A 115,343-nucleotide genomic window follows, 5' to 3' on the forward strand; every position below is an offset into this window, starting at 1 on the left:
GTCGCAGTACTTTTTTCTGTTTTTTTGTGCGCAGCGGGACGCACTTTGGGACCTTCGCCGAGCCCGCCGCCGTACATTGGCGTTTGTCGCTGAGGCGCGGCGCCCTATTTTTCGGCAATGGAATACAACGGCAGGGCGGAGGTGATTGTGGTCGGCGCGGGGGCCGCCGGACTGTTGGCCGCGATCTTTGCGGCCGAAGCGGGCGCGGACACACTGCTCGTAGAACGCACCTCACAGGGAGGGAAAAAGATTCTCGCCAGCGGCGGCGGGCGCTGCAACATACTGCCGTCTGTCGCCGATGCGGCCGGCTTTACCACCGACTCCTCCAAAAACACGCTGCGCAACATACTGCTCTCGTTTCCGCTCGACGCGCAGCGGCGCTTCTTCGAGGAAACCGCGCGATTGCCGCTTGTGCTCGAGGAGGAGAGCGGCAAATACTTCCCGGCATCACATCGCGCGCGCGACGTGCGCGACGTATTGCGCCGTCTGGCGGCGGAGAAGGGTGTCTCTTTTCTCGGCGACACACGTGTCACAGATCTGCGCCGCGAGGGTGATTTGTGGCTCCTCGCGGTCGACAGCCGTCCCGATCCGCTGCGGGCACGCGCCGTGGTGCTGGCCACGGGCGGACTCTCCGTGCCCTCCACGGGGAGCGACGGATTCATTTTCCCCATCGCGCGGCGCCTCGGACTCGCCTGTATCGATCCCTATCCCGCGCTCACGCCGCTGTACGATGCGAGGCAGACGTTTGCCTCGCTCTCGGGCCTCACCATACTCGCGACCGTCTCCGCCACAAGGGGCGCGCACACGGCCCGCGCCACGGGCGGCTTCTTGTTTACACACCGCGGGTACTCCGGTCCGGCCGTGCTCGACGTGTCGCATGTGGTGGCGCGCGCGCGGCGCGCGGAGATGGAGACAGCGGCCGTGACCGTGTCGTGGCTCGGCAGGGACGAGGCCGGATGGAGCGGACTGTTCGAGACCGAACCCTCGCGCACCCTGCTCGGCGTCTTCGAGCGCGCGCTGCCCGCGCGGCTGGCCGCGGCGCTGCTGAATATCGGACGACTCGATCCGAAAAAGCGGCTCGCGCATCTCACGCGTGCCGAGAGGGCGTCGGCCCTGGCGCTGCTTGCCGCGTGTCCGTTACCCGTGAGCGGCACCGGCGGCTACGCGGTGGCCGAAGTGACCGGCGGCGGTGTGGCCCTCGGCGAGGTCGCGCCCAAAACCCTGCAATGCCGCGCCGTGCCCGGACTCTTCCTCTGCGGCGAATTGCTCGACGCCTTCGGCCCTATCGGCGGCCACAACTTCCAGTGGGCCTGGTCCACCGGCCGCGCCGCGGGTCTGGGTGCGGCGGGGCTGGTGCGGGGGTAGGGGGGGCATCCCTCGTGAGGGATAATTGACAAATATCCCTCATAGGGGATATTGCGGGTTTATCCCCTGCGGGGTATATTTCGGGTGAATCAAACAGCCGGAGATACTCATGCAGCAGTTTATTGCCACACCCGCGCAACTGGGAAGCGTGTTACGCGGATATCGCAGGGCGCGGGGGTTGACACAGGAGCGCGCCGCCTCGAAAGTAGGCATGCGTGCAAAGACCGTTTCCGCCATCGAAGGGGGGCAGGGAGCGGGTTCGAGTATCGAGACGCTGTTCAAACTCCTGTCGGCCCTTGATTTGGAACTGGTCATTCTGCCGAAGGGTGCACCCGCGGCCCCGGAGTGGTAAGCGATGGCGCGCCGGAACACGACACAAGCGCTGGATCTCTGGATGAACGGCGACCGAGTGGGACGCTGGTCGATTTCAGGCAACGGGACGCACCATCTCGCGTACGAAGCGTCCTGGATGTCGTCCGCTGCAGCGAGACCACTGTCGTTGTCGCTACCCCTGCAGGATCCCGGAGTGCCGCATCAGGGCGCGGTGGTGGAGGACTATTTTGAGAACCTCCTGCCAGACAATCGCACCATCCGAGAGCGAATTCAACGCCGCTTCGGCTTGCGTTCCACACGGGCGTTTGATCTGTTGGCCGAGATCGGGCGCGACTGTGCGGGCGCCGTACAAATTGTGCCAATGGATATGGCGCCTCCGGACGTCCGGCAGATAGAGAGCAGTGTGCTCAACGTGCACGACATTGCGCGCATCCTGCGCGGCATCCCGGCAGCAAACACACCCGGCTCACGAGGCACAGAACCGTTTCGTATCTCGTTGGCCGGCGCGCAAGAGAAGACCGCACTGTTGCGGCATCGTGGACGATGGCGGCTGCCGGCGGGCACGACGCCGACAACCCACATATTCAAACTCCCCATAGGCACAACCGGCGTGGGAGGAATCGATCTCTCGCAGTCGGTGGAAAATGAATGGATCTGCTCGCGCATCGTCCGTGCATACGGCCTCCCTATTGCGGAATGCAGCATGGAACGTTTCGAAGATGTATCCACGCTGGTGGTGACACGATTCGACCGCCGCGTCGCTGACGACGGCACATGGATACTCCGGCTTCCACAGGAGGATCTGTGTCAGGCATTCGGAGTTGCCCCGTCTGCAAAATATGAATCGGAAGGAGGGCCGGGAATAGAGCGGGTCATGAATCTGCTGCTCGGATCGAGCCGCGCGGATGAAGACCGGTTGACCTTTTTCCGGGCCGCCCTTGTCTTCTGGCTGCTCGCGGCCATTGACGGACACGCAAAAAACTTCAGCATCCATCTCGACGCGGGCGGCCGGTATCGACTTACGCCCCTCTATGACGTCCTCTCCGCGCACCCCTTCGTCGGGAGAGGACGGGGCAGGATCGCCGTTCAAGAGTTGCGTATGGCGATGGCGGTGATGGGACAGCACCGGCAGTATCATTGGCAACGAATTCTCCCGCGGCACTGGCGCGAAACAGCCCGGCGATGCGGACTGGGAAGCCGGATCGACTCCTTGTTGGATGAGCTTATTCGCCAAACACCGCGTGTCCTCGACGAGGTTGCGCACAACCTCCCGGACGATTTCCCGCAGTACATTTCCGATCCGATACTCAACGGCGTCCGCGACGCGGCACGCAGTATGGAACGAAACGCCTAGCTGTACCCGCGAGATGCCGCGTGCAGGGATGGTATCGTCCGCCGATTTCGCGTACGCCATCCTGGCAACGTTTCGAATTACCGGATGGTTGCCGTAGCGCTCAAATCCTTTTCGGTGAAATGGGTCGGCCGTTGTTTGTTGATCGCTCGGAGATCCTTATGGAAGAGGGCGACGATCTGTGTTGGCTCCGCCTCACTCTACAAGACCTTCAGGACTCGCACGCAGGCGGTATGTGCGCGGATGAAATACACACCGGGGCGCCAGGATGCCGTGGGGATGATGTGGCTGCCCTCGATAGTGCCGCGCCAGATTTCACGTGCCAGTGCGTCGGTGATGGACACGTCGCCGTGTACTCCGTCGAGTGTGATGTGACCCGCGGCGGGATTGGGGTACACCGTGAAGCGGGCAGGGCGGGACGGATCCTCCACGGCCGACACGGGCGGCAGCAGGGTGATCGACGTTTGGGCATCAATCGAAAAGGCGTCACGTGTGTCGGAAGTCACCGTGAGCCGCAGGGAGTGCACCGAGTTTCGCTCACATGGCGTGCGTGTTCACAGAACGACGAATTGGACAACCAAAAAGCTATCGTTTTGAGTGTACCGGATCAGAGCATCCAATCACTTTTCTCCCACTACTCAATGCAACTTCAAAAGCAGGGTCGGTCTGGTACCGGCTTGCTGCTGCTGAGCGAAATACACCCCTCCAGGTGCCTTTTCGCCAGCGCTATTCCGTCCGTCCCAATCCGCAAACTCACGTCCGTCGTCTATCTGCAGCTCCCGTACGACTCTCCCGAGAGCGTCGATGATGAGGAGCACGCGCGAGTGCCGAGTGGTGACCTGAATGGTCGTCCGGTCCACAAATGGATTTGGAGCTGCGGCCAAACCACTGTTCGATACAGGGGGTGGAGTGCTCGAAAGTATCGGGCCGCCGGATCGGTACACCGCGAGGCCCTGTTCTGTGCCAATCCACATGTTGCCTGCACGATCATGGAGCAGGCAGAGGATGTGGCCATTCGGAAGTCGAGAATTGCCGACAGTAAACGACGTCCATTGCCCGGCCGAGAGCATGGCGAGGCCGACATTTGTGCCGACCCACAGCCGCCCCGCCGCATCGTAGGTAGTCGATTCAACCCATGAAGCAGTCAGTCCGGTTTCGGTTCGAGTGACCACCCGTGGGTAATACGTATTGCGGGTCAGGACTCCGAGCCCATCAATTGTGCCGACGAATACTGTGTCGCCCAGGCCTCTACATACCGCCCACGCTGAGATGGAGTTGCGGAGCTGTATCGTAGCCGATCCGTCAAAAATCAGAACCCCACCGGATGTGGCCAGGATTATCCTATTGTCTTTATCGATGCATATATCGCGCGTATATCCCGGCTGAGGGAAGTTTGTGGTCCTGACGAAATCGTATTTTACGATGCCTGCCGTAGAGACGTACCAGATGTTCCCATCGTGATCGAGTGTCAGCGATTTAGCCCATGTGTCCCAGCGTTTTGACCACGAACCGGCCGTGTACACGAATATCGCTTGATCAGCGCAGACCCACAGCCGGCCGGCGGTGTCCACAACCATTCCAGTAATTTTGCGATACAGCGGCCCGAACATCGAGTCCAGCTTGAAGACCGTCCATCCAAACCGATCGACTCGTGCCAATCCGGCATCTGTTCCAATCCAGACGGCCCCGGCGGAGTCCATCACCATCGTGGTGATAATATCGCCAGGTAGCGGGGAGTTGGTCGAATAAAACACCTGCCAGTCCTCTGACTGTGCTCGCAGCACCGAAACGGAAACACCGACGGCGAAAAGTACCATCGCTGCGCAAGAGGTCTTCATGACCTGCTCCTTCGTTATTTCTGGCTAACTGTCGCCTGGGCCCGTCCCGAACACGCACGGACGTATCAACGAATGCCACGGACTTTGGAATGACCTGCCTTCTCGAAAACAGTACTGTCTGAACTATTCCACCCACATGCCTGGCACAAGTCCACACAGGACATGCTCCAAGGTTTTGTTCGCCCATGGGCGGTGAGAGAAGGGTAACCCGCTCCGAATCTACCGGTTTGTGGAACGGAAGTCAAGCGGCACGCGCCCGGCGACGTATCGCATGAACAGGTTTACACACGGTCGCCTCCGTCCTTCTCGTCACACGTCCCACACGCAGTCCGCACAGCGCACTACAAGACCTTCAGGACTCGCACGCAGGCGGTATGTGTGCGGATGAAATACATACCGGGGCGCCAGGAGGCCGTGGGGATGATGTGGCTGCCCTCGATAGTGCCGCGCCAGATTTCACGTGCCAGTGCGTCGGTGATGGACACGTCGCCGTGTACACCGTCGAGTGTGATGTGATCCGCGGCGGGATTGGGGTACACCGTGAAGCGGACAGGGCTGGACGGATCCTCCACTGCCGACACGGGCGGCAGCAGGGTGATCGGCGTCTGGGCATCAATCGAAAAGGCGTCACGTGTGTCGGAAGTCACCGTGAGCCGCACGGAATACACACCCGGCGCGAGGCCCGCGGTGTTCCACTCGCCGAGTGAGGCGTTGCGCGCTTCGCGGAACACCGTGTCCGCCAGCCGTGTCCACTGTGTTTCTCCCTGACGTTGATACGAGAGGACGTATTTCCGGAAATCGAACAGTGCGCTTATTGGTCCGCGATCGATCCACGCCGATCCGGTCACCGCGACGCGTTCTCCGACACGTGCCGAGGCGGCTGTGCCGATTTCCGCCAGCCAGGTGATGGAGCCCTCGTAGGGGACGGGCTCGCGCAGCAGACCCGACTGCACCACGATGAGGATGGATGTGCCGATGGCGCTCGCCGCGCCGTTGCTCAGCGCCGAGTAGGCGAAGACCAGCGCGCCGCTGCGCTCGGAGCGCACGGGGCAGGTGGCCGACGAAAAACCGTACAGCAGAAACGAAGTATCGGAGGCGAACAGGTAGCCGCCCGAGCCGTCCACCATCACCTTTTCGCAGGTCATCCGCGACGCGCCGAATGTGCCGATCTCGCCGAGTATACAACCCGTGACGTGTACGACGGAGCGGTCGAACGTGTACAGACTCCAGGTGCTCACGCGTGTGTTTTCGAGCAGCAGCGTCCTGTCGACAAGCGGCGCGGGAAACTGCGTATATGTGCTGTTGTTCACCAGTCCGCTCACGGCCGTCGAGTCGGCGCCGGTGAACCAGAGGCCGATGGCCCGTATAGCGGAGTTGCCGATCCGAATATCCGAAGCGGGGGCGGGCATCAGCGCCCACATGACGTTTGTGCAGCGTCTGAGCGAGGCGGTGTAGTGGATGTTGGCGAGTCCCGGTGTGCCCGCGCCGAATGTGGCACTGTCCACCGCGGCACCGTCGGGGAAGGATGTGTGGAAGGTCTGACCTGCCCCGACGCGGAACCACAGCAGCACCGTGTGCGCTTCGCGGAAATCGATACGTGTCTCGTCCTGCAGAATGAACTCGCCCGTCTCGTTGCAGGTGTCCACGGTCATGCTGCCGCGGCCCGAGAGTCCGCACGTGGTAAAGCCGCGCACTGTGACGGCGCGGTAGCGCACCGAGGCCGAGTCCGTGACGGCGAGCGAGTGCGACAGACTCCCGTAATCCAGCGTCGAGCGTTCGAACAGCGCGCTGCCTCCGCCGGCCACGATCATGGAGCGCTGATAGAAGTATTCCTGCGGGAAAAACAATGTGGAGTTCCGCACGACGAGCGCCGCCGATGTGCCCCACACCACCACATTCCCGTATATCGTACAGGAGGCGTTGTCGAAGATCAGCCGTCCCTGTCCGACAACGAGGATGGCGCCCGTGTGCTCCCACACCCCTGTGATACGCAGCGAGTCGCTGCCGGGACCGACGATGAGAGTGTCCCCCGGTGCAGCGAGCGTCCGCGCCTGCGGCAGCAACGGCGCGTGGGGGAGCAACCGCGTCGTATCCATTACTCTCGCCGCGTTGTCCACCCGCGACAGCCAGCCGCCGGACTTCACCGACGCCAGCACACCTTCCAACCCACGCAGCGCGGCCAAACCGGACAGCGACGGTGCGTCCGTACCCCGCGTTTCCACGCTCGGATTCGTGTGCGACGGCGTACCGTGCAACAGCAGCGGGGAGGCGGGCAGGGAAGGATGTTGGAATTGGGGAGTGCCGGAGGCGGCACACATCGGCAGTAGGAGAAGAATTGCGAGGAGCAGGACGCCGCAGGACCAATCGTCCCGGTGTGATGTGGAGAAGGGGTGCCGACTATCGTCCGATCTCATGCAAGATCCGTTTCGTGCGCGAGTGAGGAGGCGGGAGAACCGTGTGCCGCAAAGGTCGATGTTCCTTACTCGCGGATCAAGGGCGCCGCGGAAATCTCTGCCTCGGGCGCCGTGCGTTGCCAAAGGCGCCTCGTCGATGGCGAGCCGCGCGGCCGCACCTGCTGGTACCACGAGAACGGTCTTCTGAAGAACATCGTGCACCACACGGCCGTCCTCTCACGCAGCGATTATTTCAGCTTCCGCGAGGGCGGTACCCTACGCGCGGGACTAGCCACCCCCTTAGACGACCACGCCGGCATTCTCTACCGCCACACCTACCCAGGCGGCCGCCCGCGCTGGGAGTTGGCGGTACGAAACGGCCGTCCCGACGGTGATGAACGCGTGTGGGATGAGGACGGCACGCTGCTGCGCCACGACATGTGGGACGACGGATGGCTGCGCGAGGAGCGGGTGCGCATCTCTGAATAACACAGGCTGTATGGATCATGGGAACCGGCAGAATGGAAATGTACGCGCGACTTTAATATGGAGTTGCGACTTTCATTTTGGGGTTTCGTCTTTTTCCCGCTGAGTCCGCAGAGTTTGCGCGTTCGCGAGCGCGACAAGCGTCGGGACGGCGTTCACACGGAGAGCGCTGCGGACTTGAAGACGAGCACGTCGGGCACGCGCGGGACGGCGTTCGCTCAATCATCTCGTGCCCGTGGGGAGAGAGAAGCCGAGACGAGGTTAACAGACGACTGTCGGTTTCCGGGATCGTGACCCAATGATCAACTGTCCCACGCGGGGCGGGACTGTTGATGATCGGGGCGCTGTCCCGCGAGGGCTGCGAACGGGCACCCACGTTGGCACGTTGCGCGCGCAGTCTGCCGGTCCCGCGTATGGCGCGAGTCGCGGGCAACGGCGCGCACGTCGGCCTGCCCTGCGCGCCGGGGGGTGGACCAGTAAGTCGGGAGAGTCGAATCTCATCCCTACTCGACGTGATATGCCTCGCTCAGCGCGCTGAGCGTGACGATCGCCGGGGCGGTTGCATCCTCGGGATCGCGCGCTAGCGCGCCGTCAAGGACGCGCACGTGCGTCCCCGTCTTGAACTCCTTGGGGTGTTGGAGCCGCAGTAGCGCCGCCGTCTTCGCCGGTAGGTCACGCGCGCGCACGACCACCGCGTCCCAACTCGTCGGTCCGTGCCGCCCGGTGATCTTCAACTCGACATCCCCGAAGTGGCCGTCGTCCGAGACGACTTGCACGGCGTTTCCCCAGTACGAGTCGCAGAGCTGGCGCACACCGCAGTAGCGACACGACTCGGTGTTCGGGCGTGCCGAGGGAGGGCGCGCGGCCAGCGCGGCCTCCGCGGTCTGTCGGCGCTCAAAGAGCTCTCGACCTAGATCGTCGATCTCCGATGCACTCGGCGGGGGCACGTCAACGTCCTGGCTCTCGTACGCGAGCACGAGCCGCTTCACCACCCGACCTGACGGGTTCAGCTCGTCGTCGAGCCGCCACATCACCGCGTACACGCGGACCTGGAACTTGTGCGTCTCGTCGGCAGCCCCCGTCTTGAAGTCGGTGATCTCGCATGCGCCATCGTCGAGGACGAGGAGGTCGAGCTTCGCCTTCCACCCGATGCTCTTCGCGCGCACCTCAATCTCTGGGTACGTCCCGTTCAAGAGCGGGAGCCGTGGCGGCGGACTGCTCGACTTCGGCGACGACGGGGCGGTAGGGACCAGCACGCCCTTCGGCAACCGGAGGCGGCTCAGCATCGACTGCACGCGCGCGCGAAGCGCGGGCACTTGGCCGCGCAGGGTCCGCTGCGCGTGCTCCATCAGCACGCCCGCGCGCGGGTTGTCGACGAAGCGCTTGAGGAGACGCTTCACGCACTCCTCCACCACCCGCGTGTATCCGCCGAGTTCTCGTAGCACCTGCGGTGCGTTCGGATCACCAATGGACGGCACGCCCGCGCTCGCGAGATGCTTCGTGATGATCTCGAGTGCTAAGTGGACGACGCTGCCAGCAAGCGCAGCGACCTGGAGCTTCGGCGGGTAACCGCGCCCGCTCCAAAGCTCAGGGTACTCAGCGGCGCTCAGCGCCCAGCGTCTCGGGCACTCCTCGATCTCCGCGTGCGTCGACACGCTCATCTCCGCGGGCGCAGCGGGCCATGTTGCCGGTGTGACGACGCGCCAGTGCGTATTCTCGTTCGCGCTCACCGCGTCCCCCTTCAGCCGAGCTTCTCGATGAGCTTCCGGGTCGCGGCCGGCAGGTTGCGACGCACGATCAACTCGTCTTCGAGGAGAACGGCAAGCGAGGTCGCGTACTCCTTTACGTCCTTGAGCGCCACGTCAGTCGGCTCGTTGGGCGTCAGCGGACCGTGCAGTCCGATGGCGAACTGCGCGCCGCTCGCGTTGGTCACGAAGATCGGCGCGACGATGTCGCCAAGACCCACCACAGACACTCTCTTGTCGCGCTCGATCACGAGCCCCTCGATGCCTTGACGATCGAGATCCTGAAACAGAAGGTCAGTCGAACGCGCGACCCGGTCTGCCGTTAGCATGGGCGCCGCGTTATGCAGGACAAAGCGGAGCAGGCTCGCCCCAAGGTGACGATCGAGCAGGTCGTGCTCGAACTTGTTCTTGTAGCTACGAAGGCACCGGTAGCAGGAGCGATCGCAGTTGTCGGGGCAACTCTCCAGGAACTTGAGCGCGTCCTCAAAGATCGTGAGCCCGATCTCCCCGACCCGTTTGGAGAACCCAGCGCCGCCGGGGAGCGTGTCGTAGAGATAGATCTCGGCTTCGAGGCCGTCACGCCCCTCTGGGCTGAGCGCCGGACGGTACTCGGCCTGAAGTTCGTTGGCCTCCAACTCCAGTCGCCCGCAAGCGGCCTTCGTCACCGCCTCGCAGATGGTGCGCAGCGCGACATCGGTGGCGAGCATACCTGGAACGAGCGTGAGCGGCGCGTCGACGCGTACCGCGATCAGGAGCACGTCCGTAATGAAGTCGGTCCCAAGGACCAGACCTTTTGTCGCACCGCCGCCTGGACACATTGGCTCGCGTTGATCTGGGTAAGGCTTACTGTGCGCTGCGCCCACGATGCCCTTCGGGCTCGCGGTCGGCTCGATAAGCCCGCACTTCGTGCAGTAAGTGTAGCCCTCTTGCCGCGGGCCGCGGTTGGTGACGAGTAGGTGTTCGCGCATGTGATGCACACGCAGGCGATCGTTGAGCCGCGTCCACTGGGCGGCCTGCATCGAGGCAGTGAGCTTCGCGCGCGTCGCGTAGCTCTTCGCAGGCATATCATCAGGGGATGTGCCTTCCTCCTTCGCCACTGGATGGGCAAAGCCCGGTGGACGAAGCCACTGCGTCGCGGGACCGAACGTGCCTGCTTGCCCACATGCTGGGCAGTCCTTTCGCTCGCCGCGCCCGACACCTTCAAACGGCGTTGTCTGCGCGTAGTGGCAAATGCTGCACTCGAAGTAGAGACGTCGGCTCTGCCAAGCACGGTACCGGTCGTCTCTCATGGGGGAGTAGATCGCGCCCGAGGTCCAAAGCTTGTTGCCGATCCACACCTCCTTGCCTGGCCCGTATTGAGACAGCGCGGTCGGCAGGCCCTGTGACGGCGTGAACCTGAACGCGGGCCGATAGCCAGATCGGTCTTGGTCAAACACGTGGAAGGTGGCGACGTCGGTCGGGAACGCGTACCGAGGGAGCACACCTTTGTAGAGGAGTCGATCGAGGAGGTTCTCGGACGCTGGTCCGCGCACGGGTCTTTCTTCGCCTGCCTCCTCTGGCACCTCGACGACGGTGGCGTCTTCCGCGTCGTCATCGGGAGGAGAGGGCGCGCTCACCGCCGCTGGAGCAGATGGCGCGCCTGCAGGAGCCTCCAGTTCGATCGCGACGTCGATCGGCCTCAGCGTCTCCGGCACCAACTCGTCCAAGAGGCGCTTCCTCCCCGCCGCCGAGAACTGTTGCGGTAGCCACGTCTCGACCTCGGCCCGCAAGGACGCTTCGTTCGCCTTAAGCCACTTCTCCAGATCCCACCGGTTGAGCACCTTCGCGGACTTCTTGAAGTCGGCCACGGTGCCGAGCACCGCGAAGAGGTGCGGCTGCTCCTCCGGTTTGATCGTGGGGAGCTTGTCCTGGTGGTAGCGCTGAAGCAGATACGCGGTGACGTGTCGGCGGATGATCTCGCTGTTGTCGAGCGTGAGGAGCGGGTCGTCGACGGGGCCTCGGATCATCTGGTCGGGGTTTGAGAAGTAGTGCTCGTCATGGCTATCCGCGCTGCCGAAAGCGGTGACCGTCGCAACGGCGTTCCCGCGACGACCGGCGCGACCGGCGCGCTGCTGATAGTTCGCGCGCGCTGGCGGCATGTTCCGTAGCGAAACTCCAGAGAGCGAGCCGATGTCGATACCAACCTCCATCGTGGTCGTGCATGACAGCACGTCGATCGCGGGTCGGTCATGACCAGTGCCATCAGCGCCGAGGTCTACGTCTTGGAATAGCAGTTCGTGCTCCTCTGCCTTCGAGAACACCTCGTCGGACTGGGCGGTGTTGAGCTGCGCGGTGTGCTCGGCCGCGATGAGCGCCATCGGCGCGGTCCCGTTTAGTGCCTCGACGGTGCTCGCGCGATAGTACCCTTTGCGGGCGACGAACACCTTGTCGGTGCTTGGATCAATCGGCGCCGCTGTTGGTTGACCGCAGTTGATGCACGTCGCGCGACCAGGGAGCGGTCGCTGCGCTGTCTTGCAAGACTGGCAATAGGCCCAAGCGCCGCCGATGGAGAGCGAGAGCTCACCGCCCTTCAACCTATACTTGCCGGGGGCGATCTGCTCCGCGAACAACGCCAACAGCGTGGGGACCCAGTCCTGTTCGAACTGTTTCTTGGTCGCCTTGTCTACGAGGAGGTTGTTCAGGTCAGTGAACTTGCCGGAGGTCGGCTTCACGTCTTTCTTCCACCACGCGGGCGGCATCCTGCTGAGCCAGAATCCAGCACGGCGCCAACAGCGAAGCCAAGCCCGCCCAAGCGCGATCTTCTCGTCCGGCGTCTCGGCGACGCCGGGAATGTTGGGCAACGCGACGAGCTTCGCGGTGTGCTCCGCGCGTTCAACGATGGAGGCGAGTGCCAGCGCCTCAAGGCCGTAGTAACGATCGAGCAGCGAGGTCGTGATCGCCCTCAGCAGCGCCTCGGGGGGCGCGGAGCCACGAAGCCTCACAAGGAGTTGCAGGAGATCCGTATCCCGCGTGAGCGCGCCTGCGCGAACGGCCTCCTCCACGACGAGTTCGTCTTGAAAGGACTCCCCCAACTTCAACTCTGGACGCAGTCGAACGTGCATGTCCTTCGCCGAGATCAGGACGCTCAGGTAGAGGTCTTCGAGCGACAGCAGCGGGTTGACGATCGCCGCCCGCACTAGCCGATCGTAGCCCGCCACCATCAACGGTCGCATCGCGTCTTGGGTCGAGTACGTCTGGAGGTTCGGCGCGAGGCGCGCTGCCGTCTGACGTGAATCGGAGAAGATGAGGACCTTTCGGCCACGCAGCGGCGCGAGCCGCGTCGCCTCCACTGGGCTCGGTGGTTGCACCTGAATCTGCTTGGCGATGAGCGCCTGGAAGGGCTGATCGCCCTTCGTCTGGTGGTCTTGGACCGACGTCCGCCCGAAGGACGCGCTCTCGCCGCAGACGGCGCACGGACGAAACTCACCAGGGTTCTCGTCCTGCGGCTCCTCGTCCGTGACGGGCTGATTTCGAGTGGCCCGGATGTAGACTTTGCGGTTTCGCGCGCCGGTCTTCTGCGGGTTCAGGCGTCCGGTGACGAGATCGTAGTCGGCGGGTTCAGCGTGTTCGACGAACACCGGCTGCTCGAGGAGGAGATCAAGCGGAGAGATCGCGTCAACGACCCCCGCGAGCGTTCGAAACGCGCCGCCCGGCTCGGACCACAGGAAGTCTGGTTGGTCGATGTTATCCGTGTACGCGCGAGCGTGGGCGGTCCCGCAGTTTCGGCACGTAAACAACTCCAGCACGCGCGCGCCGCAGTCACATGAGTCACGCGGCTGGCTGAAGAGCTTGCCTGCTGGTCCGCCGCGCATGGCCGCCGGGAGGCTCGTGCAGTTCGGGTCCATGCAGACCCAGAGGCCCGCGAGGCCACGGTAGAAGGAATGGACTCGACAGGGCAGGAGGCCCGGCTCTGTCGGCTCCCTGCGCGCCACGCTGCCCAGCGCGATGAGGTTCGTTACGGCGCGCGAAGCGACGGCAGCCGGGACACCTTCCTCGAAGAGCCTCACGCCCAATTCATCGACCGGCTGCGCCTCAGTCATCGTCGCGTTGACGAGGCTCGACATTGGGCCGAACGACTCCAGCGCCTTGTAGAGTGAGGGTTGCAGATTCCACGGCGCTTGGACGCCGCGATACTTAAGGAAGCCCTCGATCACCTTGACGCGGTCAGCGTCGCTGGCTGCATCGTAGAATTCGTTGAGTTCGAAGGCATCCAACGCGGCGGCGTCGGCTGCCGTCCCCTTGGCTGCGCCGGGGCGTTCGAGAAGTTCGCCTTGTACCTTGCGAAAATCGTCAGGGTCCTTGCCGGTCAGCTGTGCGCCGAACTCGACCGCGTAGTCCGCGTCCTTGAAGCTGGCGCTCGTGCAGATGACCTGAAGTCGCTCTGGTGGAACGCCCAGTCGGGTGCGCAAGCGCCGAATCAGCAACGCGACCTCGGCGCCCTGTGCGCCGCGATAAAGGTGCGCCTCGTCGATAACCAGGAGGAACTTCTCGTCGGGGTTCTTCTCCAGCCACTCGCGCGTGTGATCGAAGATGGGGCGCTCGAGCGGGCGCATCAACATGTACTCTAGCATCGAGTAGTTCGTGACGAGGACGTCGGGCGGTGCCGCGTGGACCTCGTGACGGGTGATGAGTTCGGGGTCGCCGGGGAGCGTGACGCAGCGCTTGAACCGATCGTTCTTCTTGTCGAAGTAGTGGCCCGACCCGTACCACGTAGTGAGATCCGGTTTCGCCGGCCACTTGCCGCGCTTCTTCAACTCGGCTACGAGCTGTGCAGCGGCATCACGCTGCGGTGACGGTTCCGCCCCAGCAGCGACCTCGAGGTTCTTCACATAGTACTTGCCGATCGGCTTGAGCCGATCTCCGTCCCGGTTCTTCTTCGGGTCCTTGTGGCGCACGCCCGGGTACAGTGTGCGGCTGGTGTAGCGCGCGAATCGCGCGGGCCGCCCTGACCAACCGTCGAAGCGTTGGACGATGCGTGGATCGCCGAACAGCAGCCGGAGGCGTCCGAGTTGGTCGTTGACGAGCGCGTTCATCGGGTAGAGCACCAGCGCGCGTACCGCGCTAGTCTCTCCGAATGCCCCGCCCGTTGCCTTCGCCTCCTTGGCGAGCTTGCCGAGGATCGGGAGCAGGAAGCACTCGGTCTTTCCTGATCCGGTGCCGGTCATGACGACGAGGCTGCGACCATCGACGAGCGAGAGCTGCGTCGAGAGCGCTTGGTGCTGGTACGGCGGGTCGTGGAGCAGCAGTCCGAGGTCGCCATTCGGCGCCGAGACTGACGTGAAGATGTCGAGCGCAGCCTGCGGAAGGCCAAGCTCCGCGAACTTCATCCCGGCCTTGTATCGCGGCGTGCTCTCAAGGTACGGGCGCTGGTGGATGACGCCGACCTTGTCGAGCAGCGCGCCGCGCTGGTCGACGAGCGTCCAGTGGCTCACGTGGTACGCCGCCTCGATGTAATCGCGCAGGGCGCGGTGGAGCTGTTGGGTCGTCTCTCCGATCGTAAGTGCCATCGTTGTCTTCCTGTTTTCTACCGGGAACCTGTTGTCATCTCTTCCAGCCAGAGCGCGTGGCGCATGAACCGTCGCTCCTCGTCGATCTCCGCCCTCGGGATTCGGTAAGCAAAGAGGCTTCCCCTGCTCGGGACGGGCTCGCCGATGGCGTCCCATCGTCTACGGGCCCAAGCAGGCACCGGCGAGAAGAACTCGAGGACGACAGCTTCTCCGTTGTGGGTGACGCGAAAGCGCTGGGGCACGCCCCGCTGCGCGTCGATCGCCATCTGGAGGTGCCACGCCTCGTCGCACCCGCGCCACCGACTCCCGCGCTGCGGGAGGTCGATCATCCGCTCAGGTTGCCCGTTCGTCAGGTGGACGTAGCACCAGAGATCGGCGCCGTAGGCCTGCTGCCGCCGCCCGACGAAGCGCCCACTTTGTGCCTTCGGCTTGACCCAACGCCCCCTGTAGTACCGGACGGGCTTCGTCGGGTCGAGCAGCAGGAGCCCGGGGATGTCCCTCGACGGCGGTACGACATCGAGGGCTTGGTCACTCGTAGCCACCGCCTGCGACGCAGTGCAGGGCTTCGGTCCCTTGAGCCACGCGTCGGCCGCGAGCTCGAGCAAGCCGAGCTGGCGGAGTTCGCCGCGAAGGTCTTCGGTCGGCGACGACGGGATCAGCCGGCGGACGTGCCCGAGGTACTCGATACGCCGCTCTAACTCTGAGGGCAGCGGTGAGAGTTGGTCGGCGGCGATGCCGAGGAGGACCACGAGACCACTCTGACGGACGACGAAGCTCGCGGGCGCGGCGTAAAGCAGTAGGCGCGCCGTCGGCATTCCGTCTTGTAACTCGGGCTGCTCGAGGATGTCGCCGTGTGAGATCATTGCCTCGAGCGTCTCCACGACGAGTTCCTTTGCATTCTGGAGGTCTGGCACCAGGCCCCGCAGCGGACGCACGACGGCGCGCAAGAGCGTCGCCGCAGAGCACGGACACAGGTAGCTCGCAGCCCGACGCAGCGCGCCTGCGAGACCCTCCGGCGTCGTCAGGTCGAGCGTCTCCGGATCGAGCCCCAGTTCGCGGATCTTCTGCGCGTGTACCTCCTCAGCGGTGAGGCGCCTCATGCTGACCACCCCCATCCCGCGTAGGTCTCGTCCGCTACGGTCCGTGACTCGAGGTGGCGATCCGTGGCAATGACCAAGAACCTGGCAGCTCTTGCAAGAATGGGCACTTCATCGAGTAGCATTCGGATTGCTGGTTTCAGGTCGTGCCTCGCCCTCAGAATGGCCGGATGGCCGGGTCTGCTGGCGATGCGCAGCGCTAGCTCAGCAAGCCGCTGGGCCTCGTAAGGTGCGGCAGGAACTTGAATGCGAAAGCTGTGAGCTAGCTCCACAAGGCGCTTCACCCGTGCCTCGATGTCGGAAGTGGCCAACTCGGCGGCCTCAAGAAAAATGGCTGCGGCTATGCCCCGCTGATCAGCGCGGCTCGAAACAGCGTCCTTTAGAACTGAGATATCTCTAGCTGTACTGGATCCTAGTGCTCTTTCCGCACGTGCCCATTGTTCGCCGCCGAGCAGGGAAACAATGTGGCCAGAAAATGCTTGAAGGACGCACCGTCGTTTGTGCGAAGAAAGTATGTCTCCAGAGGATCTGGCCATCTCCCACAGATGGGCATACTCGAGTGCCACAACTACTGCGTCAGCGGAGCGTGCAATGCCTTCGATTTGTGGGGTAGCCCCGAGATCTGCAAAGTTTCGGATTGTTCTAGGCACTGCGAGGAGGCCCGCAGTGACGCCGTCGCGTCGTGCCATGAATAGACCGCCCGGTGCTTCAACTGGGAATTCAGGCAGGGGCGACAACTGAACGCGCTTAGTCGGCTGTTCGAAACTGAAGAACAGAACCTCTGGCTCCCCCGCTGCACCGCTATCATCAACGAGTCGTGCGTTGACACTATCGCCGTGCCGACGGAGTACCCAGCGCAGCGGCTCAAACGCCCTCTCGCATTCAAGGGTGAACACCCCTAACTCGCTAGCGGCAAAAATGAGGCGACACAGTCGTGCATCGTCGTACCGTCGCTGTACTTGCTTGTTCTCGCGAAAATACCGCGCGAAGTGGGTTCTCCACTGCGTGGGTAGCAGCGGCAGCGGCATGGGAGGAATTGACACCTCGAGGACTGGGTCGGCACCTGCTCTTTCAAAGAGTGATAAAACGCACTCGATGCTACGGCCGGTTGGGCCTCGGAGTTCAATATCGACCTTACCCTCCCAGAGTTGTTCGAGTGAGGGCGCGATGGGATCCAACGACATTTCAAGCGGGCCGTGCGCGGTGGCCCCGGGCGACCAGGGGCGCGCCTCGCGGACCCGCATGACGACGTCCAGGTCGCCGATGACTTCGGAGTCTGCATCGCTCCCACTACGCGCAGCAACGCTGAATTTGTGGAGCCCGACGGGGAGAGGCGGAAGTTCGACGAAGATCGGCGTACCGGCCGGCGTACCGGTCAGCAGCAGGGATAGCGACGGGCCTTCTCGCATCGCGATGGTGAGTTCATCGATCGTGTGGTCTGAGCGGATCGCGAGTGTCGGCGTCTCCGATGCGAGCCACTCGCCATATCCCTCGCCGTCCCATGAGACCGCCGCGAGGCCAGCGGGCCACACCTCGATCGACTTCGCCTGGGTGACCTGGAACTGCTTCAGTGCCTGCTCCCACTCCGACGTGAGTGCGGCTGGCATGTCGATGAGCACAGCGTGTACCCCTTGGCACGTAAGTTCGACCGGGCGTGCTACGGGTGAGCGGGAAAATGGCTCGGTGCTCACAATCAGGTATTTCGAGTCCGCACGCACGCGCAATCCGCGAGACTCGTAGGCAAGGCCATCACTGGCGACCTTGAAGAGCCACGAAGTGCCAGGACGGAGCATGCACTCAGCGCGTAGGAGGTACTCGAGTTGCGCGTCGGTGTGCTCGAACTTCAGCAGTACATCGTCGGGCCGGGGCCAGCGGCTGAGCGTGACGCGTAGGGGACCGTGCACGCAGCGCCCCCTCGCGAGCGGGCGCCCCGCCGCGCCCGCGACGGTACATCGCGAATCCGTGAGAATCTCTCGCACCTGCGGGAAGCGGAGGAGCAGGTGCGAGAGGTCTGGGATTTCGAGCGAGATTTCCCAGCGTGATTTCTCGATGGGTCGCAGTAAGAGGCGCGGCTCGATGCCGAGTCGTACGACCTCTTCTCGGGCCTCCTCACGTCGCCGGAACGTGGTGTTCGTTGTCCTGCCGATGGTCAGCCCTCGGATCTTCGCCCGCTCCTCGGCCGCTCGGCGTGCGCCGCGCAGCCAGTCGCGACCACGACGCTCGCGGTCGACGTCATCGCCGATACGCTTAAGCGTCATAGGGTGGAGCAGCGTCTTGAAGCCCTCCTTCCCCTGGAGGAGGAGCGCGGCGGCGATCTGACCGACGAGCGCCGGCGCCTGCACGAGGTTCTGGAAGCGCGCCGACGCGTTCCAACTCCGCGCCGCGATGAAGTCCCCTAGGCGCTGCGGCTCGTCGAAGAGTTCGCCAGAGAACGAGTGCCGAAGTTCGTAGAGGATGCGCGCGAGTTGCTGTTGCAGGTCGCACGGGAGGATTGCGTGCGTGATAGGCCACGCAATGATCGAGAACTGCTCCGCCCACGGGCCAGACGGCTTGGCACCCGCGAACTTCCTCTGGAAGTCGTCAAAGGCATCCCGAATCCAGTTGCGCTTGCCGTTCAACGTCCAACCTGGCGTCTTATCCTCGAAGGTCTGCCAGTACTCATTCCCCGCGTAGCCGTAACCGAGTTCGGTAGCGTAAACTATCCAAGGGAGAGTGTGATCGTTGGAAGGCGCGTAATTTGCGATGTGAGTTCGTACACTATTCGCTAGTGCCTGTAACTCAGTGGTTTCGAGCCCGTGTTCGAGTGCGAAAATGGGTGTGCTTCCACCAGCGCCATTTCGTTGTGAAGCGAGGTCCTGAAAATGAGCAGTGAGGTGCTGCTGCCAGTGAGAGAGATCGCTGTTCATCTACCATGCAGGCCCTGGTCCACCATTCTGCAAGCACTCAATGATGCGCTTTCGTGCAAATCTCGTATACCGCTTATCACGTTCCGCCCTAGGCAACACCCAGCGCTCGAGGCAGAACGTCACTATGTCACCAAGGGGGAGCGTCATTGAACGGACATTCCGATGCTGGCCGAGCAGTATCTCACGCCAATTTCTCGCAAGCGGGACAGCATATACCTCTCGCTCAATCCCGTGCTTGAGTACCGCATTGCCGTCAATACCAATTGCTTCAAGCGCCGTCCGCGCGACCCGAATCTTCCAGTTAGGCCCCATACCAAATCTGTGTCCGGATGCGTATGGATGGCCGATCTCTTCGAGATAGCTACGTAATGAGTCGAATACATGACCTGAGAGATGAAAATGCCCGAAACCCTTTGTTGCGCCGATGCGTACAAAGCGAGGGCCATCAGGGATGTTGAGCCGGTTGTAGATTGACGACCGCCCAAGCGCAGAGGTTGTTGTCAGGAGAACTAATCTGGCTCGGTGCTCATTGCCACTGATCACAGCTTCGCGCCCAAGATACTTGCGGTCATAAGCAGCCTTGACTTCGTCGCTACCCATCGTCGCAGCCACGAGTTTGCCACCAAGCAGGAAGGAATACGGAGGCATTGCTCCAACAACGTATGCATCCATCACATGAACTAGGCGTTCACTCCGGTCTTTGTGGGTCCACCCAACCCATGTGTCTCGTGCGGAGAGATTGAAGACCGGATCTCCCAGCGCGAAAAGGCCGATCAGGCAACCATTCTGGCGATCACGCACGAGAAACCGTAGTCGCCTGCCAAAGCCTTGTGAAACAGGAACAGACCAAAGTAGGCATGCGAGTCGGAACAACCGAGCCTCGGGTGTCCCAGAACTGACTTCTACTAGTTCTGGGTCGATTGCCGCTGGATCCACTTGGCGGCCTGTTGCAAAAGAATCGATCAACCCTGCGGCGTAGGTCTCTACGAAGGCCTGGTTCTGTTGAAGGACGTCTTTGCGATGGGCGGAGTGAAGGTCGCGGATGCGCTGCTTTGATACATCTCCTTCTAGGAAGTAGCCAGTACAGTTCTTTGAAAAGCCAAGGCCTAACAAGTGTTCATCAACTTCCCGCTGCAGGGCTATAGCCTTCTCTCCGGCCTTTTCAGACCAGCTCTCTTTTGTTTTTTCGCTCATTGTCGAGGTGTCACAAACACATGGTGCCTTTTCTTTGGACAAAGTCGGATGGGGGCCAATAATTGAATCTCATGAGAGTGTTTTTTATAAGGTCCACCTACACATTCTGATTTGTACGCCCATTAGATTCGGGTTTATCCGACCAACATTGCCGGGATTATCGCTAAAACATTCGGAGCGACACGGCGAAACACGTATAACATATGTTGGTGGACGGATTAACGCAAAGTCTAGGGCCTTCGAGACTACCACAACGGCAAAGAGCTGCGGGAAGGGCTCGAATGGTACCTGACGTTTTACAACACCAAGCGCAAGCATCAGGCGCTTGGCTACCGGACGCCACACGAGGCGTTTCTGGAGCGGCTGCTCCCAACATCCTGAGCCCGCCTGGGCCGTTTGGGGGCACCGCGGGCCGGTCTCATGAGACTCGTGAACTCACCACCTACTCTCGCCTAAATCACCCATCAAATTGTCCAAAGGAAAGGGGTAACCTCAATGAGAATCGTAGACTCAATCATTCAGGTTCCTGAATATGTTCCTCGGATGAACATCCAATCGTGTGCTTTCCTACTTTTTTCCTACCCGAATCCGTTACACCCCGTCACGATCCGGGTATCCGGACTGCGAGGTCCGTTTTGTCCCAACCTCATGAAAAACAGAAAAACCGCCCATTTCTGGGCGGTTTTCCGTGCTTTCGCTGGTACACGCGAGGGGACTCGAACCCCTGACCCGCTGATTAAGAGTCAGCTGCTCTACCAACTGAGCTACGCGTGCGGGGTCAATATGCGAAAGCAGGGGATTTTTTCCAAATGGACTGGCGGTCGTGGAACTGCGTTTTCAGGCAACAGCGCTCTGTGCGCTGTGTCTTGTGCACGAATCGAATCCAGCACGAGGCACGAATCGAATCCAACGAGAGGCACGAATCGAATCCACCACGATGCACGAATCGAATCCAACGGGAGTCAGGAATCGAATCCACCACGAGGCATGAATCGAATTCAACACGAGGCATGAATCGAATCCAACGGGAGGCAGGAATCGAATCCACCACGAGGCACGAATCGAATCCAACGAGAGGCACGAATCGAATCCACCACGAAGCACAAATCGATTCCAACAAGAGGCACGAATCGAATCGACCACGAGGCACGAATCGAATCCAACGAGAAGCACGAATCGAATCCAACAAGAGGCACGAATCGATTCCAGCGTGAGAGACGGGGCAATTCGATCGATTGTGTATCTTTGTGCCTCTGACATTCATTCTTCCCGCACACCCGCATCGGACACCAGCATGGCACGTTTGCTCGCCTTGATCCTGCTCCTTTCCCTTACCGCCGCAGCGCAGTTGCGCGAGCCAGTGCCGCAGGCGGGCAATACGGCGCGCCCCGACTGGGTGCGTGTGCTGGAGGACGATCCCCTGGATACCCGCACAGTGGATTCGGCCTTCGATGCCTGGTACGCGCAACGGCCCGTCGTGCGCGACGAATTCACGCAGTACTACAAGCGCTACCGCCGCTGGCGCGCGCCATATGTGGAGGCCGACGGACGCATCCGCCTGCCCGATGCGGCGAAACAGGCCGCGACGGAACGGCGCCTGCGCGCGGAACGCGAGGGGCTTGCGAAGTCCGGCGCGGCGGGGCGGTGGACCTTCATCGGACCCAAAACCACACGCGCGACGGGCGCGGAGAACACCACGGTCACCTGGCAAACCAACGTCTATTGCCTCGACCAAAGTGTTTCGGACCCGAATATCCTGTATGCCGGCGGCGAGACGGGCGGCATGTGGCGTTCGTCGGACCGCGGCCTGACGTGGTCGCAGATTTCGAAGGGCATCGTACACGGCAGCGTGCGGCCGGTGAAAATCGATCCGGTGGATCCGTCCGTCGTGTACGCGGGCACCGACGGCCGCCTGGTGAAAAGCACGGACGCGGGGCAGACGTGGAACACCGTGTACGCGGAGAGCGGCCTGTGGACACACGACATGCTGGTGGCGGCCGACGATCCGCGTCTGTTGTGCGCGGCGACCAACAAGGGACTGCTGCACAGCGCCGACGCGGGGCAGACGTGGACAAAGCCGCTTACGAGCGAGTGCTGGTCCGTCGCCGCCCATCCAACCGATCCGCGCATCGTGTACACCGTGCGCGACAGCGCCAACGCCGCGCTGTTCTGCCGTTCGACCGATCACGGCGCACACTTCAGCGCGGGTGCGCCGGGCTGGTGGCAGCCCTCGTCGAAGCAGGAGGTGTACGGCGTGCGCCTCACCGTCAGCGCCGCCGCGCCCGACCGCGTGTACGCGCTGATCGGCGCCAGCATGCCCGATCCCGACGTGTTACACAATTACGCGGGTGTGTTCATGAGCAGCGACGCGGGCCGCACGTGGGTGAACACCAATCCCGGCGGACTGGTGGGCGAACCGTACAGCGTGCCCGGGCACACCAACCTCTCGGCCGCCGACGGCATCGACGGACTCTCGCAGGGCTTCTACGATTTTGCGATCATCGCCGATCCGGCCGACGCCGACAACCTGGTCGCGGGCGGCACGAGCTGGTGGCGCAGCAGCGACGCGGGCGCCACGTGGACCGCGCTCGGCGGCTACGCGGGCGGCCTGCCCTGGGCGCATCCCGACATGCAATGGTTGCATGCGCGCAGCGGCGAGCTGTGGATCTGTTCCGACGGCGGCATCAACTACTCGCGGGACTTCGCGCTTACACACGAGCCGCGTATGGACGGTGTGAGCGGCAGCGACTTCTGGGGTTTCGACGGCGGCTGGAACGACGACGTGTTTGTCGGCGGCCGCTATCACAACGGCAACACCGCCTTCATCGAAGGCTATCCCGACGGGCGTTTCCTGCGAATGGGCGGCGGCGAGGCCGCCACGGGCTACATCCATCCCGACAACAACCGCCGCGCCTACTTCTCCGACATCGGCGGCTACGAACTGCCGCGCACAATATCGGACGAACCCATCCCATTTTCCGTCGGCCTGTGGCCGAACGAAAGTTACTACCACTCCGAATTCAGCGGCATGACTTTCGATCCGCGCTGTTCGGGCACCGTGTACATCGGCTTCAAGAGCGGCCTGTGGAAGAGCACCGACGCGGGCGCCTCGTACCGGCTGCTGCATCGCTTCGCGCTGGCGCAGGATACCAACGCCGTGGTGGAACACATACGGATACCGCGCGCGAATCCGTCGGTGCTGTACGTGTCGGTGCGTTCAAACGTCGTGTGGGACGCGGCGATATGGCGCAGCGATGACGCGGGCGCGACGTGGACGCCCTGCAGTCTGCTTCCCAACACCAACGGCGGCCAGCGGCGTGTGATGACCATCGCGGCGGGCGGCGACAACGACCGCGAGCTGTGGGTGGCGTTGCGTTCCGGCGGCACGTCGGGCAAGGTGTTCAAATCCGACGACGGCGGCGCGACATGGACAAACTGGACCACACCCGTGATCGAGCAGTCGCGGCCCTCGTACATCGTGCATCAGCTCGGCACCGACGGGGGTGTGTATCTCGGCACCGCGCCCGGATCCGTGTACTACCGCAACAACACGATGAGCGACTGGGCGCCCTATGCCGACGGCCTGCCCGTGTCGCTGGCGACGCGTGTGCTGCGTCCGTTTTATCGCGACGGGAAAATCCGCAGCGGATCCGACATGGGCATCTGGGAAGCGCCGTTGTACGAGACCTCGAAACCCGTCGCGCAGATATCGGTGGACAAACAGCGCACCGACTGTCCGCGCGACACATTTTATTTTGCGGACCGGTCCGTGCTGCGCGGCGGGTCGGGGAACACGTGGGTGTGGACGTTCCCCGGCGCGTCTCACGTCGCGGGCGCGGCGACAAAAAATCCGCGCGTCGTGTACGCGGCGCCGGGTGTGTACAGCGTGACCCTGCGCGTCACGGAGGGATCGGAAGTCAGCACGCAGACACTCACCGACTTCATCACCGTCGAGGCAGGCGGCTGCGCCCCCGATTCGCTGCCGGGCCAGGCGGTCGCGCTCGGAGGCAATACGGATCCGGGTCTGGTGGAAGTGCCGCCGCTGGGCTTGCGCACGAACCGATTCACCTTCAGCGCGTGGGTGAAGCCCGACGGCATACAGCCCTCGTTTGCGGCCATCATTTCCGGCAACCGCGTCGAGATCAATGTAGACGGCGATAACGAGCTGCATTACTACTGGCCGCCGCACGGGCGCTGGTGGATCGGATCGGGACTGCGCGTTGCGCCCGGCGAATGGTCACACGTCGCCCTCGTCGCCACACCCGACAGCATCACGCTGTACGTGAACGGCAGGGGATGGTCGGCACATCACGCGAACGACACCGTGGCCTTCACGGCGGGCATGCTGCTCGGCAATTACAATCACTGGGGGAGCCGCTACTTCAAGGGATTGATCGACGAGGTGAGTTTCTACGATCGCGCGCTCTCGCGCGAGGAGATCCGCGAGCGGATACATCTGACACGCAACAGCGCGCGCTTCCCCTCGGCCGCCGACAACGGACTCGTCGCCTATTATCAATTCAACGAGAATGACGGACGCGCGGGCGACCGCGTCGCGACACGACACGCGCAGCTTGTCGGGTCTGCCGCCCGCACCGCATCCACAGTGCCCGTCGCCGCGGGAGTCAGCGCGCGGCGCGTGGTGAACGGCGAGGGAGCACACACGTTTGCGGGTACGGGTGTCACGTTCGTCGTTCCGCCGGCGGGTCAACCGCCCGCGGGCGAGGTGGTGGTGTCGCGCCTGGAGGCGCAGCCCGACACACGGCCCTCGCTGTCGCCCGGAAGCCGCAGCTACTGGGTGGCCGACAATTACGGTACACAGGCAACGATCACTCCGCCCGCGGCCATCGTGTTCGAAGGATACGGACCCGTGACACAAAACCAGGCGGGTGAGCCGGGCATATACTCGCTGTATCAGCGGTCCGCCAACGCCGAGGGCGCGACATGGGGATCCGCGCGCGACAAGGCCGATTCGGCCGTGGCGGGAGCGGACGGGACCATCGTGTTTTCGGCGGGCAATTCTCTCACGGCACTCGGGCAGTTCTATGTGTCGCGCGAGGGCACACCGTCGGCGCTGCATCCGCCGGACGGTGCCGCGCCGCGCGAGGCCTATCATTATCCGTCCGTTGCGCGCGCGGGTGACGCGATCACCGTGGAAACGCGCGGTGCGGGCGGACGAGTCACCGTGTTGCTCTCGGATCTGCAGGGGCGCCGCATCGTGCTGCGCGACCTGCGCGGCGGCGAGCGTTTCTCCACCGCCGGACTCGCTCCCGGGGCCTATCCCTATTGGCTGGAACATGCCGGCCGCCTGATCCGCGGCATGCTGGTGCTGCGCTAGGAAGCGCGGGCGGATATGGTCCGCCACGGCGTCGCTGCGTATCTTGTACGCCAGCGTCCGAAGACATTCCGCCACCCTTTCCCATTCCATGCACACACCGTTGACACCCGATACACATGTGCGGACCCTGTCCGAAGTGACACGCGGGCTCGAGCAGGTCTTCGCAAAATACACGTCGACGTTCTGGGTGCAGGCCGAGGTCGGCAGCGCGGCCGAGCGCGGCGGTCACATGTACGGGACACTTGTCGAAATGCAGGGCGGGAAGCAGATCGCAAAAATGGATTTTACGATCTGGAACTCCGATATACGCGGCATCCGCGCGCGCTTCGCGTCGGCGGACCTCCAATTCACCCTCACCGCGGGCATCAAGGCCTGCCTGCTCTGCCGCCTGTCCTTCCATCCCGTGTTCGGGCTGAAGCTGCAGGTCGTGGACGCCGATCCGCGCTTCGCGCTGGGCGAGCTCGAGCAGCGCAAGCGCGAGCTGATCGCGCGTCTGCTTGCCGAGGGCGCAGAGGCGCGCAACAAGGCGCTGAGTGTGCCGCTGCTGCCCCTGCGCATCGGCCTGATCACGAGCCGCGACAGCGCCGCGTATCACGACATACTCAAGACCCTGCGCGACGGCGGCTTCGGCTATCGCGTGCTGCTGGCGGATGCGCTGATGCAGGGCGAGCAGGCCCCGGCCAGCGTCTCGGCCGCGTTTACCGCGCTCGAGCGGCTTGCGCCCGACCTGATCGTGCTTGCGCGCGGAGGCGGAAACCGGACGGAACTCGCCTCGCTCGACAGCGAGCAGATCGCGCGGCGCATCGTCGCGTGTCCTTTCCCGGTCTGGACGGCCATCGGCCACGAGATCGACAGCGGCGTGCCCGACGTGGTGTCGCACCGGAGTTTCAAAACACCGACCGCGCTGGCGGAGGAGATCGTGGCGCGTTTCCGGCGCGAGAGCGACCGCGCGGCGGCCGCGGCCGATCTGCTGCGCCGCGAATGGCAGCACCGCTTCGAGCGCGAGGAGACTCATGCGCGCGACAATCTGACCGGCATACGCCAGGGCACGCGCAAACTGGCCGAGCAGCGCCGCGCCGAGCTGCTGGCCTCGGCCGAAACCCTGCACGTGTACGTCGAGCGCCGCCTCTCGGCGCAGTTGCGCGCGCTGCACGTGGCGACACAGCGCGCGGGGGGCGACACGCGCAGGCACACCGCCCTCGCGGCGGCGGGCATCGAACGGCTTCGGACGGCACTCCACATCGCGGCCGCGGGCGCGCTGCGCGCCGAGCACGAGCGCGGGCGGACGCGGCGGCAGCGCCTCGACATGACACGTGTGCTGCAGCGCCTCACCGCGCAGCGCGAGCGTTGCGACGACCGTCTGCGGCTTGTGGCCGCGCAGGATCCACACAACGCCCTGCGCCGCGGGTACGCCATCGTGCACGCTCCAAGCGGCGCGATTGCCACGGCCGCAGCCGCGCTGCAACCCGCGGACGCGGTGCGCATCGAATTCCACGACGGATCAGTATCTGCAACGATTACAGACAAGGACGCTTGAAATGACACAACAGCAGACCTATGAGGAGAAAGCCGCGCGGCTCGAGGAAATCCTCACGCGGCTTGATAATTCCGAAACACCCATCGACCGCCTTGCCGACGACGTGAAGGAAGGCGTGCGGCTGATCAAGGAAATGAGCGCCACACTCAAGAAGGTGGAACTCGAAGTGAAGGACGCGTTCCGTGAGCTGGAAGAGCTCGGCAGCTCCGGCGCCGAATAGCCGCTTCCACAACAGGTTCCGGGAGAATATCTGTTGATAATGCGCATTTCCATGCAACTTTTCGCTCCGGGGCTTGTCTCTTTATCAGCAATTGGCGATCCTTGAAAGATTTCCCTCCGCAATCCGCCCAGACATCCCTGGAGTTCTCATGACACCGTTCCGCGCACTATCCGGCGCCCTTCTCTGCGCATGCGCCGTGCTGTTTTCCTCCTGTGGTTCTTCGGACGACAACACCACAAATCCCGGCAACAACACTACGGTGCTTGAGCACGTCGGGAGCATGGTGCTGATCCCGTCCGCGGGCAAATCGTTCTCGATGGGATCCGGCACGGGCAATGCCGACGAAAAGCCCGTACACAGCGTGACGTTCTCCTACAGTTACTGGATCGACACCACCGAAGTGACACAGGCGCTCTACATGAGTGTCATGCAGGCCGCGCATCCCTCGTTCCAGGCGCCCGCGTGGGCCGCGCCGTACGGCGTGGGTTCCACACATGCGGCCTACCTTGTGGAGTGGGACGACGCCGTGCTGTTCTGCAATGCGCGAAGCAAGGCGGCCGGTCTCGACACGGTGTACACATACACCGGGATCACGGGCACGCCGGGCAACGGCTGCAAGCTCGAGGGTGTCACGACCCGCTTCACCACGAACGGGTACCGCCTGCCGACAGAAGCCGAGTGGGAGTACGCGTATCGTGCCGGCGGCAGCTCCGATTTTTATTGGGGGAAAAACGCCACGACCGGATATCCTTCCAGCACGTCGGATTCGTCCGAAATACATGCGCGCGCCATCTGGTCGGGCAATGCGTGGAATCTGAATTCCGACAGCCCCGAGTTCGGCGTACACCGCGTGGCGAGCAAGCTGCCGAACGCGTACGGACTGTACGACATGAGCGGCAATCTCTGGGAATGGTGCCATGACTGGTACGACGAAACGTATTACACGGCGAATCCGGCGACGGATCCCACCGGACCGGCCGCGGGCAGTTGGCACACGTTGCGCGGAGGGAGCTGGGGCAATGACGCCGCGGCGTTGCGCGCGGCGCAGCGCACCTTCAGCGTGCCCGACTACGTGTACTACTTCATCGGCTTCCGCACCGTGCGGCGCAAATAATCCGTATGCCGCGGCCCATGACACGACTCCTCGCCCTCGCCCTCCTGTTCGTCGCGGTCGCGCCGCTGCGCGCGCAGCAGGCCGATTCCACCGACCTGCTCTTCGACGACAGCGTGATGCACGACTTCACGCTCACGTTTTATGTGGACGGCTGGGAGGATTCGCTGCGTTGGAACTATGAACACGGCGAATTGTACATGCCCGCGCGGGTCGAGTACGGCGGGGTGGTGTTCGACAGCGTGGGCGTGCGGTACAAGGGGAATTCCTCGTACGTCCAGTCGCGCAGCACGCCGAAAAAGCCGCTCAAGTTCAAGTTCGACGAATACCGCAGCAAGCAGACCTTTTACGGAGTCAAACGTCTGAATTTCAGCAACGCGGTGAAGGATCCGACCTTCATGCGCGAGAAACTCGCCTACGACATTCTCGGCACCCTGCTCCCGGCGCCGCGCGCGGCCTATGCGCGGGTCACCGTGAACGGCACGCCGCTCGGCCTGTACACGATGGTCGAGCAGCTCGACAAGGTGTTTCTCAAGCGGCATTTCAGCGACAACGGTTTCAACCTCTACAAGGCCGCCGACAACGGCGCCACGCTCGAGTACCGGGGCGAGGAGAAGGACGCCTACAAAACCGAGTACGAGTTGGAGACCAACGAATCGAAGGACAACTGGTCGCGTTTCATCACGCTGCTCGCGGCGCTGCAGAACACGTCGCGCGAGTCTTTCGTCGAGGAACTCGGCGCGCAGCTCGACTTCGATCGCGCGATATCGGTACTTGCCTTCAACATGGCCGTGTCGAACTTCGACAGCTATACCGGGTCGGGTCGCAATTTCTATCTGTACGACGACGAGGCGAGCGGCCGATTCTCGCTGCTGCCCTGGGATCCGAACGAGGCCTTCGGCGCGTACGCCAACAACTGGAACGTGATGACACAGGACGTGGTGGCGATACCCAATCTCGCGAAGCGTCCGCTCACACGCAGAATTTTCGAGAACGACTCGCTGCGCCACGTGTATCTGGCACGGATACGCTCGATCATCGAGGGTCCGGCCTCGGTCGATTCGATGATCGCGCGCACGTCGCGGTTGAAGGCCTTCCTCGACGCTGCGGTGCAGGCCGACATACACAAGCTGTACACGTATCAGCAGTTCCTCGAGAACATCGAGCACGAGGTCTACGTGGGCATCGGCCTCCCGGTGCCCGGCCTCATCGACTTTGCCCGCGCGCGCACAACGCGGGTGCTGGAACAGCTTTCGGTGCACGACAACGTGTACGAGAACGGACCCTTCCCCTCGCAGCCGATACCGCAGGTGTGGAATTATCCGAATCCCTTCGCGACCTCCACCACGCTCAAGTTCCATCTGCTGCGCGGCGGCGAGGTGACGGTGCTGATCCACTCCATGCTCGGCGAGGAAGTGCTGCGTTTCGACGCCGGAGTGCTGCCCGCGGGCGTGCGCGAGGTGTCGATGAGCGGGACAGGACTCGCCGCGGGTGTGTACTCCGCGCGTATCCTGCTCGCGCATCCGACCGGCGGCGCATACGCCAGCGCCACACACGCGCTGCTGATCGTGAAATAACAGATCCACTCATCCTTTATTCTGTCCGCGATGTCATCCATCATACATTCCCGAAACATCCAGACGGCGTTGGTATTCTGCGCCATCCTGCTGTGTATCACCGCGGCGCCGCTCGTCTCGCAGACGGCCTACGAGGGCTACACGCTGTTTAATCCCACAAACAGCCGCAGCACGTACCTGATCGACATGAAAGGCACGACGGTCAAGACGTGGACGAACGCGCAGAGCGGCGGCTACTCGGTGTATCTGCTCCCCAACGGCAACATCATCCGACCCGCCACGTACGGATCGGCCGTGCTGCGCGGCGCGGCGTATTCGGGACTGATTCACCAGACCGACTGGAGCGGCAAGGTCGTGTGGTCGTACATCTATTCGGGCCCGACCTACATCGCACATCACGACATCTGTCCCATGCCCAACGGCAACGTGGTGTTGATCGCGTGGGAGTCGAAGACCGCGGCCGAAGCCACGGCGTTGGGGCGCAGCAACGCGGCCACGATGTGGCCGGACCATCTCGTGGAGGTGAAACCGACGGGCGCTACCACCGGCGAGATCGTGTGGGAATGGCACGCGTGGGACCATCTCGTGCAGGACAAAGATCCGGCAAAACCGAACTACGGCGTGATCTCCGAGAACCCCGGGCGTCTTAACATCAACCTCGGTTCGGTGGGTGGTGGTCCGGGCGGCGGCGACTGGCTGCACATCAACGGCGTCAGCTACAATGCCGAGGACGACTTGATCGTGATCTCGTCACATTTTATGAACGAGTTCTACGTAATCGATCACAGCACCACAACCGAGGAAGCGCGCGGCCGCACGGGTGGACGGCACGGAAAGGGCGGCGACATCCTGTACCGCTGGGGCAAGCCGTCGAATTACGGCGCGACGGGCGCCACCGTCTTTGATGTGGTGCACTGTTCGTGGTGGATTCCGAAAGGCCTTCCCGGCGAGGGACACATACTGGCGTTCAACAACGGCGCGAGCAAACGCGCGTCCACCATCGTCGAAATCGTGCCTCCCCGCGACGCCGAGGGCCGGTTCTTGAAGACGACCGGGACCGCGTTTGGACCCGCCTCGCCCGTGTGGAGTTATTCCAACGGCACACTTTTTTATTCGACACATCTCGGGGGCAATCAGCGTCTTCCGAACGGCAACACCCACATCACCGAGGCGACGGCGGGGCATCTTCTGGAAGTGAGCAGCGACGGCACCATCGTGTGGGACTACCAGTACAGCCGCGAGATCGCGCGTTCTCTGCGGTACGGGAAGGACTATCCCGGACTCGCCGCGCTTGTGACGGGCACGGACGACGTCCCCGCCGCGGCACGCACCCTGCATCTCGACGCGGCCGCTCCGAATCCTTTTCACGGCACGACGGGACTGCGTTTCGACCTGCCGGCGGACGCAACGGGGCGGCTCGTGATTTACGACGCGCTCGGTCGTATGGTGCGCACGCTGGCCGAGTCGTCGCGCGGTCCGGGCAGTTTCACCGCGGCATGGGACGGTCTCGACGCCTCGGGACGCCCCGCATCGGCAGGCACCTATTTCTGCCGGCTTGAAAGCACTGCAGGCGTGCGGCTGCAGACACTGGTACTCAGCAGATAAGAACCGGTCCGCCGCAGCCGCACTCGGGGCGGCATACGCGGAACGCGGGATGTCACACACATGAAATCACAGAAAAGAACCTACACGATCGGCGCGCTTGTCCTATGCATTCTGGCGGCCGCCTTCGTGCTGCCCATCAGTGTGCCGTACACGATCACAACCACGGGCATCGTGCTGCCGTCGAAGGAGTGGGTGTTGTTGCGCGGAGCGGGAGGGCAGATCCAGTCGGTGCTCCGCGACAATGAACGCGGCAGCGTGGGCGAGTATGCGCTTATGGAAGCGGCCCGCGGTGATGCCATGACCTTTCAGCTCTCGCCGTCGATACGGTCGCGTGCGGCCGTGCAGGCGGGTGATACGGTGGGCTGGGTGTCGTCGCCCGAACTCGCGCAGCAGCTCGCGGCGCTGGAGGGCGATCTTGCCGTGGCCCGCGCCACACTCGACGTGTCGCGCACGGGCGAAAAGCCGGCGACGGTGGAGCAGGCGACCAGGCAGGTGAATTACGCGCGCACGGCCTTCGAGGAGCAGCAGGCCATACACGCGCGGAACATGGAATTACACGGGCGGCAGGCAATTTCGGATCAGGAGTTCCAGATCTCGCGCGACCGGCTCGCTCTGCTGCGCATCGGCATCGACATCGCGCGCGCGCAGCTCGACGTGGTGTCGACCGGCATGAAGAGCGAGGAGCAGCAGGCTCGCGCCGCCTTGATCGACGCCCGCCGCGCCGAGATTGAGGCGCTGCGCCGGCGTTTGATGCGGCTCGTGCGTGTCTCGCCCCTCAGCGGTCTCGTGCGCGCATCATGGTCGCCCGACACGCTGCTCGTCGTGCAGGACACCAGCGCCAGCGCCCTGCTGCTTCCGGTGCGCATCGCACACGCGCAGCATCTGCATGCGGATCAGGAAGTGCGTCTTTCGCTGCGCGGCACCGACATGAGCGGCACCGCGCGCATCACACGCGCGGGCGAGGGCGCGCAGACCATCGCGGGCGAGATGTTCGTGATCGCCGCGGCGCAAGTACGCGCCGTGTCGATGCTGCCGCCCGCGGGAACACGTCTGCGCTGCACCATCGCCTGCGGCGACGTGTCGCTCGGCGAGTATCTGCGCAGGACGGTGCAGGATTGGACGAGGGGCCGGTGATTCCCTCGAAGTGCGAATACAAGTACCTCGTGCCCGTCGATCGCATCGACGCGTTGCGCGAGGCGCTGTTGCCGTACACGGTGCTCGATCCCTACGCGGCCAGGACGGGGCAGGGTGAATACACCGTGCGCTCGGTGTATCTCGACACGCCCGACATGGCCGCGTACCGCGAGAAGATCGAAGGAGTGCGCGCGCGGCGCAAGTATCGCATCCGCAGTTACAATCAGTACGATCCCGAGGCGGCCGCCTTCCTGGAGATCAAACGCAAGGAGGGAAGCCGCGTCTCGAAATTCCGCGCGCGGCTGGCCCTGAAGGATCTCCCCTCGTTGTACAGCAACGGCGAGGGTTTCGGTGGCACGCCGCAGCCGATGCCGCAGAACGCCGACGCGGACGGCATCGGCATGTTTCTCGGCCGCTGCCGTATGCTCCGGCTCAGGCCCGTCGTGCTTGTTGTGTACGAACGCGAGCCCTTCCTCGGGCGGGTGCAGCCGAGTCTGCGCATCACGCTCGACAAGAACCTGCGCGGCGCGCCGGCCCCGCTGCCATCCGCGCTGTTCGAGGACGGCGTGTCCTTCACCGCGATGCGCCGCCATTGCACGCTCGAGGTGAAGTTCGAACACGGCATGCCCGGCTGGCTGCGCGAAATTCTGTTCCGCTTCGGACTGCAACGCCGCGCCCTTTCGAAGTACACCCTCTGTTACGATGCCATCACGAGCACGCCCGGCGGCCTCCGCGCCTCGCTTCCCGCCAGTGCAGGCAGCGGGCCCGCCGCCGTGCACGAATGGCTCTTCCCCGTACACTGATCAACGGGTCACCACGTGTTTTCCGACTTCCAATCGCTCGATCTCTTCCCCTCGTCGCCCGGCGACATCCTCTGGAACCTCGTCCTGGCGCTGTTGTGCGGACTCGCCATCGCCTTTGTGTACCGGCGCACCGCGAACGGCTCAGGATACGCGCCCTCCTTCCTCAACTCGCTCGTGCTGCTGACGCTGATCACCGCGCTCGTGATAATGATCATCGGCAACAATCTGGCGCGCGCGTTCGGTCTCGTCGGCGCAATGTCCATTATCCGTTTCCGCACCGCCGTGAAGGACACGATCGACATCGTCTTTATTTTCTTCGCGCTCGGCGTCGGACTTGCCGCCGGCTCGGGATCACACGCGATAGCCGTGACGGGCACGATCTTCATCGGCGCGGTCATCATGCTGCTGTCGCGTATGCCCGCCACCGCCGGACGCCGCCGGGAATATCTGCTGCGCATCTCACTCGAGGGCGGCGATGCGGCATCGACGGCGCATCTCGACGTCATCGAGCGCTACTGCCGCAAACACCGCATGGTGGACGTCACCGCGCGGGGCGGCAGCGAGGCCATGGAGCTGTCGTATTACGTACACGTGAAGGACGCCGACCGCAATCAGGAGTTCATCCGCGACCTGCGCGCGGTCCCGAGTATCGGACACGTCAGTCTCTTTTTCGACGACGAGCAGTACTGATCCGCGCGCCGCGCGTGTTTCAGCGCGCGATGAGGGTGCGCGCCGCCGATCCGGCCGCGGTCGAGACCGTGATCCGGTACAATCCCGGCGCGGCGCCGCCGGCGTCCCACACAAACGTGGACACACCGGGTGTTGCCTGCTCGAGGGTGTGACGCGCGACACAGCGGCCCAGCGCGTCGAAGATGCGCAGGTCCGCGAGACCCGCGCGCGGCAGCTCGAGCGTGATGGTCGCGCGGCCATCGACGGGGTGCGGCGTGCAGCCGAGTATGCGTGGCGCGGCCGCGGGAGCGCCGCGTTGTTCTAGGCCTGTGCGTCCTGTCATCACACGCACCAGACGCGTCACACGACCGGTGCAGGGACCGTTCGACGTCTCGAGCGTGACGGTGAACACGCCGATGCGATCGAAGGTGTGTGTAACCGCGGCGCCTGTGGATAGGGGAGTACCATCTCCGAAATTCCACGACTGTGTGACGGCCCCGCGCGTGGTGTCGGTGCACAGCACGCGTCCACCCTCGTCGAGGTACACCGTGTCGTGATCCGTCGTGAAGCCGGCCGCGAGTTTCTCGGCGACTGTCACTGTATGCTGCGCCCACCCGCGCCCGACGAAGTTTTCGTTGAAGAAGCTGATCGTGTGTGAGCCTGGCACGGGCATCACGCGTGAGAGCAGCGAATCGCGGCCTATCCACAGCGGATGGCGCTCGTCGTACGGCAGTCCGGCCGCCTTCACCGCGTTTGAATCGCCCGCGAACCAGAGCATGTTTCCGTCGAGCGCGCCCCGCGCGATGAAGGTCGGGGCGTCGCCCGCGCAGACCGCCGTGGGCGCCTCGATCATCGGCGCGGGCACGGGCGGGCGCGCTGCAATGATCGAGGTCTTGGGATCGCCCACAACGACAGCCATCCACGACATCGTCGGATTCGCCATGTAGAAACTTTCGGCAAGATTGTATCCCGAGGTGTAGCGGTCGAACAGGGTGTTCACCCAGGTCAGCGCCACGCTGAACGGCTCGAAGACGTAGCCGCTTGCGCCGGTGCAGCCCTCGGCGATCAGATCGGCGATGCGCGATTGGCCGGCAGTCTGCCCGGGAGTGAAATTCCGCGCCGAGGTCGACACGTAGGTCTCCGCGACGGATCCGGGCAGCCACGTGTTCGCGGGTCGCGCGAACTGCGCGTAGTGGTGATCGAAATGGTCGTTCGATCCCCAGCTCGTGTAGCCGAGAACGGAGCGCTGCTGTGTCACGTAGATCGAATCGCGATTCAGCAGCACGCGCCAGCCGCGGCTCTGGAGTATCTGCGCGGCCGCCGGAAGATTGTTGTTGTACGTCGCGTCGATCGGCACGGGATCCATGTCGAGCACAAACTGCGCGCTGTCGCGGTTCACCATTGTGAACGGTCCGCTCCGGTCGATGAGCGCGAAGACGTCGGCGCGTGTCAGGCCGGTGAGGCGCGTCACCAGGAACATGTCGTAGAATGTGGAGTTGTTCGGAATGGTTTTCCTGCGCGCGTAGTGCTCGGTCTGTCGGAAATAGGGATGCACACGGATGGAACTGGGCGGCACTATCAGTGTCGCCTGCCCGATGTGTGTGCTCCACTGCCCGAGGATCAGCATGAGTTCGGCGTCGACAGACGCGGACCTGGAATTGAGATCGCCCCCCGTGCCGCCCCTGTCCACGCGGTGCGGCAGTCCCTTTGTCAGCACGAGATAATTGAGCGAATCGACCAGCCGCGTGCCGGTGAGATACTGCTCGATCTGCGCGCGCAGGACGGTGAAAACACTGTCGTTGATCGTCTCGTTCGCGGGGACACGGACGCGGATGATGTTGCGCGCGGGCAGTCCGCGCTTCTGCGCGAAGTACTCGCCGATGGCGACGGAATTCGAATCGTTGTCATTGATGACCAGGCCGACATCGCGGTAATCGACTGGTGCTTGCCCGCGGAGCTGCGGGGCGAGGAGGACGAGTAGAAGTACCATCAGGAACCGGTGCATGGGAAACAGGTCTCTCCGTACAATGAGGGCGGGATCGTGTGTTTCGATCGTAAACACAAATATTTCCCCCGCCTCCCCCGAATAAAAGGACAAAGAGAGACGATGTTGCAAATATTGCAGACGTCCCTAGAGTCGCTGGAAACGTGTGAAGTGCCGCCCGCCGTGTGTGTCGCAGACTTCGAGTATGTACATGCCCGGGGCGGGGAGTGTGGAGGTGTCGAAGGTGCCGCGTCCGTCGATCTCGAGCAGCGCGGTGATGTCGGCGGCACGCCTCCCGAGCGCGTCGTACAGCACCGCCGTGTGTACGCCCGGGACATCGGCCAGAATCTCGACCGCACCGCGCGTGGGATTGGGCCACAGCGTGATGCGCGGCACGCGAGGCGCGGGTGGCGGCGCGAGAGCGGCGGGACCGTCGCGCGCGACGAGTATGACGGACGAGTAGGGCGCCAGCACCACGGAGCCCCGCACGAGATTGCTGTCGAGATCCACGTACACACCGCGGGGCACATCAATGCGCCGCGCGGCCCCGCTTTCGTTGACGAGGATCGGGAAAAGGGAATCGACCGGCAGCAACGCGGCGTTCACCCGTGTCACCACAATGTTGTCGAGCCAGTACTGCGAGTTCGACGAGACACACTCGAGTCGCGCGCGCACCTGTGCCTTCGGCCGGAAGACATAAGCGTACTCGCGCCGCGCGCGTGTGGTGAGGAAGAGACGCTCGTGCAGCACGTTCCACACCGCGGCGTCCTCGCGGAAACGTATAGCCACGCGTCCGATGTTGGAGGGATCCGAAACGCTGAAACGCACGAGGTAGGTGTTCGCGGTGTCGAGCCGCTGCGTCAGCATCGTCCAGAACGTCTTGCCGCCCGTGCTGTTTTTTTTCAGGCGCACGCAGCGGCCGTCGAGCACGCCCTCGACAATGCTGGCGCTGTCGGAGAAGAACCAGCCCTGCAGCCCCGTTTCGAAGGTGGAATTTGCGACGAGCGAAACACCGAGCGTGTCAAACACGCGGTACTCGTGGGGGAGGGTCGCGAAGCCCGCCGTGGTGTTGCGGTCGTGTCCCGTCCCGCGCCAGCCGCGCAGATCCCACAGCAGTTCGCCCGATGACGAATCGGGTTTCTGCCGCACGACGGGGAATTCGGTGTACGGATTCCAGTAGCGGTTGCTGTCGATGTCGCTCGCGTCGGGTTCCATGAGGAAATTTTCCCAGCGCAGGGAACAGGCGAGAGGATCGACGGAGAAAAACGTGTTGGATGTGACGGTGTTCTGGAGCGGACCCGGAGTTTTGCGGTTCATGGTGAACGCGGCCACGCGCGCGCCGTACACGGTGTTGCGCGTGACGTGTTCCTGCTTCGCATTGGTGAGACCGATGCCGACCACCACGCCGATCACGGTGTTGTTCCGAATCGTGTCGCCGCTGCGGAAATCCGGATATATGCCGCGCGCGCCATTCGCCGCGAACTGCGGGAAGGGGCCGTAACTCGACCGCACGATGTTCTCCTCGTGCACACTCGCGCCCAGCGGCATCAGGCCGCCGCAGTCGTTGTACGACAGGCACGGTTCGTCGATCACGTTGCCGCGCACATGTACGCCCGGACCTCCCGCCGTGATGCCCTGCCTGCCGCAGCGCAGCATGCGGTTCTCCTCGATGACGGTGTTGATGCCGCTCGCTTGTATGCCGATCCCGTAGTCGTAATACCCGTAGCCGCGCCACTGGTCGGGCTTGCTGTTTTGACCCAGCGCATTTCGTATACCGATGTCCGAAAATGTGTTGCCGCGCAGCGTGCCTTCCTCGAGGTTGCGCGCGTCGATGCCGGTGCGCAGCGTGTGCTCGAAGCGGCACCCGATGACGCGTACGAGACGGACGCGCACTTCGGGCGGACCGCCGCTGCCCCACACTTGCACGCCGTGTTTCATGCCGGTGAAATGGCAGCGTTCGATGGTCACATCGTCGGAACGTATGCACCAGATCCCGGCGATTTTCTGATTGCGGAACGAGATATCTCGCACCACGATGTGCGGAGTCTGCCAGGCGTTGATGCCGAACGACGTCGAACTCGCGAGCAGGGTGTCGCCCGCGGCCGGCGGCCTGCCTCCCGCGAATCGCACCCACAGCCGGCGCGCCGCGGCGTCGTAATACCATTCGTCGTCCGCGTCGAGATAGGCGAGTCCCGCCGAGAGGAAATACAAACGATTCCCGATAAACGCGGCGCCGCGCAGTGTGTCCATCGCGGCCCTGCCGGTCGCGGGATCGTATGAACGGATTTCACGCGTCGAGACGCCGTAGGGATCGTAGGCCGTGACGTGTGTGCCGACGAGGTCGGTCGCGCGTGGAAACGGCATCCGTAGCGCGCTGTCGGTGAAGACGAGCGAGTATTCGCAGCAGTGGCTGCCCGGATTGCCGCCGGTCACGGCTTGTGCGACGAGGTATCCCTCGTTGGGGTGCCGCGCCGGCGTCAGCACGCGGCCGTTGAAAAACAGGTTGGCCGGCTCGCCGTCGTTCATCGCGGTCATGCTCACGTTGTCGTGCACAAATATCCCGCGGCCCGCGGAGGTCCATCCCGTGACGGGAAGGGACGTCGCGCCGCACAGCACGGGCGCGTCGCCGTTGCCGTACGCGCCATACACGACGGGCCGCGACGGACTTCCCGCTTTTGCCGCGATCTCGCCGAAGAAGACGTCGCCTCTGTGGAAGTACACTGTGTCGCCGCCCTTCAGCGCGAGCTGATTTACGCGCGCGATACTCCGGAACGCCGAGGCGGGCGTGCGCCCGTCGAAGGTGTCGTTGCCCGCGCGCGCGTCGACGTACCACGTGTCGGCAGCGGCCGCGGCCCACGGAAGCAGGCAGAGACACACCCCGAGCCGAAGCACCGCGCGCCGCATGTGTGCCTCAGGGAAGCACAACAAACGCGCGCGCCGTGCCCGCAGCAGCGTGTCTGGCACGGATGAAATACAGTCCCGGTCCCGGCAACGCGGACGCGTCGAGTACGCCGCCCGATGTCGGATTCACGCGCAGCACTTCACGGCCGAGCCGGTCCAGAACCACCGCGCCCTGATCCAACACCATTGAACGAATGACCGCACGTCCATGTAACGGGACCGGATTCGGGAAGATTTCTATACCACTTTCCGATGAGATGCCAAGCACGCGTGCTATCGGTGAATACGTGTGTGTGCCGTCGGCATCCACACCGCGGACGCGGTACTCGAGCGCGATGTTCGGTGCATTGCGGTCGTGTGTTTCGTATTCCGCCGCACGTCCGCGCGCCTGCAGCACCGCGACCGGTGTCCATGGCTCCGCACCATCCGCGGCGCGGCGCTCGACCTCGTGAATGACGGCCTTGCGCTCATCGGCGGTACTCCAGCGAAGTGCGACATCGTGACCGTCTCTCACAGCGCTGATGGCGGTGAATCGCACGGGTACCATCACGCCCGAGCGGTACACACCGTCGGTCAGATTACCCAGATACAGGTATTGGTCCGCTGCGACGTGCAGTGTGGTGATGGTTCCCGGCGGAAGGTCCCCGGTGATGTTTGTCCAACGGTCGCCACTGTTGGCAGATGTGAAGACGGAATCAGTCCATGCAGCAAAGATGTGCCCGTTGACCTGGTTGATCGCGAGCGAGGCGGTACCTTGTAACGCACTCCGCGCCGGGAGTTTCTTCGTCCATGTTGAACCGCCGTCGATCGACCTGTAGATGCCGTCGTTGCCGGCTGCGAACACCGCGCCGTCGGCGCTGCGCACAGCGAGACGCAGCACACGGGTGAACGGCACGCCGGTGATTTCGGTCCATGAAACGCCATTGTTGGTGGAGCGGTGCAGACCTCCGACCTGCGCCGACCCCGCGAGGAAAGTGCCCGCACCGACGGCTGCGAGACAGGACACGTCGCGCGACGCAACACTCCCCGTCGCACGCGCCCATGTCACGCCGTCGTTCACGGTGCGAAACACGCCGCTGTCGGATGCGCCCACGAGGATGAGCCCGGCCGCGCCAAGCACTATGTCGTTGCACATGCGTGAACGAAATCCGGGCATGGAATGGGACCAGGTAAGACCGCGGTTTGTTGATTGCGAGAGCCCCCTGCTGCCGGCCACGAACCACGTGCTGTCGGGAAGGCGCGAGACGAATGCGGCGACATCGACTCCGCCGAGTCCGTGTCGCTGCCACAGAGCGCCCTGATTTATTGTGCGGAAGAGGCCGCCGAAGCGTACGCCGGCCACGAGTCCGCCGGCCGCATCCGTCGCGAGACAGCGCATCCAGGCGATGTCGAGCCCGTTGTCCTTCGGCCACCAGTTGGCGCCGTTGTTCGAGGACTTCCATACGCCGTTTCCGTAGGTGGCGGCGACAAGATCCGCGTGCTGATTCAGTATCACGTTGCGTACATCGCCGTTGGGGATTCCCGCGCCTATCTGCGACCATGTCACCCCGAGGTCGTCGCTCTGGAACACCCCGTTGCCCGCGGTGGAGGCATGTATGGTCAGACTCGTCACTCCCATGGTGAGGTGCTGCACGACATACGGCACAAGACCTCCTTGCGACCAGGTCGCGCCGTTGTCACTGGATTGCAGCACGCCGCCGGAGGCGGTGCCCGCGTAGAGATGGTTGTTTGTGGGAACAAACAGCAGCGCGGTGATGCTCGCCGTGGTGATACCCGTGTTGGCGGGCAGCCACGTATCGGCCGCATCAGTACTGCGGAAGACGCCGCCGCCGGCAGTCCCGGCGAAGATGTGCCCATTCGGTTTGGTCGCGAGACAGAGGATGTCGGTGGAAGCGAGTCCACTCGTGCGCAGCGACCAACTGAATCCGTTGTTTGTGCTGCGCCATATGCCGTCCGTTGAGGCGGCCACTATCACACCGCCGCCCGGGAAGGCGCAATCGACAATGTTTTTACTCGGAGGACCGATGGAAGTCCAGGTCTGCGCGGTATCGGTTGATACATACACGCCATTCAGCGCGGTGCATAGATAGAGGTGATCGGTGAGGGGGTCGCGGGCGATATTTGTGGCCCAATTGCCGCCAAGCCCCGTCGATGCGTCGCGCCAGGACTCCGCGTGATCTGTCGAACGGTACACGCGTCCGTACGCGGTGGTCAGAACGATCACACCGCCGGGATGTTTGTGCACTTGTGTACATGGCGCGGCCGCAGGTCCGGCCGTACGGATCCAATTCCATTGACCGTGCGCAACTCCGGCGCACAGTGTCGCACCAACGACTGCGACGATGAGGGTTCTCTGAAGGAGCGGCATCATGCACCTCGGCGTTGGTTCAGGGACATTCCGAACGCTGAAATCTACGATGTTTCATATCTACTTGCAGGGAATTATTCGGTCGCCTGGAAAAAATATCACATGCGCAAGTTCCGCATCACAGGAATAAAAAAACGGAGGCCGCGCGTGGCGGCCTCCGTCCAGTGCGCGGTCGGGAGTGTTCCCGACCGGCGTCAGATTACTTGACCAGTGTCATCGACCGGGCGGTGGTGAAGCGGCCGCTCTCGAGACGGTACATGTACACACCGCTCGGCAGAGCCGACGCGTCGAACAGCACCTGATGCGAACCGGCTTCGAGCTGCTGATCGAAGACGCTTGCCACTTCGCGGCCGAGGGTGTTGTACACCTTCAGCGACGTGTGACCCGCCTGCGGCAGCGTGAACGCGATGGTCGTGCTCGGGTTGAAGGGGTTCGGATAATTCTGCGCGAGGCGGAAATCGCCCGGGGCATCCGAGATCTTTTCGACGCTCAGTACCGCATCGACTTTCACACCCTTGACATACCACATGATGTTGTCCGAATTGTTCGGATCGTCGTCGACGCGTTCGCCGACACCCCACTCGGTGAAGACCATGTGCATTTCACCGCCATTGCCTGCGAAGTGCGCAAGCTTCGTGTACTTCACGTCCACTTCGGTGCTGTTGGTCACCTTGGCGGGAGCGGTCCAACCCATGTTGCCGCCGCGGCTGTCGACGTGACGACCGGCGACCCACGCGTTGCGGATCGTATCGGAGAAGAGCACGAGCTGATTCTGAGAATTAATCGCGGCATAGGGGTGCTTCAAGGTCGAGTCGACTTCCACCCATTTTGCGTAGACTTTGTCGCCCGCGACGTTCACTGCCCAATGCGGTTCGTGATAGATCACATCCGCGCGGCCCGCGGACGGCTGATACGATGCACGGAAACCGCGGATCTCACGGAGCGGCGCGATCAGGTTCATGTAGTAATTCGAACCCTGACGTCCGACTTCGCACAGGTACGTGCTGTCGACGTGGGTGATCGAGAACTGATTGCTGTCGGCCGATGCAAGCGGATTGTACGGGTTGTTATCCGTCGAAGCCGTCACGAGGAAGTGCGGTTCGCCGTACTTGTCGTACACGACGTCGAGATCGCCGACGGAAAGCTGCGGGGCGATGCCCTGGCCCGCGTCCACGTTCAGCGGCGCCGGAAGGTTCGGCAGGTCCTGCAGACTGATGTAGTTCGGATCGACCGGCCACGTCGCGCCACCGTCGGTGGATTCGAGGTAGGCGATGCGGTGTTCCGCGTTGATGTAATTATACGTGTCGTCCTGATTGAGCTGGATTGCGATGTACGCAAAGATGACCTTCTGTCCGTCACGGCTCACGTCGGCGCAGATGCCCGTCGCGCTTGTGCCCGCCGGGATGTTTGCGGTGGACCAGGAAGGATCGAGATTCGGATTCACGGGTTCCCAGGTCAGGCCGCCGTCGGTCGATGCGAGCAGATGGTAACCGCCCGTGCTCTGACCGTTGGAGGGCTCGACTGCGTCGGCGAAGGTGTACACCTTGTTGGCGCCGTTGGCAACCATAATCTGCATCGGGATCGACCAGTTCGGAGGCGTCGGCCATTTTTTGTACTGACGACTACCCGCTGCAAACGTGCTCGTGAGGGCGTTCACTTCGCCCCAGGTCGGATCGACGCCGGGATACGGGACAACCTGCGGCCACAGCACCACGACCTTCGCGTCGGCGGGCGTGGTGGACTGCGTCGGATTGTAGATGCCGACGTTCGGATAACGCGGCGATGTGGAGGTGGCGACGTTTGTCGACGGTGCGCTCCACGTAGCGCCGTGATCGGAAGAATAACGCATGATGATCGTGTTGCCGACGCTCGCGGAGGCGCGGTCGTTGCCGCGATGCACCGCAACCACGGTGTTGGTCGCGGGATCACAGGCGATCTGAAGACGGTTGGAACCGATTGTTGCGAACGTGTTGGCCATAAGACCAATCTGGAACAGCTCGTTCGCGACACGCGGGGGCTGCTGGGAAGCGGTCTTGCGCATAGGCGCAGGGGCGGGTTCCAGTGCCAAGTCCGCCGCGGGACGGGCGGTTTCGGATACGGGGATGTTGATGAGTGCCGACTTGAGATGCTCGGGCACCCGCACATGCGTCTGCTGCGCGCGTCCCGTCGTAACGAGCACGACGAGCGCCGCCAGAAGTAACGCTTTTCTCATGAAAGAAATCCTCCAGGTGTTGAAATAAATCGACACGATTCCGGTTCGAATCTGTCTATGAATGAGTGAACGTATTTCCATGGATGTGTTCCAATGCACTCCTGTATCGCCGCGAGCGAGAATGTTGTGCCGGAAAGCGGGCTTTGGATGTCGCTGCGGCGCGACTGCAAGGAGGAAATGTAGACCTTTTTATGGAAAAGACCTATTCGATCAGGGATGCGAGAGGTCGGGAATGCTGCGGGTCTGGGGACGGGCGGGCACAACCTTCCATTCTTCGAAAGACACCGAAGATAGTTGCAAAGTAACGTTTACGGCGATGCTTTTTTTTGCGACTGTGGTATTTCGATCAAAAATGCCCCCTTTTCCACCGAATTCCTGATAGCTCGCAAGTAATTTTCAGCGTCGGCCCGTGTGGAAAACGGCCCGACATCCACCACATACAGGGCGCTTCCCGTCTTCATCGACACTGCCATGTTGGCGGGGTAGCCGCGCTGCACGAGCCGGTTTTTCTCCCCAGCCGCAACATCGCGGTTGCGATAACTCCCGACACGCACGACAAAACCTTTGGCGGGGGACGACTGTGTCGTCCCGCTCTGCGGTGACACGGCCTGTTTCTGTCCGCCGCCGCCCAGTTCGGGCTGCATGACCGGAGGACCCTCGACGGCCGGGACGGTCGGATCGTAGCGCGCACTGTCGAGAAATGCATCACGATACTGCCTGCGCAGCGAATCACGCATGAGCAGGCCCGTGCCGCGGTCAGGATACGGACCAACACGCACGCGGTAATAGGTGCGTTTGTACCGCTGGACGAATTCCGGTTCTGTCGTTGCAGGCCAGCCCTGCCGCTTTAACGCGTTGGCCACCACCTGCGCACTTGGATTGCGCGGCTGCGAGGCGACCTGCACGAAGTAGTCCCACTCGCGCGCTGTCGGCGGCGCCGGGGCGGAATCTTTTCGCGCCGCGTCGGGCGCCGCGTTGTGTGTTTTGTCCATTTCGCGCGAACGCGGCGCTTTTCTGCGCGGCGAACGCGGATCCTTTTCAGGCGCCTTGGTCGAAAACAATTCCTCGAAGCCCTCGCGGATATCGGGGAAGGGGTTCACAAACCAGATAAAGGAGATGCTGAGCAACAGCACAATAATCGCGAGGAAGCCGTAGATCGGTGCGCGTCCTCCCTGTGGGGGCGGAGGCGCCTCGTCCTGCATGCCGGGTTCCTCGATCTCGGAGAATGGGATGTGATTCTCCTCTATCAAAGACGGCGCGGCCGGGTGCCGAATCGCGGACTCTGGATCCGCCACGATTTCAGATCCCGGCGCGGGGATGCCTTCGACCGCGGGTTGGTGCGTCGAGCGGGGTTGTTCAGGCCGCGGTGCTGGCGGACGTGTTTCCGAAACCGGCTGCGTCGCCCGTTCGTGTGCCTTTGCCGACGATCCCGAGGCGGGGGGAGCGGGCGCGGCGGGTGGCCGCGGGGACGGAATGTCGCGGCTCGGCCGTTTCTCCTCGGGAGCCGCGGCGCTCTCGCCGGGCGTTTGTGGCGCTGATCCGTCGGAGAAAAAAGACGGGGAAGAGTAGATCTTCTTCCCCGTCTTGGTGTTCTCGTTGTCGTCGGTCGCGAAGTTGAAATCAGTCACGATGACTTCCCCGTATGGAACAAGGTTCCGTGCCGCGTGTTATTTCTTCCGCCACACCGTGATCTGGCGCACATTGATTCGGGCCTGCCGCACATCGAGTGTGTTCGAATTTTTCGGCACCATGTCAAGATAGGTCGTGTAACATTCGAGGGCCTTCTGCAGATCGTTCAGACGCACGTAGGTGTCGCCCAGCAGTTTGTGTGTCTTCGCGAAATCGCGGTCGAACTCGCGCGCGACCAGCAGATTCTTTTCCGCGTCGGAATACTTGCCGAGGTTCAGGAGGAACTTGCCGAGATTCACGCGCGATTTGGTCAGGAAAGGATTGACGCGCAGCGCCTCGCGTACTTTCGCGATGCCGTCGTCGCGGGTCTCTTCGCGCGCCATCAGACGTTCGCCCGTCTTTGCGAGCATGTCGGCTTCCTTCACCTTGTCGAAGCCCGACGAGTCGTAGATGCCGTAGCGGAGATGGTTCGGCAGGAAATCGAGCGTGATGATGTATCGGTCGATGAGATTCTTGTCCGACGCCTTGGTGCCGGCGGGATGTGTGCGGAAATCGAGGAAGAGTTCCTTGCGATTGTCGTAGTTGATGTCGGAGAATGCCGCCGAAATCGACTGCGTCGTTTTCTTTCCGTCGATCATCCCGTCTTTCTGTGTCCATGAAATGAGAATCACGGTCAGGCCCTGCTTCATCCCGAGAATGAGGCCCTTGGATTCGGGTGTTCCATCGGGCAGGGTGTACGTGTTCTGCACGTAGAGCTGCACGCCCTCGTCCAGCGTGTTGATCGGACGGATCAGCGCCGAACCCGGCTGCAGCGTCAGCACGTCGAGCAACTGGAACGAGCCGCCGCCGGCGGGCACCAGCGTGGCGAGCACGTTGCAGGCGGGTGATGCCGCCTGGTTGGTATAGAGGACCCAGATCTCCTCTTTTCCATCGCCGTCAAAATCGGCCTGGTAGCCGGTGAGCTGTCCGCCCGCTGTCGGCAGCAGGCAGGCATCCTTCTCCGTGAGTCCCTCCTTGCCGGATTTGACGATCTCGGACCATGTGGCCGCAGGGATGCTGACTTTCGCGTAGGCATCGTCCTTCGCGACGAAGTTCTGCATGCCGAAGGCAAATTGCGCCTGTGTGGCGCTGTGAGCGAGTAGGAACAGGGAGACCGCGATGAGGAGGGAGAGACGCGTGTTCATGGGGGGAACTGCCTGTTGGTGGACAGAAACGGTGTCCGCGAAAAATACGTCGCCATGCGGCCACTTGCAACCGCGCGCGGCGATGCCGTTTCCGGAGCTTCGGACGCGGCGCGGTTTTGTTTTCCGCGGCGGTGATGATGATTTTTACGGACCATTCCTCGCACCATTTCCCGGCGCCATGCAGTCGATCAATCCGGCCACCGGCCTCCTCATCGAAGAATTTTCCGAGCACACTCCGTCCGAGGTCGAGTCCATCCTCGCGGATGCGCATCATGCTTTCACCGGGTGGAAGGACGTCTCCTTCGACGAACGCGCGCGTCACATGCTGGCGGCCGCGGCAGCTCTGCGGGCCGATGCGGAAGTCCATGCGCAGACCATGACACGCGAGATGGGCAAACCGATAACACAGGCCCGCGCCGAGGTGGAAAAATGCGCGTGGGTGTGCGAGTATTATGCAGGCAACGCCGAACATATGCTGGCGCCAGAGGAGGCCGTGTCCGACGGCAGCCGCGCGTATGTGCGGCACGACCCGCTCGGTCCGGTGCTTGCGGTGATGCCGTGGAATTTCCCGTACTGGCAGGTCTTCCGCTTCGCGGCGCCGGCCCTGATGGCGGGCAATGCGGGTGTGCTGAAACACGCGTCGAACGTGACACGCTGCGCGCTGCGCATCGAGGAGGTGTTCCGCGCGGCCGGATTTCCCGACGGCCTGTTCCGCTCGCTGCTCATCGGATCAGGGCGCGTCGCCGATGTGCTGCGTCATCCGCGCATCACCGCCGCGACACTGACCGGAAGCGAACCTGCCGGCGCGGCGGTCGCGTCGCTCGCCGGAAGTCTGTTGAAAAAAACGGTGCTTGAACTCGGCGGCAGCGATCCCTTCATGGTGCTCGACGACGCCGACATCGAAAAGGCCGCCGTCACGGCTGCCGCGGCGCGCTGTTTGAACACGGGCCAGAGCTGCATCGCCGCCAAGCGTTTTATCGTGATGGATGCGGTCGCGGAGCGTTTCGAGGAATTGTTTGTGCGCGCCATGGCCGCGCGCCGCGTGGGTGATCCGATGCGCGACGACACGGATATCGGCCCCCTCGCGCGTCCGGATCTTGTGGACGATCTCGAGAGGCAGGTGCGCGACACGCTCGCGGCGGGCGCGCGCCTGCTGCACGGCGGAAAAAGGATATCCGGGTCCGGATATTTTTACGAACCGACGGTACTCGGCGGCGTGACGCCCGGTATGGCCGCACACGACGAGGAGACCTTCGGTCCCGTCGCGGTTGTTGTGCGTGTGGCCGATGCCGACGAGGCGGTGGCGGTCGCAAACGCGACACCTTTTGGACTCGGCGCGAGTGTGTGGACGAGGGATACCGCCCGCGCGGAACACATCGCCGCCGCGATCGAGACGGGCAGCGTGTGTATCAATGGGCTCGTCAAATCCGATCCGCGGCTGCCGTTCGGAGGTGTCAAACGCAGCGGATACGGCCGTGAATTGTCGTGGCACGGCATCCGCGAATTTGTGAACACAAAGACGGTCTGGATCGCATGACTCTGCGACGACATCACTTCCGCGCGGCAGCGCTGCCTGCCCTGATCGGCATTCTCCTCGCATGGAGCGGGGCGGCCGCGCAGCAGCCGCGCATCGACTTGGTCGAGAGTGTTCCGGAGGAGACCGTCCTGGGACTCGCCTACACGGGAAGGACGGCCGCCGTGTGGAAAAACCTCATCGACGGCGCCCGCGCGACGCTCGACATCGAACAATTCTATATCGCGACGGCGCCCGGAGAGGCGCTGGAGCCGGTACTCGCGTCGGTGGAGGCGGCCGCGGCGCGTGGAGTGCGCGTTCGCGTCATCGCCGAAAAAAAATTCGCGGAAAAATATCCGTCGACTCTCGAGGCCTGGTCACGCACCGCCAATATGGATGTGCGTATTCTGGATTTTTCGCGCCTGTCGGGCCGCGGGGTGCAGCACGCGAAGTTCTTCGTCGTGGACGGGGAGCGCGCGTTTCTGGGAAGCCAGAATTTCGACTGGCGCTCGCTGTCGCAGATCCACGAAACGGGTGTGTCGATCAGCAGCGCGCCGCTGGCCCGCGCACTCGGATCGGTGTTCGAGATGGATTGGATCTTCGCCGCGGCGCACGATACGGCGGCCGCGCGCAGGGACGCCCCCGCGTGTGATTGCGCGCCGCAGCGACTGCGCGTGGCGGGCGGCGGCAGCGTGACGGTGCGGCCGGTCTTCAGTCCGCGCACCTTCCTGCCGCGCGGCGCCGAGTGGGATCTCCCCGCCCTCGTGCGCATCATCGACGGCGCGCGGCGCTCGGTGTGTGTGCAGGTGCTTTCGTACGGCGCGAAGGACGATACGACACTCGACGCTGCTTTGCGCCGCGCCGCCGCGCGCGGCGTGACTGTACGGCTGCTCGTGTCGAACTGGTCGCTGGGCGCCGCGCGGCAGAACGCGCTCAAGGCGCTGGTCGGCAAGGGCGTGCGCGTGCGCTTCACATCCATCCCGCAGCATTCGCGAGGATTTATTTCCTTCGCGCGTGTCGAACACTGCAAATACATGGTTGTGGACGGGCGCACCACATGGATCGGCACGGCCAACTGGTCGCCCGATTATTTTCACGACTCGCGGAATGTCGGTCTTATCGCCGAAGGCCGGGCTCTGGCGTCGCGGCTCACCCGTGTATTCGACACGAGCTGGTCGGGCCCCTACGCCGCGGACCTCGATCCGGCGAAAAGCTACAGTCCGCCCAAAACCGATGACGGGAGCGGAAAATGAGTCCGATGGGACGTCGCGCGTTTCGCGATTTTTTTTCTCGCTTTCATGTGGAAATGCTCGCGGCCGACGCGTCCGCCGTCAACCGACGCCTGCGCATCATCCTGCTGCTGCACATCTACGTGTTGTCGCTATGCCTGCCTGTCACTTCGGGTGTGCTGTTCGGCCTCGCGTATCTCCCTCTCTTCGAGGAGAATCCCGACGTGCACGGGTTGATGGCGGTGTCGACGGGCATACTCGGCGTGCTGGTGTTTTTTATCTTTCTCTTCAAGTATCAGATCACGGCCCTGCTCGACTTCCGCCACCGCGTGCTTTTTCTGCTTCTGCATGCGACCGTGACAGCGGTGCTGTTCTTCACCGTCATCTGGCTCGGCTTTGCGTCGCCCTGGCACGCGACCCCGTACTGGGGCTCCTACGATCTGAACACCGCCGCGCGCAGTTGGGTGATATCCGTGATTGTGATCGGATCGATCACGCTGCTCGGCAGCATCTTCGATCTGTTCCGCCGCCTGACGAGCCGCTGACCCTCTCAGCGCGGGCCAGCCACCGCCGTTCCGAGATTCCGTTCCAGTGTGATCGCAATAAGAGAGGAAAGGATCTCGAACTCCGGTAATTCGCGCTCGCGTGCCGTGACCGGGGCTCCTCTGTCCGTGGAGATCGCGACATCCTTTTTCCCGAGTTCGATCAGCAGGCCCGTGGCGACGTGCTGTACGTCCTGCCGCGCGCGTTCGGCGGTGACAAACGCCGCGCCGCCGACGTCGAGCACGGGGCGCACGACGATGCGGTCGCCATTGTTCAGGCGCGCGGCGATGTCGCGCAGCAGCTCGCGTGTGGAGCGGCCTTCGCTGCTGGCTCCGAGATCCGCGCTGCGAATCACATAGGTCGATGTGGAACGGACGTCGACCTCGCGTCCGCCGGTGGAATCGCCCGCGAAGGCGAAACCCAGCGCGTCGGTGGCGGTGATGATGGTGCCCGTGGTATCGGTCACATCGAAGCGGGCGTAGAGTGGCGGCAGGTCGGAATTTGCGCCGCCGCCGAACAGAAGGCCGACGTCCAGATCGCGCTGCGCGGCGGCATCGTCGCTGGAATACCGCGCGATTTCCTTGTCCTTGTGCATGATCGTGATCGACCAGTCGCGGAGGGCTTCGGCGTTTCTGATTGTCGGATCCAGATTGATCGGCGTGGTGATGAAATTCTCGACCATCCAGTCGGTGGTCAGTGGCGCGAAGGCGGCGCGCGACGCACTGCGGAATTCGACGCACCGGAGCTGCGCCGGGTTGGTGTACCGAGCGGGGCGTGCGACACGTGTTTCGATTTGTATCCGCGATGCCGGCAGGTCCCAGATGGTGCGGAGATAGTACTGCACCGCCTCGGCGCGCGCTTCGGCCATGGCGCCGGGCTCGTCGGGCGAGGCCGATCCGACAATCGTCAGTGACGCCGTGGGATTTTCAGTGAGCCGCAGCCCGATGACATTCAGGATCTGGTAGTACTGCTCGGCGGCGTGCAGGCGGATCAGGCGGCGCGTCGAGAACGAGAAGCGGGTGGCGCGCGATATCTGCGCGTAGCGACCAGGGATCTGCGCCGAATTTTTGTCGAAAAACACGAAGGGGATGAGCGGCGCGCTCTGCCGGTAATACTGCTGTGCGGTGCGCACCATGGCTCTGCTGATCCGTTCGCCGTTGCCGCCGACACTGAAGAGCCGTATGGTGGCCTCGAGCGGGAGTGCCGCGCGCGCAAGCGGTGCGGCGGTGTCGACCACCACCGGGGCGGGTTCGAGCGGTTCGGGTTCCGCGTCCTCGGGTTCCCCATGCAGCGAGATGGACAGCCCCGCGCCGATGCTGAAGGCCCTGACGCCAAGACCGAGTCCGAGCGCCGCCGCATCGGCGCGCGAATGGATGTTCCACGCGATGGATGTCGTGCCGCTGAGGGGCGACGCAAAGCGGAATGCGAGCGCGATGCCGCCGTGCGTCCGCGCCCCTGCGAGTGCATCGTCACTGCGCAGCACGCGTGTGGTTGTGCCGCTTTCGGGGAAGGCGGCATTGGATGGCGCGAGCAGGAATTCGGTGAGCGAGGTCCGGCCGTCGAAACGATGCGTGATCCACGGGCCGGCGTCGAGCGTGACGTATTCGGTAAGCGCGATGGAAGCGAGCGCCTCGAGCCGCGCGAAGGGTGCGTCGCTGCGCGCTTCGAAACGTGCCAGCGCGGTCACCACGCGGCTGCTGCGCGGATCGAAGAAGGGCGAGGTGGTGTACTGGTCGGATGTAAAAAGTCCGGAAGAGAAACCGAGCGCGCCGCGCAGAGTCAGGCCCGCTCCCTCGGCAAAGAGCCCGGGCCAGCGCACGTCGCCCGACAGACTCGCTTCGTGATTCGACGAATATCCCTTTGGATCGCAGTCGCACCACGAGACGCGGCCGTCGCGGCGCTCGAGATGCAGTGGCACGCCGAACGAGTACTCGACTCCGGCGGTCCAATCCCTGCCGGTCTGACCGGGCATACACGCGGGCAGCAGCAGCAGAACCAGCGCACACAGCGCGCGTGTTTCAGAAGTACGCGCCATCGAAACGTCCGTTTGACAGGATCACCTGTTTGCCCGCACCGCTCTGTATCACGCCGGAGTAGGAACCACGGACGCGGCGCGACATGGGATCAGAAAGTACCAGCATCTGTGTCGCTCCGGTGATCGACACGTATTCCACGTTCCCGATAAGTATCCGCACCTTGCACTTCGCCGCGGGGTCCTGCAGGGCGTTCGACCAGGAAAAATTTCCGCTCCCGCCGCCGGGCACCGAGAGATGCACCACGACCGCCACGCGGTCGCCGCGTGGTCCGACAATGGTGTCGGCATTGAGGATGCTTGTCACATCGTCGGAGGCGAAGTAGTACGCGCGCGCGCTCCGCGGCTGCAGGTTGAACACACCGGATTTGTACCCGTCGCCGTCGAGCACAAAGGCATTGTCGGACAGCGAGTCCGGCCCCGCTACGCCGTCCCAATCGCTCGGCAGACGGTCTTCACAGGCCGAGAGGAGGCACGTCAGCGTCCAGAAAAACGCGGGTGCGATTCGTATGAGAGCGCGTCTGTTCAGTATGTTGCGGATGGTGTGCATCACAAATGACCCGACCGTGCAAAAGTACAACGAGATCGCGTCCCGCGATACACCCCGGGTCCGGATTTATTTTTTCCGTGCTGTCAGGAATTGTGTCCCTTATGAGTCATGATTCCGACCAGCAGCCGGAACTCCGGCCTCAAAGAATGTTTCTCTTCATTTCCACGGCAAAAAAGCAGAAATCCCGAATGAGCGCACCGCACATAGTGTCCGACGATGCGGCCCTCATGGACCGCCATCTCGGCGGCGACGATGACGCGTTTCTGGAGCTTTTTCAGCGCCTGAACGGCCGTCTTCACATGTTTGCCCTGCGCTTCCTTGGAAATGCGGAGCAAGCGGACGACGTGATACAGGAAGTGTGGGAAAAGGTGATACTCATGCGCCGCACGCCGTCGCGTGTCGAGAATCCGGCCGCGTACATCTTTATGATGGTGCGCAATTGTTGTCTGAACTCGATCAAATACCGGCGGCGGACCTCGCCGTTTTCGACAATGGAAGAAGACTCGCATCCGCGGTCATCGGGTGATGAGAGAACCGAGATGGAGGAAATCGTTTTTGCCGCGCTGCACTCGTTGCCGCACGAATACCGTGAAGTACTCGTTTTGAACGTGTACAGCGGGTACAGTCTCGGCGAAATAGCGGCATTGATGGACAAGAGTCCGGAGGCGATCTGGAAACGCGCCTCCAGGGCACGTGAAAAACTTCGTTCCGCCGTTCTCGCAATGGCGGAAGGACAGCGCCTGGATATGCCGGCGTTGGGCGGCTCAATAGCGTGACGAGGATACACACATGAACACGATGAATATGGAACGACTGATTGAAAAATACTTCGACGGCGCCCTGTCGCCGGCCGAACGTTTGGACTTTGAGCGGCTTGCCGCCGGCGATCCAGCGCTTATGCGTTCAATACAGGCCGAGGGATCGATTCGCGAGGTGTTCGCGCGTGATCGCGCACGGATGCACACGGATTCGGGGGCTCTGCAGACGCATCTTGCGGGTATGCTGAAACAGGTGCCCGGTACACCCGCTTCTCTCCCCGCGGCGGGCGGCGCATCCACCTGGCTCGGCGCTGCTGCCACGATAAAAATCACGTCGATAGCTGTCGCGGTGCTCGGCATACTCGGCGCCACGTACTTTCTGACGCCCGATCCGGGCCCGGCCGACAGTCTGCGCGCAACCACGGAAGAAACCGTCGCACCCGCCGCTGCAGCTCCCGCACCCGCACAGGCGCCTGTCGAAAACACCGTCACAGGTGCCACGCGGAATGATGCAGGGGGCAGAACATCCGCGGTCCGGCCGGAGGATGAAATCCGCGTACTCGAGACGGATCAGGTGCGCGACGCGGGAACGGGTGTCGCGACCGGCTCGGCGGTGATGACCTCCGACACCGTGCGGACACGTGTCAATGTGAATCTTAACCCGATCAAAAAAGACGAAAATATCTGATACTCCTACGAACGCGCGAATGCGCGCTCCTCCTCGCATGCGCCCGGTGCCGTTTCGACTGCACCGGGCGTCTGCGTTTTGTGCGGCGCTGTGGAAAATGTCCGTAATTCTTTGTAGACTTCGCGAGTACCTTCACTCGCGGAATCGTATGTCACCACGCACCGTTCCCGGCTTCCTTCTTCTCCTGTCGCTGCCCCTGTGCCTTCATGCACAGTGGTCGGGCATGCCGGACGTCAACAACCCAGTCTGCCTTGCCGATTCGTCGCAGAGGAACATCGACATGGTGTCGGACGGACGGGGCGGTTCGATACTCGTGTGGGAGGACGATCGCGGCACGTCCGGAAGCCCCGACATCTACGCGCAGAGAATGTCGGCCATCGGCATACCGAAATGGGGCGTTGACGGCACACCGGTCTGTATCATGCCGGGAGCGCAGAAACGCCCCCGCATCATCAGCGACGGCGCGGGTGGTGTCATCGCCGTGTGGGACGACACGCGCAACGGTGATGCCGACCTGTACGCGCAGCGGCTCGACTCGAGCGGTGTGCCGTGCTGGTCGTTGAACGGCGTGCCTGTCATCACAGTGTCATGGTCACAGCAATATCCCGCGCTCGCGTCCGACGGACAGGGAGGCGCGATAGTCGTGTGGCAGGACACACGCAGCACCGGGTTCACCATCTACGCGCAGCATCTCGCATCGACCGGCATGATACTTTGGGGCGACGCGGGCCGGCGTGTCTCAGGAGGCAGTCAGGCCGCGGTATTGCCGCAGGTTCTGGCTGATGGAATGAAGGGAGCCGTGATCGTGTGGGAAGACGGGCGCGCGCCCTCGAGCGGTGCCGACATCTATGCGCAGCGTATCGATTCGGTCGGAGCACTGCTCTGGAATGCGGACGGCGTCCCACTCTGTACCGCGACGGGAGCACAGAAGTCTCCGCGCATCGCGCCCGTGTCATCGGCCGGCGCCTGTATCGTCTGGCAGGATCAGCGCGCGAGCGCCACCATGTCCGACATCTACGCGCAGTTGATCGATTCCGCCGGGCGCGTCCAATGGCTCAGCAACGGTCTGGCGATCTGCAAGGCTTCCGACAATCAGTTTTCGCCCGAGATCGTGAGTGACGGAGCGGGCGGCGCCATCATCGCGTGGCTCGATGCACGCTTCGGCTATACGGTGCGGCCCTTCGCGCAACGCCTGAATCCGGCGGGCAATCTGTTATGGCAGTTGAACGGCTACGACCTCTGCCCGTCGGCGCAGGACGCGGACCATCTGCGGCTTTCACCGGACGGTTCAAACGGGGTCGTGGTCGCGTGGGCCGACAATCGCAGCGGCAATTACAACATCTACGCGCAGCGCATCGAGAGCGGCGGATCACGCGTCTGGGGCGCCGCGGGTGTGGCGGTGTGTGTGGCGTCGGGAGATCAACTGGATGTGGAACTCACGGCCACCGGCATGGGTGGATGGATACTTGCGTGGATCGACCTCCGCGGTGGTCGTGTGTTTACCGACATCTATGCGAGCTACCTGTACGCGGGCGGCTTCATCCCCGTACGGCTGCTGAGTTTTACCGCCGAGGAAGAAGCAGGCGCTGCCGTTCTGCGCTGGATCACCGAGACGGAATGTCTCAACGCCGGCTTCGACATTCAGCGGTCGCATGACGGGGAGACTTGGACCAGCATCGGATTTGCCGAGGGCAGTGCTTCGTGCAGTATCGGCAGGAGCTACGAATTCATCGATCCGCTGCCGCTGTCGCGCCATCCACTTGGTGATATTCTGTACCGGTTGCGGCAGATCGACTACGACGGACACAGCACCATGCTCCCGTTCGCACGGCTTGTCTATGCTCCGCGCGTGGAAAGCATTGTCATCAGCGCCGCACCGAATCCGGCCGCCGGCCGCACCTCGCTCGCGGTGTTTTTTCCCCGTCGTATGGATGCGACGGTGCGCCTGCACGACGCCTGCGGCCGCCTCGTCACCACGCTGCTCGAAGCGACACCCGTCGAGCGCGGTGCGCGGCATTTTTCCTTCGACGTCTCATCACTTCCTTGCGGCGTGTATTTCCTGACTGCGGAATCCGGTGCTTCGGCGGCGGTGCACCGCCTCGTGCGCGGCGACTGACGCGCGCATGGCTCCCGGACAGTTTTTGTTGGTTGTACTGGCGGGCGTCGGCACGGGTTTGCTCGGCGGCGTGTTCGGCATCGGCGGCGGAATTTTTCTCATCCCCGTCCTGACCATTGGATTCGGCCTGCCCATGCATGAGGCGCTTGCCGCCAGCATCGTCACGGTGATCGCCACCTCGAGTGCGACAGCGTCGATATACGTGCGCAAGGGAATCAGCAATGTGCGCCTCGGCATGTCGTTGGAGGTCATGACCACAATCGGCGCGGTGCTGGGCGGCTTCGGCGCGGCCATGCTGCCGGGCGATGTGCTTCGCACGTTCTTCGCGGTATTCCTTCTCTGCATGGCGGCGCTGATGTGGTGGCGCGCGCGTAAACACGGTGAAGGAGTGATACGCGACGATGCCGGCGCGTCTATCCGCGGCTCGTTTTTTGATCCGGCCGAAGGCAGGCAGATCTCGTACAGCGTGCGAAACCTGCGCGCGGGCATGCTTGTGTCGTTCTTCGCCGGGAACATCAGCGGCCTGCTCGGTGTGGGCGGCGGCATCATCAAAGTGCCCGTGATGAACATGGTCTGCGGCGTCCCGATGAAGGCCGCGACGGCGACAAGCAACCTGATGATCGGTGTCACCGCCGTCGCCAGCGCCGTCATCTATTTTGCGCACGGCTACGTGCACCCGTACTACACGGGCGCCGCGGTGCTGGGCGTCCTCGCGGGCTCCGCGCTGGGGACGCGTGTCGCGGCGCGTGTGCGCGGACGCACGCTGATCTATCTGTTTGTGTTTCTCATGCTGGCCACGTCGGTGAGGATGTTCCTGTGAACCGTCCGTCGGTGGAGAGGGCGCTCGAGCGTATTGTCAGTCTGACTCTGCGCGCGGGACTGGCCGTCAGCGCCCTGCTGCTTTGCGTCGGCCTCGGCCTCTCGCTGCTCTCCCCCGGCGTCTCTGTGATCGGAACCTCGTGGTCGCTGTCGCGGTACGCGGTTCAATCGCCCGCGCAGACCATCGCTGATCCTGCCGCGTGGCTGCTTGCCGGCATCTGCGTGCTGATGTCCACACCCGTGCTGCGCGTCCTCATCGCGGCGACTGCCTTCGCCGCCGAGAAGGACTGGCGCTACGTGCTGATCTCGTCGATGGTGCTTTCCGTGCTCGCCGTGAGTGTGGCGCTCGCCTGGATGTTCTGACGGAAGAGGTGACGATCAGCGGTACGAGAAGATCATCGCGTAGATGATCAGCAGCACCATGCCGAGACCCAGGACGACGGCAACGGTTCCGAATGCCCGCACCGCGCGAAGAACGATGGGCTGATACGGCTCCACAAGATTGTCCTTCAACGTGCCGCTTTCGACCAGCGCCTTGTATTCGCCCGGCTTGTCCTCTTCCAGTTCCTCGACCGACATCCGGCCGGTAAAGATGACGGTGTCCATCGGGAATTTTTCAGGACGCAGGTGCGTGTTGAAGAAGTGCACGGTGAAAATGAAGCCCACCGCGAGCAGCGCCTCGTCGCTGTGCACGATCGTTGCGATGTTCAGCATCCATCCCGGAATGACGAGCGTGAAGAATTCCGGGAACCACAGCGTGAGGCCGGTGGACCCGATGACGACCATTCCCCAGAACACGGCGAAGTAGTCGAATTTTTCCCAGTACGTCCATCGTCCGAATTCCGGTCGGGGCCCCTTGCCGGTGAACCATTTCAACGAGGCGATAAGATCGTTCAGGTCCTTGCGGTTGAACATCATCGAATCGGGGCCGAACACAAAACGTTTCCAACTGACCTTCTGCCGTTTGCGCGTGCGGACAAGGTCGACGATGTGCACGCCGAACATGATGATCATCAACGCGGCCGCGAGGCGGTGTATGGAACCTGCGCCCTCGAATCCGCCGAACAGCCGCGCGAGGAAGGCCGCCCAGCCCGTGTACGCGAATTTCAACGACATGCCCGTGAGGGCAAGACTGATGAAACTCACAATCATGACGATGTGGAGGATGCGTTGCAGTCGCGTGAAACGCTGGAATTGCAGGCGTCCGTGTGATTCGGCCATGGAAGATCTATCCTTTTAGCGGCGTGGTTCGAGAGGCGGAAAATTCGAGATGTCAGGCGTCCTGCGAGGGCTCGTCCTGCGAGGGTTCATCCGGCGACGCGGCGGCGGCTTCGCGGGCTTTGCGGGCCTTGCGCATTTGCAGCGCGCGCGGCAGCCACAGCAGCGTGTGTACGCCGCCGACAAAAAATGTCACGAGCAGCAGGCCGGTCATGCCCCAGAACGCGTAGAAGAGCACCGGGTACTTTTCGGGATCATGGTGTGTCGCATGTGTCAGATACCCGGCGAAACGGCGGTTGGCGCCGGGATGACATTTCATGCAGGTCCCGACCACGTTCTCGCGGCTGAGATGCGACTTGGGATCCGAGACGCGGAGTATGTCGTGCGCGCCGTGGCAATCGTAACATTTTGCCGTCTTGGTGTAGCCGAGCAGCGACACTTTGCCGTGATACGTGTCGAAGTACGTCTCGGCGATCTTCTCGTGGCAGCGGCCGCACTGCTGCATGATCTGCAGCTTGAACCCGTCCGCGTCGGCGCGCTGAATAGTGTGCGCGGAATGGCAGTCGTCGCACACCGGAAGCACCTTGTCGGTTTTGCCCACCATGGTTGCGTGGATGCTCGATTCGAACTGTTCCTCGATGCCGTGATGGCAGACCCCGCAGGTCTTCGGCACGTTTGCGCGGTTCACGCTCGAGGCGGGATCCGACTTCGGAAGAATCTGATGCGACGTGTGGCAGTTTGTACACGTGGCGGTAACGGTCAGACCGCTTTTGACGAGTCCGTGACCGTGTATGCTCTCGGCGTAATGTGCGACGGCGGTGCGTCCCTCGCCCTTCATGCGCAGGGCCGCCTTCTCACCTTCGCGGTGGCATGTCCCGCACAGCGCGGGGATGTTTGTCGGGAAGGTGGGGGACGAAGGATCGTGTTTCCCGCGCACGTGGTGGGTGCCGTGGCACTCCTTGCACGTGGGCGCGTTCTTGTCGTTTTTCGCGAGCAGTATGCCGTGGATGCTGCGGCGATGCTGCACGCCGATCTCTTCGTGGCACGAGGCGCAGTCCACCGTGGTGGTGATCGTTTCGCAGGGCCGCGTCTTGGATGGAGTCACTGTCGAATGGCACTGACTGCAGGCGACGTTGGCATGTTTCGACTGCGCGAGATCGCGTATGTCGACGGTGAGATCGTGTCCGTTTTTTGACGAGCGCAGGCCCTTGGTCTCGTGGCAGCGCAGGCAGTCGCGGTTCGCCATGCTCTGCGTGTAGAACACCTTGCGCACTTTGTGCGGTTGATGGCAGTCCACGCAGGCGGGAAGGACGTGCGCCTCGCGTTCCCAGAGTTTTCCGTTGATCACCTTGCGGTGCACGTTCTCGATGCTCGCATGGCAGTTCGCGCAGGTCTTCGAGATATTGCGACGGCTGATCGACGAGAGCGGATCGGTGTGTGGAAGAATGGAATGCGCGGTGTGGCACGACGCGCAGTTCGGCGCGACGATGAGTCCCTTCCGGAGCAGGCCTTCGCCGTGAATACTCTCGGAGTAGTTCTCGAGTATGTGGTCCTGATGAATGACGCGCTGCTTCATCACGACGGATCCCTCCTGATGGCATTTGCCGCAGAGGTAGGGAACACGCAGCGGCGCGACCTGCGAGCGGGGATCCTTCACGGGATAGATCTCGTGTGAACCGTGGCAGTCCCTGCAGCGCGGCGCGAGTCCGTCGCCGCGGGCCAGCGCCTTTCCATGCAGCGAGCGCGCGTGCAATTTCTGGATGTCGCCGTGGCACGTGCCGCAGTCGACCGGCTTCAGATCGTCCTCATGCGGGAGTTCCTTGCCGTCGAGATCGGCGTGGCAGCCGACGCAGGGAAGATCCTTGTGCGCCGAGCCGCCGAATTTTTTCTCGTCGACATACACGGGCATGGTGCGGCCTGCGCGTTTGCCTGTGAGGGACTTGTCGGAATGGCACATCAGGCAGTCGCTGTTGTCCTGCGCCCGGGCTGTGCCGGCCGCCGCCGCGAGGAGGAACAGCATGGAGATGGTGACGCGGCACGCGAACAGGGACGCCGCGCGCGCGCGTGAATGTGATTCAAACATGGGTGCGGCCTTCCGATCCTGTCCGTGTTCTGGGCGTGTGGATGCTCTCATTCTCGTTGCCTTCACATCGTCGGCGCGTCGTCGCGCGGGACATCCGGGGCGATCGAAACGGATTCTTCCGCTGCCTTGATGCGTTCGAGTTCGAGTGCGTGTTCGTCCGCCATCTCTTCCTCGGAAAGTGTGCCTTTGAGCCATGCCAGGTTCATCGGATACGCATCGGGATTGAAGATGACAAAATAGATGTGCCACACAAGGATCGCAAGGAAGGCGAGCCATGCCTCGTAGTAGTGGACGGTGCGCGCGATATCCCACCCCAGCTTGGTGAGGATGCCCATGAAGTAATTGTCGAACCACATGATGAAACCCGTGGCGCCCATGACGATGTTGCCCCAGACCAGCGCCCAATACTCGCTCTTTTCGATGTAGCTGAAGCGGTCGAATTTCGGCTTCACCTTCGAGAACCCGAAGTTGTACTTCAGTACGGCGATGGCGTCGGTGGCGTCGGACAGGCGGGGAAGCAGGTCCATGAACAACTGGCGTCCGCGCTTCGTGAAGGCGAGATAGCCCACATGGTACACGCTGGCTGCGATCATCACGGCGCCCGCGACACGGTGTATGACGCTGCGCGCGTCGAAGACGCTGTCGCTCAGTCCGCGGATGAGCACAACCCACCATGCGTCGGGGAAGCGCAGCATGAATCCGGTGAAAACGAGCACAAAGAAACTGACGAGCAGAGACACGTGCTGCAGCCGCTCATTGCCGGTCATGCGCACGTACAGGCGGTGCGACACGTGATGCGGCGCCTGCGCCGCGCCCCTGCGCACCTTCAGTTTATGAATCGCCTTGCGGCGGAAATCCGCGATGTTGTGCACGAGCATGCCGCCGATGATCACAAAGATCATGATCAGGTATATCGTCGAGATCCAGTACAGAAGCGGTTCGTCGGTTTCCGATTCTGTGACGTGAATTTTCCCGACTGTGAAGGCCTCGTTCGCGCCGGGATGGCATTTGCCGCAGGTGGTCGCGAGGTTGGCCTTGTTGACGGTCGATGCCGGATCGCTCGACGGCCGGATGTTGTGGACGCTGTGGCAGCTCGCGCAGTTGGCGACTTCCTTCTGGCCGCCGCGCTGGGCGAGGCCGTGGAAGCTTGCGTTGTAACTTGCGACCTTGCCCGTCGAGATGCCGTATTTCTCCGAAAGACGCACGGAGCTGTGGCACGGTGTGCAGATCCGCGCTGAGACGTTCTTCTCGTTCACCGCCGCCGACGGATCATCGGGGCGGAGAATGCTGTGCTCGCCGTGGCAGTCGGTGCAGGACGGCGCGTCCTTGACACCCTCGCGCAATGCAATACCGTGACTGCTTGCAGTGTACTCCTTGCTGATCGCCTGATGACACTTGCCGCACAACTCGGGGATGTGTGTCTTGTTGGTCGAGGATTCCGATTTAAAGCCGGGCTGCATGGCGTGGCTGCCGTGGCAATCGACGCAGCTCGCGGCCCGGCCGTTGCCGCGCTGCAACGCCGCGCCGTGCACGCTCATATCATAGGCCCGCACGAAGTTCTTCGCCGTGGTCATGCGCGCGCGCACGTCGGGATTGTCGAGGTGGCACGAAAGGCAGACGCGTTCCTGCGCGCGTTTGACCGCCGCGGTGTCGGCTCCGGCCGCCGGGTACGTGATATCGTGGGAATGGCACCCGGTACACTTCGGCGCGCCCGGTTGACCCGACGCGAGGGCCTTGCCATGCGCCGACTGCGAGAAGATTCCGACAACGTCGGTATGACAGGTTTCACAACTGCCCGCGCCCTTGCCGGCGGACGGCGCGACCACGTTATGCGTGCCGTGACATTTTTTACATGCCTGGTCCAGCGCGCCGCGTTTTTTCTCGGCCCGCAACTGCGCCGCATGAAATTGGTGTTTCATTTCGGCGTTGGCGTGGCACGAGGAACAGCGCACCGGCGTGATCTTCTCCTTGTGCGGCACGTTCTCGGCATCAAAACCGGTATGGCACGCGATACAATTCTGGCGCGCATGCGGCGAACGGTTCAGGATGGCGGGATTGACAAACAACGACACATCCTTCCCCGCGCGCTCCATCGTCAACGAATTGTCGTTGTGACAGGCGAGGCACTCGTCCTTGGTCTGCGCACCCGCGGCGGCGGCAAGAACGATGGTGAGGGAAAGAATCCGGAAAAGGGAGCGAAGGGAGGGTGTGAGGTACGTCATACGTGCTTTCAATGTGCCGGGGATTCGGGGAGACCGAGGTTCAAGCGGATAATTCAGACAAATAGGGCAAGATTCATGCCACGCACCTGTGGACCAATCCGGTCCGGCCGAGGCAATCGGCTACAATATAGTGGGATAATTCGCCCTTTTGCTTCCCAAACGCGAGAAATCAGCGAAAACACTCAAAAAAAAGAAAAAGTACTGTTGTGTTTTCCTGCACAGTACCTGCCGCGGAACGGAAGCCCCCGGGTCGCTGTTGGCGGATGGACAACCTGGACCCGGAGGAAAACGTATGGACACATCGATGGCTGGGCAATCGGGCGCGCGCGTGCCGCTCCTTCTTTTTCACGCGTTCCCTTTTCATGCGGGAATGTGGGAGGCGCAGGTGGAGGCGCTCTCGGCATCGAGGACGGTCGTGACCTTCGACTGCCCGGGTTTCGGCGGGGGCGGTGAGGCGGTGTCGGGACTCTCGCTTGCCGACTGTGCGCGTCTTGGCTCCGAAAAACTCGACGGACTCGGTATCGACCGTGTTGTTGTAGGCGGACTCTCGATGGGCGGCTACATCGCCATGGCCTTTCTCCGCGCTTTCCCTGAGCGCACCGCGGGGCTCGTGCTGGCCAACACACGCGCGGGCGCGGACTCGGAGGCCGCGCGTCAAATGCGTCACACGCAAGCCGCGGGCGTGCGCGCGTCGGGTGTGCAGGTCGTGGCCGATGCCATGCTTCCGCGGCTTCTTTCCGAGACGAGTGTGAACGAAATTCCTGATCTTCGCGACCGTGTGCGCGGCATGATGATGAACGCCAGCGCGGAAGGCACCGCGGTGATGCTCGAGGCAATGGCGGCACGGCCCGATTCGGGCGAGCTGCTCTCCGCATGCACGCTGCCGGCCTGCATCATCGTGGGAGAGTCCGACGTGTTGACGCCGCCCGACGAGGCGCGCGCCATGCACTCCATGCTGCGCGGGTCGGAACTGCACATACTCGATGGAGCAGGCCATCTGTCGAATCTCGAAGCGCCGATCCGTTTTAATACGATCCTCTCGCGCTTCCTCGACGGCATCGATTAATCGCGCTCCGATGCGGGCAGTATTCCGTGCATTGCCGGCGATTCGCCCGGCCTGCTGTTGAATATTTCTCGGCCGTGGGTCTATCTTGCCCCGATGAAAGATCGCACCGCATTCTTCGCACGTTCAGCCGGCGGCGGCATTCCGCGCCATTTCACGGCCCTCGCCTTCATCCTGCTGCTGCTGCCCGCGCTCGCGGCAGCGCAGCCGCGCTTTCAACTGCGCCGCACCACACAACAGTCGTCGCCATTTATGGTGCGCCTGTTTGCGGGCTACAACGGCGTGACGGAACCGTCGGACGCCCTGCAGGACATGATCGAAAACACCTGGAACACCTCGTGGGGCGGGCTGATGCTCGGCCTGCAAGGAGCCGTCGTTGTCGACACCATCGGCATACCCGTGCTTGTGGGCGGGGAGGTGTACTATCACCGCATGGCCAAACGATACCTGGGGGTAGTGCCAGGCACCTTTTACACCAGCGACAGCAGCCGCGTCTCCCTCGACGAGTATATCGGCGGATACGGCGCTCAGCTTCTTCTGATTCTGGAACCCTTCCCACGCACACATATCATGTTCGGCGCGGGATTGCTGTACCTCAACGGATCGGTGGAGACCGAATCGGAAATCACCGGCCTGTTTCCGGATATCTGGATGGGCACCGTGTCGGCGAGTCTCGCCTACGCCCTGCTGAAATACGATCAGGGAAGTATCGACGCGATGTTCCGGCTCACGAAGGGATTCGGAACCTACGGGAGTCTGCAGTTCCAATCGCTCCTGAACTTTACGTTCCTGTTCTGATCCCGCGCACGATTTATTTCGAGAACGGCACGTTCTTTTCGCTCTGGAAAGACGCCTCGACCTCGATGTAGCGGTCCGTCCCGAAGCCCTGCACGAGACGGTCGTCGCTCCCGCGTTTTATGAACAGGCGAAAGTAATACCGTGCCGTGCCGCGCACGAGGCGGCCGAAATAAATGCGTCCCTTCTGTGAAACGGCGTTGTCGAGTATGATGCTCGACGCGGTGTATGTGCTGGATGCGGGCGAGGACGTCGCAGGAGAGTCGTCGAGCGAGGCCGCCTCAACATAGGGCGACGTCGAAAACTCGGTGCGCTGTCCGGGATTTGCGGCGAGATGCGGGCTGGTTATTTCAACGATGCCCGAGACGAGCGGGGAGTACACGAAGAAATCCCCGCGTGCGGCGAAGGCCGCGGACGTGACCTGCAGGACTTCCGCGCGTGCGCTGTCGACGAAGAGGTCCACGCCCGAAGGCAGAGCCGACGCGCTGGTGTACACGCGGATCGGCGCGCCCGCGACGTCGCGTGTCACACGCGGCGACGGCGCCCATTCGACCACGGCCGAATCGGCGCTGCGGTTCCCCGCGGTGGAAAACGCGTGAAGACTGATCTGGTACCTGTGGCCGTTGTGCAGCGCGCGCAGCAGCATGGTGGTTGTGCCCTTCGGGACGTCGTACCGCGTGACGCTTGACGCGTACTTGTCCCACACCGTAAGGACGTATTTGTCGAAATTGGTCTGCCACTCCGACGACGAGCCATTCCACCGCAATCCGATGGTCGAATCCGCCGACCATGCGCGGAGGTTCGAAGGCCCGGCCAGCGGCGCATCACTCGGAGCTGTCCCGGAATCGGAACATGCCGCGCATATCAGGGCAAGCAGCAGCGCCGGGAGAAGGGTTCTATGGATCTCGTGTTTCATCGGGTCGAGGTGTTGTGATTGCAGGGGAATGTAGTCCTGTTTGTCGCGATTGACAAGCGTGTTTACGGGCGCGGCTGCAATAATTACATGCAGGGGCGAGGGATCGAATCAACGACCGCCCTCGAGAAGCAGCCGCTGCACATCCACGGAATGCCCGTCGTCGAGCCGCGCGTAATACAGGCCCGCCGGAATTGCCCTCGCATCAAATACGACTGTCGTGAGTCCGATATTATCCACGGCGCTGTCGAAGAGTGTGGCGACGCGCTCGCCGGCGGTGTTGTACAGCACAAGCCGATACACACCCGGTTCGAAGACGTTGAACGGCAGCGTGATGCCGCGCCTTCCGGGTTGCGGATATGGATGGTGCAGTCTGAAGCCCTTGTCCCGCGCATCGAAGTCCCCCACGAGTTCCTCGAGTCCCGTCGGATCGCCATCCTCGTAATACGGATTCCCGAGTTCGATCCAGCGCCACTGCGCAAAATCAGGGGCATGCAGGACGACGATGTCGGCGTGGACGTGTTGTTTGCGGTCCGCATTGTTCGCCATTCGCTGCGGCGTCCCGTTGCCCGTCGTGTACACAAAACCCTGCCGGCCCGATCCATGCGCGGAGCCGATCCCCGGAAATCCGATCTCCTGAATTCGCCAGCTCTCCTGCACTTTCTGCGCGAGCCGCGTGTAGTACGCCTTGCCCACAACACTGAGTTTGCCGCTGTCCTGCAGGGAGTAGAGTACGTCCATCGCCGTGACCACGCCGGGGCGGAACGGCATACTGTGCAGGGAGTCGCGTCCGTGTTCACGCAGTCCATGCGAAGTGACAGCGACATCGGTGAACGTGCGCTGCACCGTGATGCGTCCTGAGCCGGGTGGATTCCCGCGGTACTGGCTGGGATTCACCGCAATCTGCACCACCGGCACGCGGTGTCCCTGCCCGGCTTCGCGTGTGATCTCCTCGCGGAATTCGCGCCGCAGCTCGTCGAGATTCTCACCGGCGACGAGCTGCACCCAGGAACCGGGCTGGTAGAGCAGTTCGTCCCAGCGGAGTTCGCGGCGATTGCCGAGTTCGCCCTGCGTGCCGCTGCCCGCGTCATAACTGAAGCGGTGCCAGTAATCGCCGGCCACGCCGTCGACGCTGTCGATAAAATGTGTGGCGGATGCAGGATCCCAGTGATAGGCGATCCTGATGCCGTTGTCTCGCGCGACCGTCAGCAGCACGTCGAACAGCGAGTAATACCCAGGGGTGAAAATATCGGGCCTGACAGTCCGAATCTCCCGCTGTTCCGGCGCAAAGGGATACGCGGTTCCGCGTATCACCGCGGCCGATCCCTGCACGGGCAGGACGCCCGCGCCGCTGTTGAGTCGGCCCGGTGTGCGCAGTTGGTTGTAGGACATGGACGCGGGAAAGAAATGACAGGGCCTGCAGGCGTTGTCCGCGGGCAGCTCCGTGTGGAAGCGGTGCAGTTGTTTCGTGCGCAGTGCAGAGCCGTTTCCGCCGTCGATGTGGCACGTGTTGCAGTCGGCTTGTGCGGGAAGCATGTGCCATGATCGCGCGCGGGCACCTGCAAGCACAGGCAGGTATCCGCCATCGGGGATGCCCGCCGCGTGCACACGCCCGAGCGAATCGGACGGCGGGAGCGTGATACGCCCGCCATCGGGGCGCAGCAGAACCATGGTGGAACCAGCGGCGGGACTGCCTCCCGCGTATGCGTTGAACACGGTGCCTGCAACACCGAAGCCGGGGTGACAACCCGTACACGACTCGCCGGGAACATGTGTGCGTTGGCCCGGCGCGGGCGACACACACCAGAACACGGCGAACACGGTTAGAATTGCGCGGCGGCTCCCCGATTGGTTCGTCGACATCACATGTCCTCAGTTTGCGGAAGGGAAACAGAACCGAAGCGGGAATGTGTTATTTTTCCGGCTTCCGATCCAGCGTGTCCGGCCCGCGAGCCGGATCAAATGAAAGATGGTATCAATGCAACGAATACACGAAGAACTCCAGCTCCTCGATCGTGCCGCCGCCTACGATCTGGCGGTGGAGGCGCGCACACCCTCGTACTGCGCCGGGTGCCCCCATCGCGGAACATCGAGCGCGATACTCGAGCTGCGCGCGCGCCTCATCGATCCGGACTACATGCGCCGCGTGCACGGTACGGAACCGGTCGACATCATCGCCCACGGCGGCATCGGCTGCTACTCGCTCAACTTCCTCCCGCCATTTCGCGACATGCACAACATGGCGGCGATGGGATTGGGCGGCGCGGCCGGCATGGGCGCGTATCCCTTCACGAAGAACAAACACTACGTCCTGTGCGGCGACTCGACGTTTTTCCATTCCGAGATGTCGACACTGTCGAACGCAATCAAGGACAGGCAGGACATCCTCTACATCATACTCGACAACAAAAACACCGCGATGACGGGGCATCAGGTGACCGCGGGCTCGGCGTACGACATCATGGGATACAAGACGATACAGCAGGACATCGAATCGGTGGTCCGCGGCATGGACCGCGACGGCCAGGTGTTCCTGCGCCGCGTCAATCCCACCGACCGCGACACGTATCTGGAACTGCTCGAGCACGCCTTCCTGCGCGACGGTGTGCGCGTCGTCGTCGCCGATCGCGAGTGCGGCATCACGTTTCACAAGCGTAAACGCGCCGCCGCACGCGCGGTGATCCGGCGTGAGGGTTTTCTGCGGCGCGAGAAACACATCAACGTCGCGGCGGAGACCTGCGAGAACTGCCGCGAGTGTACGCTCGCAACCGGATGTCCCGGACTGACGATCGTCGACACGCCGTACGGCGAAAAAATCGGCATTGATCCGAGCATCTGTGTCGATGACACGTATTGCACCAAGGTCAAGGCCTGTCCCTCCTTCGAGGAGGTGCACATCACGCGCCGGTCGGCTCCGCCCGCGCGCACAGGGACCTGGGACCTCTGGATGCGGGATGTGCCCGAACCCGCGCATCCGCTGCTCGGCGACGCCGAGGGACAGAGGCGCAGCTTCGCGGTGTTTGTCCCGGGCGTAGGGGGTATGGGACTCGGCTTTGTCGCCAAGCTGCTGACACAGGCGGGGGCGAAAGAGGACTATGAAGTCCGATTTTATCACCAGAAGGGCCTGGCGCAGCGGAACGGCGCCGTGGTTTCGCACGTCCTGTATTCCACGCCCGGCCTGCGACTTTCGCAGCGCATTCCCGAGGGCAAGGCCGATCTCGTTCTCGGACTCGACTATCTCGAAACGCTGCGCGGCCTGCGTGTCGCCTCGCCCGGCCGCACGGAGGTGATCTGCAATACCGCCGAGACGCCCACCATCCTGATGCTGACCGGCGAGGACGCCTTCCCCGAGGGCATCGAGCCGCGCATCCGCGCTATCGTGGGTGACGACCGTTATTTCGGCGCGGATTTCTTCGCGCTGTCGGAGCATTTTTTCGGCAACCGCCTGTACGCAAATCTCATGATGCTCGGCTCGGCGTATCAGCGCGGCGTGCTTCCGCTCCGCTCCTCGACGATAGAGGACACGATACGCGAATCCGTCAAGAAGGACGAGCGCGAGAACAATCTGCGTGCATTCCGCGTCGGGCGGCGCCTCGTGGCCTTTCCCGACATGCTTGCTCCCGCGATATCCGCATCCGGCACACCCGGCGTGGTCGAGACAAAACGCGCGGCGCTCGGTCGCGCGGGCGAGGTCTACGTGCGGCGCATGGCGGAGCTGCGCGCGCGCATGGACGCGTTGGGCGAGACGGATCACGACGACTTTGCACGACGGTATGCGGACCTCGTCCAATACGACGGCACCTCCTACGCGGAGCGGTACGCGGCCGCCGTGCAGCGCGTGTACGAAGCCGAAACAGCGGGCGGGGCTGATCCCGACGCAACACGCGCCGTGATCTGGAACCTCGCGAAAGTGATGGCAATAAAGGACGAAGTGTGGGTGGCGCATCTTCTGACGAGCGACGAGAAACGTGCCTCCGACCGCGCGCGCTACGACATCGATCCCGCCCGCGGCGATCGCATTCGCTACGTACACATCAACAGGCCGCATTTCGACATCCTCGGGTACCGGCTCGAGTGGGACATGCGGACCCGCGACTGGATGCTGCACGGAATGAAACATCTTCGATTCCTGCGCCGTCTGCTACCGCGCTGGCATGCGCGCGAGAAGTCCTTCCGCGACTGGTACGAGGCCGAGGTGATCGGCGCCTATCTCGCCGGCCGTTTCCCGAATCGTGACGCCGCGATTGCCGCGCTCAACGCGCCCGCCTCCTGCACCGGGTATCGCGAGGTCGTCTACCCCAAACATGAACGCGCGCGCGCCCTGGTCCTGTCGCTGCTTGCACAGTGACCGGCACGCGGACCATTCCAGTCATTCCTGATCAAGGACACCGCCATGGAACTGTTCATCGTCCCACTCGAAAAGCCCGAGCACGTGAACGTGATACTCGGCCAGTCGCATTTTATCAAGACCGTCGAGGATCTGTACGAGGTGATCGTGCAATCGAATCCCGCCATACGATTCGGCATCGCCTTCTGCGAGGCATCGGGCCCCTCGCTGGTGCGCTGGGTCGGCAACGACGACGCCCTCGTTGCACTCGCGCAGGAAAATGCCCTGCGTATCGGCGCCGGGCACAGCTTCCTGATCTTCCTCGACAATGGCTTCCCGATCAACATTCTTAATGCCGTAAAAAACGTGCCCGAGGTGGCGCGGATTTTCTGTGCCACCGCAAATCCCACCCAGGTGATTGTTGCGCAGACCGAACAGGGGCGAGGCATTCTCGGGGTGGTTGACGGTAATTCACCGAACGGCATCGAAAGCGAGAGCGACATCGCCGATCGACTCGGTTTTCTCCGGAGAATCGGGTACAAACTGTAAAATTTTTACATTTTCAGAGGATCGTCTCGGGAGGGGATACTCCAAGGTCTTGTTTTCAAAGAAGTCGGAGTCGTTTTGCGTATTTTGCAATCCTCTTCGACTTCTTCCTTCATTTCAGGCCGAATCCTGCACTATTTGCAAACGGCATATGAATTGAAGCGTCGGAAGCAGCAGTGTTCCACCGAATCCCGGAATGGAACAACCGAGCACGAAGACCGGAAGATGTTATGGACGAATCTGGTGTGAAGACAGGCGCAAAAAGTGTGAGAAAGAAAATCCTGCAGTGGAAAACACTCCTGCGGACCGGCATGTTCGCGTGTTTTCTCCTGATTTTCGGATACGGACTCGTTCAGCTCGACGCCATCCTCTCGAATCCGTCTGCCGGGGATGGCGCGGCCGAAGGGATACTCGTCGGGGCGGCGCAGATCCGCACCGTCGGTGCCGCATATTCGATGACGGCGCCGGGAGGGTTCCGTCAATTGTTCTCGACTCCGTTTTTCCACGTCGTTTTCTATACCTTCATCGCACTGGCCATCGTGTGGGTACTGCTGTACCTGCAGAGCAGGAAGATGCGGGACGAGAGCACCGATCTCCGCACGCGTGTTCATCACCTGAGCCAGGAACTTGAGGGTGCGCGCGAGGAATTCGCCCGCGAAATAGCGGAATACCGCGCGATGCTGAACGCGGCCAGCGAGAATGAGCGTTCGTTCCGCAATTTGTACGAGACCACGGGGACGCCCACCGTCGTCATGAATGAGGACACGACCATCGCCATGGTCAACGGCGAGTTCGAGCGACTGACAGGATACAATCGCGCGAATATCGAAGGACGGCTCAGTCTCACGGAGTTTGTGCATCCCGAGGATGTCGCGCGTGTGCTCGATCATCACCGGCTGCGCCGCGTCGAACCGTCCAGAACCCCGACGAGTTGCGAATTCCGTTTTCTCACGCCCGCGGGCGACATCCGCTCGGCCATCGCATACGTGTCGATACTCCCCGGCGGCCGCCAGAGCATCGTGTCGCTGATGGATCTGACCGAGAAGAAACGCGCCGAACAACACATCCGGCTTCTTGCGCACGCGATGCAGAGCGTCAGCGAATGTGTCAGCATCACGGATCTCGACGACAGAATACTTTTTGTGAACACGGCCTTCCTGGAGACATACGGCTACGGCTTCGACGAATTGAAAGGGACGTGTATCCGAGATCTGCGACCTGCGAACGAGGACGCAATTCCGGATATCCTCGAGAAGACGTTGCACGGCGGCTGGCATGGTGAGATTCTCAATGTGCGCAAGAACGGCCAGACCTTCCCGATCGAGTTGTCGACAAGTGTCGTGCTCGACGACAACGGGGCGCCGGCGGCGCTTGTGGGAATCGCCGAAGACATCACGGTGCGCCGCGCGGAAACCACGCGGCTGACGCGGCTGAACGAGTGTATGCTCGCGTTCGGTTCCGAATCCGTGCACAACATCGACCGGCTTGTCGCGCTGAGCGGAGAACTGCTCGGCGGCGACTGTGCCTTCTACAACCGGCTCGAAGGGGATGTGCTGCGCAGCGTGGGCATGTGGCGCGCGCCGGAGGGCGCGGGTACGGTCGATCAGGCGCGTGGACATGTGTGTTACGATCTGATCGGCGAGGGCACCACCACGGTGCGGCTGTTCCGCGCGCTTCAGTCGTCCGCGTATCGCGAGACCGATCCTATCGTCCGCGAATACGGGTTCGAAACATATCTCGGTGCGACGGTGTCCTTCGGCGGCGCGGTCGTGGGATCCCTGTGTGTGCTGTACGCCGGTGATGCCTCGCCGAGCGAAAGCGATTTCCGTCTGCTCGCGGTCGTTGCGACGGCGATCGGCGTCGAGGAGGAGCGGAACCGGTCCGCCGAAGCGCTGCGCCGCAGCGAGGAGCGGTATCGTTCGCTGTTCGAGAACGCGGTGACGGGTGTGTACCGCACGACGATCGAGGGCACGATCACCGATTGCAACGACGCCTTCGCGCGGATTCTCGGCGCCGCGGCGCGGGAGGATCTGGTCGGCGTGAACAGCGTGCGTTTTTATCACAACCCAAAATCGCGCGAACATTTTGTGGAGGAACTGCGCCGCACGGGTATGCTGACCTCGCACGAGGTGCGTTTGCGCCGCACGGATGGAGCGGAGGTATGGGCGCTGCTCAGCACGCGCCTGCTCGACGACGGGTCCATTCTGGGCACGATGGTCGACATCAGCAGGCGCAAGGACGCCGAGCGCGCGCTGCAGGATTCGGAAACGCGCTACCGTCTTCTGTTCGAAAACAATCCCTTCCCGATGTGGGTATTCGACACCGAGACACACGCGTTCCTCGCGGTCAACGAAGCGGCCGTCGGGCATTACGGCTACTCGCGCGAGGAGTTTTTGGACATGACAATCCGCGACATCCGCCCGCACGAGGACGTGCCTCGCCTGCTCGACTCGATACAGCGGAAGGGCGACGACATCGAGCACGCGGGCGTCTGGCGACACCATAAGAAGGACGGCAGCGAGATACTCGTGGAGATCACGGCGCACCCGCTCATGTTTGCGGGCCGGCGCGCCGAGATGGTGCTGGCCGCCGACATCACCGAACGCCTCCGCACCGAGGAACAGAAACGCCGCTACACCGAGGAACTGCAGCAGCTCAACGCGAGCAAGGACAAGTTCTTCTCGATCATATCGCACGATTTGCGCAGTCCGCTCAGCACGTTGCACGGGTATGCCGAGATGCTTGCGGGCGATTCCGAATCGTTCGGGCCCGAGACGATCAAGACGATCGCCGGGAGCATGTACTCGCTGACGCACCGTGTGCACGCCCTGCTCGAAAATCTGCTCGAGTGGTCGCGGCTGCAGGCCGGGCGAATGGAATATCAGCCCATCAAAATCGACATGCACGAACTGGTCGACGATGTGATCGATCTGTTGCGCGAGAGCGCGCTGCGCAAGAACATCGACATTCGCGTGCACCTGAACGGGCACTCGTACGCGCGGGCCGATCAACGCATGATCCGTTCGGTGGTGCAGAACCTTCTGACGAACGCGGTGAAATTCAATCGGCGCGACGGGGTGATCACGGTCGACGCCGCGCAGAACGGCGACACGCTTGTTGTATCGGTGAGCGACAACGGCGTCGGCATCAGTCCCGAGGCCGTCGACCGCCTGTTCCGTATCGGCGTGAACCACAGCACGCCGGGCACGGCCGATGAGCAGGGGAGCGGACTCGGCCTCATCCTGTGCAAGGAACTCGTCGAGATGAATCACGGACGCATCTGGGTCGAAAGCCGGCCGGGTGAAGGCAGCACCTTCTCGTTTTCACTGCCGTACTGGGTGAACGGCTGATACAGCGGCGGCGCTGAGCGCCGCCTGCTGCGCGGCCTTCACCATGCGGCCGCGCAGCGCAGATGTGCGTGCGCGTTACGTGCGTCGTCGAAGCACGGCGCGCGCGCATTTGACATTTCCGTGACACCGCGCGCCCCGGCGCGCGCGACATTTGCGGGAGATACGATCGATGATGCCGACAGGATTTTGTTATTTCCGACATCATTATCATTTTCCCGCATTCCCATTTTGGAGGAGTCATGAAACACATCCACAGCGCCCTTATCGCGTGCGCCTTCCTCTGTGTGCTCGCCGGAAGCATGCTCGCGCAGCAGCGCGACACGGTTGTCATCCTGCACATCAATGACACACACGCGAACCTGCTGCCCTCGGGTCCGCGCGCGACCGACATGTCGCAGACCATGGGTGGTATCGCGCGTGCGGTCTCGTACGTCGGCGCGCAGAAAATGTCGGATCCGCAGACGCTGTTCATGCATGCCGGCGACATGTCGATCGGCGATCTCTTCTTCAACGGCTATTTCTCCCTCATCGAACTGGAACTGCTGTCGGAGGCGAATCTCGACGTGATGTCGCTCGGCAATCACGAGTTCGATCTGGGCAGCGGCATTCTACTGTCCATACTCGACACGGCGCAGGTGCCGTTCCCTATACTGTGCGCAAACATGTCGGTGCTCGACGCCTCCGTCGCGCGGCTCGCCACGCACGTGCTCCCGCACACGACGCTGCTCTCGAAGGGCCACAAAATCGGGGTGTTCGGGCTTGTCACACCCGAGGCGAACTTCATCTCCAATCCGCTGCCCGAAGTGTATCTCGAAGCGGATACGGCTCTGGCGCGCATCATCCTTGCCGAGGTGCAGGCGCTGAAAGCCGACGGCTGCGAGGCGGTGATCCTTCTCTCACATCTCGGCCGCAACGGCGACATGCTCGTGGCGGAGACATTCCCGGGCATCGATTTGATCATCGGGGCGCACGACCATTACGCCGAGACGGCCCCGCTGTACGTCACCAACACGGCGACGAACGCACGTGTGCCGATAGTGCAGGCAGGCGCGTTCTACCAGCACATCGGACGGGCGTCGCTGGTGTTTTCAGGCACGGCCCTGTCGGGCTTCGACTGGCAGCTCGTGCCGCTCGACGCGCGCGTCCCCGAGGAACCCACCACACGGACCATCGTCGACTTCCTCGCGACAGAACTTGAAACCACCTTCGGATATCCGCTCTTCACATCGACCGCAACAACGGTCACCGAGACGCTCGAGGAACTGCCGTCGGATCCGACCAAAACCGGTTTCCACGATACGCCCGTCGCAAATCTCATCACCGACGCGTTCCGTGATTTCACCAAAACCTACATCGCCATCACGGCCTGCGGCGCCACGGCGCAGCCGCTGTACAAAGGTCCCGTCACGCCGAACGACGTCTTCCGCATGATCGGCTACGGATTCAATCCAGTGACCTACGTCGGGTTCCGCGTGGTCTCCTTCGACATCTCAGGCGCGGCCATGCTTGTGGGCCTCGAGTTCGGGCTCTCGCAGATCGAACTCAGCGACGAATTTCTGGTACAGACATCCGGCATGGAATACGAGTACAATCCCGCGGCGCCGCCGTATCAACGCCTGCTCCCGGGCAAGGTGCTCGTAGGCGGGCAGCCGCTCGATCCCACCAAAAGATACACCGTCACCACCAACGAATTTGTGCTCGCCATCTTCAACGCCATCGTGCAGCAGTCCGGCATCGACACACTCGGCAACATACAGGGCTACAACGATTTCACTGAACTGCAGGTGGTGCTGACCTATCTCGCGAAGAACTCGACCTACAGTCCGGTACGGCGCCGCGGACCTCTGCCTGTGCAGCGCCTGGAATCCGGCGTGCGCGCGCTTGCGCTCGGGCATTACCCGAATCCGGTGTCGAGCTCCACCGAGATCATCTTCGACATCCCCGAGGCGGCGCAGACGACACTCACCGTCTACGACGCGGCGGGCAGGACGGTCGGTATCGTGGTCGACGCGCGGCTCGAGGCCGGGCGCCACACGCGGCATTTCGACGCCTCCGCGCTTGCGCCGGGCATGTACAGCTACGTGCTTCGCAGCGGCGTCGTCGTGAAGACACAGCGTCTTGTGAAGATCCAGTAACCTGCACTTTGCAGGATTGTGCCGGGCGCTCCGCTGATTGCGGAGCGCCCGCCGCATTTATGGGCTTCCACGGCAGAAAAGTCGTCGCAGCAGAATCATCACCGTGGGAGTTGAATGTCTGTTGCGCAGGCGCTAGATTTCCGGAAACTTCATCACTCACTCGACCACGGCCGTTTCCACTATGAGGACGATCGCAACGATATGCTGCGTCTGCGCCCTGCTTGCGGCGGTTCCGCTTACCCGCGGCGTGCCCGCGCAATCCAAATCGAAGCAGCGCGGCGTGAAGGTGACGACGGCTCCGAAGAAGGAGGTTTTCACCGGGAAGGCCTACGACAATCTCTGGGCGGTGGTCATCGGCATCAACGACTACAAACACTGGGACGATCTCAACTACGCGGTGAATGACGCCCGGGCAGTAAAGGATCTTCTCATCCGTAAATACGGTTTCAGGGCCGATCACATACTGGAACTGCTCAACGAGGATGCAACACTCGTCAACATCCGCACGACGCTGGGCGGCGTGCTGCCGCAGAAGACAAAAAAGAACGACGGGGTGATCGTCTTTTTTGCGGGTCACGGCGAGACGGTGGATCTGCCTGACGGCGGCAACCTCGGCTACCTCGTGCCACACGAGGGTTCGACCTCGAAGGGCGAGTACTTTGCCACACTGCTGCCAATGACACAGATCCGCGAAATCTGCACGCTCATCCCCGCAAAACACGTCTTTTTTGTCGTCGATGCGTGTTACAGCGGACTCGCCGCCGCTTCAGAACGCGGCATGGCCGAGGAAACCCGCGTGTACGTGAGCAAGCTGGCGTCGATGAAGAGCAGGCAGATACTCACCGCGGGCGGACGCGGCGAGCCCGTGATGGAAAACGACGAGTGGGGTCACAGCGCGTTTACCTACAAACTTCTCGAGGGCCTCGAGTCGGGCTCTGCCGACACCGACGCCGACGGCGTTATCACGTCCGGCGAAATCGCGCTGTACATCAAGACACGCGTGCCTAAACTTTCGGGCAACAGGCAGACGCCGCAATTTAAAAATCTCTCGAACGACGAGGGCGAATTCATCTTTCTCTCCCCCGAGCGCGCGGCCAAAGCGGGCGTGACACAGTCGCGCGGTGTGCCCGGCGGCGGCGAGGAGGCGCCCGATGCGCTGCGACAGGAACTCGAGCGGCTCAAGCAGGAGAACGAACGATTGAAGGAACAGCAGAAAAACGAGAAGAAGGACGCGAAAAGCCGCGACGGCAAGGACGACCGCGACCTCTTCATCCCGCCTCCCTGACACAGGCACACAGGACACGACCATGAAAATTCTCGCTTGTCTGCTCGCCGCCACCGCACTTTTTGCGGCCGGCTGTGAGGCAAATCCCGAATACCCGGACGCACCCGTCGCGGGACTCGTCACCGTGGTGAACGAGTCGTCGGACGATTTCCAGGTTCTGCGCTTCCGCGTAAACGGAACCATCGACTGGAGCAAGGACTATCTCGGCTCGGGAACCACTATCCCGTCCGGCGAAAGCGTGACGTATTACATGCCCGTCGGCACGTTCGATTTCCTTGCCGAGAACACAATCGACCGCATCTACGTCGAGTTCAAGAACATCACGATCACGCGGGGTCAGGAAACTACCCTGACCATCATCGACTAGGAGGCCCCATGACACGCACGCTCCGCGCGATCGGCGCAGGCCTCCTTCTGCTGACCTTGTGTGTCGCAGGTCCGGCCACCGCGCAAACACGCCTCTATGCGGGAGTCAAATCCTGGTACGCGAACTGGGATTTAAAAATCGACCGCATCGAAGGCGCGACACAGACCGACTATTCGGCCGCGTTCATGACGGGCCCCTATCTCACGCTTCGTATCGGCAAGGTCGCCACGACTGTATCCTACAGTACGTCGCTCCTCCATTTTGCAGCCGAGACGCGCAACCCCGGTTATAATCAGGTCGGTTTCAACATGAACCGCGAGTTGAAACGCGACGACATCAACGTCGTCCTGCAGTATTACCTCTCGTCGGATGTCGCCGTCTTCGCCAACGCCAAGTTCCTCACGTACCTGATGCGTGACGCCACCGTGTTCATCAATCAGGAGAGGGTCACACTCGACGAGAAGTTCACGAGCAGCGGTTTCGGCGGCGGCCTGCAGACCTCCGTACAATTCCGCGACGACAGGAGCTTCTACTCGTATCTCAGCGTCGGGGCAGTGTACAATTCGTTCAACGTCGTGATTGTCGACACAAAAAAATCGGAACTGATGTACTTCCTCGACACGGGCGTCGGCTACCTCGTACCGGAAACACGCCTTGGTCTCGTGCTTGGACTGCGCGGTGAACACGGCGGCGAGACAAAAACGATCATCGGTCCCGTACTCGGACTTTTTCTCCAGCCATTCTGATGCGCAGACCGGATATGCGACACGTGACTTCGACCGAGACGCGGATCCGCGCACTCCCGCATCCGCGGGCCGCGGAAGCTTCCCCGGAATTTCTCCGCACGAGACCCCTTCCAGGCCGAGTGTATACCGCGCTTGTAGTGTGTTTTCTTCTGGCGATTGTCGCGCCCGTGTATGCGCAGCGCGGCCTCGAGGTTTCGATACGGGCCGACAAGGGCAGCGGCATTCCCTACGTCGATGGCGAGCGTCTGCTGATACAGGCGCGCGCGAGTGCGGCATGTTATCTGCACGTGGTGTATCAGGACGCGTCGGGCGGACTCTTCCTCATTTTTCCGAACGACGGGTCCGATCCGCGCGGACACGTTGCGGGAGGGACCGATCTCGAACTCGGAAAAGGGCAGGAGATCGACGGTTTCGAATTCACCATCACGGCGCCGTACGGCGCGGAGATGTTGCGTGCTTACGCGAGCACCGCGCCACTCCCGTTGCCTCCGGGCGAGAAGCTGGGCGGTGGCATGATCCGCCTCACCGATTCGCCCGACGGCCTGGATCTCCGGTATGCCGACGCGACGCAGGGATCGCGGGCCGCGCTGGCAACGGCATCCGCGCTCCTGCGCACCACCGCCGCCGCGCCGCGGACGCGCGACAAGGAGGATGCGGCATCCTCGGCCGTGCCAGAAGAGTCCTTCCGCAAGCCGCGTATATTCGGGCTCGTCGTGGGTGTGTCGCGCTACGCGTCCGCAGGCATACGGCCCCTGCAGTACGCGGACGACGACGCGCGCGCGATGGCCGCATTCTTGGCGGATAAAAACGGGGCCGGAATACCGCCCGCACAACTGCGCGTGCTGATCGACGAGGATGCGTCGCGCGAGAACATTCTCGACGCGTTCAGGGACTTTCTCTCCACCAGCGAATCCGGTGATCTCGTCTACATCTATTTTGCGGGACATGGCATCACATCGCCCTCACAGAATGCGACCTACTTTCTCAGCAGCGACGCCGATCTTGCGCGGCCGCAGAGCACGGCGGTGGATCAGGCCGAAATCACCGCGCTGCTCACACAGCGGGTGAAGGCGGGGAAAATCGTCTTTTTCATCGATGCATGTCATGGTGGCGGACTCGGGCTGACAGGCGTGCGTCTGCGAGGCGCCACCACCGTCCTGTCGTCGCGCCTTCTCACGGAACTCGTTTCAAAAAAGGACGGCACGGCATTCTTCTCGGCGTCACGCGCGGCGGAACAGTCGCAGGAAGGACCGCGGTGGGACGGGCACGGAGTCTTCACGTATTATCTCGTGAAAGGCCTCCGCGGCGCAGCCGACGCAAATGCCGACACGAAGGTGACCGTGGACGAGCTGGCGGACTACGTCGGCGCGCAGGTCAAGTCCGACACAGGCGGCCGCCAGCATCCGGAATTGAAGGGATTTTTCGACAACGACCTCGTGTTGAGTGTTTCCCGCTGAGTGCCACGCGGCGATTCGTGAATTCGTGAAACGAGAGAGAAAAGGATAATAGGGTTTTATTATCCTATGTTTTTCGCCTTGATTTTTCCAAATTCCTTGTTGCGCTCATACATCCAATTCCGTAGATTGCGCCCACTCTGATGCACCCATTCCCCGTACTACTTCTTCATATACAGTTCTCCACCCTGTTCCTTCCATAGCGGTTCATCGCTAGCCCTTCACGTAAAAGAGGATAAACCTTGGCGCAATTATTCCCCGCGTGGGCGAATAAGGCCCCACGCTATGTGCTGCTTGGACTGACCTTCGGTCTCGTCCTGGCGATAGCGTTCGTCTGGTACTACTGGTCACCCTGGTACACCGACGTGGGCTACGCCCCCGTACAGCCGGTGCCGTACAGTCACAAGCTCCATGTCGGGCAGCTCGGCCTCGATTGCCGGTACTGTCACACCGGTGTGGAGAAGGCGGCTGTCGCGATGGTACCGCCCACGCAAACCTGCATGAACTGTCACCAGATTGTTTTGCCGACGAGCCCCAAGCTTGCGCTCGTGAAACAAAGTTGGGAGACACGGACGCCGATCGAATGGATACGGGTGCACAAGGTGCCCGACTACGCCTACTTCGACCACAGCATGCACCTGCGTGCGGGAGTCGGATGCGAGAGCTGCCACGGCCTCGTGTCGGGGATGGATGTGGTGGAGCTGACGCAGCCCCTGAGCATGGGGTGGTGTCTCGAATGCCACCGCGATCCCGACATGCACCTGCGCCCGGCATCGGCCATCACTGCCATGGGATGGACGCCGCCGGCGAATCAGCGGGAGCTCGCCGCGAAGATCAAGAAGGATCTGGGCCTCCGTCCGCCCGTGTCCTGTTCCGGTTGCCATCGATAACGGTCGATTAGAGTCCCGCGTCACGAGACCACAGTGAAGAATATGAAATCCACCTGGAAGAGCATTGATGAATTGCGCGGAAGAGCGCACGATGCGACACATAATCTCGAGAATCCGCCCGAGGGTCTGCCTTCGGGAATGGATCGCCGTACCTTCCTGAGCCTGATGGGCGCCTCAGCGGCGCTAGCCGGCCTGGCCGGCTGCAGGAGGCCCGAGGACCGGATCGTTCCGTACGTGTCGAAGCCGGAAGACCTCGTGCTCGGCATACCACAGCGGTACGCTACGACGATGCCGTTTGGTCTCGAGAACATCCCCCTGCTCGTGACGAGCCATGAAGGCCGTCCGACACACATCGAGGGAAATCCGCTCGATCCGTCCACCGCGGGCGCCGTGAACGTGTGGACCAGCGCATCGATTTTGGACCTCTATGATCCCGACCGTTCGCAGGTCGTGCGCAACGCAGGTGCGGAGGCCGAACTTGCGGCGTTTGTGGGCGACTGGCAGGTCAAACACGCCGGGTTTGTGCAGACGCAGGGAGAGGGACTCGCAGTGCTGTCGGGATCGTTCGCGTCGCCGACACTTGCGCGTCTGGCGGGCGAATTCCGCGCACGCTTCCCGAAGGCGCAGTGGGTGACGTATGATGCCGTGAACGACGACACCATTGTGCAGGGCTGTGCCGCGGCCACGGGACAGCGCGCGATTCCCGTGTATGATTTTACCAACGCCGATGTCGTCCTGTCGCTGGATGCCGATCTTTTCGGCACAGAGAGCAACGCCATCACCAACGCGCAGGGCTTCGCCTCGCGGCGCCGCATTCGTTCGACGAACGACACGATGAACCGCTTGTACCTCGTCGAGGGCACGCTGTCGACCACCGCATCCATGGCCGATCACCGGCTCCCGGTCCGTTCGGGACTCATCAACGCCTGCGCAACCGCCATTGCGGAAGAGTTGCGCCGGCAGGGCCTGACTTTGCCCACGATCGGCGGACCCGCCGTCGGGGCCGGCCAGTTCGACACGCGCTGGATTGCGGCCGTCGCGAAGGATCTGCTTGCGCATCGCGGCCGTTGCGTGATAGCCGCGGGACGCCGCCAGCCGCCGGCTGTGCATGCACTTGCCGCAGCACTCAACGCGGCCCTGGGGAACGTGGGGACAACCGTTAAATATCTGCTGCCCCGGCATGCCGAGAGCACCGACACCGCCGCGTTCGAATGGCTTGTCACGCTCATGAACGCAGGCAAGGTGCAGATCCTGGTAATGCTCGACACCAACCCCGTGTATTCCGCCCCGGCTGATCTCGCGTTCGGGGAAGCGCTCGCCAAGGTCGGAACGATTATCCATGCCGGGCAGTCATTCGACGAAACCGCGGCCGCCGCAACATGGCATGTGCCGCTGCATCACTACCTCGAAAGCTGGGGCGACGTGAGCACGCTCCACGGCTCGCACGGCGTTGTGCAGCCGCTGATCGCCCCGCTGTACACGGGCATGAGCCTGACCGAAATGGCCGCGCTCGTCTCGGGGGGCGCGCAGATCAAGGGATACGATGCGGTGGTGCAGACGTGGAAAGCGCTGCTGCCCGCAGCCGGTTTTGATGCCGCGTTCACACGTGTCCTGCACGACGGACGTTTCGAGTCGGATGCTCTGCCGTCGATGTCGGTGGACATGGCCCGCGCCGCCGCGTTCCATACATCGGCCTCCGTCAAACCCGCGGCCGTATCCGCCACCGCGCTGGAAGTGTCACTGCAGGCATCGCCCGCGGTGTACGACGGACGTTTCGCGAACAACGGCTGGCTGCAGGAATTTCCCGATCCGGTCACCAAGATCACGTGGGACAATGCGGCGATCATGAGTGAAGCCACCGCCGCGGCGCTCGGTGTGCGGAACGAGGACTTTATCCGGCTGACCTCCGCGGCAGGCAACATTGGACTGCCCGTGTGGATCATGCCGGGCCAGGCCGACTTCACCGTCACCGTCAATCTCGGTTACGGTCGGAAGAACTGCGGCCGCATCGGCGACGGTGTGGGCGACAACGGCTACCGCTTGCGCTCGTCCGCCAGCCCGTACATCGTGTCGGGCGTCACGATGCAGAAGATCCGCGGAACACATCGTGTGGCCTGCGTGCAGGATCACCACGGACTCGACACCGAGGATCTTGCGCGGCGCGGCATACAGGAACGCCTGCCGATGATCGTCCGCGAAGCGACACTCGAGGAGTATCAGCACGAGCCGAACTTTGCAAAGGAGCGCGTCGAGCACCCCGCGCTGCGTTCAACCTGGGACGAGCACACGTACAATGACGGTTTCCAGTGGGGCATGAGCATCGATCTCAACGCCTGCACGGGCTGCGGCGCATGTACTATCGCATGCCAGAGCGAGAACAATATTCCGATCGTGGGCAAGGAGCAGGTGCTGAACGGACGTGAGATGCACTGGATCCGCATCGACCGCTATTACGCGGGCAGCGTGGAACAGCCGGAAGTGCTCGTGCAGCCGCTCGGTTGCGTGCAGTGCGAGATGGCGCCCTGCGAGCAGGTGTGTCCCGTCGCGGCAACCTCGCACGACGAGGAAGGCCTGAACGTGATGACCTACAACCGCTGCGTCGGCACGCGCTATTGCAGTAACAACTGCCCGTACAAGGCCCGCCGTTTCAACTTCTTCAACTACTCGAAAGAAGCTCCCGAGACGGTGCAGATGGCGCGCAATCCCGAGGTGACCGTCCGTTTCCGCGGTGTGATGGAGAAGTGCACCTATTGCGTGCAGCGCATCGCGACGGGTAAGATTGCAGCCAAACGCGACGGCCGGGCCCTTGCCGACGGCGACATTGTTGCCGCGTGTGAATCGGCCTGTCCGACCCGCGCCATCGTGTTCGGCGACACGCGTGACGAGAAGAGCCGCATCAGCGCGGCGAAAAAACTCGACCGCGACTATGCGCTGCTTGGCGAGCTGAACGTGCGTCCGCGTACAACATATCTCGCGAAGCTGCGCAACCCGAATCCGGATCTCGCATCCGGCAAGGCCTGACGGCGGTCCGCACGTATCCATCGTTCCTGATCGAAGACATCGAAGAAGAATATCCAATACAACAGTTGGTGCAGAGCACGTGAGTACCAAGAATCAGCAACACTACAGCCCGCCCGATGCCGGCGCGGGCGCGCTTGCGGGCGAGGCCCTCGTGACGGGAGGTCTCGATTTCCGCGGCATCACGGAAAAAGTCAGCAGCATCGTCGAACGGCCCACCCCCGCCGGCTGGAAGATCGCCTTCTCGCTCGCAGTGTCGGTTCTGTTGATGCTGATCGGCACCATCGGCTGGCTGGTGTACAACGGCACCGGTATCTGGGGTTTGAACAATCCCGTGGGCTGGGGATGGGACATCGTGAACTTCGTGTTCTGGGTCGGTATCGGACACGCGGGCACGTTGATCTCGGCCATCCTCTTCCTGCTCCGTCAGCGGTGGCGCACGGCGATCAACCGCTTCGCCGAGGCGATGACCATCGTGGCGGTTATCTGCGCGCTGATGTTCCCCGGCATACACGTCGGTCGTATCTGGATTCTGTACTGGTTCTTCCCCGTCCCGAACCAGATGTCGATGTGGCCGAATTTCCGCAGCCCGCTGCTGTGGGACTTCTTCGCCGTGGGCACCTACTTCACCGTATCCGCGCTGTTCTGGTACGTCGGACTCGTCCCCGACCTCGCAACGCTGCGTGACCGCGCAAAGACGCGCATCCGCAAGATCGTCTTCGGTCTGCTGTCCCTGGGATGGCGTGGAGGCAACAGGCAGTGGCGTCATTACGAGGTGGCGTATCTGATGCTGGCAGGTCTCGCGACGCCGCTTGTGCTTTCCGTGCACTCGATCGTATCCACCGACTTCGCCACCAGTCTCATCCCCGGATGGCACACCACCATCTTCCCGCCCTACTTTGTCGCGGGCGCCATTTTCTCGGGCTTCGGCATGGTGATGACACTCGCGCTCATCGCGCGCAAGATCTTCCATCTCGAGAACCTGATCACCATCGGGCATCTCGAAAAGATGAACAAGATCATGCTCGTGACCGGCAGCATGGTGGGGTACGCGTACATCATGGAATTTTTTATCGCCTGGTACAGCGGGAATCTCTACGAGGCCTTTACCTTCGTGAACCGCGCCTTCGGCAATTACGCGTGGGCATACTGGATCATGTTCCTCTGCAACGTGATCACGCCGCAGTTGTTCTGGTTCAAGAAGGTCCGCACCAGCATCCCGTGGATGTTCGTCCTGTCGATTTTTGTCAACATCGGCATGTGGTTCGAGCGTTTTGTGATCACCGTCTCCTCGCTGTCGCGCGATTTCCTGCCTTCGTCGTGGGATTACTTCTCGCCGACCATATGGGACATGATGACTTTCGTGGGGAGCTTCGGACTGTTCTTCACACTGTTCCTTCTTTTCCTTCGTTTCCTTCCGATGATTTCGATGACTGAAGTGAAGGCCGTGCTTCCCGAGGCCGATCCGCATCACCACCCGCACGGCGGAGGTGCCGCATGAGCGCGCTCGCTGTTCTCGCCGAATTCCACTCCGCCGGAGATCTCCTCCACGCGGCGGAGAAAGTCCGCCAGGCCGGCTACAGCCGTTTCGATTGCCACTCGCCGTTTCCGATTCACGGCATGGACGCCGCGATGGGCTTGAAGCGCTCTCCCGTCGGATTCATCGTCGGCGGCATGGCGCTGCTCGGCGCCGCGGTGGGTTTCTCGCTGCAGACCTGGGTCACCACCGACGCGTATCCCATCGTGATCAGCGGCAAGGCGCATTTCTCGTGGCAGGCCTATGTCATCGTCACCTTCGCGCTGTTTGTGCTCTTCGGCACCTTCGGCGCGGTGTTCGGCATGTTCCGGCTCAACAAGCTGCCGCGCCTGCATCATCCGCTCTTTTTCTCGGAGGAGTTTGCGCGCGTCACCGACAACGCGTTTATGGTGAGCATCGAATCGGTCGATCCGCGTTTCAGCGAGACCGAGACTGTCGCTTTCCTCAAGTCCATCGGCGCGTCACACGTCGAACTCGTGCGGGAGGTGCAGTCATGACAGCACGTCTGTACACTCTGCTCGCGGTGCTGCTCGTGGCGGGTGCCGCCCTGATGAACGGCTGCCGCGGCGCGCGCTCGGAAGATCCGCCCGTGCATCTGAATCCGAACATGGACACACAGGACAAGCTCAAGCCGCAGCGTGAAAGCCGCTGGTTTGCCGACGGCGCATCGATGCGTGAACAGGTGGAACACACCGTCGCGCGCGGTCAGCTCCGCGAAGACGCGGCCTATTTTGCCGGCAAGACCGGCGAGGGGCTGTACGTGGACTCGCCCGTGCAGTGGACCGCCGAGGATCTCGAGCGCGGCAGGCAGCGGTATGCGATTTACTGCACGCCGTGCCATGGTGAACGCGGCAACGGCCGCGGGAAGATCCGCGAGTTCAAGTACCCGATTCCTCCGACCTCGTATTTTGATCCGCGCATTCTGCAGGCGAAGGACGGGTACATCTACGAAGTCATTTCCAACGGCATTCGCAACATGCCTTCCTACAAGGCGCAGATTCCCGTACGTGACCGCTGGTGCATCGTCGGGCATGTGCGCGAACTGCAGAAGGCGCAGCTACCCGATTCCCTGAAAGGCCTCGCGCCCGCACCACAGACTACCGCAGCGAAGTAAGAGACGCACCATGGACGCTTCCTACATGCTCAAGGACAAAGGCCGTTTCGGCATGATCGCGCTTGGTGTCGGCATTGCCGGCGCGGCGCTCAGCGCCGTCGGCGCCTTCGTCGATTCCAGCCGCTTCTTCCTCTCCTATCAGGTCGCCTTTGTGTACTGGGTGACACTCGCGCTCGGAGGGCTCTTCTTCACGATGCTGCAGCACGCCACGGGCGCGGTCTGGAGCGTTGTTGTGCGCAGGGGCTCGGAGGCGCTTGCAATGACACTGCCGCTGCTGTTTGTGTTTTTCCTGCCGATGATCGGCGGCATACACAGTCTTTTCCACTGGTCACATGCCGACGCCGTCGCGCAGAACGCGGCGTTGCAGGGCAAGGCGGGATATCTCAATACCGGATTTTTCATCGGCCGGGCCGTGCTGTACTTCGCGGTGTGGACGGTGCTCGCATGGCTGCTCAACAAACACTCGAAGGCGCAGGACAGCACCGGCGCCGCGTCGCACAGCGTCTCGCTGCGCAACATCAGCGCGGGCGGACTGTTCCTTTTCGCCTTCACACTCACCTTCGCCGCCTTCGACTGGCTGATGAGCCTCGATCCGCACTGGTACTCGACCATCTTCGGCGTGTACGTGTTTGTGGGCGGCTTCCTCGCCTCCATCGCCTTCCTCATCGTCTTCTACCTGCGTCTGCGCGACCGCGGCGTGCTCACCGACGCAGTCGGCATGGAGCATTTCCACGACTTCGGCCGGCTGCTCTTCGCATTCACCGTGTTCTGGGCCTATATCGGCGGTTCGCAATACTTCCTCATCTGGTACGCGAACATTCCCGAGGAGACCGTCTGGTATCTGAACCGCTGGGATGCCTCGTCGTGGCGCATGGTCAGCATCCTGCTCATCGCGCTGCACTTTGCCGTGCCCTTCATCACACTCGCGTTTTACGCGGCCAAGCGCAACCTCTCGGTTCTGCGCATCATGGCCCTGCTGTTGCTCGTCATGCACTATGTCGACATGTACTGGCTGGTGATGCCGAGTCACGCGAAGGACGGCGTGCACGTCTCGTGGATGGACGTTACAACGATGATGGCCATCGGCGGCTTCGTGCTCTGGTTCTTCCACGAGCGCTTTGCCAAGAGTTCGCTGCTTCCGCTGCAGGATCCGAAGCTGCAGGACTCGATCGCGCACCGCGTCTGATCACACAGTACCCCATCGATCCGCAGTATTCCGAAGGTCAGCGCAGTGTACGAAACAGGATTGCCGCAACGCCACGCGCCGGAGCATGTCGCCGCCGCGTCGTGTTACCATTGCGGCGATTCGTGTGACGCGCTCGACATCACACACGACGGGAAACATTTCTGCTGCAACGGCTGCAAGACCGTGTACGACCTGCTCGCGGAAAAAAATCTCTGCGGGTACTACACGGTGGACAAGGCGGGGCAGGGCATCACGCCGAAGGACAGGCAATACACGCGGCGATTTGAATTCCTCGACGACGAGAGCATCGTCACGCAACTGCTCTCGTTCGCCGACGGCGAAACCGCCGTCGTCAGTTTCGCGATTCCGGGCATGCACTGCAGCTCGTGCATCTGGCTGCTCGAGCGACTGACGACGTTACACACCGGCATCGCCTCGTCGCGCGTCAATTTCCCGCGCAAGGAAGTGACCATCACGTACCGCAAGGACGCGATATCACTGCGCGAAATCGTGGTGCTGCTCGCTTCCATCGGCTACGAGCCGCTGATAAATCTGCAGAGCATCGCCGAGAAGAAGAGGCACACCGGCAACCGCGCGCTGTACTACAAGATCGGCGTCGCGGGATTCGCCTTCGGCAACGTCATGCTGCTGAGCTTCCCCGAGTATCTCGCATCCGAAGGCACGCTCGATCCGGCGTTCCGGCAGTTTTTCGGACTCGTGAATCTTTTTCTCTCGCTGCCGGTGTTTTTCTACTCGAGTCTCGAGTTCTTCGTGCCGGCCTGGGTGGGTTTGCGCCAGCGCTTTCTGAACATCGACGTGCCGCTTTCGCTGGGCATCGTCATCCTGTTCCTGCGCAGCGCCTACGAAGTGCTGACACAGACCGGCGCGGGGTATCTCGATTCCTTCACCGGCCTCGTCTTCTTCATGCTTATCGGCAGGATATTCCAGAAGAAGAGTTACGATGCACTGTCCTTCGACCGCGACTTCCGTTCCTATTTTCCGCTGTGGGTGACCGTGAGGAACGGCGACAGGGAATCGACGATTCCTCTCACCAAACTGTCGGTAGGCGACAGGATGATCGTGCGGAATCAGGAGATTGTTCCCGCGGACGCCGTGCTCATGCGCGGCGATGCACGCATCGATTACAGCTTCGTGACGGGCGAGGCCGATCTCGTGCCCAAAAGCGCGGGGGATCTAGTGTATGCCGGTGGGCGGCAGTCGGGCACGGCCATCGAACTTGAAGTGGTCAAGGAAATCTCGCAGAGCTACCTGACACGGCTCTGGAACGACGACGTGTTTACAAAGGCAACCGAGGCGCGGCTCCCGACGTTTGTCAACCGCATCAGCAGGGCCTTTACCGCCGTGCTGCTCGTGATCGCATTCGGCGCGGGCATCTACTGGTCGTTCGAAGGACTCGGCATGGCCGCCGTGGTGTTCACCGCGGTGCTCATTGTTGCGTGCCCCTGCGCACTCGCGCTCAGTTCGCCCTTTGCCTTCGGATCCGTGCAGCGGATTTTCGGGAACAACCAATTCTACATCAAGAACACCGAGACCATCGAGGCGCTCGCGCATATCGACACCATCGTGTTCGACAAGACGGGCACACTCACACACGCCGCGCAACCGGCTGTCGAATACCTCGGCGATACACTCGGCGAGAACGAACTGCGCGCCGTGAAGACCCTCGCGCGGCAGTCGACGCACACGCTCAGCCGCCAGCTCGCGACCGCCATCGATACCGACGGCACTGCCTCGGTCGAGGATTTCGAGGAGCGTCCGGGCGCCGGCGTTCGCGGCAACATCGACGGACTAGCCGTGCGAATCGGCTCGGCGGAGTGGACCGACGCGGGCGCGGTGGAACACATCGAAGGCAGTTCCGCGGTACATGTGAAGATCGGCGACGCGTACAAGGGCGCCTTTGTGATTGCCAACGCCTATCGCAAGGGCATCGAAGGACTCGTGGCGCGGCTCGCGCGGCACACAAATTTTGCAGTGCTTTCAGGCGATTCGAATCGCGACGAAGGTGCGTTGCGCGGCATGTTCGGCGCCGGCGTGCCGATGTCGTTCGGACAGTCGCCCGAGGACAAAATGCGCGAGATCGAACGCCTGCGCGCAGAGGGACGGCATGTGCTGATGGTGGGCGACGGACTCAACGACGCGGGCGCGCTCAAGGCCGCACAGGTCGGCATCTCCGTATCGGAAGACATCAACACGTTCTCGCCGGCCTGCGACGCGATCCTGTCGGCAACCCAATTTCCGATCTTCGACCGCTTCATCCGCGCCGCGCGCGCGAGCGTCATCATCGTGAAGACGAGCTTTGTGATATCCCTCGCATACAACGTTGTCGGACTCGGCTTCGCCGTGACCGGCATGCTCTCGCCGCTCGTGTCGGCCGTGCTCATGCCCTTGAGCTCTGTCAGCGCCGTGGCGTTTACCACCATCGCGACGCGCCTCGCCGCGCGCCGCATAGGACTGCGGTGAGCCATGGAAGTCATGTACGTGCTCATCGGTTTCAGTCTGCTCGTCGCCCTCGTGTTTCTCGGCGCCTTCATATGGTCCGTAAAGACGGGGCAGTACGAGGACAAGTACACGCCGTCCGTGCGCATGCTGTTTGATGACAGTGTCACAGCGGCCGACGAGGAGACCCCCCCCGACGTTTCGGTAAATCCAGAATACAGGAGCAAGGAGTAATGGAACTCGAAAAATTCCGGTACGACAACCGGATTGTGCGGCTGTTTTTCATGGCCACGGTACTGTGGGGTGTGGTCGGATTCCTGGTAGGACTCACGATCGCCCTGCAGATACCCTTTCCGAGCCTGAACTTCGGCACACCGTTCACGTCGTTCGGCCGCCTGCGTCCGTTGCACACCAATGCGGTGATTTTCGCCTTCGTCGGCAACGGCATGTTCCTCGGCTACTACTACATGATCCAGCGTCTGCTGAAAACGCGCAACTGGAGCGACAAGCTCGCCAACATCCACTTCTGGGGATGGCAGCTCATCATCGTTGCCGCGGCGCTTACGCTCGTGCTTGGCATCACCACCGGCAAGGAATACGCCGAGCTCGAATGGCCCATCGACATCATGATCACGCTGATCTGGGTCGTGTGGGGCGCCAACATGATGATGACCATGATGAAGCGCCGCGAGCGGCATCTGTACGTCGGCATTTGGTTCTTCATCGCGACGCTTGTCACCGTGGCCGTGCTGCACATCACCAACTCGATGGAAATCGCGGCCGGTCCTTTCAAGAGTTATTCCGTGTACGCGGGCGTGCAGGACGCGCTTGTGCAGTGGTGGTATGGCCATAACGCCGTGGCGTTTTTCCTCACCACCCCGTATCTCGGCCTCATGTACTACTACATGCCGAAGGCGGCGAATCGTCCGGTGTACTCGTACAAGTTGTCGATCATCCACTTCTGGGCGCTCATCTTCCTGTACATCTGGGCCGGACCGCATCACCTTCTGTACTCCTCGACTCCCGATTGGGCGCAGTCGCTGGGCACGGTCTTTTCGGTGATGCTCATCGCTCCGTCATGGGGCGGTATGCTGAACGGACTCCTCACGCTCCGCGGCGCCTGGGATCGCGTGCGTGAAGATCCGGTGTTAAAATTCTTTGTCATCGCGGTGACGGCATACGGCATGGCCACGTTTGAAGGTCCGATGCTCTCGCTGAAGAACGTGAACGCGCTGTCACACTTCACCGATTGGACCATCGCGCACGTGCATGTGGGCGCGCTTGGTTGGAACGGTTTCATGACCTTCGGCATCCTGTACTGGCTTGTCCCGCGCATTTACGGCACCAAGCTCTACAGCACAAAACTCGCGAACTGGCACTTCTGGCTCGGCACACTCGCCATTCTGTTCTACGTGATTCCGATGTACTGGAGCGGCATCACGCAGGGTCTTATGTGGAAGCAGTTCACACCGGACGGTGTGCTTCAGTATCCGAACTTCCTCGAGACACTGCTGCAGATCATGCCCCTGCATATGATACGCGCGGTCGGAGGCACGCTGTACATCGTCGGCGCCATCTTCATGGTGGTGAATCTCTGGAAGACGGCCAAGGCCGGCAAGCTGATCGCGGAAGAAGAGGCCGAGGCCCCGTCACTTCGCGCGCAGGTGGAAGCCGAGGGCGAGAAGACCTACTGGGGCCACCGCTGGCTCGAGAGCCGGCCGGTGCAGTTCACCGTGCTTTCGGCCGTCGCCATCCTCATCGGCAGCATCATCGGCAACGTCCCGATGTTTGTCATCAAGTCGAACATTCCGACCATCGCCAGTGTAAAACCCTACACGCCGCTCGAACTGCTTGGACGCGACATCTACCTGCGCGAGGGCTGCTTCAACTGTCACTCGCAGATGATACGTCCCTTCCGTTCCGAGGTCGAGAGGTACGGCGAATATTCGAAGGCCGGTGAGTACGTGTACGACCATCCCTTCCTCTGGGGATCGAAACGTACGGGGCCCGACCTCATGCGTGAGGGCGGCAAGTATCCCGACGCGTGGCATTACAGCCACATGAACGAGCCCTCGTCGATGTCGCCCGGATCCATCATGCCCAGCTACCCCTGGCTGCTGACCGATGCGTTGAGCTACGGTTCGCTCAAGGGCAAGATCTCGGCGATGCGCAGCATCGGAGTTCCGTATCCGGAAGGGTATGAGGAACGCGCCCTCGACGACCTGAAGGTGCAGGCGGAGAAGATTGTCGCGAACCTGAAAGTGGCCGGTATCAAGACCACGTGGGATCGCGAGATCATCGCCCTCACCGCGTATCTGCAGCGCCTCGGCACAGACATCAAGGCGAAGTAGGTCGCGATGTTCAAAAACCTCATCAACGTGGATACCTACATGACATGGGCGTTGATCGGCACGCTGATGTTCTTTGTCATGTTCCTGGGCATCCTCGTGCGCACGGTGTTGCTGAAGAAAGGTTTTACTCAGAAGATGAGCGCCCTGCCCCTCGATCACGAGGCGCACGACGCGACACAATACGGAGATTGAATTCATGGCCAAGAAGAAACCAGTCGACGAACTGTTCCACCACGACTTCGACGGGATTCAGGAATACGACAACGACCTGCCCGGTTGGTGGAAGTGGCTTTTCTACATCTGCATCCTGTTCGCCTTCGGCTACCTGGTGCATTATCATGTGATCGGCACGGGCGACCTGCAGCGCGCCGAGTACATGAAGGAATTGAACCCCGACTACTCGAGCACACTCGACGAGGCGAGCGGCGGCATCCTGTCGCCCTACGCGTCGCCGTTCCTTGCACGCGACGAGAACTTCTCGCCGCGCGTGAAGGCCGAACTCGCAAAACTCGCGGATGCGAGCTTTGAGGAGAGTCTCATGCGCGCGATGTCGAAGGCGAATCCGGCGCAGCTCGAGAAGCTGAAGGCCTCGTTCCCCGACGTGTACAAGACCTTTGCGACCGGCGGCTTCAGCAGCAGCGGTGCCACGGCGGCTGCGCCGGAACCCACGATCGAAGCCCCGCTGAAAGACGCGGCCGCACTCGCGGAAGGCAAGAAGGTGTTCGAGACGCAGTGCTTCACCTGCCACGGCAAGTTGGGCGAGGGCGGCATCGGACCGAACATGACCGACGAGTACTGGATTCACGGCGGCGAGATCGGCAATCTCATCACGACGATCCGCAAGGGCGTCCCCGAGAAGGGCATGATCTCGTGGAAGACCACCCTCAAACCCGAACAGATTGACGCCGTGGCGAGCTACATCCTGATGAAGCTCCAGGGCACCAATCCGCCGAACGCAAAGGCCCCGCAGGGCGAGAAGAAGTCGGCCCAGGCGCCCGCCACGCCGGCGGCAGCGCCCGCGGCCAAGTAGTTCGGACGCGCGGTTCACCCGTCCAGTGCAGTAATGCATATGCGGGGTGTTGTGCCCGGCGGCACGGCACCCCGCATGTGCTTGCGCGCATCCAATGCATGATCTACTTTGCCGTCTCCACGCACCTCCGATTTCTGTGAAAGGATAGACATGACTGATACACCCGTGCAGGCGCCTGCGACAGGGCCTGACGCCCCCGCCCTGTACCGCGACCGCATCGCGACAGTCGACGACGAGGGAAAACGTCGCTGGATATATCCGAAAAAACCGCGCGGACGCTTCACCAGCGCGCGCACTATTCTGAGTTGGTTCCTGCTCGCCTTCCTGTTCGGCGCCCCGTTTCTGAAAATCGGCGGTGAACCGATGTTCCTCTTCAACGTGCTCGAGCGAAAATTCATCCTCTTCGGCGTCGTGTTCTGGCCGCAGGACTTCTACCTCTTCGGGCTCGTGATGATCGCAACCGTGGTGTTCATCTTCCTCTTCACCGCCGTGTTCGGCCGCCTGTTCTGCGGGTGGATATGTCCGCAGACCGTGTTCATGGAACTTGTCTTCAGAAAAATCGAGTACCTGATCGACGGCGACTCCGACAAGCAGCGCATGCTTGCGATGCAGCCCTGGACGGCGGGAAAAGTATTCAAGCGGACCCTGAAGCTCGGCATCTTTTTCGCCCTGTCGTTTCTGATCGGCAACACGTTTCTCGCCTGGATCATCGGGGTCGATCAGCTCTGGGCCATCGTCACAGATCCGCCCGCGCGACACATCGGCGGACTCACCGCCATGCTTCTCTTCTCCGGCGCATTCTTCTTTGTGTTCGCATGGTTCCGCGAGCAGGCCTGCGTGCTCGTCTGCCCCTACGGCCGTCTGCAGTCGGTGCTGCTCGATCCGAATTCTGTCGTGATATCCTACGACTTCGTGCGCGGAGAACCGCGGCAGAAAATGCGCAAGGGTGCGGACCGTGCGGGCATCGGCGACTGTGTCGACTGCAAACAATGCGTCGTCGTGTGTCCGACCGGCATCGACATCCGCAACGGCACACAGCTCGAGTGTGTGAACTGCACCGCGTGCATCGACGCGTGCGACACCGTGATGGACAAGGTGGGACTCCCGCGCGGACTCATTCGCTACTCCTCGTACAACGCCATAAAGAGTGGTGCCAAGAAGCTGTTCACTCCGCGCGTCATCGCGTACAGCGCGGTGCTGACCGTGTTGGTGGGGGTGATCATTTACCTGTTCATCGCGCGTGTCGATCTGCAGGCCACCATGTTGCGCGCCCCGGGCAGCCTGTTCCAGGAGAAGGGCGACGACATCATATCGAACCTGTACACGATCAAGGTCATCAACAAATCGAAGGAACAGCGCACGATCGAACTGCGCCTGCTCGAGCCGGAGGGCACGCTGACCATCGTCGGCGGCCAGGCAATCACGCTGCCCAATGGCGGCATCGTCGAGGCCGCGGCGTTTATCGACATCGAGCGCGATGAGTTGACTGGATTTTCGACTCCGGTGAAAGTGGGCATTTACGCCAACGGAGAATTGAAACAGACCATACGCAGCACTTTTTCCGGACCCATGCCGGGCATGGAACACGAAGACAAACCTGAAGGGGCTGACAAGCCCGACACACACTGACCGCTCCCTTCAACGGAAACGGATCAGCACGACATCACCGACAACAATCAGAGCGCACCGTGACACACAACGAACCATCACCGCAGAGGAAATCCTTCTGGCCGATAGGCCTCACCATCTTTCTCGCCGTGTTTGTGGTGGTGACGGTGGGTGTCGCCTTCTTCATCAGCCGTGAGAAGGTGGATCTGGTCACCGAACGCGCCTATGAAAAGGGCATCGCGTATCAGGCGCAGATCGACGTGCTCGAACGGACAAAGGCCCTCGCGATCAAGCCGGCTGTGAGCTGGGCCGACGGGAACTGCGTCATCACCTTTGCCGACAGCACCCACGCTGCCGACGCAACCGGCATGCTCACGTTTTTTAAACCCGACGACGCGGCCCAGGATTTTAAGGTCGTTCTCGCGCTCGATGAACGCGGCATACAGCGTGTGCCTTTTGGTGAGAAGAAATCCGGTCGATGGAACATCGGCATCGCCTGGACACATGCCGGAAACGAGTATTTTCTGGAAGAGGCGGTGTTCGCACAATAAGCCGTGGCAGGAGAATAAAGGATGATCTGGTCCGCATTTATCATTGGCCTCGTCGGGAGTCTGCACTGCGTGGGCATGTGCGGTCCCATCGTGGTGATGTTGCCCGCATCAGCGACGCGTCGCTGGGAGTTCGCCGCCGGACGACTGCTGTACAATCTTGGGCGAGCGGTGACCTACGCGCTGCTCGGCGCCCTGGTGGGTGTGATCGGACAGTTTGTCGCACTCGCCGGCTATCAGCAGGTGCTGGGAATAGCTGCGGGAGTATTGATGATCCTGAGCGTTGTGGTGCCTTCGCGCTATGTTTCGCGCCTGCTGCCGGCGCGGACAAACGCCGCGCTTGATGCGGTGAAGTCGCGACTCGGCGCGCGTCTTTCGACAGGCGGCACGCGATCCATGTTTGTGATCGGACTGTTAAACGGCTTTCTGCCCTGCGGTCTCGTCTATGCGGCTCTCGCGGCTTCACTTGCCGCGGGCGGCGTACTCGGCAGCGCGGCCTACATGTTTGTGTTCGGACTCGGCACCGTGCCTATGCTCTTTGCCCTCTCTTTCGCGAGCGGCCTGCTCTCGGGTTCCCTGCGCAGGAAACTCACACGCCTCATCCCCGTTACCATCGGTATCATGGGCGCGCTGTTTATTCTTCGCGGACTCGCGATAGGCATACCATTCATCAGTCCAAAAATGGAGAAGATGCTCGCAAAGGGGAAACCGCATACGGCGCAGGTTGTGCCGGCACCCGCGCAGAAAGCGGCGGAGAATGAGGAGGAGAAGAAGAGTTGTTGTGAATAGTTGGGAGTGGGGAGTTGCGCAATAGGGAAGCTGTGTCACGGTGAGCTTGTCGAACCGCGACGGAGCTTCATCAGATGATCAGACGATTAGACGGTTAGACGATCAGACGATTAGACGGTTAGACGATCAGACGATTAGACGGTCAGACGATCAGACGATTAGACGGTCAGACGATTAGACGGTCAGACGATCAGACGGATGGATTTCTATCCCCTCGTAATAACCTAGAGGGACGTCGCCACCAGTATGTTGATCCACGTTGAAGATGTTCCGGGACAGCATCAACGGTGTGACGGGCTGCTGTCGAGGAGTACTGGGACAACGTCTGCGGTGTAATGGGCAAGCGCCTGAGGTGTTCCGGGACAGCATCAATGGTGTGACGGGCCACCGTCGAGGAGTATTGGGACAATGCCTGCGGTGTATCGGTCAGACACCTGAAGTGTTCCGGGACAGCATCAATGGTGTGACGGGCCACCGTCGAGGAGTATTGGGACAATGCCTGCGGTGTATCGGTCAAGCGCCTGAAGTGTTCCGGGACAGCATCAACGGTGTAACGGGCTGCTGTCGAGGAGTACTGGGACAACGTCTGCGGTGTATTGGTCCGGTACCTGAAGTGTTCCGGGACAGCATCAATGGTGTGACGGGCCACCGTCGAGGAGTATTGGGACAACGTCTGCGGTGTATCGGTCAAGCACCTGAAGTGTTCCGGGACAGCATCAACAGTGTAGCGGGCTGCTGTCGAGGAGTACCGGGACAACGTCTGCGGTGTATCGGTCAAGCGCCTGAAGTGTTCCGGGGTAGCATCAACAGTGTACCGGGAACAAATCCAGACGCGGGGGATTCAGTGCTGTTGACCCGTCAGTTCGTACCTGGATTTCGGGTTTCTACCGTACTATGCGTAAGCGTTGTGTCACCGAGCCATGTGTGCCGCTGACGGTCACGAGGTAATTCCCCGGAACCAGGTCCGCACAGTTCAGAGCGAGGTCGTGCCAACCGGCAATAAACGATTGGCCGTCGGTGAACCGCGCGTGGACACGTCCGAACATGTCGACGACAGTACAGGTGATTCCCGTGTCGTACTTCGTCCAGAACCGCAGTTGGAAACTTTCATCCGCGGGATTCGGATACACGGTCGCCGCAAGAGTCGTCGGCGTTACTTCGTCCGGCGCCACTGTCTCGACGGCGGAGTATTCGTAGGAGCCGTCGACATCGATACTACGGAGTCGATACGATACCAGTGATGTGATGCCTGCCGCGCTACGGTCGAGGAAGGAATACACAGCACCGCCGCCTCCAGTACCTTCACAGCGTACGAAGCCGATCCGCGACCACTGTTCCTCCATGTTCACACGGCGTTCCACCTCGAAGCCCAGACTGTTCACCTCGGCGTCGGTGCGCCATCGAAGGAGCACATCAGCGCCGGATGCCGTCGCGATAAATGACACGAGATTCACCGGTAGCGGCGTGCAGATGCGGCGGTTCACCGGAGAAAAAATGGTGTTCAGCAACACACGGCAGAGATTCACGAGCGGGGCGGAACCGTTTGTCGGTACAAAACGATGGCCGCCCACACAGACGATCAAGCCCTTTGTCGAATCTCCGTTTTTCCGAGCAAACGCGGCTTTCATCATGGTGGAATCCGAACTGAGGCAGGCGAGCGGAATGGTGTTGGGTCGATAGGACCCGCCCGGAGTGGGTGCCCATGCGGGGAGTGTCCCTCCACAGGCCTCAATGGTGCCGTTGAACTGACCGAGTGTGGTATGCGTTCCTGAATCCGGGTGTGTCCAATAGCCGCGGGTTGGATCGGGACGCATTTCGAGGCCGTCGGTGCTGAATACAAGGCCGATCGGCCATGGTTGACTTTCGAAGCGCAGCACACTTGCGCATTGCAGGTACACGGTGCCTCCACTGTCTGCGAATTCCCTCAGACGGTAGACATCAGTCGCGCTCAGCCCGTCGTCATGCGGAATCGCAATGGCAGTGAAACATCCAGACCCCTGATACGAGAGTGTGTTGATGGTGGGGATGCCGGTTGAATCCACCTTGTATGCCGACGGAGGAATGTTGGCACGAGTGAACACATCCGTGACGAGCTGCAGCCAGGGTCCGTAGTGGTCCTGAATAAATACTCTCGGCGTGTGACGCAACGTATGGCGTATAGGCACGGATGTGAAAGTGTACAGGACTTGATGCACCCAGACGTCCGTTGCGTGCTGGCGGATGATGGGCCCTGCTGCCGCTGTGTCGGAGAGATGAACGATAAAGACACCGCCCTTGTAGTCGAAGCTCTTGGTAACGGCTGTGGTAATGGAGCGGTCCATCACCTGGGAAGCGGCCGCGGTGAAGTCCGGTCCGCCGTGGATTTTTGTTTTTGAAAACGCCCACGACACGGGGATGTTGTGCGCCAGCAGGTCGTACACCAGTCCATACACCTTCAGCACGTCGTTCTGCCCGCCTGTTCCCGTATGTGTGGGAATGATCAACGAGCCGGGCGGCAGACTCTGCCCCTGCAGGGTAACAGAAAAAAGCGCCAGTAAGAGGACGGTGAGAAATGCACCAGTTCGAACCGGATTCATGTTCGCCTCAACGATGGATGGTGCGCAGCGTATTAATTCAAAGATAGACTTACCCCGGTATTCCTGACAGAAGAGAGGGAAGTATTTTTTTGTCGTAACAAGTTGAAAGTAACACGTTGAAAGTAAACGAAACATCGACTACACGCGTGCCTCCTGACTCCTGAATCCTGTCTCCTCACGCGGACCGAGCAGATCAGTCTACCATCTACCAACTACCATCTACCCATCTACTCCATCGCGTCAGACCCGCCGCATCCAGCCGTCAACATTCTGACACAATCCAGACGATACCATATTTTGCTAAGGATAATGCTGGTATTTGTGTGGCGCGGAAATTGCGGTTACGCAGGGAACAAGGTGTAGTAGTTCGATCCCGGATCGTGTGGCTGGTTCGTAGGAGGAGCAGGTCACGCCCCGGCGTTTCGTCCGACATGCTCTGAACCATTGTCCGGAGAAAGGCCATGAGACGTAGTGTCCGCTGTTTTCTATTCCTGCTCCTCCTCATCGGTGCTGTCGCCAGCGCACAATATGCTCCCGCGCCGTTCCGGCTGTCGGAAGCGGGGCATACGAATCCGACACTGTTCCGTTTGGACCACACATCACGGTTGCCCGGCTGTGTGGCGGGGCAGGGACTCGAACGCGACACATTACGTTTGCAATGGCGGCCTTCGGTGTGGACGGGTGCGGATACGGGACGCAACAATCCCACAGATCCGGTCCGCTACGAGTGGAACGTGATTGTGGACACGAGCGCCGCCCAGCGCGACAGCGCACGCACGGGGATCACGTACACGTTTCCGTCCTGGAACAACGGCACCGCGGCAGAGCTGCGCCTCTCGGGGGACGTCTTCTACCCGACCTTGTTTACTCCCTCGCCCTGGCCAGCCGAGGAACCGGACAGCATCGTGATGCGTGTGCGGTGGTTCGTGCGCGCGTACAATTCGGTGGGATCCGTGTTCTCCGACACGGCCGGACATACCGTGCACCGCGGAAGCGATTCGAGCATGCTCACACCCGCGCTGATGCTGTCGTACAACCGGTTGTCGTTCTACCGCTCATCGCAATTACCGCAACAGTATTGGAAAGATATTCTCCCAATCCCTGTGGAACCCGCCGACAGTGGTGTGGTCGCAGTCGATGGAACAGGAATGGGACATATAATATGGACGCCGGGGTACGACCGAAACATCGTTGCCGGCATTGACATCGGCGGTTTCCGCCGGTACTTCCGCGCAACGCGCCGGTACCACGAAGATCCCAGCGGGCGTACGGTAGATACGTTGCAGTATCAATGGGTCGGCACCGTGGTCCGCACCGTTCCTCCAGGACACGGCGCGGCACCCGGCACGCGGCTGGTCCTCAACACCGGCACTACACAGGGCCTGCAGCTTACGAAGCAGAAGACGGATTCACTGCTCGGCATACGCGGTTCCGGCGGCGCCGACAGCGTGGTGATCGAGTGGCAGGTGTTTGTGAAGGACGCGGAATGGACCGACAACGTACCGATCGAACGGATCCCGTTTCCCTACGAGGCCGATGGCACGTTGCGCGCGGACACGGGTCTGTGGAGCCGTTTCGGCTGCCGGCCGCATGTCGTGGCCTCGAAGGTGTTTCACGCCACTCTCGCGCGACAGCGTTGGGCGCCCGCGCCGTTTGTGCTGTCGAATGCACAGACGACGAGTACAACATTGTTCCGCATCGATCACGTGGGTCCGAATCCTCCCTGTGGAGATTTTCTCGCAGACTCGCTGCGGCTGCGCTGGGTGAAATCGGAATGGACGGGCGCGGAAAGCGGCCGTAACGATCCTTTCGACACCGTACGCTACGAGTGGCACGCCCTCGTCGACAGCGGCGGAACCGACATAACACGCGCGGTGCACGTCAGCGCTCCGTCGTCTCGTAATGGCCGTGATCCGCGCATCGTCCTTGGCGGAGCGTGGCTCGTGCAGAATATTTTCCGCCCCGCCACCTGGCCCGCATCGCAGCCCGACAGCATCGTGCGGCGTGTGCGCTGGTATGTGCGCGCGTACAATTCGGCGGGATCGACATACTCCGACACAGCGGGATGGACCCGGCATCGTGTGAATCCGCTGCCTACACCGGCGCTACTGGTCTCGTACAACCGCCTCCCTGACAAGGACGTGACGGTGCTTCGGCCTCTCGACAACACGGTGATCATCGGACTCACGGCGTCACATCCGGCGATACCGATTCAATGGACGGACGCCGACGATCCCAACATCCGCGCCGGCCGCAGAATCGGCGGCTTCAAGCTGTTTGACGTTGCACGACGCGCCTGGATCGACGATCCATCCAAGCGCACAGTCGATACGCTGTTCTATCAGTGGATCGCGGAAGTGATCGACACCAAACCCACGGGACGCGGTGCCCCTCTCGGCACCATCTTTGTGCAGCATACCGGCACATGGCTCGCGTGCGAGTTGACAAACCCACAAACGACCACGATGTTCGGCAGTTACGACAACAACTCACCCATCGCTGCCGACACCGTGGTGCTGCGCTGGCGTGTGGACACGAAGGATTTCTGGTCGAACGACGATCTGCCGTATGATGAGGTGCAATTCCGCTATAACATCGACGGCACACTGCGGTCCGACACGGGAAGGTGGAGCCAGTTCGGCTGCCAGCCGCACGTGCTGATGGGTGCCTGGAACCGGCTCACCCTCGTTCGGAACACCACGATGGCCGCGGGCGCGGCGCCGGAAGCGGATGGTTATCTTCTCGGACAGAATTATCCGAATCCCTTCACACACAACACCCGTTTCACGTACACATTACCGCACGCAGGAAGCGCGCGTCTCACCATCTCGGATCTGCTCGGCCGCGAACTCGTACAACTTCGCGACGGCACACACGCCGCAGGCACCCATGCCGTCACCTGGGACGGCCGCGACGCCGCCGGCAGACGCGTCCCTGCGGGCCAGTATTTCATCCGCTTGATGACCTGGGAAGGAGTCAGGGAGAGGATCCTGATGAAGCAGTAGAAAGTAGCAAAGTGGAAAGTGGAAGGGAAAGGCCTCCCGAATAGGCTCAAGCGTGAAGCAATTGCTGACTCTCCCCGAGCTTGTCGACTGGCGACGGGATGGCGGTATTTCGCGCATAAGATGGCGACGGTTTTCTGACCTGAACCCGCCGCAACCCGGGCGGAACACCACCGTATACCGACGCATCCTATCCTAAGAACGCACTGCCGTCACCCCGGGCCCTGGTGACGGCAGTGTTTTTTTTGTAGGATTCCGAGGTGAGTCCAGGCGAATGAGCCACCGTAACCGGTGGAAAGTAGCAACGTTGAAAGGAACAGGGTGTACCGTCGCCCCGCGACAAGCTCGGGGAGACACAGTGGTCCGGTCCCGCTGTCCCGCGCTCTCGCTCTGTCCCGTCGCCCCTCGACAAGCTCGGGGAGACACAGGATTTGCATCACGCAGTAGCTTTCCTCGTTAGCCGTTCCCCTTTCCCCTTTACGCCTTTACCCCTTTACGCCTTTACCCCTTTACGCCTTTACCCCTTTACGCCTTTACCCCTTTACCCCTTTACGTCTTCCCTCCCGTCGTACTCGATCCGGAACGTCACCCCGGGGTATTTTTTCGGCAGGCGCATGAGATTCATGACCAGGATGCCTATCGCCCAGCGATCCATCCACGACGACATGGGCCAGCCGAGGTGTACGGATAACCGCATGTGCGGGAGTTCGTAGCGGATCAGATCGATGATGGTGCAGATGCTGCTGTACACGGATTCGAGTGTGAAAGGGAAGCGGAAATGATTCTCGCCCGCCCTTGAAGGAATACCCTGCCGCGCCGAATAGAAACTGATGTAGGCGCGTGAACTGTCCATTCCCTCGATGCCTCCCTCTTCCTTCGGACGGCGGAAGTAGAGATGGATGCGGTCGCCTTCATGCGCGCCGAGCCAGGCGATCAGTTCGAAGGGGTTGTCGGTCTGTCGTAATTCCTTGATCTCGGGCGACCGCTTGCGCGCGATGCCGAGTCCGATGAAGAGGAACAGGCCCGTGGTGATGGCCCACAGCGCCGTCCCGTACGGGCGCATCACCATGAGGTAGCCGAGACTCGCTACGACAATGATGAACACGATCAGGGTCATGGAGCGGTGGGTGAAATAGACCCCGATTTCCTTCGTCCCCTTGAAATACCGGTACACGAGCAGCGAGCCCATGTTGATCGCAAAACTCGCGATGAGACCGATGGCGTACATCTCGGCGAGCAGGGCCTGCTGTCCGCTGGTCACCACGATGATGACGGAGTACAAGATGGCGCTGATGATGTGTATGCGGTACAGCGAATGGCGGTGGTTGACCTTCGAGAGCCAATGGAAATCGTACTTCTCAGCCACACGCTCGAGCAGTTCGCTCGACGCAACATACGCCGTGTTGACCGCCATGATGAGGGTGAAACTCGCTACCGCGCTCACAAGCAGACCGAATCCCGTGCCGCGCAGCATCACGGCGTACTGCGTGATGAGGTCGGTCTCATGATGCATGGGATCGAGAGGCGACGACAAGACCAGCATGGAGATCAGCGGCGTGAAGATGCCCACGGTGACCGCGAGGAACAGGTAGGCCTTACGGATGTCGTGCCACGAGCGGACGAGTCCCGCCGTCTGTATCACCGATTCGATTCCAGAATAGGCGAGAATACAGCTCGATGTGCCGATGACGAGGTAGCCGATGTTCAGCGTCTGCTGCCCGAGGTCGAGTGTGAGAAATCGGTCGAAGGCGCCGGTGGCCGCATTCCCAATGCGCGCGGCCTGCACACCATCGATGGCGAGAAATCCCGAGACGAGCAGAAGGATGAGAACGGTGGCCGCGACGGTAAAGATGCCGAAGGTGAAACGCGCGTTTTCGCGTATTCCCAGGATGTTGAGACCGGCCACCCCCCATACAATTGCAAAGTTCACCGCCATCGCCACGGCCGGGTGAACATCGAAGAGGGAGAGACCGTTCTGCACGGCGCTGACGGTGGAGATACTCGCCGTGAGGACATATGTCACAAAGATCGAGGCCACGGCGATGAAACTTGCCGTGGGTCCGAGCACAAAGTACGAGAAGGAATAGACGCCGCCGCCCTTGATGTTGTGATGCTCGAGGATCTGGGCAATCTCCGTCATGCGGTTCGCGAGGAAACGCATCAGGATCGACGTCAGCGCGATGAAGATGATGGCGCTCTCGCCGATGAAACGGAAGGCCTCGGCGGGGGCGTAGAAAATGGACGTCAGTTCGTCCATCAGCGTCAGGATGGCGATGGCCATCCACGTCAGCCACCAGCGCCCGCCTGTGAACACCGAGAGCAGTTCCTTGCGCCGCCACAAATAGACGAACAGCATGGCAAGCACGGCGGCGGTGCCGTAAAACACAAGATTATCCGTTGTCAGGTGTGGCAAGTGGAGGTCGTACCGGAGGTCTGTGACAGGAAGGCACAAAATACCGCATGCCGCGTTTCCATTCAAGGAAACGGCGGGACAGCGGGAGAGCGGGACAGCGGGAGAGCGGGAGCGAAACAACGAAATCGTGTCTCGCTGAGTCCCGCGAAGCGGGAAAGCGCGACGGAACAGCGGGAGAGCGGAACAGCGGGACAGCGGGACAGCGGGAGCGAAACAACGAAATCGTGTCTCGCTGAGCGGAGTCGAAGCGCGACGGGACTGCGTGAGACCGGGACAGCGGGTCGGGATATTTGTTTCCGTGAGAAACAGGAGACAGATTCCGGTGTCGTTACAATAACACTTCGTCTGTCCGAAATTCACGGGATTCTGTCCGACATGTTCACGCCGACACGTGTTTTCTCTTTCACCCTTGTCCTCACGCTGTGGTGTGGGGCTTGGACGATGCGCGCGCAGGCGCCTTTCTGCGACACCGTCACCGACAGCGCCTTCACCGCGTACTTCGACGCGATGCGCGGCGCTGTTCCGGACGGAGTCTCCACGGACGATTCCGCGTGGGTGCTTGTGCCGGTGCTGTTCCATGCACAATCCGACGCGGGTTCTCCCGCGGTGGACGAGACACGTGTGCGCGCGGCGATGGCCGCGGTGAACGCCTGGTACGCGCCCGGCCGGATACGGTTCGAGCAGTGCGGACCTGTCCTCATATATCCGAAGGGTTCGTCGAGTCCGTCGAAGAGGCGTGTGATCAACGTGTATGTCGCGCGCGCGGAATCGGGTTGCGGCGCGTACAGCGGCACCATCTCGATCAACATCAACTGCAACCGCAGTTTCGAGAACATCCTCTCGCACGAGCTGGGACATGCGCTGGGACTGCCGCACACACACGGCCTCACAAACATGGGCACCACCGACGAACTCGCCGACGGTTCAAACTGCGCAAGCGCGGGCGACCGCTTCTGCGACACACCCGCCGATCCGAATCTGCTCGGCAAAGTGGACGGCGCCTGCCGCTATGTGGGCACTGCGCGTGATGCACGCGGCAACCCCTACACGCCGAACACCGCAAACATCATGTCGTATTCGAACACGCCCTGCATGACGTATTTCTCGCCGCAGCAGTTTGCCGCGGCGCGGGATATCGGACGCCGCCTGAACTACGAGTGCTGCCTGCTGCCGGCGCCGACGGCGCGCGACACCGCCGTGTGCCCCGGCACCGCGGTCACGCTGACGGCCTCGTCGGGTGCGCGCGAGATCCTGTGGTACGACGCGCCGGGCGGCGGCACTCCCGTCGCGCGCGGCGGTGTGTTCACCACGCCGCCGCTGTTCTCGACGACCGCCTGGTTCGTCGAGGCGGTGGACAGTTGTGTGAGCGAGCGGACGCGCATCCTTGCAACCGTGCAGGCGGGCGCGCCCCTGTCGACGGACTTCGCGACCCTCGTGACGGGCATATCGTCGGGAGGGAAGGGATCACAGCCCTCGAGTCTCATCGTATCGGACACATCACTCTTTTTTATCGCGCGTCCCGACACCACGGTCTCGATATGGCGCCTCGACGCCGCTTCACGCACGCCCCGGCGTATCTGGTCGATGCCCGCTTCCACTCCGGGCACAGAGGCCACGCAGTATCTGCACTCGCTCGCTGTGTGGAAGGGCCGCCTGTTCTGGGGTCTCAACGACCGCACGGCCGGACCCTCGCTGTGGACAAGCAACGGCGAACCTGGGGACGCCACGCGGATTCTCTTTGTGCCGCTGCCGGCGGGCGCGGAGGCCTTCAGCAACTTCTGGCTTACACCCGCACGCGACTTCCTCATCTTCATGCTCAACGACGGTCGCGACAGAACCACTCTGTGGCGCAGCGACGGCACTCCCGCGGGCACACGCAGCTTCGCCGCACTCCCGGGCAGCTCGGCGTTTATCGATTTTAATTTCACACCACTCGACGGCGGCGTGTTCTTCACCGCGGCGGATTCGCTCCACGGCAAAGAACTCTGGTTTACCGACGGCAGCGACGCGGGCACCACGCGCGTGGCCGACATCGCTCCGGGCAGCAAGGACGCCAATCCCGATGAACTGACGGTGTTCCGCGGACGTGTCTATTTTACAGCCGACGACAGCACCGGGCACGAGTTATGGAGCAGCGACGGCACACTCGCGGGCACACAGCAGGTTGCCGATATCAACAGCGCGGGTTCCGCGGCTGTGACAGGACTGAGAGTGCTCGACGGCGCGCTGCATTTTTCCGCAAAGGACGGCTCGTCGGGCACCGCCCCGTACGTGAGCGACGGCACCTCCTTCGGTACGCGGAAGGCCGCGGATCCAGTGCCCGGCGCCTATGCGGTCCGCTGGTTGGGCACCGTGAACGGCGCGCGACTTTTTGTTGTCTCATCATCCGGATCGGGTGATGCTCTGTGGCGTGTCGATTCAACCGCCCCGGGCGGTGCCGTGTTTGTCGCGCGGCCGAATCCCGGGGGATACTCATCCATTTCGGATCCGGCGGTCCTGTATAGGAATCGCCTCGTGTTCACCGCATCCGACGGCACACATGGCAGCGAGTTGTGGTTCACCGACGGCACGGAGCGCGGCACGGGCCTGCTCGCCGACATCGACACCGCCGGCGCTTCGATGCCCTCATCCCTTACCCCCTTCGCGGGCACGGTGGTTTTTGCGGCGGGTGTACAACAGCGCGGCGCCGACCTGTACTATCTCGATGCGACAGTGTTCAGCGTCTGCAACGGCGGCACACTCGAGTTGCGCACCGGCGGCGCGGGCGGCGCGCAGTACTGGTACGATGCGCCGTCAGGAGGCGCACCACTCGCCATGGGGCCGGTATTCCGCACACCACCGCTGCGACGGTCGACGATCTATTACACCGACTATCGTGTCGGAGCATGCACGAGCGCGCGCGCCGCCTTTCCCGTGCACGTGCGTGGACCCGATCCTCTCGTGCGCGACACCGTCGTTGCGCGCGGCGCAATCGTGGATCTTCGCGCGTATGCGGAGAGCGGCAGCATCGAATGGTGTGAGACTGCGGACAGCAGTCGCGTTGTGGGGAAGGGTCCACTCCTGCGCATCGGGCCGCTTGAACGCGACACCAGCTTCCTCGTCCGCACTGTTGAGGATGGCTGCACGAGCCCGCTGTTGACGGTGCGCGTCCGTGTGGACGGCGGAACTGGACTCGGGTCGCCGGTGCCGGACGAGACTCTCCTCGTGTTCCCGCAGCCGGCGGACGACCGGCTGCACGTATCACGGGGCATGGGCGCATTACTCCGTGTGAGACTTCTCACACTCCTCGGCTTGGAGGTTGCGGTAGCGGGTGATGGAACTCCCGCCGCGACACTCGACCTGCACACGGCAGGACTGCCCGCGGGCGTCTACCTGCTGGAAGTGGATGCCCGCGGGTGGCGCCTTGTCATCGTGCGGCGCTAGTCCTGGTGGCGCGGATCGACAATCCTCTAGTTCCGCTTCACCCGCCGACCATGCATGACAACCGGATACGCTCCTTTCATCCCGAGGATGAAAAGATCGTCAGGAAACACCACACAGTCAATGAAGTAATACAAATCATTCGGGCTGGGCATGGTAACAATTTTCCAGTCTGCACCGTTGAAGTGCAGGACGTGCCCGAATTGCCCGACCATGAGGATGTTGTTGTAGCCGGAACCACGCACCTTCATCTTGAATCCGAACGATTCGGGCGGTTTCGGAAAGCGATTCCATGCCGTGCCGTTCCACATCTTGCAATGGCCGGCTGTCATGTACATCCGCGATGTGTTCATGAACCAAATACTCTTCCCCGAACTTGGGGCTTCGCCGGTATAGGCTTCGGTCGCCGTTCGACCGACGAGCCGGATGACCCGCGTCTCAGTATCGGCGGTGTCCCATTCGGATGCAACGCAGATGGCGGTGTCGCCGACACCCCAGACGTCGTTGACACCTGTCTGGAGATTCGGAACCGTTATCCGGGACAACGTGGTGTAATCGTAATGAAATATCGAACCCGGCTCATTGAGTATCCCTGCACCACCCACGATATACAGCCGTTTTGCGTCGCCCCACATCTCGTATTTGCGAACCCAATCCATCTGATCGCGTGTTTCCACGTGTTGATGATACGATTTTCCGTCCCATTGAATCAGTTGACCGGCGACAAACCAGACATTGTTTTTTGCGATCGCATGGACCAAGCTAACAGGTCCGACAGAATCCGGCGGCCACTGCGATGGCACATTGAAGAAACGCCATGACGTTCCGTCCCAGTGCATTCCACTCCGGATACTTCTCTGGTGGTTGGGATCAGTGTTTATTAGGTTGCCGACGACCCACACGTCCTCGGGGCTGACACCTGAAATATCTGAAACAATCCCGTTTCTCCCGCCAATAACCCTTTCTTCCCACACGAGATCGTGGGAGGTCGTATCGGGTCCCGGATCGACCGGTGGTGGTTCAGTCGTTGGCTCGGCGCAGGCTGACAGGAACAATACAACAAGGATGAGTCCCAGTGATACACAGCGGCATGTGGATTCCACAGCGATAGTCGTTCGAATCATGACCGCCACCTTCACTTGACGAGTAGCATCGGGATAATCGAGACTTCACCCTGAAATGCAAGGCGACAGAAGTACACGCCGCCGGGACAGTATTCGCTGTCGAAATGTGCACTGTGTGTTCCAGCCGAAACCTCGCCAGCTATTGGTACTGCGATCCCCCGGCCGACTGCGTCCGTGACCGACAAGCGTACATTCCCATCCGATGGGAGAGCGGAACAGAACATCCTCGTTTCGGGCCAATACTGCGGCATATGCATGCTGTCTTGCTTGCCGATGATCACGGTACAAGGATTCCAACCTCCGCGCAGAGTAAACAACAATTCGGCGATGTGTACTTGCACTGTTTCTCGATCGTCATCCTGTAGTCGCTGCGTTTCGGACTGTATTGGACGATCGGCTGAGCCTTACAAAGTGTTGTAACGAACAGTACGTTCAGAATGAGAGAGGGAGAGTACCCACATCCCATGGCGACCCCCGGAAAAGGTGAAATTCTTTGACGATTATTGAGAATATCGACGGGACATGCGTAAAAAAAAAAGCAGAAACAGATGCACTAATCCGATTATTGGTATCCGTAATAGCCCTATTTCACGACGGAAAACCGTCGCATTGTTGTGACTTTACCCGTCGTGACGTGGAGCAGGTAGGTGCCGGCCGGAAGCCCGGTCGTGTTCACGTGCAGTTGTGCAGGCGTTGCGCTTGCTGGTCCATCGTACAGAAGAACGTGCTGCCGCCCGAGCACGTCGAGCACGCGCGCTGTCACGGATGCGCTCCCTCCGGGAATCGCGATCGGGAAAACGGTCTGCACACATACCGGATTCGGATACGGCGCTCCGATATGCAACACCTCCGGCGCGGGGACTCCGCCAGCCGCCATGACATCGCTGCCGTGTATGGTGACAGTGGAACGCAGAGTGGTGTTCATGTGTACGGTATTGGTCGCCACGAGTGTGTCGCCCGCGGTGTACATCGGCCCGCCGTTGTTGAGGTTGATGTCGAAGCGCGGGAAATTGGACGATGACACAACGATGCGCATACGGTGGCCGGGGAGCAGGGTGACGGCGAGTTTCTGCAGCTCGACGCGGAACGTGTCGGGCACTCCGGGCACAAGCGGCACCTGGCGGTCCACGCCCTTGCGGTAGCGGCCGCGCAGAATGCCGTCGGCGAGGATCATGGAGCGGCCGTCGGGATACACGTCGCAGAATCGCACACTCATGTCGGTGTCGGTGCGGTCGGAACTCACGAGCAGCGTGGCCGTGATCGGACCGTCGAGTGTGAGCGGGCGGCCGAGCGGTGGTGTGCTGAACACGAGGGCGTCGGGTCGGCTCTCGACCGCGGCGCGGATGTCGAGCGGTCCGGGCACGGCCGTCTGATCGAGGGGATTAAACCGCGCGCCGCCGTGTGAGGGCGAAGGATTGCGCGGATCGTAGATTAGCGTCCGTGTTGCGGACGGATCGGCGGGCATCGACTGCAGCAAACTGCCGTCGGCGTGCAGCCAGAATGTCAGCGATGATCCGGGTACTGCAGTCGAATCGCGCCCGTAATCGCGCCACACGTTGTCGCCCATCTGGTAGTACATGAACGGCGGGCGCAGCGGATACGCGTTTTTCTCCTGCCACAGGTAGTAGCCGAAGAACTGCAGCGCGATGTCGCGTGGTTCCGACACCGCGTTCGGGAAGGAGAGTTCGCCCTGCTGTTCGATGCCGAGGTCACCGTGCGTCCACGGTCCGTAGAGAATCTTGTGCGCGTCGCGCACTTTCGCGTCGCTTCGATCAGCAAGGTCGTGGAAGGCGCGGATCACATCGTCGGGGAAGTGGTCGAACCAGCCGCCGATGAGCAGCATGGGCACCGCGATGTCGGCCGAGAGATCGCTGTTGTTTTCCACCGCGCGCCAGATCGCGTTGTAGGTCGGCTGCGACGTGATGGCGGATGTGGTGAGAAAGCCGAGCGATTCGAGCGATTCGACATGTTCCTTGCGATAGACGCCGCCGTAGAAATAATCGGAGTACTTGGTTTTAAAATCCTTCACACAGGGAACGGCGCAGACGAGGTGCGGGGGGTGGTGCTTCGCGGTGAGGAATTGTATGTGCCCGAGCGCCGAGAGGCCCCAGGTGCCCACCTTGCCGTTGCTCCAGCGCTGCGCGGCGATCCATTCCACGGCGTCGTAGCCGTCGAGTCCGCGATCGTAGCCGCGCACATCGGCGTCTTTCGACCCGTAGAAGCCGCGCCAGTCGAGGATCACATAGTGGTACTTGGCCGTGTCGTACGGGAAGGCGCCGCCTCCTCGCGACTGCAGTCCGAGGCGGTAGAAGGCCTTGTTGTAGGGGGTCTGAATGAGAATGACCGGCTTCGGGACCGTGGTGTCGGTGGAGTAGAGATCGGCCGCAAGAGTCTTGCCGTCGCGCACGGGAATATCACGCGGCGCGTAGGGGAAGCGGGCCTGGGCCGGAGCGTGCGCGAGTGGCAATGATACTGCCAGCGCGATCAGGACGATGATACAACGGCAATCACATACAGATATTGAAACATGTCTCATGGTGTACCTCTCGAATCGAACGGACGATGTGCGGGAAACGGAAAAATACGCCACTCAGACACGCGAGGCGAATCGAGGTTTGATCCGCGGCACACAGACGCACTCCGGCGCGCATCGGTACAATGGATCTCCATCGCGGCCGTATCAGCTCCATCCCGTGTATTGCCGCCTTGTTACGCGTACCGTCGTGCGACAAAAAAACGCCCGTCCATAAGGACGGGCGTTTGGAGGTGTAGCTAGGAGGTGGAGCTAGGAGGAGCGTTGGAAGGCGCCTAGTGGGCGCGGAACACGTGGAGAAGGGAAAAAATAAACCGGCGCAGGGCACCGTGTTTCGGAAGAGCGAGAACGGCTGAATACGGGCGAGAGCAATTCTTTTGTGAGAACCGCCCGCGTCGTCCGTTCATCTCCGATATGATGCACTGCCCGGTCATTTTTGAATTCCTTGCGTGTACTACACATGCTGCAATAATCAGGCCGATCGGAATACTTGAAATTCGGAGAATCTGGGGCATTTGTTCTTCGGCACTGTGAGGAAATCGCTCTGACCTGTGAATTCTCTTCACATACACGGCGCGGCGGTTTTGTTTTCTCGCGCGGGGTGCGAACTTTGCCACATGCAAAAATCGACTCCTACCTCCGTGGCAGCTCTGTGTGCCGCCATCCTGTACCTGTTTCTGTTCAACGCCCCCGCGGTGTACGGCGCGCAGCCGGGTGTTGACGACAGTCTCGACATCATGATCGGACAGATGCTCATGATCGGCTTCCGCGGAACGGCGGTGTCGGACACGTCGCCGGTGCTGCGGCACATCCGTGAGACACATGTGGGCGGGGTGGTGCTGTTCGATTACGATGTGGAGAGGAAGTCCGGCGTGCGGAACATTGAATCGCCCGCGCAACTGCGGCGTCTCACCGCGTCACTGCAGGCCGCGGCGCGGATACCGCTGTTTATCGCGATCGACCAGGAGGGCGGACGTGTTGCGCGCCTCAAACCGAAACACGGATTTCCCCCCACCATCTCGCAGCAGATGCTCGGCGACCTCAATTCCGCGGACAGCACCCGTGCGGCGGCGCGGAGCATGGCGGCCGTTCTGCGGGGCTGCGGCATCACTGTGAATTTTTCGCCCGTGCTGGATCTCAACAGCAATCCGGCGAATCCGGTGATCGGGGGGCTGGGCCGCAGCTTCGGCGCGGATCCGGCTCTCGTGGCGAAACATGGACGGATCATGGCCGCCGAATACAGGGCCGCGGGCATCCGTTCCGCCATCAAACATTTTCCGGGACACGGCAGCTCGCGCAGCGATTCACACGAGGGATTTGTGGATGTAAGCGGCACCTGGGCACATGTCGAGCTGGCGCCGTTTGCGGACCTCATCCGCGCGCGGGCCTGTGACATGGTCATGACCGCGCATATCTTCAACAGGAACTGGGACGCGCAGTATCCCGCCACGCTGTCGCGGTCCGTGATCACCGGTCTGCTGCGCGACAGTCTGAAATTCGACGGCGTGGTGATCTCCGACGACATGCAGATGCGCGCGATCACCGCATCGTACGGACTCGAAACCGCCATCACACGCGCCATCGACGCCGGAGTCGACATACTGCTGTTCGGCAACAACGCGGGGACCTACGACGAGTCCATCGCGCCCAGGGCGGCCGCGATCATACACGATCGTGTGGCACGCGGCCTCGTGACGCGCAGCCGCATCATCCAATCGTATCGGCGCATCATGGCGCTGAAACAGCCCTGACCGGCCCCGGATAAAGGAGAAGGCATGAGGGACATTCAGAAAAAACTGGCGGTGGCGCGCGGCGAAGAGCCGGCGGACCTCGTCTTCCGCAACGGACGCATCATCAACGTGCTCAGCGGCGAGATTCACGACGGCGATGTGGCCGTGAGCGGCGGCCGCATCGTGGGCATAGGCAGGTACGCGGGCTCCGAGGTGGTGGATCTCGACGGTGCCTTTCTCGCACCATCCTTCCTCGACGGGCACATACATATCGAGAGCACCATGCTCACCGTGCCCGAATTCACGCGGGCCGTTGTGCCGCACGGCACGGGCGGCGCGGTGGTGGATCCGCATGAATTCGCGAACGTTGCCGGTCTCGACGGAATACGCTATGTGCTCGAGGCCTCGCGCAGCACGCCGCTCGACATCTTCGTGATGGCCTCCTCCTGTGTTCCGGCCACACCGCTCGAGACCTCGGGCGCATCGATCAGCGCGGCCGACATCGCGGCTCTCGCCGCGCAGGACCGTGTCGCGGGTGTTGCCGAGATGATGAATTTCCCGGGCGTGTATCTCGGGTGGGACACCGAGCTGGAGAAAATCTCGCACGGGCACGGGATCGTCGACGGACATTCGCCCGGCCTGCGCCCTCCATTGCTCGACGCCTACATCCTCGCGGGCATCAGCAGCGACCACGAGTGCACGACGATCGAGGAGGCGCGCGACAAAGTGCGGCGCGGCATACACGTGCTGCTGCGCGAGGGCACGGCCGAGCGCAATCTCCACGACCTGCTGCCGCTGGTCACCGCCGCAAACGCCGCGCAGTTTTCCTTCGCCACCGACGACAAACATCCCGCCGACCTCGAGGACGAGGGGCATATCGACCATCACATCCGCGAAGCGATCGCGTGGGGACTCGACCCCATGCTCGCCTTCCAACTCGCGACCATCAACACGGCGCGGCACTACCGTCTGCGCAATCTCGGCGCCATCGCGCCGCGCTACTGGGCCAACCTCGTGGTGTTCGATACACTCGAAAACATGCGGCCGCGGCTCGTGTATCACCGCGGCCGGCTGGTCGCGCGCGACGGAGAGTACCTCGCACCGTCCGATCACGGCGCTGCGCTTCCGGGATCCGCCATGAACGTGGCGCCGCTTGCGGACAACGCCCTGGCCGTGCCGGCGCGGGGGAGCCGCATCAAGCTGATAGGCCTCGTGCCGAGGCAGATCGTGACCGACGCGCTCGAGGATGACGCCGCCGTGAGTGACGGGCATGTGACGGCCGATCCGTCACGCGACATACTGAAACTCGCCGTCATCGAGCGGCATCACGCCACCGGAAACATCGGCATCGGATTCGTGCGCGGCTTCGGGCTGAAGCGCGGCGCGCTCGCGTCCACCGTCGCGCACGATGCGCACAACATCATCGTGGTCGGCGCGAACGATGCCGACATGCTCGCGGCCGCGCGCGCGCTTGTCACCATGGGCGGCGGGCAGTGTGTGGTGGCTGATGGCGACGTGCGGGCCACCCTGCCGCTGCCTGTCTGCGGTCTCGTGTCGGACAGGCCGCTCGAGGAAGTGCGGGCGGGTGTGGAGTCGCTCAACGCCGCCGCGCGCGCGCTGGGCTGCATCCCGCCGGATCCCTTCATGACACTCTCGTTCCTCGCGCTGTCGCCGATCCCCGCGCTGAAAGTCACCGATCTGGGGTTGATCGACGCCGTGCGCTTCGAGAAGACCGAGCTGTTTGTCGAAGCTGCGACACGTGACACGTGACACGTGGGACGCGGCAGGCGGCACGCGCCACGCGGACGCGCACAGTCGCCGGTACGGCGGCCCCAGCACGGCCCGTGCTTCCATTCCTCGGCCGCGGTAAATACATTGCACGGATGAGACAGGCCGAACAGGTGTGGTCATGACCCCGCTCATGCGTCAATACCAGCGCATCAAATCCGAGTATCCGGACGCGGTGCTGCTGTTCCGCATGGGCGATTTCTTCGAGACCTTCGAGGAGGATGCGCAGATCACATCGCGCGTGTTGGGCATCACACTTACGAAGCGTTCCAACGGCGGAGCGAGCGACGTGCCGCTGGCCGGTTTCCCGCATCACGCGCTGGACTCGTATCTGCCGAAACTCGTGCGCGCGGGATATCGCGTGGCCGTCTGCGAGCAGCTCGAGGATCCGAAACTCGCGAAGGGCATCGTCAAGCGCGACGTGGTGGAAGTTGTGACGCCGGGCGTCGCGTTCTCCGACAAACTGCTCGATCACAAACACTACCATTACCTCGCGGCAGTGTCCCTGCGTGGCGAACGCGCCGGCGTGGCCTTTGTGGACGCCTCGACGGGCGACTTCTCCGCAGCCGAGGTTCCCGCCCGCGACCTGCGCGACCTGCTCGAGTCCATCAATCCCGGCGAACTGCTGGTCGCGAAACGGGACGTCGACACCTTCCGCGGATTGTTCGGACGGCATCAGCCCGCCGCGCCGGTTACAAAACTCGACGACTGGCTTTTTGCGCGCGACGTCGCCTATGAATTGCTCGTCACACATTTCAAGACGCAGACGCTCAAGGGTTTCGGCATCGACGACATGGCCGACGGCATCGTCGCGGCGGGAGCGGCGCTCCATTATCTCAAGGAGACGCAGAAGGCGAATCTGCCCCATCTGCGCGGCATCCGCCGCCACGACACGGCGGATTACATCACGCTCGACGCGGCCACGCGGCGCAATCTCGAAATCACCATTTC

76 protein-coding genes, 1 tRNA gene and 1 pseudogene (1 of these 78 only partly in view) are annotated in these 115,343 nt (G+C 62.2%); 52 read left to right on the forward strand and 26 right to left on the reverse strand.

Annotated elements, in window-relative coordinates; genetic code table 11:
* The first annotated feature begins 117 nt into the window (after window positions 1-117).
* The 3 genes from HY962_11915 (at window position 118) to HY962_11925 (ending at window position 3,052) form a co-directional block, all read left to right on the forward strand.
* Complete coding sequence (locus HY962_11915) at window positions 118-1,365, forward strand: aminoacetone oxidase family FAD-binding enzyme (GenBank protein ID MBI5647627.1); 1,248 nt, start codon at window positions 118-120, stop codon at window positions 1,363-1,365.
* A gap of 109 nt (window positions 1,366-1,474) precedes the next feature.
* Window positions 1,475-1,717 carry a helix-turn-helix transcriptional regulator gene (locus HY962_11920; protein ID MBI5647628.1) on the forward strand — a complete coding sequence of 81 codons (243 nt, stop codon included), beginning with the start codon at window positions 1,475-1,477 and terminating at the stop codon, window positions 1,715-1,717.
* Window positions 1,718-1,720: 3 nt separating this feature from the next.
* Window positions 1,721-3,052 carry a type II toxin-antitoxin system HipA family toxin gene (locus tag HY962_11925; protein MBI5647629.1) on the forward strand — a complete coding sequence of 444 codons (1,332 nt, stop codon included), beginning with the start codon at window positions 1,721-1,723 and terminating at the stop codon, window positions 3,050-3,052.
* A gap of 197 nt (window positions 3,053-3,249) precedes the next feature.
* Here the strand turns inward: HY962_11925 and HY962_11930 are convergent, their stop codons facing one another.
* The 3 genes from HY962_11930 to HY962_11940 all read right to left on the reverse strand — a co-directional run bounded on the left by HY962_11930 (window position 3,250) and on the right by HY962_11940 (window position 7,301).
* Window positions 3,250-3,576: a T9SS type A sorting domain-containing protein gene (locus tag HY962_11930; GenBank protein ID MBI5647630.1), complete on the reverse strand. Its 327-nt coding sequence runs from the start codon at window positions 3,574-3,576 to the stop codon at window positions 3,250-3,252.
* 111 nt (window positions 3,577-3,687) lie between these two features.
* Window positions 3,688-4,887, reverse strand: a complete 1,200-nt coding sequence (locus HY962_11935) for a hypothetical protein (protein MBI5647631.1) — start codon at window positions 4,885-4,887, stop codon at window positions 3,688-3,690.
* A gap of 341 nt (window positions 4,888-5,228) precedes the next feature.
* The gene (locus tag HY962_11940) at window positions 5,229-7,301 is read right to left on the reverse strand and encodes a T9SS type A sorting domain-containing protein (protein ID MBI5647632.1); all 2,073 of its coding nucleotides are present in this window, start codon (window positions 7,299-7,301) and stop codon (window positions 5,229-5,231) included.
* On the opposite strand from HY962_11940, the gene HY962_11945 reads away from it, so the two are divergent.
* Complete coding sequence (locus tag HY962_11945) at window positions 7,278-7,769, forward strand: hypothetical protein (protein ID MBI5647633.1); 492 nt, start codon at window positions 7,278-7,280, stop codon at window positions 7,767-7,769. The two genes, HY962_11940 and HY962_11945, sit on opposite strands and share 24 nt — an antisense overlap.
* Before the next feature lie 500 nt (window positions 7,770-8,269).
* Here HY962_11945 and HY962_11950 read toward each other — a convergent pair whose 3' ends face one another.
* The 5 genes from HY962_11950 to HY962_11970 form a co-directional block, all read right to left on the reverse strand.
* Window positions 8,270-9,421 carry a PD-(D/E)XK nuclease family protein gene (locus HY962_11950; protein MBI5647634.1) on the reverse strand — a complete coding sequence of 384 codons (1,152 nt, stop codon included), beginning with the start codon at window positions 9,419-9,421 and terminating at the stop codon, window positions 8,270-8,272.
* A gap of 86 nt (window positions 9,422-9,507) precedes the next feature.
* Window positions 9,508-15,057: a DEAD/DEAH box helicase gene (locus HY962_11955; GenBank protein MBI5647635.1), complete on the reverse strand. Its 5,550-nt coding sequence runs from the start codon at window positions 15,055-15,057 to the stop codon at window positions 9,508-9,510.
* A gap of 17 nt (window positions 15,058-15,074) precedes the next feature.
* On the reverse strand, window positions 15,075-16,157 hold the full coding sequence (locus tag HY962_11960) for a hypothetical protein (protein ID MBI5647636.1): 1,083 nt from the start codon (window positions 16,155-16,157) through the stop codon (window positions 15,075-15,077).
* Window positions 16,154-19,060, reverse strand: a complete 2,907-nt coding sequence (locus tag HY962_11965) for a hypothetical protein (protein MBI5647637.1) — start codon at window positions 19,058-19,060, stop codon at window positions 16,154-16,156. Before HY962_11965 ends, HY962_11960 begins: the two co-directional genes overlap by 4 nt.
* Window positions 19,061-20,254 carry a DUF4338 domain-containing protein gene (locus HY962_11970; protein ID MBI5647638.1) on the reverse strand — a complete coding sequence of 398 codons (1,194 nt, stop codon included), beginning with the start codon at window positions 20,252-20,254 and terminating at the stop codon, window positions 19,061-19,063. It abuts the gene before it with no gap.
* A 264-nt stretch (window positions 20,255-20,518) separates the two neighbouring features.
* On the opposite strand from HY962_11970, the gene HY962_11975 reads away from it, so the two are divergent.
* Window positions 20,519-20,635 (forward strand): transposase, encoded by a 117-nt coding sequence (locus HY962_11975; GenBank protein ID MBI5647639.1) that lies wholly within the window; start codon window positions 20,519-20,521, stop codon window positions 20,633-20,635.
* 317 nt (window positions 20,636-20,952) lie between these two features.
* Here HY962_11975 and HY962_11980 read toward each other — a convergent pair.
* Window positions 20,953-21,028 (reverse strand) — tRNA-Lys (locus tag HY962_11980).
* Window positions 21,029-21,548: 520 nt separating this feature from the next.
* Between HY962_11980 and HY962_11985 the strand changes: the two genes are divergently transcribed.
* The 9 genes from HY962_11985 (at window position 21,549) to HY962_12025 (ending at window position 34,269) form a co-directional block, all read left to right on the forward strand.
* On the forward strand, window positions 21,549-25,592 hold the full coding sequence (locus HY962_11985) for a hypothetical protein (protein ID MBI5647640.1): 4,044 nt from the start codon (window positions 21,549-21,551) through the stop codon (window positions 25,590-25,592).
* Between the two features lie 88 nt (window positions 25,593-25,680).
* Window positions 25,681-27,129: an exodeoxyribonuclease VII large subunit gene (gene xseA, locus HY962_11990; GenBank protein MBI5647641.1), complete on the forward strand. Its 1,449-nt coding sequence runs from the start codon at window positions 25,681-25,683 to the stop codon at window positions 27,127-27,129.
* 1 nt (window position 27,130) lies between these two features.
* Window positions 27,131-27,349 (forward strand): exodeoxyribonuclease VII small subunit, encoded by a 219-nt coding sequence (gene xseB / locus HY962_11995; protein ID MBI5647642.1) that lies wholly within the window; start codon window positions 27,131-27,133, stop codon window positions 27,347-27,349.
* Window positions 27,350-27,497: 148 nt separating this feature from the next.
* On the forward strand, window positions 27,498-28,463 hold the full coding sequence (locus HY962_12000; protein ID MBI5647643.1) for an SUMF1/EgtB/PvdO family nonheme iron enzyme: 966 nt from the start codon (window positions 27,498-27,500) through the stop codon (window positions 28,461-28,463).
* Between the two features lie 17 nt (window positions 28,464-28,480).
* Window positions 28,481-30,037 (forward strand): CotH kinase family protein, encoded by a 1,557-nt coding sequence (locus HY962_12005; GenBank protein MBI5647644.1) that lies wholly within the window; start codon window positions 28,481-28,483, stop codon window positions 30,035-30,037.
* 30 nt (window positions 30,038-30,067) lie between these two features.
* Window positions 30,068-31,642 carry an aryl-sulfate sulfotransferase gene (locus tag HY962_12010; protein MBI5647645.1) on the forward strand — a complete coding sequence of 525 codons (1,575 nt, stop codon included), beginning with the start codon at window positions 30,068-30,070 and terminating at the stop codon, window positions 31,640-31,642.
* A gap of 60 nt (window positions 31,643-31,702) precedes the next feature.
* Window positions 31,703-32,776 (forward strand): hypothetical protein, encoded by a 1,074-nt coding sequence (locus HY962_12015; GenBank protein MBI5647646.1) that lies wholly within the window; start codon window positions 31,703-31,705, stop codon window positions 32,774-32,776.
* The gene (locus tag HY962_12020) at window positions 32,773-33,579 is read left to right on the forward strand and encodes a polyphosphate polymerase domain-containing protein (GenBank protein ID MBI5647647.1); all 807 of its coding nucleotides are present in this window, start codon (window positions 32,773-32,775) and stop codon (window positions 33,577-33,579) included. Before HY962_12015 ends, HY962_12020 begins: the two co-directional genes overlap by 4 nt.
* Before the next feature lie 15 nt (window positions 33,580-33,594).
* On the forward strand, window positions 33,595-34,269 hold the full coding sequence (locus HY962_12025; protein ID MBI5647648.1) for a DUF4956 domain-containing protein: 675 nt from the start codon (window positions 33,595-33,597) through the stop codon (window positions 34,267-34,269).
* Window positions 34,270-34,288: 19 nt separating this feature from the next.
* On the opposite strand, the gene HY962_12030 is transcribed toward HY962_12025, so the two are convergent.
* The 6 genes from HY962_12030 to HY962_12055 form a co-directional block, all read right to left on the reverse strand.
* Window positions 34,289-36,253: a TIGR03790 family protein gene (locus HY962_12030; protein MBI5647649.1), complete on the reverse strand. Its 1,965-nt coding sequence runs from the start codon at window positions 36,251-36,253 to the stop codon at window positions 34,289-34,291.
* A 126-nt stretch (window positions 36,254-36,379) separates the two neighbouring features.
* Window positions 36,380-39,136 (reverse strand): right-handed parallel beta-helix repeat-containing protein, encoded by a 2,757-nt coding sequence (locus HY962_12035; protein MBI5647650.1) that lies wholly within the window; start codon window positions 39,134-39,136, stop codon window positions 36,380-36,382.
* Window positions 39,137-39,143: 7 nt separating this feature from the next.
* A complete protein-coding gene (locus HY962_12040) occupies window positions 39,144-41,504 on the reverse strand; it encodes a hypothetical protein (protein ID MBI5647651.1) in 2,361 nt (786 codons plus the stop codon).
* 196 nt (window positions 41,505-41,700) lie between these two features.
* Window positions 41,701-43,713, reverse strand: a complete 2,013-nt coding sequence (locus tag HY962_12045; GenBank protein ID MBI5647652.1) for a T9SS type A sorting domain-containing protein — start codon at window positions 43,711-43,713, stop codon at window positions 41,701-41,703.
* A gap of 308 nt (window positions 43,714-44,021) precedes the next feature.
* A complete protein-coding gene (locus tag HY962_12050) occupies window positions 44,022-45,341 on the reverse strand; it encodes an SPOR domain-containing protein (GenBank protein ID MBI5647653.1) in 1,320 nt (439 codons plus the stop codon).
* A gap of 39 nt (window positions 45,342-45,380) precedes the next feature.
* Window positions 45,381-46,526 carry a tetratricopeptide repeat protein gene (locus HY962_12055; protein MBI5647654.1) on the reverse strand — a complete coding sequence of 382 codons (1,146 nt, stop codon included), beginning with the start codon at window positions 46,524-46,526 and terminating at the stop codon, window positions 45,381-45,383.
* A gap of 178 nt (window positions 46,527-46,704) precedes the next feature.
* On the opposite strand from HY962_12055, the gene HY962_12060 reads away from it, so the two are divergent.
* The 3 genes from HY962_12060 to HY962_12070 are packed head-to-tail and all read left to right on the forward strand — an operon-like array spanning window position 46,705 to window position 49,813.
* Window positions 46,705-48,063 carry an NAD-dependent succinate-semialdehyde dehydrogenase gene (locus HY962_12060; protein MBI5647655.1) on the forward strand — a complete coding sequence of 453 codons (1,359 nt, stop codon included), beginning with the start codon at window positions 46,705-46,707 and terminating at the stop codon, window positions 48,061-48,063.
* Complete coding sequence (locus HY962_12065) at window positions 48,060-49,292, forward strand: phospholipase (protein MBI5647656.1); 1,233 nt, start codon at window positions 48,060-48,062, stop codon at window positions 49,290-49,292. The genes HY962_12060 and HY962_12065 overlap by 4 nt, the downstream gene beginning before the upstream one ends.
* Window positions 49,289-49,813: a hypothetical protein gene (locus tag HY962_12070; GenBank protein ID MBI5647657.1), complete on the forward strand. Its 525-nt coding sequence runs from the start codon at window positions 49,289-49,291 to the stop codon at window positions 49,811-49,813. Before HY962_12065 ends, HY962_12070 begins: the two co-directional genes overlap by 4 nt.
* 5 nt (window positions 49,814-49,818) lie before the next feature.
* On the opposite strand, the gene HY962_12075 is transcribed toward HY962_12070, so the two are convergent.
* Complete coding sequence (locus HY962_12075; protein ID MBI5647658.1) at window positions 49,819-51,846, reverse strand: hypothetical protein; 2,028 nt, start codon at window positions 51,844-51,846, stop codon at window positions 49,819-49,821.
* Entirely contained in the window at window positions 51,830-52,393 is a 564-nt protein-coding gene (locus HY962_12080) for a hypothetical protein (GenBank protein MBI5647659.1), read from the reverse strand. The genes HY962_12075 and HY962_12080 overlap by 17 nt, the downstream gene beginning before the upstream one ends.
* A 188-nt stretch (window positions 52,394-52,581) precedes the next feature.
* On the opposite strand from HY962_12080, the gene HY962_12085 reads away from it, so the two are divergent.
* The 5 genes from HY962_12085 (at window position 52,582) to HY962_12105 (ending at window position 57,137) form a co-directional block, all read left to right on the forward strand.
* Window positions 52,582-53,169, forward strand: coding sequence for an RNA polymerase sigma factor (locus tag HY962_12085; GenBank protein ID MBI5647660.1), 588 nt, complete (start codon window positions 52,582-52,584; stop codon window positions 53,167-53,169).
* Between the two features lie 13 nt (window positions 53,170-53,182).
* Window positions 53,183-53,839: a hypothetical protein gene (locus tag HY962_12090; GenBank protein ID MBI5647661.1), complete on the forward strand. Its 657-nt coding sequence runs from the start codon at window positions 53,183-53,185 to the stop codon at window positions 53,837-53,839.
* Between the two features lie 148 nt (window positions 53,840-53,987).
* On the forward strand, window positions 53,988-55,955 hold the full coding sequence (locus HY962_12095; protein ID MBI5647662.1) for a T9SS type A sorting domain-containing protein: 1,968 nt from the start codon (window positions 53,988-53,990) through the stop codon (window positions 55,953-55,955).
* A gap of 7 nt (window positions 55,956-55,962) precedes the next feature.
* The gene (locus HY962_12100; protein ID MBI5647663.1) at window positions 55,963-56,775 is read left to right on the forward strand and encodes a sulfite exporter TauE/SafE family protein; all 813 of its coding nucleotides are present in this window, start codon (window positions 55,963-55,965) and stop codon (window positions 56,773-56,775) included.
* On the forward strand, window positions 56,772-57,137 hold the full coding sequence (locus HY962_12105; GenBank protein MBI5647664.1) for a DUF1634 domain-containing protein: 366 nt from the start codon (window positions 56,772-56,774) through the stop codon (window positions 57,135-57,137). The genes HY962_12100 and HY962_12105 overlap by 4 nt, the downstream gene beginning before the upstream one ends.
* A gap of 15 nt (window positions 57,138-57,152) precedes the next feature.
* On the opposite strand, the gene HY962_12110 is transcribed toward HY962_12105, so the two are convergent.
* The 3 genes from HY962_12110 to HY962_12120 form a co-directional block, all read right to left on the reverse strand.
* On the reverse strand, window positions 57,153-57,995 hold the full coding sequence (locus HY962_12110) for a cytochrome b/b6 domain-containing protein (GenBank protein MBI5647665.1): 843 nt from the start codon (window positions 57,993-57,995) through the stop codon (window positions 57,153-57,155).
* Window positions 57,996-58,047: 52 nt separating this feature from the next.
* Window positions 58,048-60,075 (reverse strand): cytochrome c3 family protein, encoded by a 2,028-nt coding sequence (locus HY962_12115; protein MBI5647666.1) that lies wholly within the window; start codon window positions 60,073-60,075, stop codon window positions 58,048-58,050.
* A 62-nt stretch (window positions 60,076-60,137) separates the two neighbouring features.
* A complete protein-coding gene (locus HY962_12120; protein ID MBI5647667.1) occupies window positions 60,138-62,297 on the reverse strand; it encodes a cytochrome b/b6 domain-containing protein in 2,160 nt (719 codons plus the stop codon).
* 304 nt (window positions 62,298-62,601) lie between these two features.
* Between HY962_12120 and HY962_12125 the strand changes: the two genes are divergently transcribed.
* Together HY962_12125 and HY962_12130 are read left to right on the forward strand one after the other, a co-directional pair.
* The gene (locus HY962_12125; GenBank protein ID MBI5647668.1) at window positions 62,602-63,363 is read left to right on the forward strand and encodes an alpha/beta fold hydrolase; all 762 of its coding nucleotides are present in this window, start codon (window positions 62,602-62,604) and stop codon (window positions 63,361-63,363) included.
* A gap of 93 nt (window positions 63,364-63,456) precedes the next feature.
* Window positions 63,457-64,158 (forward strand): hypothetical protein, encoded by a 702-nt coding sequence (locus tag HY962_12130; protein ID MBI5647669.1) that lies wholly within the window; start codon window positions 63,457-63,459, stop codon window positions 64,156-64,158.
* 13 nt (window positions 64,159-64,171) lie between these two features.
* Here HY962_12130 and HY962_12135 read toward each other — a convergent pair whose 3' ends face one another.
* Both HY962_12135 and HY962_12140 read right to left on the reverse strand, forming a co-directional pair.
* On the reverse strand, window positions 64,172-65,071 hold the full coding sequence (locus HY962_12135) for a fibronectin type III domain-containing protein (GenBank protein MBI5647670.1): 900 nt from the start codon (window positions 65,069-65,071) through the stop codon (window positions 64,172-64,174).
* Window positions 65,072-65,179: 108 nt separating this feature from the next.
* On the reverse strand, window positions 65,180-66,931 hold the full coding sequence (locus HY962_12140) for a hypothetical protein (protein MBI5647671.1): 1,752 nt from the start codon (window positions 66,929-66,931) through the stop codon (window positions 65,180-65,182).
* Between the two features lie 115 nt (window positions 66,932-67,046).
* On the opposite strand from HY962_12140, the gene HY962_12145 reads away from it, so the two are divergent.
* From HY962_12145 to HY962_12255, 23 genes and pseudogenes are all read left to right on the forward strand, one after another.
* On the forward strand, window positions 67,047-69,416 hold the full coding sequence (locus HY962_12145; protein MBI5647672.1) for a 2-oxoacid:acceptor oxidoreductase family protein: 2,370 nt from the start codon (window positions 67,047-67,049) through the stop codon (window positions 69,414-69,416).
* A 45-nt stretch (window positions 69,417-69,461) separates the two neighbouring features.
* The gene (locus HY962_12150; GenBank protein MBI5647673.1) at window positions 69,462-69,944 is read left to right on the forward strand and encodes an adenosine-specific kinase; all 483 of its coding nucleotides are present in this window, start codon (window positions 69,462-69,464) and stop codon (window positions 69,942-69,944) included.
* A 227-nt stretch (window positions 69,945-70,171) separates the two neighbouring features.
* Window positions 70,172-73,291 (forward strand): PAS domain S-box protein, encoded by a 3,120-nt coding sequence (locus tag HY962_12155; GenBank protein MBI5647674.1) that lies wholly within the window; start codon window positions 70,172-70,174, stop codon window positions 73,289-73,291.
* A 239-nt stretch (window positions 73,292-73,530) separates the two neighbouring features.
* The gene (locus tag HY962_12160) at window positions 73,531-75,426 is read left to right on the forward strand and encodes a 5'-nucleotidase C-terminal domain-containing protein (GenBank protein MBI5647675.1); all 1,896 of its coding nucleotides are present in this window, start codon (window positions 73,531-73,533) and stop codon (window positions 75,424-75,426) included.
* Between the two features lie 181 nt (window positions 75,427-75,607).
* Window positions 75,608-76,711, forward strand: a complete 1,104-nt coding sequence (locus HY962_12165) for a caspase family protein (protein ID MBI5647676.1) — start codon at window positions 75,608-75,610, stop codon at window positions 76,709-76,711.
* Window positions 76,712-76,733: 22 nt separating this feature from the next.
* The gene (locus tag HY962_12170; GenBank protein ID MBI5647677.1) at window positions 76,734-77,078 is read left to right on the forward strand and encodes a hypothetical protein; all 345 of its coding nucleotides are present in this window, start codon (window positions 76,734-76,736) and stop codon (window positions 77,076-77,078) included.
* 8 nt (window positions 77,079-77,086) lie between these two features.
* Entirely contained in the window at window positions 77,087-77,824 is a 738-nt protein-coding gene (locus HY962_12175) for a hypothetical protein (protein ID MBI5647678.1), read from the forward strand.
* 137 nt (window positions 77,825-77,961) lie between these two features.
* Complete coding sequence (locus HY962_12180) at window positions 77,962-79,281, forward strand: caspase family protein (protein MBI5647679.1); 1,320 nt, start codon at window positions 77,962-77,964, stop codon at window positions 79,279-79,281.
* Between the two features lie 239 nt (window positions 79,282-79,520).
* A complete protein-coding gene (locus HY962_12185) occupies window positions 79,521-80,168 on the forward strand; it encodes a cytochrome c3 family protein (protein MBI5647680.1) in 648 nt (215 codons plus the stop codon).
* 42 nt (window positions 80,169-80,210) lie between these two features.
* The gene (locus tag HY962_12190) at window positions 80,211-83,189 is read left to right on the forward strand and encodes a 4Fe-4S dicluster domain-containing protein (protein MBI5647681.1); all 2,979 of its coding nucleotides are present in this window, start codon (window positions 80,211-80,213) and stop codon (window positions 83,187-83,189) included.
* Window positions 83,190-83,268: 79 nt separating this feature from the next.
* On the forward strand, window positions 83,269-84,687 hold the full coding sequence (nrfD, locus tag HY962_12195; protein MBI5647682.1) for a polysulfide reductase NrfD: 1,419 nt from the start codon (window positions 83,269-83,271) through the stop codon (window positions 84,685-84,687).
* Complete coding sequence (locus HY962_12200) at window positions 84,684-85,220, forward strand: DUF3341 domain-containing protein (GenBank protein ID MBI5647683.1); 537 nt, start codon at window positions 84,684-84,686, stop codon at window positions 85,218-85,220. The genes nrfD and HY962_12200 overlap by 4 nt, the downstream gene beginning before the upstream one ends.
* A complete protein-coding gene (locus tag HY962_12205) occupies window positions 85,217-85,837 on the forward strand; it encodes a cytochrome c (protein MBI5647684.1) in 621 nt (206 codons plus the stop codon). Before HY962_12200 ends, HY962_12205 begins: the two co-directional genes overlap by 4 nt.
* A 10-nt stretch (window positions 85,838-85,847) precedes the next feature.
* Entirely contained in the window at window positions 85,848-87,023 is a 1,176-nt protein-coding gene (locus tag HY962_12210; GenBank protein ID MBI5647685.1) for a hypothetical protein, read from the forward strand.
* Between the two features lie 60 nt (window positions 87,024-87,083).
* Window positions 87,084-89,504, forward strand: coding sequence for a heavy metal translocating P-type ATPase metal-binding domain-containing protein (locus HY962_12215; protein MBI5647686.1), 2,421 nt, complete (start codon window positions 87,084-87,086; stop codon window positions 89,502-89,504).
* Window positions 89,505-89,507: 3 nt separating this feature from the next.
* Window positions 89,508-89,714: a cbb3-type cytochrome oxidase assembly protein CcoS gene (gene ccoS / locus HY962_12220; protein ID MBI5647687.1), complete on the forward strand. Its 207-nt coding sequence runs from the start codon at window positions 89,508-89,510 to the stop codon at window positions 89,712-89,714.
* On the forward strand, window positions 89,714-91,831 hold the full coding sequence (gene ccoN, locus HY962_12225; GenBank protein ID MBI5647688.1) for a cytochrome-c oxidase, cbb3-type subunit I: 2,118 nt from the start codon (window positions 89,714-89,716) through the stop codon (window positions 91,829-91,831). The genes ccoS and ccoN overlap by 1 nt, the downstream gene beginning before the upstream one ends.
* Before the next feature lie 6 nt (window positions 91,832-91,837).
* Entirely contained in the window at window positions 91,838-92,023 is a 186-nt protein-coding gene (locus HY962_12230) for a hypothetical protein (GenBank protein ID MBI5647689.1), read from the forward strand.
* A 4-nt stretch (window positions 92,024-92,027) separates the two neighbouring features.
* Window positions 92,028-92,219 (forward strand): annotated as a pseudogene (locus HY962_12235) (cytochrome c class i).
* Window positions 92,208-92,861: a c-type cytochrome gene (locus tag HY962_12240; protein MBI5647690.1), complete on the forward strand. Its 654-nt coding sequence runs from the start codon at window positions 92,208-92,210 to the stop codon at window positions 92,859-92,861. The pseudogene HY962_12235 and the gene HY962_12240 overlap by 12 nt, the downstream one beginning before the upstream one ends.
* Before the next feature lie 150 nt (window positions 92,862-93,011).
* Entirely contained in the window at window positions 93,012-94,490 is a 1,479-nt protein-coding gene (gene ccoG, locus HY962_12245; protein ID MBI5647691.1) for a cytochrome c oxidase accessory protein CcoG, read from the forward strand.
* A 59-nt stretch (window positions 94,491-94,549) separates the two neighbouring features.
* Window positions 94,550-95,020, forward strand: a complete 471-nt coding sequence (locus HY962_12250; GenBank protein MBI5647692.1) for a FixH family protein — start codon at window positions 94,550-94,552, stop codon at window positions 95,018-95,020.
* Between the two features lie 21 nt (window positions 95,021-95,041).
* Window positions 95,042-95,806 carry a sulfite exporter TauE/SafE family protein gene (locus HY962_12255; GenBank protein ID MBI5647693.1) on the forward strand — a complete coding sequence of 255 codons (765 nt, stop codon included), beginning with the start codon at window positions 95,042-95,044 and terminating at the stop codon, window positions 95,804-95,806.
* An 884-nt stretch (window positions 95,807-96,690) separates the two neighbouring features.
* On the opposite strand, the gene HY962_12260 is transcribed toward HY962_12255, so the two are convergent.
* Window positions 96,691-98,382 (reverse strand): T9SS type A sorting domain-containing protein, encoded by a 1,692-nt coding sequence (locus HY962_12260; GenBank protein MBI5647694.1) that lies wholly within the window; start codon window positions 98,380-98,382, stop codon window positions 96,691-96,693.
* A 461-nt stretch (window positions 98,383-98,843) separates the two neighbouring features.
* Here HY962_12260 and HY962_12265 point away from each other — a divergent pair, with 461 nt between their 5' ends.
* The gene (locus HY962_12265; GenBank protein ID MBI5647695.1) at window positions 98,844-101,387 is read left to right on the forward strand and encodes a T9SS type A sorting domain-containing protein; all 2,544 of its coding nucleotides are present in this window, start codon (window positions 98,844-98,846) and stop codon (window positions 101,385-101,387) included.
* A gap of 538 nt (window positions 101,388-101,925) precedes the next feature.
* Here the strand turns inward: HY962_12265 and HY962_12270 are convergent.
* Window positions 101,926-103,797, reverse strand: coding sequence for an APC family permease (locus tag HY962_12270; protein MBI5647696.1), 1,872 nt, complete (start codon window positions 103,795-103,797; stop codon window positions 101,926-101,928).
* A gap of 375 nt (window positions 103,798-104,172) precedes the next feature.
* Between HY962_12270 and HY962_12275 the strand changes: the two genes are divergently transcribed.
* A complete protein-coding gene (locus HY962_12275) occupies window positions 104,173-107,220 on the forward strand; it encodes a hypothetical protein (GenBank protein MBI5647697.1) in 3,048 nt (1,015 codons plus the stop codon).
* Window positions 107,221-107,246: 26 nt separating this feature from the next.
* On the opposite strand, the gene HY962_12280 is transcribed toward HY962_12275, so the two are convergent.
* Both HY962_12280 and HY962_12285 read right to left on the reverse strand, forming a co-directional pair.
* Window positions 107,247-108,341 carry a hypothetical protein gene (locus tag HY962_12280; protein ID MBI5647698.1) on the reverse strand — a complete coding sequence of 365 codons (1,095 nt, stop codon included), beginning with the start codon at window positions 108,339-108,341 and terminating at the stop codon, window positions 107,247-107,249.
* Between the two features lie 583 nt (window positions 108,342-108,924).
* Window positions 108,925-110,877, reverse strand: a complete 1,953-nt coding sequence (locus HY962_12285; protein MBI5647699.1) for a CocE/NonD family hydrolase — start codon at window positions 110,875-110,877, stop codon at window positions 108,925-108,927.
* Between the two features lie 614 nt (window positions 110,878-111,491).
* Here HY962_12285 and HY962_12290 point away from each other — a divergent pair.
* From HY962_12290 to mutS, 3 genes are all read left to right on the forward strand, one after another.
* Window positions 111,492-112,625, forward strand: coding sequence for a glycoside hydrolase family 3 protein (locus tag HY962_12290; protein ID MBI5647700.1), 1,134 nt, complete (start codon window positions 111,492-111,494; stop codon window positions 112,623-112,625).
* A 24-nt stretch (window positions 112,626-112,649) separates the two neighbouring features.
* Window positions 112,650-114,374 (forward strand): adenine deaminase, encoded by a 1,725-nt coding sequence (gene ade, locus HY962_12295; GenBank protein ID MBI5647701.1) that lies wholly within the window; start codon window positions 112,650-112,652, stop codon window positions 114,372-114,374.
* A gap of 151 nt (window positions 114,375-114,525) precedes the next feature.
* On the forward strand, window positions 114,526-115,343 hold the start of the coding sequence (gene mutS, locus HY962_12300) for a DNA mismatch repair protein MutS (protein MBI5647702.1). It continues 1,777 nt past the right edge of the window; the window shows 818 of its 2,595 coding nt (coding positions 1-818); the start codon lies at window positions 114,526-114,528; its stop codon lies off the right edge, out of view.

It is taken from the genome of Ignavibacteriota bacterium (assembly GCA_016218045.1).
Lineage (GTDB): Bacteria > Bacteroidota > Ignavibacteria > SZUA-365 > SZUA-365 > JACRFB01.

What these genes read in the sequence shown, in the direction of transcription:
- HY962_11915 (MBI5647627.1), top strand. Translation starts at nt 118, where the DNA reads ATGGAATACAACGGCAGGGCGGAGGTGATTGTGGTCGGCGCGGGGGCC.
- HY962_11920 (MBI5647628.1), top strand. Translation starts at nt 1,475, where the DNA reads ATGCAGCAGTTTATTGCCACACCCGCGCAACTGGGAAGCGTGTTACGC.
- HY962_11925 (MBI5647629.1), top strand. Translation starts at nt 1,721, where the DNA reads ATGGCGCGCCGGAACACGACACAAGCGCTGGATCTCTGGATGAACGGC.
- HY962_11935 (MBI5647631.1), bottom strand. Translation starts at nt 4,887, where the DNA reads ATGAAGACCTCTTGCGCAGCGATGGTACTTTTCGCCGTCGGTGTTTCC.
- HY962_11940 (MBI5647632.1), bottom strand. Translation starts at nt 7,301, where the DNA reads ATGAGATCGGACGATAGTCGGCACCCCTTCTCCACATCACACCGGGAC.
- HY962_11955 (MBI5647635.1), bottom strand. Translation starts at nt 15,057, where the DNA reads ATGGCACTTACGATCGGAGAGACGACCCAACAGCTCCACCGCGCCCTG.
- HY962_11960 (MBI5647636.1), bottom strand. Translation starts at nt 16,157, where the DNA reads ATGAGGCGCCTCACCGCTGAGGAGGTACACGCGCAGAAGATCCGCGAA.
- HY962_11965 (MBI5647637.1), bottom strand. Translation starts at nt 19,060, where the DNA reads ATGAACAGCGATCTCTCTCACTGGCAGCAGCACCTCACTGCTCATTTT.
- HY962_11970 (MBI5647638.1), bottom strand. Translation starts at nt 20,254, where the DNA reads ATGAGCGAAAAAACAAAAGAGAGCTGGTCTGAAAAGGCCGGAGAGAAG.
- HY962_11985 (MBI5647640.1), top strand. Translation starts at nt 21,549, where the DNA reads ATGGCACGTTTGCTCGCCTTGATCCTGCTCCTTTCCCTTACCGCCGCA.
- xseA (MBI5647641.1), top strand. Translation starts at nt 25,681, where the DNA reads ATGCACACACCGTTGACACCCGATACACATGTGCGGACCCTGTCCGAA.
- xseB (MBI5647642.1), top strand. Translation starts at nt 27,131, where the DNA reads ATGACACAACAGCAGACCTATGAGGAGAAAGCCGCGCGGCTCGAGGAA.
- HY962_12000 (MBI5647643.1), top strand. Translation starts at nt 27,498, where the DNA reads ATGACACCGTTCCGCGCACTATCCGGCGCCCTTCTCTGCGCATGCGCC.
- HY962_12005 (MBI5647644.1), top strand. Translation starts at nt 28,481, where the DNA reads ATGACACGACTCCTCGCCCTCGCCCTCCTGTTCGTCGCGGTCGCGCCG.
- HY962_12010 (MBI5647645.1), top strand. Translation starts at nt 30,068, where the DNA reads ATGTCATCCATCATACATTCCCGAAACATCCAGACGGCGTTGGTATTC.
- HY962_12015 (MBI5647646.1), top strand. Translation starts at nt 31,703, where the DNA reads ATGAAATCACAGAAAAGAACCTACACGATCGGCGCGCTTGTCCTATGC.
- HY962_12030 (MBI5647649.1), bottom strand. Translation starts at nt 36,253, where the DNA reads ATGCACCGGTTCCTGATGGTACTTCTACTCGTCCTCCTCGCCCCGCAG.
- HY962_12035 (MBI5647650.1), bottom strand. Translation starts at nt 39,136, where the DNA reads ATGCGGCGCGCGGTGCTTCGGCTCGGGGTGTGTCTCTGCCTGCTTCCG.
- HY962_12040 (MBI5647651.1), bottom strand. Translation starts at nt 41,504, where the DNA reads ATGATGCCGCTCCTTCAGAGAACCCTCATCGTCGCAGTCGTTGGTGCG.
- HY962_12045 (MBI5647652.1), bottom strand. Translation starts at nt 43,713, where the DNA reads ATGAGAAAAGCGTTACTTCTGGCGGCGCTCGTCGTGCTCGTTACGACG.
- HY962_12055 (MBI5647654.1), bottom strand. Translation starts at nt 46,526, where the DNA reads ATGAACACGCGTCTCTCCCTCCTCATCGCGGTCTCCCTGTTCCTACTC.
- HY962_12060 (MBI5647655.1), top strand. Translation starts at nt 46,705, where the DNA reads ATGCAGTCGATCAATCCGGCCACCGGCCTCCTCATCGAAGAATTTTCC.
- HY962_12065 (MBI5647656.1), top strand. Translation starts at nt 48,060, where the DNA reads ATGACTCTGCGACGACATCACTTCCGCGCGGCAGCGCTGCCTGCCCTG.
- HY962_12070 (MBI5647657.1), top strand. Translation starts at nt 49,289, where the DNA reads ATGAGTCCGATGGGACGTCGCGCGTTTCGCGATTTTTTTTCTCGCTTT.
- HY962_12075 (MBI5647658.1), bottom strand. Translation starts at nt 51,846, where the DNA reads ATGGCGCGTACTTCTGAAACACGCGCGCTGTGTGCGCTGGTTCTGCTG.
- HY962_12080 (MBI5647659.1), bottom strand. Translation starts at nt 52,393, where the DNA reads ATGCACACCATCCGCAACATACTGAACAGACGCGCTCTCATACGAATC.
- HY962_12085 (MBI5647660.1), top strand. Translation starts at nt 52,582, where the DNA reads ATGAGCGCACCGCACATAGTGTCCGACGATGCGGCCCTCATGGACCGC.
- HY962_12090 (MBI5647661.1), top strand. Translation starts at nt 53,183, where the DNA reads ATGAACACGATGAATATGGAACGACTGATTGAAAAATACTTCGACGGC.
- HY962_12095 (MBI5647662.1), top strand. Translation starts at nt 53,988, where the DNA reads ATGTCACCACGCACCGTTCCCGGCTTCCTTCTTCTCCTGTCGCTGCCC.
- HY962_12100 (MBI5647663.1), top strand. Translation starts at nt 55,963, where the DNA reads ATGGCTCCCGGACAGTTTTTGTTGGTTGTACTGGCGGGCGTCGGCACG.
- HY962_12110 (MBI5647665.1), bottom strand. Translation starts at nt 57,995, where the DNA reads ATGGCCGAATCACACGGACGCCTGCAATTCCAGCGTTTCACGCGACTG.
- HY962_12115 (MBI5647666.1), bottom strand. Translation starts at nt 60,075, where the DNA reads ATGTTTGAATCACATTCACGCGCGCGCGCGGCGTCCCTGTTCGCGTGC.
- HY962_12120 (MBI5647667.1), bottom strand. Translation starts at nt 62,297, where the DNA reads ATGACGTACCTCACACCCTCCCTTCGCTCCCTTTTCCGGATTCTTTCC.
- HY962_12125 (MBI5647668.1), top strand. Translation starts at nt 62,602, where the DNA reads ATGGCTGGGCAATCGGGCGCGCGCGTGCCGCTCCTTCTTTTTCACGCG.
- HY962_12130 (MBI5647669.1), top strand. Translation starts at nt 63,457, where the DNA reads ATGAAAGATCGCACCGCATTCTTCGCACGTTCAGCCGGCGGCGGCATT.
- HY962_12135 (MBI5647670.1), bottom strand. Translation starts at nt 65,071, where the DNA reads ATGAAACACGAGATCCATAGAACCCTTCTCCCGGCGCTGCTGCTTGCC.
- HY962_12140 (MBI5647671.1), bottom strand. Translation starts at nt 66,931, where the DNA reads ATGTCGACGAACCAATCGGGGAGCCGCCGCGCAATTCTAACCGTGTTC.
- HY962_12145 (MBI5647672.1), top strand. Translation starts at nt 67,047, where the DNA reads ATGCAACGAATACACGAAGAACTCCAGCTCCTCGATCGTGCCGCCGCC.
- HY962_12150 (MBI5647673.1), top strand. Translation starts at nt 69,462, where the DNA reads ATGGAACTGTTCATCGTCCCACTCGAAAAGCCCGAGCACGTGAACGTG.
- HY962_12155 (MBI5647674.1), top strand. Translation starts at nt 70,172, where the DNA reads ATGGACGAATCTGGTGTGAAGACAGGCGCAAAAAGTGTGAGAAAGAAA.
- HY962_12160 (MBI5647675.1), top strand. Translation starts at nt 73,531, where the DNA reads ATGAAACACATCCACAGCGCCCTTATCGCGTGCGCCTTCCTCTGTGTG.
- HY962_12165 (MBI5647676.1), top strand. Translation starts at nt 75,608, where the DNA reads ATGAGGACGATCGCAACGATATGCTGCGTCTGCGCCCTGCTTGCGGCG.
- HY962_12170 (MBI5647677.1), top strand. Translation starts at nt 76,734, where the DNA reads ATGAAAATTCTCGCTTGTCTGCTCGCCGCCACCGCACTTTTTGCGGCC.
- HY962_12175 (MBI5647678.1), top strand. Translation starts at nt 77,087, where the DNA reads ATGACACGCACGCTCCGCGCGATCGGCGCAGGCCTCCTTCTGCTGACC.
- HY962_12190 (MBI5647681.1), top strand. Translation starts at nt 80,211, where the DNA reads ATGAAATCCACCTGGAAGAGCATTGATGAATTGCGCGGAAGAGCGCAC.
- HY962_12200 (MBI5647683.1), top strand. Translation starts at nt 84,684, where the DNA reads ATGAGCGCGCTCGCTGTTCTCGCCGAATTCCACTCCGCCGGAGATCTC.
- HY962_12205 (MBI5647684.1), top strand. Translation starts at nt 85,217, where the DNA reads ATGACAGCACGTCTGTACACTCTGCTCGCGGTGCTGCTCGTGGCGGGT.
- HY962_12210 (MBI5647685.1), top strand. Translation starts at nt 85,848, where the DNA reads ATGGACGCTTCCTACATGCTCAAGGACAAAGGCCGTTTCGGCATGATC.
- ccoS (MBI5647687.1), top strand. Translation starts at nt 89,508, where the DNA reads ATGGAAGTCATGTACGTGCTCATCGGTTTCAGTCTGCTCGTCGCCCTC.
- ccoN (MBI5647688.1), top strand. Translation starts at nt 89,714, where the DNA reads ATGGAACTCGAAAAATTCCGGTACGACAACCGGATTGTGCGGCTGTTT.
- HY962_12230 (MBI5647689.1), top strand. Translation starts at nt 91,838, where the DNA reads ATGTTCAAAAACCTCATCAACGTGGATACCTACATGACATGGGCGTTG.
- HY962_12240 (MBI5647690.1), top strand. Translation starts at nt 92,208, where the DNA reads ATGAAGGAATTGAACCCCGACTACTCGAGCACACTCGACGAGGCGAGC.
- ccoG (MBI5647691.1), top strand. Translation starts at nt 93,012, where the DNA reads ATGACTGATACACCCGTGCAGGCGCCTGCGACAGGGCCTGACGCCCCC.
- HY962_12255 (MBI5647693.1), top strand. Translation starts at nt 95,042, where the DNA reads ATGATCTGGTCCGCATTTATCATTGGCCTCGTCGGGAGTCTGCACTGC.
- HY962_12260 (MBI5647694.1), bottom strand. Translation starts at nt 98,382, where the DNA reads ATGAATCCGGTTCGAACTGGTGCATTTCTCACCGTCCTCTTACTGGCG.
- HY962_12265 (MBI5647695.1), top strand. Translation starts at nt 98,844, where the DNA reads ATGAGACGTAGTGTCCGCTGTTTTCTATTCCTGCTCCTCCTCATCGGT.
- HY962_12275 (MBI5647697.1), top strand. Translation starts at nt 104,173, where the DNA reads ATGTTCACGCCGACACGTGTTTTCTCTTTCACCCTTGTCCTCACGCTG.
- HY962_12280 (MBI5647698.1), bottom strand. Translation starts at nt 108,341, where the DNA reads ATGATTCGAACGACTATCGCTGTGGAATCCACATGCCGCTGTGTATCA.
- HY962_12285 (MBI5647699.1), bottom strand. Translation starts at nt 110,877, where the DNA reads ATGAGACATGTTTCAATATCTGTATGTGATTGCCGTTGTATCATCGTC.
- HY962_12290 (MBI5647700.1), top strand. Translation starts at nt 111,492, where the DNA reads ATGCAAAAATCGACTCCTACCTCCGTGGCAGCTCTGTGTGCCGCCATC.
- ade (MBI5647701.1), top strand. Translation starts at nt 112,650, where the DNA reads ATGAGGGACATTCAGAAAAAACTGGCGGTGGCGCGCGGCGAAGAGCCG.